The 100,180-nt window shown below is 41.8% G+C and carries 103 protein-coding genes, 1 other RNA gene, 1 pseudogene and 1 other annotated feature; of the genes and pseudogenes, 76 read left to right on the forward strand and 29 right to left on the reverse strand.

The genetic code is table 11. The annotated features are described in order from the left end of the window. Nucleotides 1-209 precede the first annotated feature (209 nt). Nucleotides 210-1,076 carry a fructosamine kinase family protein gene (locus AC4IFT_RS16385; protein ID WP_490736132.1) on the reverse strand — a complete coding sequence of 289 codons (867 nt, stop codon included), beginning with the start codon at nt 1,074-1,076 and terminating at the stop codon, nt 210-212. A 269-nt stretch (nt 1,077-1,345) separates the two neighbouring features. Here AC4IFT_RS16385 and AC4IFT_RS16390 point away from each other — a divergent pair, with 269 nt between their 5' ends. From AC4IFT_RS16390 to AC4IFT_RS16405, 4 genes are read left to right on the forward strand one after another with little or no spacing between them, the layout of a single operon-like run. Next, on the forward strand, nt 1,346-3,184 hold the full coding sequence (locus tag AC4IFT_RS16390) for an AAA family ATPase (protein WP_490751921.1): 1,839 nt from the start codon (nt 1,346-1,348) through the stop codon (nt 3,182-3,184). 4 nt (nt 3,185-3,188) lie between these two features. Continuing rightward, the gene (locus tag AC4IFT_RS16395) at nt 3,189-3,818 is read left to right on the forward strand and encodes a 4Fe-4S single cluster domain-containing protein (RefSeq protein WP_490751923.1); all 630 of its coding nucleotides are present in this window, start codon (nt 3,189-3,191) and stop codon (nt 3,816-3,818) included. Between the two features lie 15 nt (nt 3,819-3,833). Then, a complete protein-coding gene (locus tag AC4IFT_RS16400) occupies nt 3,834-10,118 on the forward strand; it encodes a protein kinase domain-containing protein (RefSeq protein ID WP_490751925.1) in 6,285 nt (2,094 codons plus the stop codon). Then, nucleotides 10,115-11,464: a hypothetical protein gene (locus tag AC4IFT_RS16405; RefSeq protein WP_490751927.1), complete on the forward strand. Its 1,350-nt coding sequence runs from the start codon at nt 10,115-10,117 to the stop codon at nt 11,462-11,464. Before AC4IFT_RS16400 ends, AC4IFT_RS16405 begins: the two co-directional genes overlap by 4 nt. A gap of 86 nt (nt 11,465-11,550) precedes the next feature. On the opposite strand, the gene AC4IFT_RS16410 is transcribed toward AC4IFT_RS16405, so the two are convergent. Genes AC4IFT_RS16410 through AC4IFT_RS16425 form a run of 4 tightly spaced genes read right to left on the reverse strand, consistent with a single transcriptional unit; the run spans nt 11,551 to nt 15,091 of the window. Continuing rightward, complete coding sequence (locus AC4IFT_RS16410) at nt 11,551-12,417, reverse strand: metal ABC transporter permease (RefSeq protein ID WP_430252239.1); 867 nt, start codon at nt 12,415-12,417, stop codon at nt 11,551-11,553. After that, entirely contained in the window at nt 12,410-13,291 is an 882-nt protein-coding gene (locus AC4IFT_RS16415) for a metal ABC transporter permease (protein ID WP_490736142.1), read from the reverse strand. The genes AC4IFT_RS16410 and AC4IFT_RS16415 overlap by 8 nt, the downstream gene beginning before the upstream one ends. Beyond that, nucleotides 13,288-14,178: a manganese/iron ABC transporter ATP-binding protein gene (locus AC4IFT_RS16420; RefSeq protein ID WP_490736144.1), complete on the reverse strand. Its 891-nt coding sequence runs from the start codon at nt 14,176-14,178 to the stop codon at nt 13,288-13,290. Before AC4IFT_RS16420 ends, AC4IFT_RS16415 begins: the two co-directional genes overlap by 4 nt. A 1-nt stretch (nt 14,179) precedes the next feature. Then, on the reverse strand, nt 14,180-15,091 hold the full coding sequence (locus AC4IFT_RS16425) for a metal ABC transporter substrate-binding protein (protein ID WP_219248751.1): 912 nt from the start codon (nt 15,089-15,091) through the stop codon (nt 14,180-14,182). 284 nt (nt 15,092-15,375) lie between these two features. Here AC4IFT_RS16425 and AC4IFT_RS16430 point away from each other — a divergent pair, with 284 nt between their 5' ends. Further along, nucleotides 15,376-16,035: a transglycosylase SLT domain-containing protein gene (locus AC4IFT_RS16430; protein WP_490736147.1), complete on the forward strand. Its 660-nt coding sequence runs from the start codon at nt 15,376-15,378 to the stop codon at nt 16,033-16,035. On the opposite strand, the gene AC4IFT_RS16435 is transcribed toward AC4IFT_RS16430, so the two are convergent. Then, nucleotides 16,029-16,733 carry a MarC family NAAT transporter gene (locus tag AC4IFT_RS16435; protein ID WP_219248748.1) on the reverse strand — a complete coding sequence of 235 codons (705 nt, stop codon included), beginning with the start codon at nt 16,731-16,733 and terminating at the stop codon, nt 16,029-16,031. The genes AC4IFT_RS16430 and AC4IFT_RS16435 overlap by 7 nt on opposite strands. Nucleotides 16,734-17,195: 462 nt before the next feature. Here AC4IFT_RS16435 and fos point away from each other — a divergent pair, with 462 nt between their 5' ends. The 14 genes from fos to ihfA all read left to right on the forward strand — a co-directional run bounded on the left by fos (nt 17,196) and on the right by ihfA (nt 28,262). After that, the gene (gene fos, locus AC4IFT_RS16440) at nt 17,196-17,609 is read left to right on the forward strand and encodes a fosfomycin resistance glutathione transferase (RefSeq protein ID WP_490736149.1); all 414 of its coding nucleotides are present in this window, start codon (nt 17,196-17,198) and stop codon (nt 17,607-17,609) included. A gap of 17 nt (nt 17,610-17,626) precedes the next feature. Beyond that, nucleotides 17,627-18,136 carry a GNAT family N-acetyltransferase gene (locus AC4IFT_RS16445; protein ID WP_490736151.1) on the forward strand — a complete coding sequence of 170 codons (510 nt, stop codon included), beginning with the start codon at nt 17,627-17,629 and terminating at the stop codon, nt 18,134-18,136. 149 nt (nt 18,137-18,285) lie between these two features. Continuing rightward, the gene (locus AC4IFT_RS16450) at nt 18,286-18,684 is read left to right on the forward strand and encodes a hypothetical protein (RefSeq protein WP_490736153.1); all 399 of its coding nucleotides are present in this window, start codon (nt 18,286-18,288) and stop codon (nt 18,682-18,684) included. Nucleotides 18,685-18,783: 99 nt separating this feature from the next. After that, nucleotides 18,784-19,233: a methyltransferase family protein gene (locus AC4IFT_RS16455; protein ID WP_490736155.1), complete on the forward strand. Its 450-nt coding sequence runs from the start codon at nt 18,784-18,786 to the stop codon at nt 19,231-19,233. Nucleotides 19,234-19,303: 70 nt separating this feature from the next. Then, the gene (locus AC4IFT_RS16460) at nt 19,304-19,891 is read left to right on the forward strand and encodes a hypothetical protein (protein WP_490736157.1); all 588 of its coding nucleotides are present in this window, start codon (nt 19,304-19,306) and stop codon (nt 19,889-19,891) included. A gap of 258 nt (nt 19,892-20,149) precedes the next feature. Then, nucleotides 20,150-22,078, forward strand: coding sequence for a threonine--tRNA ligase (thrS, locus tag AC4IFT_RS16465; protein ID WP_490751929.1), 1,929 nt, complete (start codon nt 20,150-20,152; stop codon nt 22,076-22,078). Between the two features lie 3 nt (nt 22,079-22,081). Then, nucleotides 22,082-22,621, forward strand: coding sequence for a translation initiation factor IF-3 (gene infC / locus AC4IFT_RS16470; protein ID WP_071524538.1), 540 nt, complete (start codon nt 22,082-22,084; stop codon nt 22,619-22,621). Between the two features lie 381 nt (nt 22,622-23,002). Beyond that, nucleotides 23,003-23,542, forward strand: a complete 540-nt coding sequence (gene infC / locus AC4IFT_RS16475; RefSeq protein WP_219249470.1) for a translation initiation factor IF-3 — start codon at nt 23,003-23,005, stop codon at nt 23,540-23,542. Between the two features lie 95 nt (nt 23,543-23,637). After that, complete coding sequence (rpmI, locus tag AC4IFT_RS16480; RefSeq protein ID WP_004263702.1) at nt 23,638-23,835, forward strand: 50S ribosomal protein L35; 198 nt, start codon at nt 23,638-23,640, stop codon at nt 23,833-23,835. A gap of 45 nt (nt 23,836-23,880) precedes the next feature. Continuing rightward, on the forward strand, nt 23,881-24,237 hold the full coding sequence (gene rplT, locus AC4IFT_RS16485) for a 50S ribosomal protein L20 (protein WP_004263714.1): 357 nt from the start codon (nt 23,881-23,883) through the stop codon (nt 24,235-24,237). Between the two features lie 87 nt (nt 24,238-24,324). Continuing rightward, nucleotides 24,325-24,452 (forward strand) — a sequence feature (Phe leader region). Continuing rightward, entirely contained in the window at nt 24,331-24,375 is a 45-nt protein-coding gene (gene pheM / locus AC4IFT_RS16490) for a pheST operon leader peptide PheM (protein ID WP_219249469.1), read from the forward strand. Its footprint overlaps the feature before it by 45 nt. A 123-nt stretch (nt 24,453-24,575) precedes the next feature. Continuing rightward, entirely contained in the window at nt 24,576-25,559 is a 984-nt protein-coding gene (gene pheS, locus AC4IFT_RS16495; RefSeq protein WP_048606990.1) for a phenylalanine--tRNA ligase subunit alpha, read from the forward strand. 14 nt (nt 25,560-25,573) lie between these two features. Beyond that, the gene (gene pheT / locus AC4IFT_RS16500; protein ID WP_490751931.1) at nt 25,574-27,961 is read left to right on the forward strand and encodes a phenylalanine--tRNA ligase subunit beta; all 2,388 of its coding nucleotides are present in this window, start codon (nt 25,574-25,576) and stop codon (nt 27,959-27,961) included. Nucleotides 27,962-27,965: 4 nt separating this feature from the next. Then, nucleotides 27,966-28,262, forward strand: coding sequence for an integration host factor subunit alpha (gene ihfA / locus AC4IFT_RS16505; RefSeq protein WP_206084012.1), 297 nt, complete (start codon nt 27,966-27,968; stop codon nt 28,260-28,262). A gap of 109 nt (nt 28,263-28,371) precedes the next feature. On the opposite strand, the gene AC4IFT_RS16510 is transcribed toward ihfA, so the two are convergent. The 3 genes from AC4IFT_RS16510 to AC4IFT_RS16520 form a co-directional block, all read right to left on the reverse strand. Continuing rightward, a complete protein-coding gene (locus tag AC4IFT_RS16510) occupies nt 28,372-29,385 on the reverse strand; it encodes a phage integrase (RefSeq protein WP_226693237.1) in 1,014 nt (337 codons plus the stop codon). 93 nt (nt 29,386-29,478) lie between these two features. Beyond that, on the reverse strand, nt 29,479-29,691 hold the full coding sequence (locus AC4IFT_RS16515) for a hypothetical protein (protein WP_272669946.1): 213 nt from the start codon (nt 29,689-29,691) through the stop codon (nt 29,479-29,481). Beyond that, nucleotides 29,688-29,978: a helix-turn-helix domain-containing protein gene (locus AC4IFT_RS16520; protein ID WP_036962131.1), complete on the reverse strand. Its 291-nt coding sequence runs from the start codon at nt 29,976-29,978 to the stop codon at nt 29,688-29,690. Before AC4IFT_RS16520 ends, AC4IFT_RS16515 begins: the two co-directional genes overlap by 4 nt. A 94-nt stretch (nt 29,979-30,072) precedes the next feature. On the opposite strand from AC4IFT_RS16520, the gene AC4IFT_RS16525 reads away from it, so the two are divergent. The 8 genes from AC4IFT_RS16525 to AC4IFT_RS16560 all read left to right on the forward strand — a co-directional run bounded on the left by AC4IFT_RS16525 (nt 30,073) and on the right by AC4IFT_RS16560 (nt 35,151). Beyond that, on the forward strand, nt 30,073-30,423 hold the full coding sequence (locus AC4IFT_RS16525) for a hypothetical protein (protein ID WP_490751934.1): 351 nt from the start codon (nt 30,073-30,075) through the stop codon (nt 30,421-30,423). Between the two features lie 8 nt (nt 30,424-30,431). Beyond that, nucleotides 30,432-30,650, forward strand: coding sequence for a hypothetical protein (locus tag AC4IFT_RS16530; RefSeq protein WP_490751935.1), 219 nt, complete (start codon nt 30,432-30,434; stop codon nt 30,648-30,650). Nucleotides 30,651-30,788: 138 nt separating this feature from the next. Further along, nucleotides 30,789-31,220, forward strand: a complete 432-nt coding sequence (locus AC4IFT_RS16535) for a DUF5347 family protein (RefSeq protein WP_490751937.1) — start codon at nt 30,789-30,791, stop codon at nt 31,218-31,220. A 68-nt stretch (nt 31,221-31,288) separates the two neighbouring features. Continuing rightward, nucleotides 31,289-31,549, forward strand: coding sequence for a DUF2732 family protein (locus AC4IFT_RS16540; protein WP_490751938.1), 261 nt, complete (start codon nt 31,289-31,291; stop codon nt 31,547-31,549). Continuing rightward, a complete protein-coding gene (locus tag AC4IFT_RS16545; RefSeq protein WP_490751940.1) occupies nt 31,542-31,763 on the forward strand; it encodes a TraR/DksA family transcriptional regulator in 222 nt (73 codons plus the stop codon). The genes AC4IFT_RS16540 and AC4IFT_RS16545 overlap by 8 nt, the downstream gene beginning before the upstream one ends. A gap of 1 nt (nt 31,764) precedes the next feature. Continuing rightward, entirely contained in the window at nt 31,765-32,586 is an 822-nt protein-coding gene (locus AC4IFT_RS16550) for a DNA adenine methylase (protein ID WP_490751942.1), read from the forward strand. Beyond that, nucleotides 32,586-32,909 carry a hypothetical protein gene (locus tag AC4IFT_RS16555; RefSeq protein WP_490751944.1) on the forward strand — a complete coding sequence of 108 codons (324 nt, stop codon included), beginning with the start codon at nt 32,586-32,588 and terminating at the stop codon, nt 32,907-32,909. The genes AC4IFT_RS16550 and AC4IFT_RS16555 overlap by 1 nt, the downstream gene beginning before the upstream one ends. Beyond that, nucleotides 32,902-35,151: a replication endonuclease gene (locus AC4IFT_RS16560; RefSeq protein WP_490751946.1), complete on the forward strand. Its 2,250-nt coding sequence runs from the start codon at nt 32,902-32,904 to the stop codon at nt 35,149-35,151. Before AC4IFT_RS16555 ends, AC4IFT_RS16560 begins: the two co-directional genes overlap by 8 nt. Nucleotides 35,152-35,226: 75 nt before the next feature. Here AC4IFT_RS16560 and AC4IFT_RS16565 read toward each other — a convergent pair whose 3' ends face one another. The 5 genes from AC4IFT_RS16565 to AC4IFT_RS16585 form a co-directional block, all read right to left on the reverse strand. Next, complete coding sequence (locus AC4IFT_RS16565) at nt 35,227-36,342, reverse strand: reverse transcriptase family protein (protein ID WP_490751948.1); 1,116 nt, start codon at nt 36,340-36,342, stop codon at nt 35,227-35,229. Next, entirely contained in the window at nt 36,320-36,619 is a 300-nt protein-coding gene (locus AC4IFT_RS16570; protein WP_272681112.1) for a helix-turn-helix domain-containing protein, read from the reverse strand. The genes AC4IFT_RS16565 and AC4IFT_RS16570 overlap by 23 nt, the downstream gene beginning before the upstream one ends. An 88-nt stretch (nt 36,620-36,707) precedes the next feature. Next, nucleotides 36,708-36,971, reverse strand: coding sequence for a hypothetical protein (locus AC4IFT_RS16575; RefSeq protein WP_423727594.1), 264 nt, complete (start codon nt 36,969-36,971; stop codon nt 36,708-36,710). An 858-nt stretch (nt 36,972-37,829) separates the two neighbouring features. Next, on the reverse strand, nt 37,830-38,867 hold the full coding sequence (locus AC4IFT_RS16580) for a phage portal protein (RefSeq protein ID WP_490751950.1): 1,038 nt from the start codon (nt 38,865-38,867) through the stop codon (nt 37,830-37,832). Further along, nucleotides 38,867-40,624, reverse strand: coding sequence for a terminase ATPase subunit family protein (locus tag AC4IFT_RS16585; RefSeq protein WP_490751951.1), 1,758 nt, complete (start codon nt 40,622-40,624; stop codon nt 38,867-38,869). Before AC4IFT_RS16585 ends, AC4IFT_RS16580 begins: the two co-directional genes overlap by 1 nt. A gap of 155 nt (nt 40,625-40,779) precedes the next feature. Here AC4IFT_RS16585 and AC4IFT_RS16590 point away from each other — a divergent pair, with 155 nt between their 5' ends. From AC4IFT_RS16590 to AC4IFT_RS16725, 28 genes and pseudogenes are all read left to right on the forward strand, one after another. Beyond that, nucleotides 40,780-41,607, forward strand: a complete 828-nt coding sequence (locus AC4IFT_RS16590) for a GPO family capsid scaffolding protein (RefSeq protein WP_490751953.1) — start codon at nt 40,780-40,782, stop codon at nt 41,605-41,607. 12 nt (nt 41,608-41,619) lie between these two features. Further along, a complete protein-coding gene (locus AC4IFT_RS16595) occupies nt 41,620-42,831 on the forward strand; it encodes a phage major capsid protein, P2 family (protein WP_490751954.1) in 1,212 nt (403 codons plus the stop codon). A 10-nt stretch (nt 42,832-42,841) separates the two neighbouring features. Continuing rightward, on the forward strand, nt 42,842-43,498 hold the full coding sequence (gene gpM, locus AC4IFT_RS16600) for a phage terminase small subunit (RefSeq protein WP_279778815.1): 657 nt from the start codon (nt 42,842-42,844) through the stop codon (nt 43,496-43,498). Between the two features lie 87 nt (nt 43,499-43,585). After that, the gene (locus tag AC4IFT_RS16605) at nt 43,586-44,062 is read left to right on the forward strand and encodes a head completion/stabilization protein (protein ID WP_279778813.1); all 477 of its coding nucleotides are present in this window, start codon (nt 43,586-43,588) and stop codon (nt 44,060-44,062) included. Next, nucleotides 44,059-44,262, forward strand: a complete 204-nt coding sequence (locus tag AC4IFT_RS16610) for a tail protein X (RefSeq protein ID WP_490751957.1) — start codon at nt 44,059-44,061, stop codon at nt 44,260-44,262. Before AC4IFT_RS16605 ends, AC4IFT_RS16610 begins: the two co-directional genes overlap by 4 nt. A 3-nt stretch (nt 44,263-44,265) precedes the next feature. Further along, nucleotides 44,266-44,571, forward strand: coding sequence for a phage holin family protein (locus AC4IFT_RS16615; RefSeq protein ID WP_048606846.1), 306 nt, complete (start codon nt 44,266-44,268; stop codon nt 44,569-44,571). Then, complete coding sequence (locus AC4IFT_RS16620) at nt 44,564-44,971, forward strand: structural protein (RefSeq protein ID WP_279778808.1); 408 nt, start codon at nt 44,564-44,566, stop codon at nt 44,969-44,971. Before AC4IFT_RS16615 ends, AC4IFT_RS16620 begins: the two co-directional genes overlap by 8 nt. Beyond that, complete coding sequence (locus AC4IFT_RS16625; RefSeq protein ID WP_490751960.1) at nt 44,968-45,519, forward strand: DUF2570 domain-containing protein; 552 nt, start codon at nt 44,968-44,970, stop codon at nt 45,517-45,519. The genes AC4IFT_RS16620 and AC4IFT_RS16625 overlap by 4 nt, the downstream gene beginning before the upstream one ends. Beyond that, nucleotides 45,503-45,931 carry a phage tail protein gene (locus tag AC4IFT_RS16630; protein ID WP_279778804.1) on the forward strand — a complete coding sequence of 143 codons (429 nt, stop codon included), beginning with the start codon at nt 45,503-45,505 and terminating at the stop codon, nt 45,929-45,931. The genes AC4IFT_RS16625 and AC4IFT_RS16630 overlap by 17 nt, the downstream gene beginning before the upstream one ends. Continuing rightward, nucleotides 45,913-46,545 carry a phage virion morphogenesis protein gene (locus AC4IFT_RS16635; RefSeq protein ID WP_490751962.1) on the forward strand — a complete coding sequence of 211 codons (633 nt, stop codon included), beginning with the start codon at nt 45,913-45,915 and terminating at the stop codon, nt 46,543-46,545. Before AC4IFT_RS16630 ends, AC4IFT_RS16635 begins: the two co-directional genes overlap by 19 nt. Nucleotides 46,546-46,633: 88 nt before the next feature. Further along, nucleotides 46,634-47,017 (forward strand): hypothetical protein, encoded by a 384-nt coding sequence (locus tag AC4IFT_RS16640; protein WP_490751963.1) that lies wholly within the window; start codon nt 46,634-46,636, stop codon nt 47,015-47,017. Between the two features lie 3 nt (nt 47,018-47,020). Continuing rightward, nucleotides 47,021-47,644, forward strand: a complete 624-nt coding sequence (locus tag AC4IFT_RS16645) for a phage baseplate assembly protein V (protein ID WP_490751965.1) — start codon at nt 47,021-47,023, stop codon at nt 47,642-47,644. Beyond that, nucleotides 47,641-47,982 (forward strand): GPW/gp25 family protein, encoded by a 342-nt coding sequence (locus AC4IFT_RS16650; protein ID WP_490751966.1) that lies wholly within the window; start codon nt 47,641-47,643, stop codon nt 47,980-47,982. Before AC4IFT_RS16645 ends, AC4IFT_RS16650 begins: the two co-directional genes overlap by 4 nt. A 2-nt stretch (nt 47,983-47,984) precedes the next feature. Further along, nucleotides 47,985-48,896 (forward strand): baseplate assembly protein, encoded by a 912-nt coding sequence (locus tag AC4IFT_RS16655; RefSeq protein ID WP_490751968.1) that lies wholly within the window; start codon nt 47,985-47,987, stop codon nt 48,894-48,896. Next, nucleotides 48,889-49,500: a phage tail protein I gene (locus tag AC4IFT_RS16660; RefSeq protein WP_490751970.1), complete on the forward strand. Its 612-nt coding sequence runs from the start codon at nt 48,889-48,891 to the stop codon at nt 49,498-49,500. Before AC4IFT_RS16655 ends, AC4IFT_RS16660 begins: the two co-directional genes overlap by 8 nt. Next, nucleotides 49,497-50,069 (forward strand): annotated as a pseudogene (locus tag AC4IFT_RS16665) (phage tail protein); the annotation flags it as partial. The gene AC4IFT_RS16660 and the pseudogene AC4IFT_RS16665, both read left to right, overlap by 4 nt. A 388-nt stretch (nt 50,070-50,457) precedes the next feature. Then, the gene (locus AC4IFT_RS16670) at nt 50,458-50,766 is read left to right on the forward strand and encodes a hypothetical protein (protein WP_490751972.1); all 309 of its coding nucleotides are present in this window, start codon (nt 50,458-50,460) and stop codon (nt 50,764-50,766) included. A 9-nt stretch (nt 50,767-50,775) separates the two neighbouring features. After that, complete coding sequence (locus tag AC4IFT_RS16675; protein ID WP_490751974.1) at nt 50,776-51,153, forward strand: hypothetical protein; 378 nt, start codon at nt 50,776-50,778, stop codon at nt 51,151-51,153. Then, nucleotides 51,150-51,998: a hypothetical protein gene (locus tag AC4IFT_RS16680; protein WP_490751976.1), complete on the forward strand. Its 849-nt coding sequence runs from the start codon at nt 51,150-51,152 to the stop codon at nt 51,996-51,998. Before AC4IFT_RS16675 ends, AC4IFT_RS16680 begins: the two co-directional genes overlap by 4 nt. 12 nt (nt 51,999-52,010) lie before the next feature. Beyond that, entirely contained in the window at nt 52,011-52,361 is a 351-nt protein-coding gene (locus AC4IFT_RS16685; protein ID WP_490751978.1) for a tail fiber assembly protein, read from the forward strand. Nucleotides 52,362-52,485: 124 nt separating this feature from the next. After that, nucleotides 52,486-53,658, forward strand: coding sequence for a phage tail sheath protein (locus tag AC4IFT_RS16690; protein ID WP_490751980.1), 1,173 nt, complete (start codon nt 52,486-52,488; stop codon nt 53,656-53,658). A 2-nt stretch (nt 53,659-53,660) separates the two neighbouring features. Next, nucleotides 53,661-54,176 carry a phage major tail tube protein gene (locus tag AC4IFT_RS16695; RefSeq protein WP_272573303.1) on the forward strand — a complete coding sequence of 172 codons (516 nt, stop codon included), beginning with the start codon at nt 53,661-53,663 and terminating at the stop codon, nt 54,174-54,176. Between the two features lie 9 nt (nt 54,177-54,185). Then, complete coding sequence (locus AC4IFT_RS16700) at nt 54,186-54,494, forward strand: phage tail assembly protein (protein ID WP_490751982.1); 309 nt, start codon at nt 54,186-54,188, stop codon at nt 54,492-54,494. A gap of 14 nt (nt 54,495-54,508) precedes the next feature. Next, nucleotides 54,509-54,628, forward strand: a complete 120-nt coding sequence (locus AC4IFT_RS16705) for a GpE family phage tail protein (protein WP_217008467.1) — start codon at nt 54,509-54,511, stop codon at nt 54,626-54,628. Further along, nucleotides 54,621-57,323: a phage tail tape measure protein gene (locus AC4IFT_RS16710; protein ID WP_490751984.1), complete on the forward strand. Its 2,703-nt coding sequence runs from the start codon at nt 54,621-54,623 to the stop codon at nt 57,321-57,323. The genes AC4IFT_RS16705 and AC4IFT_RS16710 overlap by 8 nt, the downstream gene beginning before the upstream one ends. Nucleotides 57,324-57,325: 2 nt before the next feature. Continuing rightward, nucleotides 57,326-57,772 carry a phage tail protein gene (locus tag AC4IFT_RS16715; RefSeq protein WP_490751986.1) on the forward strand — a complete coding sequence of 149 codons (447 nt, stop codon included), beginning with the start codon at nt 57,326-57,328 and terminating at the stop codon, nt 57,770-57,772. After that, complete coding sequence (locus tag AC4IFT_RS16720) at nt 57,769-58,875, forward strand: phage late control D family protein (protein ID WP_490751988.1); 1,107 nt, start codon at nt 57,769-57,771, stop codon at nt 58,873-58,875. The genes AC4IFT_RS16715 and AC4IFT_RS16720 overlap by 4 nt, the downstream gene beginning before the upstream one ends. Before the next feature lie 71 nt (nt 58,876-58,946). Next, nucleotides 58,947-59,165, forward strand: a complete 219-nt coding sequence (locus AC4IFT_RS16725) for an ogr/Delta-like zinc finger family protein (RefSeq protein WP_272656309.1) — start codon at nt 58,947-58,949, stop codon at nt 59,163-59,165. A gap of 88 nt (nt 59,166-59,253) precedes the next feature. Here AC4IFT_RS16725 and AC4IFT_RS16730 read toward each other — a convergent pair whose 3' ends face one another. From AC4IFT_RS16730 to AC4IFT_RS16745, 4 genes are all read right to left on the reverse strand, one after another. Continuing rightward, nucleotides 59,254-59,811, reverse strand: coding sequence for a hypothetical protein (locus tag AC4IFT_RS16730; protein WP_490751990.1), 558 nt, complete (start codon nt 59,809-59,811; stop codon nt 59,254-59,256). Between the two features lie 3 nt (nt 59,812-59,814). Further along, a complete protein-coding gene (locus AC4IFT_RS16735) occupies nt 59,815-60,978 on the reverse strand; it encodes a DUF262 domain-containing protein (protein WP_272524309.1) in 1,164 nt (387 codons plus the stop codon). 168 nt (nt 60,979-61,146) lie between these two features. Further along, nucleotides 61,147-61,782: a hypothetical protein gene (locus AC4IFT_RS16740; protein WP_490751992.1), complete on the reverse strand. Its 636-nt coding sequence runs from the start codon at nt 61,780-61,782 to the stop codon at nt 61,147-61,149. Nucleotides 61,783-61,986: 204 nt separating this feature from the next. Further along, complete coding sequence (locus AC4IFT_RS16745) at nt 61,987-63,129, reverse strand: hypothetical protein (protein WP_490751994.1); 1,143 nt, start codon at nt 63,127-63,129, stop codon at nt 61,987-61,989. 107 nt (nt 63,130-63,236) lie between these two features. Here AC4IFT_RS16745 and btuC point away from each other — a divergent pair, with 107 nt between their 5' ends. From btuC to lplA, 11 genes are all read left to right on the forward strand, one after another. Further along, entirely contained in the window at nt 63,237-64,238 is a 1,002-nt protein-coding gene (gene btuC / locus AC4IFT_RS16750; protein ID WP_490751996.1) for a vitamin B12 ABC transporter permease BtuC, read from the forward strand. 5 nt (nt 64,239-64,243) lie between these two features. After that, nucleotides 64,244-65,011: a vitamin B12 ABC transporter ATP-binding protein BtuD gene (gene btuD / locus AC4IFT_RS16755; protein ID WP_490736167.1), complete on the forward strand. Its 768-nt coding sequence runs from the start codon at nt 64,244-64,246 to the stop codon at nt 65,009-65,011. 128 nt (nt 65,012-65,139) lie between these two features. After that, nucleotides 65,140-66,285, forward strand: coding sequence for a UDP-4-amino-4-deoxy-L-arabinose aminotransferase (gene arnB, locus AC4IFT_RS16760; protein ID WP_490751997.1), 1,146 nt, complete (start codon nt 65,140-65,142; stop codon nt 66,283-66,285). Continuing rightward, on the forward strand, nt 66,285-67,277 hold the full coding sequence (gene arnC, locus AC4IFT_RS16765; RefSeq protein WP_206084017.1) for an undecaprenyl-phosphate 4-deoxy-4-formamido-L-arabinose transferase: 993 nt from the start codon (nt 66,285-66,287) through the stop codon (nt 67,275-67,277). Before arnB ends, arnC begins: the two co-directional genes overlap by 1 nt. Then, nucleotides 67,277-69,262, forward strand: coding sequence for a bifunctional UDP-4-amino-4-deoxy-L-arabinose formyltransferase/UDP-glucuronic acid oxidase ArnA (arnA, locus tag AC4IFT_RS16770; RefSeq protein WP_490736171.1), 1,986 nt, complete (start codon nt 67,277-67,279; stop codon nt 69,260-69,262). The genes arnC and arnA overlap by 1 nt, the downstream gene beginning before the upstream one ends. Further along, nucleotides 69,262-70,155, forward strand: coding sequence for a 4-deoxy-4-formamido-L-arabinose-phosphoundecaprenol deformylase (arnD, locus tag AC4IFT_RS16775; protein WP_490736173.1), 894 nt, complete (start codon nt 69,262-69,264; stop codon nt 70,153-70,155). The genes arnA and arnD overlap by 1 nt, the downstream gene beginning before the upstream one ends. Nucleotides 70,156-70,162: 7 nt before the next feature. Beyond that, a complete protein-coding gene (arnT, locus tag AC4IFT_RS16780) occupies nt 70,163-71,821 on the forward strand; it encodes a lipid IV(A) 4-amino-4-deoxy-L-arabinosyltransferase (RefSeq protein ID WP_490736175.1) in 1,659 nt (552 codons plus the stop codon). Beyond that, entirely contained in the window at nt 71,818-72,165 is a 348-nt protein-coding gene (gene arnE / locus AC4IFT_RS16785) for a 4-amino-4-deoxy-L-arabinose-phosphoundecaprenol flippase subunit ArnE (RefSeq protein ID WP_490736177.1), read from the forward strand. Before arnT ends, arnE begins: the two co-directional genes overlap by 4 nt. Further along, nucleotides 72,162-72,563, forward strand: a complete 402-nt coding sequence (arnF, locus tag AC4IFT_RS16790; protein WP_490736179.1) for a 4-amino-4-deoxy-L-arabinose-phosphoundecaprenol flippase subunit ArnF — start codon at nt 72,162-72,164, stop codon at nt 72,561-72,563. The genes arnE and arnF overlap by 4 nt, the downstream gene beginning before the upstream one ends. Before the next feature lie 91 nt (nt 72,564-72,654). Next, the gene (locus tag AC4IFT_RS16795) at nt 72,655-73,143 is read left to right on the forward strand and encodes a C40 family peptidase (RefSeq protein WP_490736181.1); all 489 of its coding nucleotides are present in this window, start codon (nt 72,655-72,657) and stop codon (nt 73,141-73,143) included. Nucleotides 73,144-73,206: 63 nt separating this feature from the next. Beyond that, a complete protein-coding gene (gene lplA / locus AC4IFT_RS16800) occupies nt 73,207-74,223 on the forward strand; it encodes a lipoate--protein ligase (RefSeq protein ID WP_490736183.1) in 1,017 nt (338 codons plus the stop codon). An 86-nt stretch (nt 74,224-74,309) separates the two neighbouring features. Here lplA and AC4IFT_RS16805 read toward each other — a convergent pair whose 3' ends face one another. The 7 genes from AC4IFT_RS16805 to ppsR form a co-directional block, all read right to left on the reverse strand. Then, on the reverse strand, nt 74,310-74,681 hold the full coding sequence (locus tag AC4IFT_RS16805; RefSeq protein ID WP_206084025.1) for a helix-turn-helix domain-containing protein: 372 nt from the start codon (nt 74,679-74,681) through the stop codon (nt 74,310-74,312). A gap of 607 nt (nt 74,682-75,288) precedes the next feature. Then, entirely contained in the window at nt 75,289-76,113 is an 825-nt protein-coding gene (locus AC4IFT_RS16810; RefSeq protein ID WP_490751999.1) for a heme/hemin ABC transporter substrate-binding protein, read from the reverse strand. Between the two features lie 15 nt (nt 76,114-76,128). After that, the gene (locus tag AC4IFT_RS16815; protein ID WP_490752001.1) at nt 76,129-77,178 is read right to left on the reverse strand and encodes a hemin-degrading factor; all 1,050 of its coding nucleotides are present in this window, start codon (nt 77,176-77,178) and stop codon (nt 76,129-76,131) included. A gap of 92 nt (nt 77,179-77,270) precedes the next feature. Then, nucleotides 77,271-79,421, reverse strand: coding sequence for a TonB-dependent receptor domain-containing protein (locus AC4IFT_RS16820; protein WP_490736189.1), 2,151 nt, complete (start codon nt 79,419-79,421; stop codon nt 77,271-77,273). Nucleotides 79,422-79,506: 85 nt separating this feature from the next. Further along, on the reverse strand, nt 79,507-79,740 hold the full coding sequence (hemP, locus tag AC4IFT_RS16825) for a hemin uptake protein HemP (RefSeq protein ID WP_490736191.1): 234 nt from the start codon (nt 79,738-79,740) through the stop codon (nt 79,507-79,509). Between the two features lie 231 nt (nt 79,741-79,971). Continuing rightward, nucleotides 79,972-81,021 (reverse strand): 3-deoxy-7-phosphoheptulonate synthase, encoded by a 1,050-nt coding sequence (locus AC4IFT_RS16830; RefSeq protein WP_490736193.1) that lies wholly within the window; start codon nt 81,019-81,021, stop codon nt 79,972-79,974. Between the two features lie 124 nt (nt 81,022-81,145). Beyond that, complete coding sequence (gene ppsR / locus AC4IFT_RS16835; RefSeq protein WP_490752002.1) at nt 81,146-82,006, reverse strand: posphoenolpyruvate synthetase regulatory kinase/phosphorylase PpsR; 861 nt, start codon at nt 82,004-82,006, stop codon at nt 81,146-81,148. 265 nt (nt 82,007-82,271) lie between these two features. Here ppsR and ppsA point away from each other — a divergent pair, with 265 nt between their 5' ends. Beyond that, nucleotides 82,272-84,650: a phosphoenolpyruvate synthase gene (gene ppsA, locus AC4IFT_RS16840; RefSeq protein WP_490752004.1), complete on the forward strand. Its 2,379-nt coding sequence runs from the start codon at nt 82,272-82,274 to the stop codon at nt 84,648-84,650. Nucleotides 84,651-85,022: 372 nt separating this feature from the next. Here the strand turns inward: ppsA and rprA are convergent. Further along, nucleotides 85,023-85,133: antisense sRNA RprA (gene rprA / locus AC4IFT_RS16845), an RNA gene on the reverse strand. Between the two features lie 224 nt (nt 85,134-85,357). Then, nucleotides 85,358-86,473 (reverse strand): AI-2E family transporter YdiK, encoded by a 1,116-nt coding sequence (gene ydiK, locus AC4IFT_RS16850; protein ID WP_490736198.1) that lies wholly within the window; start codon nt 86,471-86,473, stop codon nt 85,358-85,360. A 256-nt stretch (nt 86,474-86,729) separates the two neighbouring features. On the opposite strand from ydiK, the gene ydiJ reads away from it, so the two are divergent. The 9 genes from ydiJ (at nt 86,730) to AC4IFT_RS16895 (ending at nt 97,540) form a co-directional block, all read left to right on the forward strand. After that, nucleotides 86,730-89,783 (forward strand): D-2-hydroxyglutarate dehydrogenase YdiJ, encoded by a 3,054-nt coding sequence (gene ydiJ, locus AC4IFT_RS16855; protein WP_490752005.1) that lies wholly within the window; start codon nt 86,730-86,732, stop codon nt 89,781-89,783. After that, nucleotides 89,783-90,199, forward strand: a complete 417-nt coding sequence (gene menI / locus AC4IFT_RS16860) for a 1,4-dihydroxy-2-naphthoyl-CoA hydrolase (RefSeq protein WP_490736202.1) — start codon at nt 89,783-89,785, stop codon at nt 90,197-90,199. The genes ydiJ and menI overlap by 1 nt, the downstream gene beginning before the upstream one ends. A 408-nt stretch (nt 90,200-90,607) precedes the next feature. Further along, complete coding sequence (sufA, locus tag AC4IFT_RS16865; protein WP_047757040.1) at nt 90,608-90,976, forward strand: Fe-S cluster assembly scaffold SufA; 369 nt, start codon at nt 90,608-90,610, stop codon at nt 90,974-90,976. 16 nt (nt 90,977-90,992) lie between these two features. Next, nucleotides 90,993-92,492, forward strand: coding sequence for a Fe-S cluster assembly protein SufB (sufB, locus tag AC4IFT_RS16870; protein ID WP_490752007.1), 1,500 nt, complete (start codon nt 90,993-90,995; stop codon nt 92,490-92,492). A 45-nt stretch (nt 92,493-92,537) separates the two neighbouring features. After that, nucleotides 92,538-93,284, forward strand: coding sequence for a Fe-S cluster assembly ATPase SufC (gene sufC / locus AC4IFT_RS16875; protein WP_219248684.1), 747 nt, complete (start codon nt 92,538-92,540; stop codon nt 93,282-93,284). Next, a complete protein-coding gene (gene sufD / locus AC4IFT_RS16880) occupies nt 93,259-94,566 on the forward strand; it encodes a Fe-S cluster assembly protein SufD (RefSeq protein WP_490752008.1) in 1,308 nt (435 codons plus the stop codon). Before sufC ends, sufD begins: the two co-directional genes overlap by 26 nt. Before the next feature lie 4 nt (nt 94,567-94,570). Next, a complete protein-coding gene (sufS, locus tag AC4IFT_RS16885; protein WP_490752009.1) occupies nt 94,571-95,809 on the forward strand; it encodes a cysteine desulfurase SufS in 1,239 nt (412 codons plus the stop codon). Between the two features lie 36 nt (nt 95,810-95,845). Further along, nucleotides 95,846-96,262, forward strand: coding sequence for a cysteine desulfuration protein SufE (gene sufE / locus AC4IFT_RS16890; protein ID WP_219248681.1), 417 nt, complete (start codon nt 95,846-95,848; stop codon nt 96,260-96,262). 213 nt (nt 96,263-96,475) lie between these two features. Beyond that, entirely contained in the window at nt 96,476-97,540 is a 1,065-nt protein-coding gene (locus AC4IFT_RS16895) for a L,D-transpeptidase family protein (RefSeq protein WP_490736209.1), read from the forward strand. A gap of 97 nt (nt 97,541-97,637) precedes the next feature. Here the strand turns inward: AC4IFT_RS16895 and AC4IFT_RS16900 are convergent, their stop codons facing one another. Together AC4IFT_RS16900 and pykF are read right to left on the reverse strand one after the other, a co-directional pair. After that, nucleotides 97,638-97,874 (reverse strand): major outer membrane lipoprotein, encoded by a 237-nt coding sequence (locus tag AC4IFT_RS16900; RefSeq protein ID WP_353242221.1) that lies wholly within the window; start codon nt 97,872-97,874, stop codon nt 97,638-97,640. 415 nt (nt 97,875-98,289) lie between these two features. Then, on the reverse strand, nt 98,290-99,702 hold the full coding sequence (gene pykF / locus AC4IFT_RS16905) for a pyruvate kinase PykF (RefSeq protein ID WP_490736211.1): 1,413 nt from the start codon (nt 99,700-99,702) through the stop codon (nt 98,290-98,292). Nucleotides 99,703-100,180 lie beyond the last annotated feature (478 nt).

The raw sequence follows: 100,180 nt of genomic DNA on the forward strand, positions 1-100,180 counted from the left end.
GGGTGTTATCTTCGTTTGCTAACGCTAGTCACATACTTATGTATGCTCCTAGCGATTAGCGGCACTTGATGCCTACGCATAATAGGAATTATTTAGAAAATTAAAAGTTGGTCATACTTCAAACTGTAGAGTTGTTGGATTCATTCGGCGGCTTGGGTCACCGACTTATAGAGGTGGCCCAAGTTATTCTCGTTTTATGACCTTCCTGATTATTCCTTTAATAGCGAATCAATAATCTTTTGGGCGTGTAGATAGCTTTGCTCATTGCCAAAAATATGCGCTTGATTGAGTAAAAAATATAATTGGTAAATGGGCTGTCTATCTAAAAAGCCTTGCGGAAGTGGCCAAACACTTTGGTAACCATCGATAATTTGAATGGGAATATCTTTATATAAAGGTAACATTGCAATATCGCACTCTCTATCACCCCAGTAGCATGCAGGATCATAAAGAACACCATCAATTTGTTGAGTAATGGCGCAGTTAGCAGGCCATAAATCGCCGTGTAATAAAGAGGGTTGAGGTTGATGGCCGGCTAATTTATTTTTAACAATATCGACAATTTGCTGAATATCACCAAATACCATGCCTTTCTCAGACGCTAATTGTAATTGAAGACCAATACGTTTTTCTGCAAAGAATGAATTCCAGCGTTTTTCCCAGCCATTTGGTTGGATAATAGTGCTGAGCATGGTGTCAAAATCAAAGCCATAACTAGGTTGCTCTTCCCATTGGTGTAAGCGGGCAAGCTGCTGGCCAAAGTGCCAAGCGTTGGTGGTATCAAAAGGTTTTAAAGGGAAGTATTCGAGAAGCAGAAAACTATGGTGCTTATTACTGCCGACACCATATACCTTGGGAACGGTAATGGTTTGGCTTTTGGCGAGCATTTCTAGCTGTTCAGCCTCTTGTTTAAATAACGGTAGAAACTCACGCCGATTTTGTTTAATGAATACGGTGTGTTCGCCATAGTCAATTCTTAACGTATGGTGAATATCACCACCAGAGAGAATGACTTTGTTACGCAGCTCCGCTTCACCTAAGTGTTCACTTAATAAACGACACATTGCTTGCCACATGACTCACCTCGCTCTGCTTTGGTCTTCATTAACACAATACTATAGCGACAGTTTAGGAATTAACAGTGATAATTGTTTAAAAAGAAGCGCCTATCACGAAATAATTATTTAAGAGTTTTATGAGTAAAAATAAATTGCTGCAAACCTAAAGATAGCGGTTTTTTATCAAATTGAGAATGTTCAGATATTTTCTTGTTATAGTGATATGCCAGCGCGTTCCTCAGCTTATTCAGGTAAACTGCAAAAAAGTTAAATAACAAGGGAAAACTATGCACACTGATTTTCAAAATCCACGTTGGTTAAGGGACTTATTGCGATTTATTCCGCTGAAAAGTCAGTTTGTATTGTTCGGCAATGTACGTGATTTACAAGCCAGTGAAATTGCGCCTTCCATTGTGACACCTTTGCCATTTAACCAATCGTTATTTAATAGTTTATTTAAAGCAGGGTATGCATATGTGCTGACTTATACACCCTTGGTCGGTTTTCAATGTTTAGCAAACCCTGCACATAACACCCAAGAAACGGATGCTGTTATGCAACGACTAGGGTTAAATGTTGCTGAGGGTAAAGCGGCGGGTGGTATCGATATGTTAAATCACCTGCTTGAGCGGTTGATTAATGATAAACAACAGCCTACTGCCTTATGTATCGACTTTGCCTCTTGTTTAATTTCTCATCGCGATAACCTTACGCCCGCAGAACACAGTTTATTTACCCGCGCACTTGTTGCATCACACCAAGGAAAGGCAAGGCCTGCAGGGGATCAAAATCAACCATTTTTTAATACCGTCTTTTGGATAGTGGAAAAAGAAACGGATTTACCTGATTGGTTTGTGGTGAATAACCCACGTATTCGAGCCATTCCCGTTGCTAAACCCGATGGCCAAGTACGCCGTTTGTTAGCACCTAGTCTATTGGCTTCGTTGGCGGATTTTAATGGCTTAGCAGAAGCTGATAAATCCTCATTAATTAATGATTTTATAGATGAAACAGAAGGGCTGTTGCTGCTGGATTTAACTGCCATTGTGCAGTTGGCGCGTATCGAACAGGTGCCAGCAACCAGTATTAGCGATGCGGTTCGTCGATACAAAGTCGGGATCACGGAAGACCCGTGGAAAAAGATTGATAAGCAAAAAATTCATCATGCCCCAGCAGTGATTTCCCGCAGAGTAAAAGGGCAACAGCATGCTGTCACACATTTATTGGATATCATCAAACGGGCAATGACGGGTGTCGGTAGCAATAAAGGTGGGCGCCCTCGTGGCGTATTATTTCTTGCGGGGCCAACGGGTGTTGGGAAAACAGAATTGGCTAAAACGGTGACTCAATTACTGTTTGGTGACGAAAGTGCGTATATCCGCTTTGATATGTCAGAATTTAGTGCTGAACATGCAGACCAACGACTGATTGGTGCCCCTCCTGGCTACGTTGGGTATGATTCAGGGGGTGAATTAACTAACGCAATCCGCGAAAAGCCATTCAGTGTGGTTTTGTTTGATGAAATCGAAAAAGCCCATCCCCATTTAATGGATAAGTTTTTACAGATTATCGATGATGGTGTTTTAACGTCAGGGCGCGGCGATCGCGTTTATTTTTCTGAAGCATTAATTATTTTCACGTCTAACCTCGGTATTTATCGCTTAGACGCTAGTGGCGAGCGAGTGGCAAATGTCCAACCTCATGAGCCATTTGAAACCGTGACGCGCAATGTGAAAAATGAAATAGAGCGCCATTTTAAACTGGTACTTAACCGCCCAGAATTGCTCAATCGCATAGGGGAAAATATCATTGTTTTTGACTTTATCCGCCCTGATGTTGCTGAGCAAATTTTTGAGCAAATGGTGGATAACATATTGTCAGGCTTAGAAAAACAGTCTTTGACTATTTCAATATCTGCGGAAGCTAAAGACGCGTTAAAAATTAACTGTTTGGCAGATTTGTCTAATGGTGGGCGTGGAATACGTAATCAATTAGAAATGTATTTGATTAACCCATTATCGAGAGCAATTTTCGACCAAGACATACAAGCCAATAGTGCTTATCAAATTACGTCGATTCAGATGGGTGAAAATGCACAAGTTACGTTAACCGCAGTAGGCAATTAACCTAATGAATATTAGTGTTTCACGTATTCATTTTCCTGTCACAACTTTAGGGCCGGGAAAACGGATTGGTATTTGGTTTCAAGGATGTTCTCTGCGTTGCAAGGGGTGTTTATCCCCTGATACGTGGCAAGCTAAAGACAGCCATTTCACAGTGACACAATTAATTGACCAAGTCCAAGAATGGTTACCATACGCAGATGGCATTACCATTTCAGGGGGAGAGCCGTTTGAGCAACCAGACGCCTTACTCACATTATTACGTGAAATAAAACAGCGATTTAAAGGAAATATTCTAGTATATAGCGGCTATGAATGGGGAGTGATTGAAGATAGCGTTGCTCAAATGTCCCCCTACATAGATGCATTGATCAGTGAGCCATTTAACGTCGAAATGCCGCAAACTTTAATGTTAAGGGGCAGTGATAATCAACAGCTTCATCTTCTAACACCGCTTGGGAAGTCATTATTTAAACAATACCAACGTGTTGCAATGCCAGAAGATAAGAAACTGGACTTAGCCTTTGATGAGCAAGGGCGGCTGTTTCTGGCGGGGATCCCTGAACGAGGCGATATGCAACGGTTAAGTCACCTCCTTGCCCTACAAGATAACACCTTAAAACAACTCAAAAAATAGTAACGAGAGAGAAGGATGACGATGATACGCTTTTGCCCGCATTGTTTAACAGAACGGCCGTTAACTGAAATATTTTGTGCAGGGCAAACTCAAACACCACAAGGAAGTTTACAACTTTGCGGTTGGGATTTAACGCTTGAGCCTATTCATCCTGAAGGGTGGCGCCCTGAAGTACAACAAACTAGCCCCGTTGAAGCCCCTTTTGGCAATAATGGTGAAACCCAAAATCACCAACAGCGTCATTGTGAAAATGGTCACCTTATGGCTGAAGATGATTTTATTTGTCTTGAGTGTGGGGCGGATGTTGCAGCAGAGCCAGTCATTGAGATTTTGTCGTCACCCCATCAGCAGATAGGCGCTTGGCGCTTAGAAAGACGAATTAATGGCAGTGATAGCCCCCGCGAACGCTACTTCGTTACGCATTGTACTGAAGAAAAAAACGGCGTACTGACGCTCTACCAAAAGGGAGAGGAGCCTGATCCCGCGGTTTACCAAGTCCTTAAACGCATTCCAACAGACCATGTTCCTGAGTTTTATGAGTATGGCCGCTTTGAAAACCGCGCATGGCATGTCACTGAAATGCTTGAGGGCGGGTCACTAAGTCAGTTTATCCAGCAAGGTGAATTTTGGCAGGCAGATGAAATTCCTAAACTTGTAGATGAAATGGGGCAGGCAATCGCGGCATTTGCGGAGCATGGGTTACGACATCGTAATTTGAGCCCCGCTAATTTGCTTATTCGCAAGCGCCATCCTCTTGATATTGTAGTGATTGAATACGGTTCTGCCTGTTTATCTGAGTTTGACCTTGATATTGTTACGCCACTGGATATTTCCCGTTATTCAGCGCCTGAAACTCTTGCTGGTGGTGTCAGTGCAGCGTCCGATTGGTGGAGTCTCGGGATTATCCTCTTAGAACAACTGACCCAAGGGCGGTGTTTCGACCATATTCAAGATAATGCTTTTCTTATCCAAGTAATGACTAATGGCGTTGATTTACCAGAAGATTTACCTGCTAATATCCAACTATTATTGCGCGGGTTATTGTGCAGAGACCGTTTCTTACGTTGGCAGTGGCCAGAGGTTTTAGCGTGGCTACAAGGAAAACCCCAGCAAGCTCCACAAAGTCAAAAAAACGATAGACAAAGCCATCTCCACACGCTGACGTTTGCGGGACAGCAATTCCAACAACCAGACGTATTTGCATTGGTGGCAGCACAAGCGAACCATTGGGATGATGCGTTACTACTTTTATTGCGGGGTGAAGTTAGTTCGTGGCTAGCGCAGTTTGAAAACAGCCACGAACAACTAACGAAACTACAAACATTGCTAGATAGCGACTTCCAGCAAGAAAATCTCAATGAAATTAAGCTGACTTTTGCTTTAAAAATTATCAATGAAAACATCCCATTAATTTACCGTGGTGAGATCATCACGCCTGCATGGCTGCTAGAAAATCCCCGTTTAGCTTTTACACTGATTAGCGAGCCGCTTAATCGATACATTCAAGATATCGACCCCCAGCATTGGCTAGTGCAGCTTTATCATCGCCAATGTTTGGTGCGAGAGCGAGCCCACCAACTCAATATTCTATTAAATGAAGAAAGTTTGCGTTTGTATTTATTGATTACTTCAATCAATCAATTATCTGCAAGGTGGGAGCTCTTACATGCGCAATTTCCTGATTCCCATAATGAAAGTTTACAAGGGTTATTTGATAAGCAAAATCCGCAAGAGATTGATTACATTCTGCTATTGAGTGCGGATATTGGCCAGTTTATTTCATTAGACACATTGATTGAGCAGGCGTTTGAGCTCGCTAAACAAAATGATATTGATAATTTTGATCATGAAATGGCCAAAATGCAGCTTTCATTAACACGTAAGGCATTGTATTTACAACTTAGCGAGCGAGTGAGTGATTTCAAACGTGTCGGGTTGGCTGTTTTAGACAATTGGGTTGACCAGTTTTTATTGATGCGCAGGCTTTCGCTAGAGAAAACACTCGTGCTACTGGCGATACCAATAGAGCACTGGCAAGTCCCTGAATCACAAAAGTATGTGCTTGAAGTCTTACGCTTTTTTAACCAAAAACTAACCGCGGTGACGCAGCGAGGCAATTTAGTTCGCATGCGTTTAACGCCAAATACAGGACGCATTGATTTAACGGAGTGTGATAGTACGCTTCGCAGTGCAAGTGCGTTATTGGAGCACTTACTTAACCGCAAAAAAGGGTTGATGACCATTGATAGCGATATGCTGCTACAGCGTAAAGGCGTGAATACCCGCTTAAGAATGCTACAAGCAGATACGCAATTGTATCAACGGGATACGGGTATTAATGGCATGTATTTGGGCTTTCCTTTTTTAGTGTTGAATACTCAGCCTAATCAAATTAAACCCCGTATTGCGCCGTTATTTTTATGGCCAATTTCAATGCAATCGGCGATTGCTCAGCAAAGCCCTATTCAATTAAATTTTGACCACGAGCGAGGTGCCGTCCGCCTTAACCCTGCGTTAGCGAGCTTTGTGGGGATCCCCGCAATAAGTAAGTGGCAGGGTGCTTTAGACGCTTTGTTATCAAAAGCTGGGGTGACCATTGATGAAATGATGGAAAGCTTGTCTGCACTGTTGCCAATACAAGGTACGCAGTTACTTCCATTGCCTTCGTTAACTGATCCTGTAGAAGAAAACTATGCACAGGTTGCCTGCTCGGCAGTGCTATTCCACACGTCATTTATTGGTCAGGCAATGAGTGGTGACTTACAGCAAATAGCCAATATGTCCATTGCGCAAACAGCATTGTCTACCTTACTTAAAGTCAGCTCAGCAAGTTTACCGGAACGTGTTGTTAATCCCGAAAATATCCTGAGCCCATTTGCGTTATCCCTTGCCGATCCGTCTCAAGAGCGTGTTGTTCAAGCCGCGCAACAACAAACAGGGCTATTGATTGAAGGGCCACCGGGAACAGGGAAAAGCCAAACGATTGTTAGTCTTATTGCCGATGCATTAGGCCATCAACAGACCGTGTTAGTGGTATGCCAAAAGCCTGCGGCACTTGAGGTGGTATACAAGCGATTGGTGGCTAATGGTTTAGGTGATAGGGCGCTGCTTATTCGTCAGAACCAAAAAAGCCGTGAGGTTATTTTGGCGGTGCGTGAACAAATTGAGCAACTGTGGAATAAAGAAAGTAGCACGTTATTTGAACAAGATTGGCAAGCAGAACGCACCCGTTTATTTAGCCGAGTACAGCTTTTTGAACAAAAATTGGATGCTTATTACCATGCCCTCAATGATGTCGATACCCATTGGCAGTTATCTTATAAACAGATTTTAAGCAGTTTAATTCAGGTGGACGTTTTAGAGCGTTTGAATATCAATGATGATGCGTTAGTTCAAGTATTTACAGAGTTTAATCAACCTAAATTAGCCCAACTTCTCGATGACATTAAGCAGCATGCCCAAATATGGTGGCAATTAGATTATGAAAATAGCCCATTAAAAGCATTAGCGCAGTTTTCTGTGAACGAGCATCAATATCTGTTATTTAATCAACAGATTACATTATTTATTGATGTGGAAAAGCAACGTGATCAGGCTTACCAATCCGATTATCACGGTATTACACTCACTGAACTGACAAACCATGAACGTATTCTTGCGCAGTTAACGTCACATTTTGGCCAACAAACGCCAGCACAATGGCAAAGTTTATCCCAGTGGTTAGCGTTGTTTATCGATTTGCACGGTTCAGTCACGACGGGCAAAACCGTCATTGAACAATTAGAACAGCGTTATCAACGCTTATTAATGATTGATGAGGCAAATACAGATTCACTACTTTTCCCGTTATTTAAGGGAATAGAATCGAAAAAATTAGCGGAATTATCCCGTGCAACAACGGAGTCAATACAGGGGTCTTGGTTACGATTTTTCAACCCGTTTTATTATGGTCGCCATAATCAGCTACAGCAATTTATGGCTGAAAGTGGGTTAAATCAGGATAGCTTGGCTGTATTGCATAAAACGATAGGTGTAGAGCAACAATGGCGCTTACTTGAAAAAGAAATTATACCTATTTATCAATTGATTGGTATGGAACTTCAGCCAGGTTGGCGAACTGGATTACCTCAGTTAATTGAACAATTAAAATGGGTGGAGAGTTCGAGCCAGTTATTGGCTCAATACCCTGAAATTTCCCATTTTTTACCTGCTATTATCGAGAAACAGCAGTTTGGATTTGAACGCCAGTGCCATGAAATTCAATCTGCAGTGACAAAGTTTAAAGCAAGAGTAGAAAGTGAGAGCCAATTAGAGCGAATTGCACCTGTTTTTTCATCACAAACGATTGAACGGTTCCAACAGGCAATTGATGAAGGAAAATCATTTACGAATGAACTAGTCCAAATTGCTGAGAAAAGAAATTCGTTGATTCAGTATCAATTATTTAGAGAGGAAACTGCCAATTTTACGCCACAACATTGGCAAACCTTAGCGGTATTACACCCTGTCATTACGCAATATATTCATGAAAATAATCACCAAAAAGATTGGGTTGCAGCACTAATACAGACAGTTAGCTACGGTTTCTATCATTTTGTAAAAAAACAATTTGAGGCTAAATTGCCTGCACTTTCGGCCAATAGTCAGCAATTTATGGCGGATTTAACCGAACTTGAGCAGGCACAAAAAGAACTGCAACTCTTTAACCGTGCGGCACTAACACGCAATTATGATTTGTCTCAAATGGGAAGCCGCCGTGAATGGGAAGAAATTACGCGCCTTGCAGGGCCAAGGGCGCGCCGTTTACGGGAATTTATTAACGAAGGGCGTGAAATTGGTTTGATGCAATTACGCCCGATTTGGCTGATGACACCAGATGTAGCAAGCCAAGTCCTGCCATTGCAAGCGGCAATGTTTGATAGTGTGATTTATGATGAAGCGTCGCAAATGCCCATTGAATTTGCATTGTCTACCTTGTTTAGGGGGAAACAAGCGATTGTTAGTGGTGATGAAAAGCAAATGCCGCCTTCTAAATTCTTCACAGGGAAACTGGTTGAAGAGGACAATGAGGATGAGGTGGATGAACAGCAAATCGATGCGAATGAAGAATGGGATTATCGACAAATTAGTGATTGCCCTGATTTGCTACATTTGGCGCGTACCGTATTGCCAGTTCACACCTTAGATATTCATTATCGTTCGGCATATCGGGAACTGATCAATTTTTCAAATTTTGCTTTTTATGAAAATCGGTTGAATATTCCAGCACAATTTTCAGCCAAATTAGTGAGTAAAATTAAGCCATTACAGCTGGTAGCGGTTAATGGTATGTATGTTAATCAAAGTAATGAGGCGGAAGCGGCGGCAGTGGTTGAGCATCTTGCAACGGTGTGGCAACTTCCTTTCGAGCAGCGTCCGTCAGTGGGAGTGGTCACCTTCAACCAAAAGCAGACCTCGTTGATTAACCAACAAATTCGACTGAGGGCTGAGCAGGACGAGCAATTTTTGGCCGCCTACACACAAGAAAACCAACGCTTTCGTGATGAAGAAGATATGTCCTTCTTTGTCAAAAATGTGGAAAACGTGCAAGGAGACGAGCGCGATGTCATTTTATTCTCCACCACATTTGGCCGTAATGCGCAGGGGACATTTAGGCGTAACTTCGGTGTATTGGGGCAAGCTGGGGGCGAACGACGTTTAAATGTTGCGATTACACGCGCAAGACAGCAAGTGGTTATTATGTCATCGATGCCTATCGAGGAAATATCCGATTTACTGACAACCTACCGTAAGCCGGAGATCCCGCGGGATTACTTACAAGGCTATTTAGCGTATGCGAAAGATGCTTGCAACCCATTGAGACAAAACGAAAATCAAAAATTGCTTAACCGCATGTGCCAGACACAGCTGGCCGTGCAAGATACCTATGTAGAACAAAGTGCCTTTGTCACTTCAGTGGTTGAATTTATTCAGCAAAATGGTTGGCAGGTGACAGTATCAACGCAAAAAGAAGTGTTTCATTTTGATTGCATTATTGAAGATGAGATAACAGGGCAATTATTAATTGGTATTGAGTGTGATATGCCATCTCATCCACTGTTGCAAACGGCTAGGTCAAGGGAACTATGGCGAAGCAATATCTTAAGCCGTGTCATACCGCAGCGTTATCGAGTTTCTATTATTGAATGGTATAACGATAGAGTGACAGCGCAACAGCAACTACAAGATGCGATTGTTAATGCATCAATCAGTTTAACTGGCTCAACGAATAGGGCGATACATCAGGAAAGTGAATTATGAGCTCATCAGTTCATCGTATCAGCGTTAGGGAAATGAATGAAATCCAGTGCCGTCGGCAATTGGCAGTGACGCGTAAAATGTTCCAGCAATGGCAAAAAATGGCCAATACAACACAGTATCACCAGACACGTATTGAACAAATAGTCACATTATTTCAGCAACTATCAGCGAATGATATCAGCACAATATCTGCGCGTCAGCTCACTACGCTGAAGAATGAATTGGCACAATTTAATGGCACGCTGAAACAAGAGATACAAACTGTTCGTGAACAGCAACTTGAGCAGCAAGCACTAGTGGCTCGAGCCAATACGCACCGCCAACATAATTTTGAAGCATTAGCAGCGTTAGTTCGAGAAAAGCTACCTGCCGAAAAACAGTTAATTGCAGAGCTGGAAAGTCGCGAAGTGATGAATGAAAAGGCATCGGGTTCATTAATTTTCCGCGCTCTCACTGCCCTAGATGACGTTCAAAGCCAACTTTCACCCTTTGCTAATCAATTACTTGAACAGTTAAAGGCACAATCTGAAGATGTGCCACAATTTTGGCAGCACGGTGCGCCATTATCGCCGTTTGCCAAGCAATGTGAGCAAATTTTATTGATGATTGAAAAGCTTAAACTGGTGGGAAGTTTGACTGAGGCACTAAGCGCACAGCAACAGCTTACTGAAATTCAAGCAATGAATGAAAGTTCACAGCGCCATTTACGAGCTGATTCACTCATTTTGATCTTGGCTAAACAGTTGAAAGAAAGCCAGCAACACACTGAGTTAGTTGAAAAAATCGAACAGCTTTGTGCAGAGCTCGCTATTTTTTCTGATGATGAGAATGCAAAAATTATTGATGAAGCATTAGCTTCAATACATTCAAGTTCAGTTACTGTGTTGATGTCACTGGCTGAACAATTAGAAGCAAAAATTAATTTGGCAGAACAGGCGTTTGTCGCAGAGGCGCAAAGAAGAGTGGTGCTAGATGGTTTAGGTAAGCTGGGCTATCAAGTTCAAGAGACGGATATTAAAGCGTGGATGGATGATGGCAAAGTCGTAGTCAGGCACCCTGCAACGCCGGGGTATGGTTTAGAGTTGGGCGGAAAACAAGCCCGCTTTCAAACACGTACGGTGGCGTTATCCTCACAAAGAGACACCCAACGAGATAAAGATGTTGATGCCATTTGGTGTAGTCAGCATCAGCAATTGCAAGAGTTCGTGGCACAATCAGACGCGGAGTTGGTGGTTGAACGTGCATTGCCCGCAGGAAGCGGTGAAATGAAAGTTTATGATTTGGAAGACGCAGAGCAGCAGAGAAATACCGTTATAAATCAACAACCTCGCACATTGCGTAAATAACAGTGACGCATAATTTGTGAATATTAAAAAAGGCTGTTCTAACAATTAGTTAGTTCAGCCTTTTTAGATAAGAGTATGATTTCAGTTTAAGCCGTATGCATACTTTGGGGATTTGTTTGGCTCCGTTTACGCGCTAATACCAACTTGCTATAGATTAAGGCAATAACAAAATAAACGGCTTGAGTAACAACAATGGTTGGCCCTGTCGTTGCATTAATATGGAAGCTAAGAATAGTGCCAATCACGCTAGATGTGACGGAGGCGATAATGGCGACGATCAGCATTTTGCCAAAACTACGACAGAGAACAAACGCAATAATCCCTGGCGAGATCAACATGGCAATGACAAGAATGATCCCAACAGCTTGTAGAGATGCCACAATGGTCAAGGCCAACAACGACAACAGCCCATAATGAATCAACTTAACGGGCAAGCCAATCACACGTGCTTGGTTCGGGTCGAAGCAATACAGCATAAAGTCTTTACGTTTTAGCAAGATAATCGCAATGGTAATCCCTGCAAACAGTAAAATTTGCTTAAATTCACTGTCGGTTATCCCTAAAATATCACCAAATAGGATATGCGTTAGGTGCTGCTCGGTATCGATTTTGGCAAACATCACTAAACCGATGGCAAACATTCCTGAAAATACAATCCCCATGACGGTATCTTCTTTTATTCGGCTATTTTCTTTGAGGTAACCCGTCGCGACAGCGCAGAATAACCCTGAAGCGAATGCCCCAATAGCCAAAGGAATACCGAGCAGAGAAGCAATAATGATCCCCGGTAAAACGGCATGGGAAATGGCATCCCCCATGAGTGACCAGCCTTTTAACACTAAAAAGCAAGATAAAATAGCGCACACAGTGCCTGTTACGATGGCAGTGATTAACGCTTTTTGCATAAATGGAAAGGCGAAGGGGGCCATCAATAAGTCAATAAAATCACTCATGAGAGGCTCCTTGCTGGTGTAACCGAGCCACTTCTTTTTTCGCCTTGCGACGAGAGGCAAAAATACCGTGCTTTGGTGCAAAGAAGAAAGCCAATAAGAAAATAATGGTCTGTAATGTGACGATCAACCCACCTGTAGCGCCATTGAGGTAGTAGCTAATATACGCACCAACTGCGCTGGTTACCGTACCGATGGTTACAGAGATGATTAATAAGCGTTTAAACTGGTCTGTCAATAAGTAGGCTGTAGCGCCCGGGGTGACGACCATAGCTATAACTAAAATTGCGCCAACGGTTTGCAGTGCAGCAACGGTACAAGCGCTTAATAACGTAAAGAAAATGATTTTTAAGCGTAATGGGTTTAAACCAATGGAGCGCGCGTGGCTCTCATCAAAAAAGACGGCCAAAAGGTCTTTCCATAAGCACAATAAAACGATGAATGACACACCAATAATAATTTCAACTTGAAGCACATCTGCGTCTGCAATACCTAAAATATTACCGAAGATAATACTTTGTACGTTTACCGAGGTTGGGTTCAATGAAACTATTAATAAGCCCGCAGCGAAGAACGTGGAAAAGATAAAGCCAATAACGGCATCTTCTCGCAGACGAGTTAAATGTTTTATTAATGTCATCGCAAGTGCGGCAAGGATCCCTGTAAAAAAAGCCCCCGCAGCGTAAGGTAGGCCTAATGCATAGGCTCCAGCTACCCCTGGAACGACAGAGTGGGAAAGGGCATCTCCCATCAATGACCAGCCTTTTAACATCAAATACGCGGATAAAAACGCACAGACGGCACCGACAATGGCACTCACCCAAATGGCTTTTATCATAAAATCGTATTTAAAAGGCTCTAATAACAGATCAATCATTCTTCACCCTTAGGTGGATTTTTTCTCACCGGAGCATCATGATCATGTCCATAGAAAACCGCAGCTCGTTCATCATCGGTAATAACGGTAATTGACCGTGGGTCATCGTCATCATGCAGCTCTTGCCCTGACAGGTTGATGTGACGCAGCACACCACCGAAGGCTTGCTGGAGGTTTCTTTGGGTGAACGTGGTTTCCGTTGGTCCACTGGCTAATACAGTACGATTAATCAAAATGACTTGGTCACAAAACTCGGGAACGCTCCCTAAGTTATGTGTTGAAACCAAAATGAGATGGCCTTCATCACGCAAACTGCGAAGCAAGTCGATGATGGCATTTTCCGTTTTTACGTCAACACCCGTAAACGGTTCATCCAACAGCAATACTTTACCTTGTTGGGCAAGGGCACGAGCCAAAAATACCCGCTTTTTTTGTCCCCCTGAAAGTTCACCAATTTGCCGATGTTCAAGGCCAGCAAGGTCAACACGCTCAAGCGCCATCTTCACAGCATCTTTGTCTTCTTTTTTAGGGATACGGAAAAAACCCATTTTACCGTAGCGCCCCATCATGACGACATCGGATACTAGAACGGGGAAGTTCCAGTCCACTTCCTCGGTTTGCGGAACATAAGCAATGACGTTCTCTTTTAGTGCCGCTTTAATAGGTTGAGCATTTAATGTGACACTACCCGATGATGGGGTGACGAGCCCCATAATGGTTTTAAATAGCGTCGATTTACCACTACCGTTCACTCCAACGAGTGCACAAATGGAGCCACCCGTAATATTAAAACTCGCATCATAAATTGCGGTGTGGCCGTTGTTGTAAGTCACGGTTGCATCATCAACGACCAAATTTGGGTGCTCAAACTGATTAGAGTGATTCATATTACTGTGAAAATCCTTTGGCTATCGTGTCTACAGTGGTTTTTAACAGGTCGATATAAGTTGGCACAGGGCCGTCTGCGGTAGAAAGTGAATCTACATATAGAATGCCACCGTATTTAGCTCCTGTTTCTTTGCTGACTTGGCGAGCGGGTTTGTCTGAAATAGTGCTCTCGCTAAATACAACAGGAATATTATATTGGCGTACGGTATCAATCACTTTTTTAACTTGTTGTGGTGAACCTTGCTCTTCCGCATTGATTGGCCATAAGTAAACCTCTTTAAAGCCATAATCTTTTGTTAGATAGCTAAACGCGCCTTCACTGGACACTAACCAGCGCTCATTTTCTGGAATGCGATTTAAACGTTCACGCAGTGGTGCATCAAGGGCTTCAATCTGTTGCGTGTAATTTTTGGCATTGGTATTGTAGGTTTCAGCATTTTCAGGGTCATATTTAACCAATGCTTGGCGAATGTTTTCGATATAAATTTTTGCATTCGCAGGGGACATCCAAGCGTGTGGGTTTGGATTGTCTTTATATTCACCTTCACGAATTGGCATTGGCTCAATGCCCTCAGTAACAATGACCGCAGGGACATTTTTAAAGTTTTCAAAGAAACGTTGGAACCAAACCTCTAAATTCATACCATTCCATAGAATTAAATCGGCATCATAAGCCTTCATAATATCTTTGGGGGTGGGTTGGTACCCATGAATTTCAGCACCGGGTTTTGTAATTGACTCGACAATTGCCGCGTCTCCGGCTACATTTTGAGCAATATCTTGAATGATGGTAAACGTAGTGACCACTTTAAACTTTTTAGCAAACGCCGGTTGGCTAATAAAGAGCATTGCAGCTAATGCAAATACAGTGGTGAGTAAAGGTGCAGATAATCGAGATAAATTCTTCTTCATAAAAGTTGACCCTGACATTTTAGGCTTAACATTTTTTAACAGTATGGTTGTTATGGTTTATAACAATTCCATTTTATAACTCAACTGATAATGATTATCAATATCATTTATAAAAATAAACATAAAAAATGAGGAATTGCATCTATAGTTATTATTGGTTTTTATCACTCATTATTAATTTGTATGACTAAAACACGTCCTGAAGTAAAAGTTAAGTAAAAATTATTTTATTTTTCTTGGGATTAGTTATTCTCCCGTTGGCTTTGATAGCAGAGGATACAACAGTGAAAAAAATAATCAGCGGTACTTTTGTGCTACTGCTACTTGCCGGTTGCTCTAGTGAGCCAGATAGGCAAACAACAAAAACGCGTATGTTGGATAACCAAAATACGTTACCAACAACAGCACAAAATACCTCATTCCCTCGAACGCCGTTTGATGAATTCATTCGTGACTCTGCTTCGCGCTATAGCGTTGATGAAACACTTATTCGGGCAATTATTGAGGTTGAATCTAATTTTAGACCAGAAGTGGTGAGCAAATCGAATGCGATTGGCTTGATGCAAATTAAAGCCTCAACCGCAGGGCGTGATGCTTATCGTTTCCAAGGTAAATCTGGCGAGCCCAGCTCAAGTGATTTAAAAGATCCTCGGAAAAATATCGATATTGGCACGGCCTATATTCGGATATTAAGGGACCAGCATCTTGCGGGAATAAACCACCCACAAACACTGTATTACGCAACTGTCGTTGCATATGTGAATGGGGCGGGAGCACTGCTTAGAACCTTTGATAACGATAAAGGCAGGGCGATAGCGATGATTAACAACTTGTCGCCTGAGGAATTTTATCAGCATGTACAAACTAAGCATCCAGCACCGCAGGCCCCACGTTATTTATGGAAAGTTAAAAATGCCTACAATGCCTTAGCGATGTCTTATTGATACTCCGTTAATAAGTGTGGGAGTTGCGCGATAATTTCAACGATACCGTTGATAACAAATTGCACTCCCATACAAATTAACAAAAAGCCCATTACGCGAGCGATCGCATCAATCCCACTATTTCCTAACCATCTCATAATTGACGTTGCCCCTCGTAAACCAATCCACACAATCAAACTGGCTAAAAGAAACGTGATGACTGGTGCCACTTTAAGCACCCAAGGCGCAAAGGTCACATTTCCTTGCAGCGATGCAGTTGAGCTGATGATCATCGCAATTGTACCGGGCCCCGCAGTGCTTGGCATGGCTAAAGGAACGAAGGCAATATTTGGCGATTCTTGGCGTTTTTTGGACACGCTAGGGTCATCTAATGGTGTTGTTGATGAATCATCGGATGAGTCATTATTTGGAAATAGCATTCCAAAACCAATAAAAGCAACAATTAACCCACCTGCAATGCGTAAACCTGGTATTGATATACCAAATGTATTCATCACAAGTTGCCCTGCATAAAAAGCAATGGTCATTATGGCAAAAACATAGATTGAAGCGAGAAAAGCTTGGTGATTGCGTTGCTCTTTGGTCATATTTGCTGAGATGCTCAGCATAACTGCAATTGCCGTTAAGGGGTTAGCTAGCGGAAGGAGCAAAACGAGGCCAATGCCAACGGCTTGAAAGAGTTCGAGGAAATTTGTCATAGGGGGATATCAAGCTCCTAATTATAAAAGTAAGTGAATTTCCTTAACCTAAATAATAACGAAATTTGTTATAGATCTGTATCTTAGCATTTTTAAGTGCGTTAATGTTTTATTATTGAATTGGAATTAAAGCAATGAAGATTAGGAATAAGTGCGTACTATAATTCATCAGTGATGAGTGGAGTTGTTCACATTAACTGTGGATAACTGCCGCATTCGTTTGTGAGTAACTTGGGTAAATACTTATTTTACAAACAGATAGCTGTCTGCGCTAAAAGTATGCAATTTTGCTAGGCAAAAAAAAACCTTCTTATGGGGGCCATAAAAAGGTCAAGGGCATCTATTAACAGGTTGTCTAATGTCGATGTGTTAGTGATTATATCCTTTGCAATGTGTTTTACTGGTAATTTATGTAAATTCATTAAAAGATATTTTTTTAATATATAAAAAGAGATAAATAATATGTTGAATGGCATTAATCATTTAACTTTGGCTATAACACACTTAGAAAAAAGCATTTATTTTTATCAAACGCTATTAGGGATGAAATTACATGCTAAGTGGAACCATGGGGCGTATATTTCGTGTGGTGATTTATGGTTGTGTTTGTCCGTTGATACATCACGTCAACATTTGGCTTCGAGCGAAACAGATTATACTCACTATGCATTTTCCGTTTCAGAGAGTAATTTTCCTCTGCTAGTTAATACGCTAAAAGAAAACAAAATTGTGATGTGGAAAGAAAATAAGAGTGAAGGGGACTCTTTTTATTTTCTCGATCCTGATGGGCATAAGCTAGAGTTGCATGTTGGTGATTTAAGCCAACGTTTAAAAAGCTGCCAATTCGCACCTTATGACGGTATGGAGTTTTATTAATTGGTAAGAAGGAATATATGGAAATCTTAACACTTTCTACAATAGACAATTATGAGCAACAATTAGCCCAGTTATTAATTGATAGTGTCGAACAGGGTGCTTCTGTAGGGTTTCATGCCCCACTAGCGGTTGATGAAGCACTAGATTATTGGCAACAAATAAAGTCAGATTTAATGCAAAAAAAACGTTTTCTTATGGTGTGTATTGATGATGAGAAAATAGTAGGTGCTGTGCAAATTGCATTATGCTTAAAGGCTAATGGCTTGCATCGTGGGGATGTTGAAAAATTGATGGTTCATAGCCAGTTTCGACAACGCCGGATTGCAACGGAGTTGCTCAATTATGCCGAGAGAATAGCACTGGAAAATCATCGGACTTTATTAGTGCTCGATACCCGTAGTCAAGATGTTGCATCGGTATTATATCGAAAACAAGGATACATCGAGGTTGGTGAAATTCCGCGCTTTGTGGTTAATTCACAAGGTCAATTTGAAGGGACGACACTTTTTTATAAGCAATTAACTTAAAGCTGTCTCATTAAATAGGAAAGATAAGGTTTCTTTAAATAGCCGAAAGTCGCTAGAATTTTCTTTACAAAGTATTTTTAATTTTAAAAATTGCTTTACGCACAGTTGTATATCCTATGCTCAAGTTATTTTGAATTGTAGGATTGAGTATGAAAAAGCTGATAGCGACGTTTGCTGGGGCATCAATGTTATTTATTTTAGCTATCGCAATAATGCTCATTGTTTTTCCTCAGCAATGGAAACAAAATATTTACCCAAGTTTGTCACAAGTGATCCCTGCGTCATTAAGTTCCGTATTGCCGCAAGGCCTTGTCAGCAATAATGTTTGTGATAGTTTGGAAAACAACCTACAAAGTTTTGCTGATTACCTAAAGGTGAATCAAGACATTGTGGATATAAAAGGTATGAATAGTCTGGATGAACAACTAGCAAATATACAAGCTAGAGTAGACTCGATGCCTTCAGATGTTCGTAATTTAGTATGCCAACAGGAATACAGCAAATTAGAAGGTCTAAAAAGCGTGTTTTCATTAGGGCGCAGTAATTAATTTTTTGCATTTGTTATTCACTCCACAAGAGACAACACAAAGTTCCCTCGTTGTTTTATGCTATGCTGATTAACCTCATTCAGAGTTAAAGGCAGCATAATGAGAATTTTAAAATATCCATTATTAAACTGGCTAGTCGCCAATGGTGTGGCAGTTTATTTTTTATTCAAACACGATGCTTTAGTTTGGCAGTTTTCAGGTTGGATGGGGATCCTCGGTATCTTAGTCGCTCTCGAAAGTGTCAGTTGGGTGGCTACGAGCTTATTTTATTTTTATAAACATAAAACATCACCAAATCCAAGTGTTCAAGCAACGCACCTTGTTACTAATGGTCCCTATCGACTATCCAGAAATCCGATGTATTTAGCTTTTACTTCCATGAGTTTAGCATTGGCTTTTTTTTCACACTCACCTTATTTTTTAGTCTCTGGCTTAGTTTTTTGGTTGATGACAGATTTGTATACCATCCCGCAAGAAGAACGCTTTTTATCAACTGCATTCAGTGAGGAATGGGAACGTTATCGCAAACAGACTCGACGTTGGTTATAAATTAATGTTAATGAGACGCTTTCTCAATTATAATAATCATTACTTTTTACTTTGATTATTAGGAATATCAATGAACTACCAAGTTGCACCATTTTGGATTAATTCAGGAAAGCTAGCATGCTTAATTGTAATAAGCCTGTTTTTAGGTTTTTTTTCGGTCAGCGGGTTTATTGCCTATTTGCTGGCAATCGGTGTGGCCTGGGCAGTCGTCGTTTCTTTTAAAATTCATGCAATGAAAGAAAAGGGACTTATTTTAAAAAACAGTGATGTTTCTGATTGGATGGTTTATATCCAAGGCATTCCTGTCGAAGAGAAAAGACAATCTTTAGCGAATCCTTGTTTTGCTATTTTACAGCAGGGTCAATCGTTCTTTGGTAAAGCGCTTATATTAAGGGCGCTTATTCAAGCTGTTTTTTGCGTGTATATCCTTCAGCAAATCTATTTTGTGAATAATATTTATGTGCAAATATTCTCATTGATGTTTGCGGCGTATATTTTGTATTCGCTATGGAACACCTTACAGAATTACATTGCGATTAAACAAAATAAGATAATTACTGAAGAGTTAGTTGCACCCAGTGGATCCCATTGGTATCGCCTTTCATTCATGAAAAAAGAAAAACGAATTCCTGCTTTGGAGAGCTTATTCGCCATTTAATCGGGAAGGTGTTGATTTTTCATATATTGAGGCACAATAAACGCCTTTGCGCTATCGCCATAAAATATGTCTGTGTTATCATTGATAGTTGAGTAACTAGCGATGTATCAATTTATGTTGACTTGAATTGCCTATAATTGTGTACATATCTCGCACAGTGAAGTGAGAAATCGTTAGTAACGTATTGATTTATAAACTTTGGAATAATCAAGCAAGTGATCTGGCGTGTGGGTCACCACTGCTGATAAGGATTTTTTAATGCCTGTTATTACTCTTCCTGATGGAAGTCAGCGTCAGTTTGACCATCCTGTTTCTGTGATGGACGTGGCTCGCGATATTGGTGCGGGTTTAGCAAAAGCATGTATCGCTGGTCGTATCAACGGTGAACGTGTTGATGCATGTGAAATGATTGAACATGATGCAAACGTGTCCATTATTACGAGTAAAGATGATGACGGACTCGAAATTATTCGTCACTCTTGTGCCCACTTATTGGGTCATGCAATCAAACAATTATGGCCAAACACCAAAATGGCTATCGGTCCAACTATCGATAATGGTTTTTACTATGATATCGATTTAGACCATATGCTGACGCAGGAAGATTTGGAAAAGCTTGAAAAGCGCATGCTTGAGCTTGCCAAAACAGATTATGACGTGGTGAAAAAACGTGTTTCTTGGGCGGAAGCTCGCGAGACATTTGTTGCCCGTGGCGAAGACTATAAAGTCGAAATCTTGGATCAAAATATTAGCCAAGACGACCGTCCTGGTTTATATCATCACGAAGAATATGTGGATATATGCCGTGGCCCGCACGTACCGAATATGCGTTTTTGCCACCACTTTAAATTACAAAAAGTGGCAGGTGCCTACTGGCGCGGCAACAGCGATAACAAAATGCTGCAACGTATTTATGGCACAGCATGGGCTGATAAAAAACAATTAGCGGCTTATTTATTACGTTTAGAAGAAGCGGCTAAACGCGACCACCGTAAAATTGGTAAACAGTTAGACTTATACCACATGCAAGAAGAAGCGCCGGGTATGGCATTCTGGCATAACGATGGTTGGACAATCTTCCGTGAACTGGAAACTTTTGTACGTACAAAACTGAAAGCATATAACTATCAGGAAGTTAAAGGCCCATTCATGATGGACCGCGTACTGTGGGAGAAAACAGGTCACTGGGAAAACTACAAAGATGCGATGTTCACTACATCTTCTGAAAACCGTGAATATTGTGTTAAGCCAATGAACTGCCCAGGTCACGTACAGATTTTCAACCAAGGTTTAAAATCTTACCGTGATTTACCATTGCGTATGGCAGAATTTGGTAGCTGTCATCGTAATGAGCCATCAGGTGCACTGCACGGTTTAATGCGTGTACGTGGCTTTACGCAAGATGATGCACATATCTTCTGTACTGAAGAGCAAATCTTAAGTGAAGTGACTAGCTGTATTGAAATGATTTATGACGTTTATGCGACATTCGGTTTTGAGAAAATTGTTGTTAAACTGTCAACTCGTCCTGAAAAACGCATCGGTACTGATGAGATGTGGGATAAGGCTGAGGAAGATTTAGCGAATGCACTGAAATCAAAAGGCATTGAATTTGAATATCAGCCGGGTGAAGGTGCATTCTACGGTCCGAAAATTGAGTTTACACTGTACGACTGCCTTGACCGTGCATGGCAATGCGGTACTGTTCAGTTAGACTTCTTCTTACCGGGTCGTTTAACAGCTTCCTATGTGGGCGAAAACAATGAACGCATCGTTCCTGTTATGATCCACCGTGCGGTGTTAGGTTCATTAGAACGCTTCATCGGGATCTTAACTGAAGAGTATGCAGGTTTCTTCCCAACATGGTTAGCACCACAACAAGTGGTTGTTATGAACATTACAGACGGTCAAGCCGACTATGTTCAAGAATTAGTAAGCAAGCTGCAAAGTGTTGGCATTCGTGCGAAAGCGGACTTACGTAACGAGAAAATCGGCTTTAAGATCCGCGAACACACACTGCGTCGTGTCCCTTACATGTTAGTCTGTGGTGATAAAGAAGTTGAATCAGGTAAAGTTGCCGTACGTACCCGTCGTGGTAAAGATTTAGGCAGCGTTGATGTCAACGAATTCACAACAGAACTGCTAAAAGAGATCCGCAGTCGTCAACTCAATCAGATGGAGGAATAAGGTATTAAAGGCGGAAAAAAACTCCCAACAGCACGTCCAAATCGTATTAACGACGAGATCCGTGCGACTGAAATCCGTGTCACTGGTTTAGACGGTGAGCAACTTGGCGTCATGAGCGTGCGTGAGGCACTCTTTAAAGCAGAAGAAGCGGGTGTCGACTTAGTCGAAATCAGCCCAAATGCTGAGCCGCCAGTTTGCCGTATTATGGATTACGGTAAATATCTTTATGAGAAGAGTAAGTCTCAGAAAGAACAAAAGAAAAAACAAAAAGTTGTTCAAGTGAAGGAAATTAAATTCCGTCCAGGAACAGACGAAGGTGACTACCAAGTTAAATTGCGTAGTTTAATTCGCTTTTTGGAAGATGGTGACAAAGCTAAAGTTACGCTGCGTTTTCGTGGTCGTGAAATGGCACACCAACAGATTGGTCTGGAAGTGCTTAACCGCATCAAAACTGATCTGGATGAACTGGCGTCAGTGGAGTCATTCCCTTCAAGAATTGAAGGGCGCCAGATGATCATGGTATTGGCACCAAAGAAAAAATAATTAAGCCAGTATGGTAATAGTTAAACAGCGTTCATTTGGGCGCTGTTTAACGTATTTTTTCAATAAAATGAGATGGTTTTACGTATACTTATCGCGCTTTTTTGAGTGTAAAACCGAGTATGAAATTGACAGTTTCGACCCTCCTGAGATTAAAAATCTTACGCAAATGCTAAGTTTTCAAATACGTTAGCGCGATTTATTTCAATATTTACTTGAGTAATCGGGCAAGAAGCATTAAAATCCGCGGTCGAATCGCTTTGTCGGTTTTTATAAATGCTGACAAACAAAGAATATTGTACGCGCGTTAATTTTTAATAAAATAACGGGTGTATATGCTTGAGAGAATATGCAAATCTCTTTATCCAGTTGGAGGAATGAAGTATTAAAGGCGGAAAAAGAATCCCAACAACACGTCCAAATCGTATCAACGATGAAATCCGTGTTCCTGAGGTCCGTTTAACAGGTTTAGACGGTGAACAGTTAGGCATTATGAGCGCGCGCGAAGCGCTTGAAAAAGCTGAAGAAGCGGGTGTAGACCTCGTTGAAATTAGCCCAAATGCTGAACCGCCAGTTTGTCGTATTATGGACTACGGCAAATTCCTTTATGAGAAGAGCAAGTCTCAAAAAGAGCAGAAAAAGAAACAAAAAGTTGTTCAGGTGAAGGAACTTAAATTCCGCCCTGGTACGGATGAAGGCGATTATCAGGTCAAACTACGCAACCTGATCCGCTTCATAGAAGATGGTGATAAAGTTAAAGTCACGCTGCGTTTTCGTGGTCGTGAAATGGCTCACCAACAGATCGGTATGGAGATGCTTAACCGCATCAAACAAGATCTGGAAGAGTTAGTTACTGTTGAATCATTTCCTTCAAGAATTGAAGGGCGTCAAATGATCATGGTGCTAGCACCGAAGAAGAAATAATTAGGCCTGCAAGTAATATTCATTCATAGCAATATGAACGTTATTCGCCTAGTTAATTCGTAGTTAATAACAATGCGAAGTTGGAAATTAAAGAAATGCCAAAGATTAAAACTGTACGTGGCGCAGCAAAGCGCTTTAAAAAAACTGCAGGCGGTGGCTTTAAGCGTAAGCATGCAAACCTTCGTCATATCCTGACTAAAAAGTCAACTAAGCGTAAACGCCATTTACGTCCGAAAGGAATGGTATCTAAAGGCGATCTGGGTCTGGTAGTTGCTTGCCTGCCTTACGCATAAGTAAACAATTTAGTTAATTAAGATAAAGACGATAGGAGATAGCTTATGGCTCGCGCAAAACGTGGTGTAATCGCACGTGCACGTCACAAAAAAATTCTGAAACAGGCGAAAGGTTACTATGGTGCACGTTCACGTGTTTACCGCGTAGCGTTTCAAGCGGTAATCAAAGCTGGTCAATACGCTTACCGTGACCGCCGTCAACGTAAACGTCAGTTCCGTCAACTGTGGATCGCGCGTATCAACGCTGCGGCTCGTCAGAACGGCCTGTCTTACAGCCGCTTCATCAATGGCTTGAAAAAAGCTTCAATTGAAATCGACCGTAAGATCTTAGCAGACATCGCAGTTTTCGATAAAGCAGCATTCACTGCTTTAGTTGAAAAAGCGAAAGGCGCTTTAGCTTAATTGTTTGCTTGAAAAGAGGAGGGTAACTTCCTCTTTTCATTTATAGTTATTTATGTTACTACTTTAATAACGTATTTTATTGGAAAGTTATCAATGCATGCTGTTATTTTTCGTTTCTTTTTTTACTTTAGCACCTGAAGTTCGGGGGCTTTTTCGCGTAAAGAAAGAAGAAACGAAAAGTTACGCTAAAGCCTCCTTAGGGAGGCTTTTTTGTTTTTAGTTTTAGATTAAATACAGTAAAATCAGTTAGGTACTCATCCATTACTTAATGGAATGTGGAGCTTAATAAATTTAGTGAATAACTAGCAAAAAGACCAAGTGGTCATAAAGGGGAAACAATGCCACATCTCGCTGAGTTGGTTGCACAGGCAAAAGCAGCCATTGAACAGGCCCAAGATGTTGCTACGTTGGAGTCAGTGCGTGTTGAATTTTTAGGCAAAAGCGGCCATTTCACACTCCAGATGAAAACGTTGCGTGATCTGCCAGCTGACGAACGTCCAGCAGCAGGGGCTGTGATAAATGAAGCCAAAGTACAGGTTCAAGATGCGCTGAATGCCCGCAAGGATGCAATGCAAGCTGAGATCCTCAATGCACGTCTTGCTTCAGAGAAAGTCGACGTGTCATTACCTGGGCGTCGAATGGAAAATGGTGGGTTACACCCAGTGACCCGTACAATTCAGCGAATTGAAGAGTTTTTTGGCGAGTTAGGTTTCTCCGTAGAGACTGGCCCTGAAATCGAAGATGATTACCATAACTTTGATGCGCTGAATATTCCTGCTCATCATCCAGCACGTGCAGATCACGATACATTCTGGTTTGATGCAAAACGTTTGTTACGTACTCAGACCTCTGGTGTGCAAATTCGTACTATGAATGGGCAACAACCACCAATCCGTATTATTGCTCCGGGTCGCGTCTATCGTAATGATTACGACCAAACTCACACCCCAATGTTCCATCAAACAGAAGGTTTGATAGTTGATAAAGACATTAGCTTTACCAACTTAAAAGGCACATTGCATGATTTCCTGAATAATTTCTTTGAAGAAGAAGTTCAGGTACGTTTCCGCCCATCTTATTTCCCGTTTACTGAGCCTTCAGCCGAAGTTGATGTGATGGGTAAAAACGGAAAATGGTTGGAAGTATTAGGTTGCGGAATGGTACACCCAAATGTATTACGCAATGTAGGTATTGATCCAGAAGTTTACTCTGGATTTGCATTTGGTATGGGAATGGAACGTCTGACAATGTTACGTTACGGTGTTTCTGACCTACGTGCATTCTTCGAAAACGATCTTCGTTTCCTCAAACAGTTTAAATAAGGCGGGTTTATCTCATGAAATTCAGTGAACTCTGGTTACGCGAGTGGGTGAACCCGGCGATCAGTAGCGAAGCATTATCAGACCAAATCACTATGGCAGGCCTCGAGGTTGATGGCGTTGAAGGTGTTGCTGGTGAGTTTCACGGCGTTGTTGTCGGTGAAGTGGTTGAATGTGGTCAACACCCAAATGCAGACAAACTACGTGTGACAAAAGTCAACGTGGGTGGTGAGCGTTTATTAGATATTGTTTGTGGCGCACCAAATTGTCGCCAAGGCCTAAAAGTCGCAGTTGCAACAGTCGGCGCGGTATTACCGGGTGATTTTAAAATTAAAGCGGCGAAATTACGTGGTGAGCCGTCTGAAGGTATGCTGTGCTCATATTCAGAGCTGGGTATTTCTGATGACCACAGTGGCATTATTGAATTACCACTTGATGCAACTATTGGTACAGATATCCGTGAATATTTAAAATTGGATGATAATGCAATCGAAATTAGCATTACACCAAACCGTGCAGATTGCCTAAGCATTTTAGGGGTTGCGCGTGATGTGGCGGTTATTAATAAGTTAGAATTAACTGAACCTGCAATTAATACAGTTTCAGTCACCACGAAAGACACTTTCCCAATTCGTGTTGAAGCGCCAGAAGCATGTCCACGTTTTGTGGGCCGTGTGATTAAAAATATCGATGTTTCTGCACCAACGCCATTATGGATGAAAGAAAAACTGCGCCGAGGCGGTGTTCGTTCTATTGATGCAGTTGTGGATATCACCAACTATGTCTTACTGGAAATGGGCCAACCGCAGCACGCTTATGATTTAGACCGTTTAGACGGTGCTATCGTTGCGCGTATGGCGAAAGACGGTGAAAAGCTGGTTCTGCTTGATGGCAGCGAAGCAACGCTAAAATCAGACACGTTAGTGATTGCCGATGAGTCTAAAGCATTGGGTATTGCGGGTATTTTTGGTGGTGAACACTCTGGTGTAAACGCAGAAACAAAAAATGTTTTATTAGAATGTGCATTCTTTAATCCACTGTCGATTACTGGCCGTGCTCGTAACTATGGTTTGCATACTGATGCATCACACCGTTTTGAGCGTGGTGTGGACCCACAACTGCAATTCAAAGCGATTGAGCGCGCAACAGCGTTGATCGTGGAAATTTGCGGTGGTGAAGTCGGTGAAATTATTGATGTTACTAGCGAACAGCATTTACCAAAAGCGGCAAATATTAAACTGACTCGTCATAAATTAGACCGTTTAATTGGTCATTTTATTGAAGATAATTTAGTCACCGATATTCTAACTCGCTTAGGCTGCAAAGTGACTGTTTCAGAAAATACGTGGGATGTTGTTGCTCCGAGCTGGCGCTTCGATATGCAAATCGAAGAGGATTTAGTCGAAGAAGTTGCACGTGTTTATGGTTACAACAGCATTCCTGATGTGCCATTACGCGCTGACCTCATTATGACGGATCATAAAGAAGCGAACCTGCCGTTAAAACGCATTAAAACGGTATTAGTTGACCGTGGTTATCAAGAAGCGATTACTTATAGCTTTGTAGACCCGAAAATTCAGTCTTTATTGCATCCTGCACAAGACGCGCTTCTATTACCAAACCCAATCTCTGCTGATATGTCAGCAATGCGTTTATCGCTGTGGACTGGTTTATTGAGCACGGTTGTCTATAATCAAAATCGTCAGCAGAACCGAATTCGTTTATTTGAAACGGGGCTGCGCTTTATTCCTGATAATCAAGCAGAATATGGAATTCGCCAGGAACCTATGCTTGCAGGTGTGATCACGGGCAATAGATTTGAAGAACATTGGTCATTAGATAAACAAGTTGTTGACTTCTTTGATTTAAAAGGTGATCTTGAAGCTGTTTTTGAATTGACTGGGAAACTAAATCAAATTACATTTAAATCTGAAGCACATCCTGCATTACATCCGGGGCAAAGTGCTGGGATTTATCTGGAAAATGAACATATTGGCTTTATTGGTGTTGTTCATCCAGAATTAGAACGTAAACTCGATTTAAATGGTCGTACGGTGGTGTTTGAGGTTCGTAGTGATGCGATAGCACAACGTGTCATCCCTGAAGCTAAGGCGATTTCACGCTATCCATCGAATCGCCGTGACATCGCTGTGGTCGTGCCAGAAAATGTAGCAGCTGCAGAAGTTTTGGCAGAGTGTAAAAAAGTTGGCATAAATCATATAGTTGGCATAAACTTGTTTGATGTGTATTGTGGTGAAGGGATAGCGGAGGGTTATAAGAGCCTTGCTATCAGTCTCGTCTTCCAAGATACCCAGCGTACGATGGAAGAAGAAGAGATTACCGCTACCGTTGATCTGTGTGTTGCTGCGTTAAAACAGCGATTCCAAGCCTCCTTGAGGGACTAAACCTATGGCGCTTACTAAAGCTGAAATGTCAGAAAATGTGTTTGAAAAATTGGGTGTTAGCAAACGTGATGCTAAAGAACTGGTCGAAACTTTCTTTGAAGAAGTTCGCCTTTCTTTGGAAAACGGTGAGCAAGTAAAATTATCTGGATTCGGTAACTTTGATTTACGTGATAAAAATCAACGTCCCGGACGTAACCCAAAAACTGGGGAAGATATTCCAATTACTGCACGACGTGTTGTTACTTTCCGCCCAGGCCAAAAATTAAAAAGCCGCGTGGAAAAAGCAACGCCAAAAGAGTAATCATATCAATTCAATTTGGTATAGAAAAAGACCGCCTAGGCGGTCATTGCCAGCCCCAGAACATCGGGGCTGGCAATATTTTTCAATAGCTTACGAATATTGAGATACGTTAATTCGCATCATTACACCCCATATCGGTGGATGGAATGTGGATGCCTCCCCTTAAAGGGTTGCATGAAATGGCCTCATTTAAATAGTCAGGGGCAAAGTGTGCGTATGTCATTGTTTGCTGAATACTCGCATGACCCATGATTTTTTGAAGAGTGAGGATATTGCCACCGTTCATCATAAAGTGCGCTGCAAAAGAATGCCGTAAAACATGCACGGCCTGACCATGCGGCAAATCTGGTTTAACTTCTTTCAGTATTGATCTGTAGGTCACATAATCAACATCGAAAAGTAATCCAGAATCTTTTACTTTTACAGTTCTCATTACATCATCAGAAATGGGAACAGTTCTATGTCTACCATTTTTCGTTTTCATAAATGTAACTCGTCCATGTAATAAGTTTTCAGCCTTTAAACTAATGGCCTCTCCCCATCTTGCCCCCGTACTTAGACATAAAATAGTTATGCGTAAGTAATCATCGGTCATGACATTAAGTAATTTTTCAATATCACTTTTTGTCAAATAGGCCATTTCTGGTTTTTCTTCTTTCAACTTACCAAGAGACTTAATCGGGTTATTTTTAGAGCACTCGCCAATTTCGGCCAATGAAGTAAAAATGCTCATTAGCAAATTAAACTCTCTATTGATAGTTGATGCTTTAACGCCACTTTGTAATCTATCAGAGCAGTACCTAGCCAATAACTTAGGTGTAATTTGGTATACAGCAGGATTACCCATATCCTTAGTTATTCTTGTTAAAATAGCCTTGTATTTTTGGGAATACTTTAGGTTGCGACCAATAAAATTCCACCAAATATCACATATATCATTAAGTGATCTGTAGTCTCTTGATTCGCTGTTCCACTCTTCACTATTAGCCGTTAGCATGACGCTTCTTTCATAAGCTATTGCATCGGCTTTCTTTTTAAATATCCGCTGAACTCTCTTTCCTGATCTGCCCTGCGGTCTGATATCCACTTTGTAACGTCCACCTTCAAGCGCTTTAATTGTCATAACTGCGCCCTCCGGTTAAACGAGGTAATTCTAGATTTTCATTAAAAACATAGTGTTGGTATATTTCCAACCAATTTTTGTACGTAAAAACAACTAGATTATTGGAGCGAGCCCACTGTGTGCGATAGCCGGTGATATTTGACCAGCCTCGGGGATAATTTTTCCAGTTGCCAACCAAACACTATATTTTTCTAACTTCGGGTGCTTCAAGAAATTTTCCACAGAAAGCCAGTTGATATTTTGCGGTACCGCCATTTTAATCTTTTCTACATGTAGCATTTCGTTAAGCTTCTCATTTAAGGTCATGCTTGTTTTTCCTCGTCTGTTTCATAATTTTTAGGGTCATAAAGTGCAGGTGCTATTTGTCCTACTTCTGGGGCAATTTTTCCTGTGACAAACCAAAGTGCATATTTTTCAAATTTTGGATTGCTAATAATTGAAGTAATTACATCAGCATTAGGCACTGTTTTTCCGTTTTCATAACGCCATAAAGCATCCCTACTTAAACCAAGCATTTGCGCGGTTTCGGGTAAACTTGTAAGCCGTTCACTTTCTCTCATGAGTTTTAATTTCTCAGATACACTTAGACGCATGTTGCAATTCTCCGACATATGTATTAATGTTGTCTTATTAAATGCCATAAGGGGTATTTTGTTAATGAAATACCCCAATAGGAGAGATTATCACATGAATGAGAAATTGTTAGAACTGTTGTTCAAAATTCCAGACCCGATCACCGCTGATGAATTTTGTCGTCGTACTGGCAAGTCAGAAAGTAGTGTTAGAAAGCTGATGGATCGCCGTCGTTTACCTATTCGCACAGAGCGCCAAATTCACGGTGAGGGGTTCAGTGATATGCGTTTAATGATTATGTATAACGAGTATTTAGAAATGTGCTGGGAAGTCGCTCGTAAGCTTCCAGCGGCAGAGCGAATGGGATGGAAAGATAGCTGGTTTAAGCGAGCTAAAAAACTTATGGAAGATTTAGATGTCGTTCCAGACAATTTAAAATCTGTAACGAACGCTTTAAAGGGTTAGGTGAAAACATGAGAGCTTGTATAGAGCAAATATCAACCCATAGCTTTCAGTATCGTAATTTCCTGATTGTAATGTTACCCGCTAAAACATTGAACCCAGTGACCCGCTTTCATGTTCAACATAATGAATGCTCATTTGGTTTGTTTGATTCGATGGTTCAATCAACTAAGTATATTGACTCTTTATATGGTGAAAAAAATGACTCAATTACATTTGCAGCAGCATAAACATAAATTAACTGGTTCATCCGTTAATAAATTTAAAAGCAATAAAAAACACCAATTATCTTTGATGGATAAAATATTATTGGTTGGTGGTATTTTGTTTTTCTTGTACTTATTCTCAGTTGCTATTAGATAAAAACAATGGGTAATTCCGCGGCTGTATTAGTGAAAACTAAACAGTTAATCCAGTTGCTAGACAACGTAAAGCAAGATGCAAGGCCAGCCGATGCAATCGCTCACCAAGCGAATATCAAGCTTTATCAGAACCAAGGGGCAACCTTTGAAAGCCGAGTCAATGGACTAAATCAAGCCGCAAAGTTAAGAACTTCAGTATTCCATTCTGATAAGGAAAATCCAGATAATAGAGAGCTAGCTGGTTTTATTGAATATTTAAGGTTAAGCGATGAACGGATGCTAAATATGATTTTTTATTTAGCGGCAATAAAAAACAAACAACATCACTTTGGCTTCGATGAATTTAATAAAGAGGAAAAGCAGTCCATTATTTCAGCAGTAAATCAAATTAAAGCACTCGCGGCGCTATTACCAAAACATATCGCCATGCCTATTTAAGGTAAAGAAACATATTAATGACGTTAGCGCGTCAGGGATTTCTACATTCTAAATTTGAGGGTTTGATAATGAAAAATAAAGTAATAAAACCAATATTAATTGGTGCTGATACTGCAGTGGGTGAACATGATTATTCAGTTGTCGCTATCAGTATTAAAGCGATTCGCGAGGATGAACGCAAAACAATGCTGGATAAATTTTCATCCCGCCTTGATGCCATTGCGTGCAAATTCATCAATGAAAAATTAAATGATGAACAAATTCACCAGTTATTGGTGAGTGAATCTATCCATTTATCAAATCTGGCTGCGGAGTTAGATCATGTCTAAAGAAATTGACCGCGCCAGCGACCACGAAATGCTCATGCGTGAGCAACAAATAAAAACCATTACTAATCGCTTAGTCAGTGTTTCCGCTTTTGAATGTGAAGACTGCGACAAACCGATTCCAGAAAAGCGCCGCATCGCATCTCAGGGCTGCATTCGTTGTATTGACTGCCAAACGATTTTTGAGCTTAAAAGTAAACATTATCGGAGCGTGTGACGTGGCGAATAAAACTATTCTCAAATGGGCTGGCTCGAAAGTTCGAATTATGGACACATTACGCCCACATTTACCGAAGACAAAACGGTTAGTCGAACCGTTCGCTGGATCATGTGCAGTGATGATGAATACAGATTATGAGCAATATTTAATTGCTGATGCAAATCCAGACCTAGTCAATTTATATGATGCGCTTGCATTTGTTCCTGATGGGGTCACATTCGAAGCTTCAAGGCTTTTCAATCAAAATAATAATGGTCCTGATTATTATCAACTTAGAAATGAGTTTAATAGCCCTAAATCAAGTATGTCACAAGTTCGACAAGCAAGTTTATTTCTGTATTTAAATAGACATTGCTTCAACGGGTTATGTCGTTATAACCAACAAGGCAATTTCAACGTCCCCTTTGGACAATACAAAGCACCGTACTTTCCTAAAAATGAAATTGATAGTTTTTGTGATAAGGCTTACTTCACAAAAACCAAAATTTTAAATCTTGAATGGCAAGATACTCTTTCACTTGTTGATTTCGGTGATGGTGTTTATTGTGATCCACCCTACATGGGCGGGCACGATAGTTTTACTCAATATCATACTGCGGGCTTTACTAATTCTGATCACGAAGTATTAGCGATTGCGCTAAAAGATATTAATGATATCCAAGGCAATCCGATCACCGTATCCAACTCACCAGAAGCAAAAGAGCTTTACGCTGACTTCGGTTTTACTATCCATGAAATCGAAGCCCCACGAACAATTGCAGCGAACGGTAATCGTAAATTAGCCACTGAAATTATCGCTGTTTTAGCGGGGGTTAATTAATGACTCTCGACCCTAAAGACGGTGTTTATATCAGCGGAACGGCTTTTGCTATTCAACGCCATGTTGACGAAGATTCAAACGCGGTTCAATGGCGACTATTGCAAGTCAATAAACTAGCTCGTTGTTATGAATTGGTTTGTTGCCATTCTGACCCGTGGCTGCTTGCGATTGAATTAACCTCTTATCACGTTAATCGTGTTAGAGGTAAAGGCATCAAGACACTTGATGTTTATCGTGAAACAGTTGACATCATTTCACGCCGTTGTGAAACGGCAATTAATTTATTAAGGCCAGAAACATTAGGCGGTGCTCTTAATGTCTAAGGCGATAAATTTTTCTATTTTTCCGATGACTTATACCGCGGATATGACTTTCCCGTATCCGTGGAATAAACCAAAAAAAAATAACTATTACAAAGCCGATATTGATGCGCTTGAAAAATCCCTTACCCATGAACAACAAATTCATGCGCAAGCGATTTTAGGTGAGGTTGAATCTTTACCCCGTATTTTACGTTATCGCATTCAAAAACATTATGAGTACATCATTCAAGAGTCTGGCGAATATAAAGCCTATGAGTTTTTGCGCTCTGATTTTTATAAGCGGATATTTCCGCGGATTACGGCAATTAATGCACGATATGAATTAGATACGAAAGCGCTATTGACGCTTTCAACTCGTTTTACACCTGAAATTAGCCAATTTAACCGCCTGTTTGATCTTTATGACAAGCCAATAAAAAAGCTTGCTGAACACATTTCTAGTGGCTTTTTCACATTGTATGAGGCCTATTGCGACCAGTTAACTGAGCAAAACGGCGGTGACCGCGAAATCATCTATGAAGATTCGGCACAGACCCAAATTTACGGGGCGCTGGCTGAATTATCTTGTGGTTTACATGTTGCCCCACTTTATTATCAAAGCTATCTCAAAGTCTTAAAAAACCGTAACCGCCGCAGAGGAAAACAGGATTTAACCACACGCCAAGTGATTGCGGCTGTTTCCCGCCTTATAAATGCAGATTATTGGCATCGCAAGCTAAAAGCCCATAGAACACAATGGATTGAGGCAATCATGATTGCCAATATGGACGTGTGCATCAATCGCCACCCATACGCCAGCAAGCAAGCGATCCGCGCCGTTCAAGCACAGCGTTTATCCAACATGCAATATTTACAGGGCATGGATATTCAAGATGTTGAAACGGGTGAGCGTTTTGATCTGTTTGAAAAAGTCATGGCGAGCGTGTCAAACCCTGAAATTCGCCGCATGGAATTAATGGCGCAAATGGCAGGGATTGAGCGCGTAGCAAAAGAGCGCGGTGATATCGGGATGTTTATCACGCTGACGTGCCCGTCAAAGTACCACCCGACAAAGCAGCGCAAAGGTAAAAATAAAGGCGATTTGCACGCTGTGCTCAATCATAAATGGAAAGATGAGGCTTACACGCCAAAAGACGGACAGCGTTATTTAGTCAAAGTGTGGTCGCGTATTCGAACCGCTTTCAATGATAATAATATCAATATTTATGGTGTTCGCGTTGTTGAACCGCATCATGATGGTACTCCCCACTGGCATATGCTGCTTTTTGTTGATAAAGCCAGCCGTGCAAAAGCCATTGATATTATGCGTAAACGTGCCCTGAAAGAAGATGGTAACGAAGCAGGCGCACAAAAATACCGATTTGAATGTAAGCATATGAACCGCGGTGGTGCCGTGGGTTACATCGCTAAATATATTGCAAAAAATATCGATGGGTATGCCCTTGATGGTGAAGTAGACCACGAAACGGGTAACGATTTAAAAAGTATGGCGGCAGCTGTTACCGCGTGGGCGTCAACGTGGCGCATTCCTCAATTTCAATTCTATAAGCTTCCTTCTAAAGGCGCATACCGTGAATGCCGCCGCTTGCCTCGTGGTGTATCTATTGCTGACAAGCTTGGTCATGTTGCTGAGCGTGTTAGAGCTGCCGCAGACCAAGGTAAATTTGATGAATATATCATGTCACAAGGTGGCCCATGTATTCGCCGAAGAGAAGAAACTATCCGTGTCGCCCGTGAAGTCAGTGACGTGAATGTTTATGGCGAAGAGGTTCAAAAGGTTGTGGGTGTTTACCATCAGCTTAAAGCCGATGCCCCAGTGCTTAAAACCCGCGAAAGAAAATATCAAATCGTCAAAAAAAGCGCTGTTGACGTTGATTTTAATCTTTTAAAGAGCGACAGCGGAGCGACTCGGAGTCCTGTCAATAACTGTAGATCGCGGATCACATCCAATCTATCAGATGTGCAATTTTACGTGCCTGAGCACGGCTCAGGTGAAGTATGCAACATTCAGGAATATGGTTTCGCGTTTATAGAAACGGATGTTCAGAACGCCGCTGGGAGCGAATTATCACAGGGAAATCAACAAAGACAGATTTCAAGCATTGAATTGAGTGAAAAGGAAAGCACATTAAGACAAAAAATGTCCATTTTTATACAAAAAATAGAGGCTGATATGCCAGCAGAAAATATGTCCAGCATATTTATTAAATGTATAGCCATCAAAGATGATGACTATACATAGGATTGATAGTGAATAGATTATTGTTATTAGCTCGAAATGAACAACAAAATTTCAAATAGTTTATAATAGAAATACTTATTTTTTACTAACTAACTTGAACTTTTTTGTTTTGTACTCTGAGTCTAAAATAACCCTGAAAGATGCGTTTACTTTAGATAACACTATTAATTTTGATTTTGTTTTCTGTAATTCAGGCAGCGATTTGCATTTTCTTATTTCACTTCGTATAGCTCTTTTAGATTTTGCACTATCAATTGACTTTAATTTATCACTTAAACTAGAAATGTATTTTTCTGTATTTTTATCTCCCTGTTGCTTTAATGTATTTATTAAACCTTTAATTCTTTTATATGTTTTTAATATATCTAGTATATCTATAGAATCTTGTACTTTTTTTTCAAAAATAAAGATCTCCATTCTTAATGCACTTTTTCTTTTATCAAGTGGTTTAATAGCGTTATTTACCTTTACATTATGCACTATTTTTCTATCACCAGACCTCATGATATGAGACTTCTTTTTATTAACTAAAAGTCCTTTGCTTCTAATCATTCCATATACAAGAACTTTAATTCTAGTTATATCTTCATTAGATAACTCTCTATCACAACTAACTGTAATATCGTCAATATATCTACTATAAGTACAACCTAACCGACTTAGTTCATGGAAAACAAAGCTTTCTTTTTCTAAAAAAATAATATTAGCAATATCTGTACTTAATGAGCTACCTTGAACTAAACCATCATTAAATGTAACTAATTCAGATAGTATAGTAGAAACTTCGGGGCCAAAATTAAAATAATACTGTAAGGCATCTTTGATTATTAGCTGAGAGATGGTTGGATAAAAATCCTTAATATCTTCTGATATTATAATATTCTGACTTGTATGTTCCTTACATTCGGATAAATATGAATTCCCTTTAACTCCACCGACAATACAGTTTGGAAGAGAAATATTTTGTAGTATTTTATCTTTTATATTTTTCTGTATTTTTTTTAACAAGCCGATGACTTTAAAAGTAATTCTTATTTTACCATTTTTTCCTTTCTTTGGTTTGTTTTTTATATAAAACAATGATTTATTGTTAATTACATATAGTAATTCATTCTCATTTATACCTAATAAGCTCAATAAAGAGGATTTTTTTGCTAGATTTCTATTATTATAACTCCAATTTTTTTCCATTATGAAGAACATCCATGATAGTTGACTTTAATATCTCATTAATGTCATTAAAACGATTATCTTTTTCATCTTCAACTTCAGATAGCAATATAAGTATATTCAGGGGGATATCTAATGCGAGTGATATTTTTTCTAAAGCAGAAATAGTTGGATCTCTTTGTGAATTTTCAATTCTTGATAGATAAGACTTCGTTAAGCCTGATTTTTCTGCCATTTCTTGTAAAGTTAAATTTTTAGCGTCCCTGCATTGTTTCATTGCAAGACCGATATTAAGCATGTTCACCTCTACTCTATGATGGGATTAATATGGCTGGTGTAGTCATCTTTTGAGTTATAAAAAGCATAATCGTCTCCTTACTATGAGATTAATCGGAAGAATCGCTAGTCAAATACTTAATTAATGAAAGTATTTTTACAGCATAGGAAATAACCTTAAAAGGTGGTTTACCACTATTCTTATCTTCAATCTCTTCTTCAATAGACTTAATAGCTTTGTCTAATTCATCTAATGTACTTTTATCTACGATGTGTTTGCTCTCATTACGTACGCGTTTTAATGCGTCCAAAATATTGTTCATAAAAACCTCATTAACATTATTACAACACGATGCTTTCGCATCCCCTGCCATAGATGTTCTGTGGATCGTGTTGCACATCGTAGATAGCACCAGCCAATACCCACTGAAATATTTCAGATACCTGCCATTACTTTCGCATTAAACAATGCCAATTATGCCTACTATGAGCCGCCGATTTCTTAACTCGTCTAGCTACATCGTACGTCATGCGTAATGGGAGGGGGAGATTCCATATTGTGATGAAAATATAGATGACTGTTTTACTAGTCCTTACCGTCCACTAAGGTTTTTAAAGAGCAAAGTGCAAACGAACTCGTTTGACCATGTTTCGTATCATACACAAGAGTTTCCCCTCAGGCAACTTTTTTTTATATTAAAATTCACCACCTAAATTGCACCATTTATTATCAGCCTACTATCTAAGAGATAACACATTATTTAATATAGCTTTTCAGTCAAGAAACCATTTGCTAAATGTGCAATTTCCCGCCCAAATCTGCATGAACAAAAAAGGATCGTTACCTGTGCGAAGCGCCACCACTGGCGCGGTTCAGACGATTTCTTGCGAGTGCATGAAAACCGACCTATTTAGTGGGCAGGCGTGGCGGGGCTACGATTGCGCGGCGAGGTGTGTATTGTTAAATATCCGTCCGCAAAATCTCCGAGCCGTCACGTCGTTAAATTCAATTTTCTATAACTAGGTAGCAATTATTTTTGCGTGCATTGTGGTGCCGTACGGTGCGTTTAAACCGCTATTTGATGGGCCTGATTTCTGGAGAATTCGTCTTGGTGAGATAGGTTTGATATAATACAGTGGGGTCTTATTATTATTTAGAGCATCGAGATCACCTACCTACAGGTAAAAAAATACCGCCTCAGTGGGCGGCATCATTGAATTAACGAGTAATATTATTCATCGTCTAAATCCAGCGAGTATTTATTAAACTTAATAATCTCCCCGCCAAACCAATCATTCAATTGCATCATCTTACTTTGTAACGGCATCAACTCATTGCGCACAAATACTTTTGCCGCTTTCTCAACATCACCAAAGCCGCCCACATTTTCAGGAATGATCCCCATGATTTGTGGTGGCACACGGTGTGCCGCTAACATATCGTCACGGCTCACATTCTTGATATTGAGGAATTCATCTTTTGCCGCCGCTTCAGAAAGTGGAATTGTTTGGATGCCGTCTTTCTTCCCCCCTGGTGCATACAAAAATAAATTGCGGAAATTACCCAGCCCCTTGCTGCTTTTCAGGGCTTCACGAATTTTATCCACATCATCAGTTTTTTGTGCCGCATCACTGATATACAAGATATAACCTGCGTGCGAACCATTGAGATAATACTTACGGCGAAACAGTGTTGCCGCCTCATTCAGTAGTACCGATGGGATTGCCGCAATATATTCAGGCAAGCCGTACAGTTCCTGATTAATATCAGGCTCAATTAAGTGAAACACTTTGCCCGTTTGAAATTCATACGGTTTGATATCATACCCATATTGCACAAACCAGTAAGTTTCAAGGTCAACACCGCGGCGGGTAAACTTTGCAGGGGTGTGCTTAAAGTTCAATGCTTGCCCTAATCGGTTATCACGCAATTCAAGATAACCATTACCAAACAGCAAAAAATCTAACGCCCAGCTATCAAACGCCTGACGGCTTAAATATTTATTGGGAATAAAGGTGCTGGTAAGAATATTACGTTTTACATAAATCGCACTGCTATGGTGTGGGGCTGCGCGGAACGTGCGCGCAAGGCCATTAAAACTGATTGGGGGCTCATAGTAATTATCAATTTGCACACATTCGAGGTAATCAAAAATCTCACGCTTGTCTAACACGGGTATTGGGCTGCCAAAGGTAAACGCCTCTGCGGGGGCATGGTCTGGGGCTTGTGCCAGTGTTTGCGGCTGGCGTTTTTTATTTTTACGGCTCATTAAAATACCTCGACAATATTGTGTTGATTGTGATTTTCACCAGTGATTGGCTCGTTATAAAGGGCGTGCATGGTTGCCCACGCTAAGTCAGCATGGCTGGCCTCTTCGCTGCGGTCTGCCTCATAGGTTGGACGGTTGCCGCTGGCTGTGGTCGCACGGCGAATCGCCATGAAAGATTGGGTGATATCATTGCTTCCCGCGTCATATTCAAGGCGGTCATGGCTAATGACGTCATAGGCCTTAAGCACTAAGGCATTTTTTAACGCAGGGTTATAGACAAATTCTTTTGCAGCGGGGAAAAATTCCCGCACGTTTTGCAGGACTCCGTGACCAATCCCCGTAGAGTCAATCCCGATGTATTGCACGTTGTAGCGCTCAGTAAGTTCTTTTATCGCATCCGATTGCGCGCGAAAATCCATGCCGCGCCATTGGTGATGTTCAAGAATGCGAAACTTACCGCCTTTATGTAGCGGTGGCGCGATAACTACGCAACCTGCGCTGTCGCCATTTTGCGTGCCTTTCGCGGGGTCATAACCAATCCAAACGGGATGGAAAGCATAGGGGCGTATCATTAACGGTTGAACGTCGTCCCATATTTCCCAACTGTCCACCATGCATTTTTGCATTAACTGCAAGTTGAAAATGGACGCGATATCATCGACAAACTCACACATCAGCAAGTTTTCGAATTCATCAGGGCTGTATTCTAAATAGAGCTGGTCGATATCAAATAAATTACATCCGCCCCGCATGGCATCTTCAATGGTGACAATTTGCCGCCACTGACCATCACCGCACATCATGCCATTTACTAACGCTTGGTGGCTGATATCCACCTCAACGTGATCCCCTTTACGGCGACCACGATTAAATAATTTGCCTGACCAGAACGGATACGCGCTGTGGGTCAATGCGGATGGGGTTGAAAAGTAGGTTTGACGCCATTTTTTGTGCATGGCCATACCCGACGCAACCTTGCGTAACTCTTGGAATTTGGGTATCCAAAAATATTCATCAAGGTACAAATTACCGTGGTAGCTCTGTGCGGTGCGGGCGTTGGTGCCAAGAAAATACATTGTCGCCCCATTGGGCAAAACAATGGGGTCGCCTTTTAAATCCACATCCACTTCCCGCGCCATATCAATAATGTAGCCTTTGAATACGTGCGCTTGGGCTTTACTCGCCGATAAAAATATTTGGTTTCTGCCTGTGGTGAGTGCATCCATAAACGCCTCACGTGCAAAAAAGTACGTCGCCCCGATTTGACGTGATTTTAAGATGTTACGAATGCGGTGTTGATGGCCTGCGCCATACCAAACCTTTTGGTAGGCAAACATATTTTCACGAAAGATTTCTTCCAGCTTTTCGATCTGCTCTTCACTAAACAGATTCTTTTCAGGGGCGCGGCGCTCACCACTGTTTCGATTGGCAAGTTTTGGATTTAAATCCACCTCATTGCCACCGTTTTGATACTTGTGAATTTTGGCGTGTCGTTCAACTTGGCGGTAAAGCAAGTCAATCTCTTTAAAGTCTTTACCCTCTTTATTTTCTTTACTAATTAGCGTACAAAGTCGCATTTCCAGCGTCATTTCCACACGCTCAACGGGGGTGATTTCATCCCATTTATCGCGGCGCTTCCAGCTGTGGATAGTGGCAGCTTTTTCTTTGAGGATTTCAGCAATACGCGCAATTCGGTACCCGTTAAAATACAGGTGCATGGCGCGTTTTCTTGGGTCAAAATCGTGTAATGTTTTCATGTCGCCAGATTACTGACTCACTCGTCCTCTCGCCCTGTGTCGCCGTTGTGCCATTTCCCACACAATGGCAAAGCATTGTTTCTTAACCCCCATCCCTGAAAACATAGGCTCACAATTTTTATATTCACATCAATTTAATTGCTGGAGCCTGAGCAATGACAAAAAAATCCAAACCCGTGCGCCTTTGTGTTGAGGGAGCCACTACCGATGGACGCAAAGTACAGCGCCAATGGTTAACGGATATCGAAAAAAATTATGACAAAAATGTCTACGGTGCCCGCATCAATATGGAGCACATGAATTACTCATGGATGCCACGTTATGGCGATGTGGAGTCGGTTTATACCGAAGAAATCAGCGAGGGAGCATTAAAAGGCAAACTGGCTTTATATGGGGTATTAACGCCTACCGATTCATTAATCGAAATGAATAAAAAACGCCAGAAAGTCTATACCTCTGTCGAAATCAATCCGAATTTCTCCGATATGAACGGCGCTTATTTGGTGGGCTTGGCGGTCACAGATAACCCTGCCAGCCTTGGCACGAGCATGCTTGAATTTAGCGCTGGCGCAGATAAAACGACCGTATTCTCAGAGCGCAAACAAGATAAAGACAACGTCTTTACAGCGGCAGAAGAAACGTCCATTGAATTTACTGATGAAGAAGATAAAAGCGATAAGCCCAATTTATTTGAACGCATCAAAGCCAAGTTTAGCCAAGAGCGTAAACGCAGTGATGCCAATCTAGATGATGTGCATCAAGCCATTGAACTTTGCGCAGAAGAGCAGACCGAAATAGCGAAAAAGGTCAGCCAGCTTCAATCACAAGTCAAAACGTTATCGGGTATCAAGCAAGAAAATGAAACCCTGCGCAGCGAGTTGGATAAGCTCAAAAAAGACTTAAGCCAGCAGGATAATGGGCAACATCGTCCCACGTCTTTTGGTGGTAACACGACTAACACTGAAAACCTGACTGATTGCTAAACGGGAACGATAATGAGAAAAGAAACAAAAGTTAAATTTAACGGTTACATGACCCGCCTTGGTGAGATTTACGGTGTTCAGCCGCAAGAATTCACAGATTCAAAAGTAGAAATCGAACCCTCGGCAGCCCAAAAACTGGAAAGTAAAATTCAGTTAAGCGCCGTCTTTCTGACCAAAATTAATATTGTGCCAGTGAAAGACCAAGTGGGTGAAAAAATTGGCATTGGCATTGGTTCGACGGTGGCAGGCACAACAGACACCACCAAACAAGACCGTGAACCCACTGACCCGACACAATTAGCCAAACAAGGCTATCACTGCCGTCAAACGAATTTCGATACCGCTATCCGTTACGAAAAACTGGATATGTGGGCAATGTTTGAAGATTTTCAGCGCCGTATCCGCGATGCCATTATTCAGCGTCAAGCCCTTGATCGCATCATGATTGGCTTTAACGGCACGAGCCGCGCGGCAACGTCAGACCGCAAAGTCAACAAGCTACTACAAGACGTGAATGTCGGTTGGTTACATAAAATCCGCCTTGAAGCCCCTGATCATGTTTTGGGTTCATCCACGGATAAAGACGCCAACAAAATCACACCTGAGCCAATCAAAGTGGGTAAAGGTGAAGATTATGAAAACCTTGATGCACTGGTTATGCAGGCCGTCGATCACGCCATTTCCGAAGTGTATGCCGATGATACTGATTTAGTGGTTATCTGTGGTCGTTCATTATTAGCCGATAAATATTTCCCTATCGTCAACCGTGATCAGGCCAATACCGAGGCGTTAGCTGCCGATGTGATTATTAGCCAAAAACGCCTCGGTGGATTGCCCGCAGTGCGTGTGCCTTATTTCCCAAAAAATGGAATGCTTATCACGCGATTAGATAATTTATCCATTTACTGGCAAATCGAATCACGCCGCCGCCAAGTGGTTGATAATGCAAAACGTGACCGTATCGAAAACTACGAATCTGTGAATGAAGATTACATCATTGAAGATTACGACTGCGTAGCGCTGATTGAAAACATTGAGCTGACAAAAGGCAAGCAAGAGCCAGATGCACCGACGGGTGATGATGCAAAGCAAAAAGCAAAGATGCTCGCGACATTGGAAGAAAACGAAGCATTGAAAGCGGAACTGGACGCGCTGAAAAACGGCGCTGAGCAACCGAAAAATGCAGACCCCGAAAAAACAGGTAAAGAGAACAAAGGTGCATAAGGGGTAAGTCGTGAACTTGTGGGAAAAAAAGCGCATGCAAGTGGAAGCCAAGAACGTCAGCGCCTATGGCGTTCTTGCTGACCCCTCGGCAGCAACGCAAGTTAAATTGATGCTACGCCAGCACATGCGAGACCTCAGTAAAACACAGTCATTTGAACGCAAAGCAGTCTATAAGCGAAAAGCCTTACCGCTTTACGAAACGTGGATCACTGAAACCCTTAAGGGGAATTCAGGCGTTCAAGATGATGTGTTGATGTATCTGATGTTGTGGAGTTTTGACGCGGGTGTCTATGTGCAAGGGCTCGATATTGCGGAGTATGCCCTTCAGCACAATCTTAATATGCCCGCAGGTCAATCCCGCACAACGGGGTGCGCCATTGCCGAGGAAATGGGCGATAGAGCTAAAGAAGCCTATACCGCAAAAAATCCCATTCCATTGGATATATTGCAGCGCACCATGTCATTGATTGAGCATGAAGATATGCCCGATAAAGTGCGTGGTGAACTGCATAAATGGCTCGGTTACAGCTTGCGAGACAACGATTTTCCACAGCCAGCCCTATGCGAATTAATGCGTGCCCTTGAGCTTAATGATCGCTGTGGTGTTAAGCAGGACATTAAGAATATTGAAAAGTTTTTGTCAGTGAAAAACAGCGCTGACGAATAAAGAACGTGCCAACGCGCAAGGCGGCGCGAGATAAGAAATTTATTTTCGGACTCTCGCCCACCGCCTACCTATTTTAAAGGTGCCTTTATGGATTTTGTTTCACCCGAGCCCGCCAACGAAAAAGACGAAACGCTCACCAGTGGTGTGTTTTGGCCTGAGATTAATACCCGTGCATTTCGCGAGTCAATGCGAGTTGACGGCACGGTAACCCAAAACCGATTAATTGAAGCGTTAAAAAACGCCATCATTGAAACCAACCGTGAACTGTCCAGCTTTCAACAGCAAGAAATCCACTTAGGTTATGCAACCTTAGAGGCCGTCCCCGCCAGTAAAATCACGCATGGAGAGATTGACGTATCCGAATTAGTGATCCTTTATCGCCGCGCGGTATTCAGCAGCGCCAAAGCAAATTTGACCGAGCGTTACCGCGATATTGACACCACGCCAAACGGCAGCAAAAAAGCCGATGCCCTTGAGCCCAATATTGATGATTTACAGCGCGATGCGATTTGGGCTATCCAGCGCATCAAGGGAACGACACATAACATTGTTGAGCTGATATGAAAATCAGAACGATGAAAGGTGACACCGTGGATGGGATATGTTGGCGATTTTATGGCAGAACCACGGGCATGACTGAGGCCGTTTTATTAGCAAATCCCAACCTTGCAGAACAGGGGGCGATAATGTCCGCGGGGATACTGATTGAATTACCTGAAGTTACCGAAGAGCCAGCACAGCCACTTATACAATTATGGGATTGATACATGTTTGATAAAGATCCGAACAGTTTCGGTATCGCACAGTGGTTATTGATGCTCTTCATTTCAATGTGGGGAGGTGTTGTGAGATACATCATTGATGTTAAAACAAATAATGCCCCGTGGAGCTGGTTTGCGGCTTTTATGCAAATGGTCGTTTCTGGCTTTACAGGGTTACTCGGTGGGCTACTCTGCATAGAGTATAACCAAAGCCAATACATTACGCTGTTTGCAACTGGCGTTTGTGGCGCTATGGGGAGTGTCGCCCTCACTTATTTCTGGTCACGATTTACAGGGGGAAAACATGTCTAACGTACCACGTGGTATACGCAACAATAATGCGGGCAATATTCGCCACGGCGAAAAATGGCAAGGGCTAAGCCCAACACAAACCGATAAGGATTTTTGTCAGTTTATCAACCCTGTATGGGGTATTCGTGCATTATTTAAAGTGCTGTTTACATACCAAAATAAACACCATAAAAAGACCATCCGCCAAATCATTGACCGTTACGCCCCACCGAATGAAAACCATACGGAAAATTACATTCAATTTGTGGCAAAAAAATTAGGCGTTAATGCAGATGATGAAATTAAAGTGGGAGACAAAACCACGCTTTATGCACTATCTGAAGCCATTATTAAAATGGAAAACAGCAATCAGCACCCTTACAGCCTGACTCAGTACGATGAGGCCTATCGATTGCTATGAAAAAATGGGCGATAGGAACCGCAATTTTCTTTGTTGCCAGTCTGGTTATCGCAGGCTGGCAAGGCATCAAAAAAATAGAAAGGCTTAATGAAAGAGTCGGCACATTAACTGCAGACAACAAACAGCTATTGTTAGACGTGGATAAAAAATCCGCACTGATCACTGACCAATCTTTAAGTTTTCACCGTGCGAATCAAATCGCGGGTGATGCCTATCGCCGCGGCATTATTCAACGTGCCGCCGCCGAGGAAAGAAAAATTGAATATAGAACCATTCTTAAAAATGAGCCAACGTGTGATTTACCTGTGCCTAAGTATCTTGCTGATCGGGTGCTCAACAACGCCTACCGTATCCGTGCAAGCGCAATGCGTACCCATCCCGAAAACCTTAACGCAACAAGTCCCACCGCCGTTACCAGACGGGTTTTAACCTATTGCGATTTAGCATTGATGGTTGACCCTTTACTCGCGGCCTTAGAGACCACCAATATTCAGCTGGGTGCGATTGAGATATTTGATGAGGAACGGAACGGTGAAAAAACTCACTAGCTTGAGGGCTTACTTAGACAGCAAAGTCCCTTTTCTCAAAGATAACCCCGAAAACCTGTATTTATTTGTTGAAAATGGGCGGATTATTTCCACGTTGGAAGAAACGCCCAGCTTTGAATATGAATACACCGCCAATATTATTATTGAACACTACAGCGGTGACCAAAATGTGTTAATTGCCGTGGTAAATGATTGGCTAAGAAAAAATCAATCCGATATTTCAGCAAACCCGACAAAGCGCCAACAAGACTTTAAATTTGAAGCGGTGATTTTAGATAACACCACTGCCCATATCAGTATTGAATTAAATCTTACTGAGCGTGTACTTGCCATTGATAAAGACGGTAAATATGTGATTGAGGCAACACCTGAGCCAGTGAATCCCTTTGATGAATGGCAAACAACACAATGAATGACGACACATTGCGACAGCTTGATAGTGAATTAACACATTTATTAAATCGGCTGTCACAAGGCCAGCGCAGGCAGCTTGCCAAAGGAATCACCCGCGATTTACGACGGACGCAAATTAGGCGCATTCAACAGCAGAAAAATCCCGATGGTAGCCCATACACCAAACGCAAGGCCAGCTTTGTCACCGTGCAGCGCGAAATCCAATTTATGTGGCACGGTCAAAAACGCACCTTACGTAACTGGCGCGGCAACAGCAAAACAATCACAGGGCAAGACGTGAATAAAAAAGCCCAGCGCTCATTTCGCAAGTCAGATATTCAGCGTTATATCAGCATCAAGAAAGATAAAATCAGCACCGCGCGTAAAACCAAGCAAACGCGCATGTTTAAAAAACTCGCCACTGCCCGTTTTTTACGAACCTATAGCAGCGATAAAGAAGCCGCGATTTATTTTTTACCTTCAGCGGGGAATATTGCTGGCGTGCATCAATTTGGTTTAACAGAGCGTATTGGCAATGCAAAAATTACCTACCCATCACGCCAGTTGCTAGGGCTGACGCCACAAGAAATCAGGCATATTGAAAGCCAGATTATTGATTATCTCTCACGATAATTTGTATCACAGACTGCACAAAAGGCAGTAGCTGCAATCAATACGCTATCAATGGCACGCTTAAGAAAATTATTTTTTTGAGGTTGCCATGCGCAAATATATTCCGCTGATCCCTGCTCTAATCATTATTTTTTATTCCGTGATTGCCTTTTTTGATGGAAGCATTGGCAGCCATATTTCTGCCGTGATTATCAACACTTGTATTTCACTTTATGGCTTCAAATTATTTTTTACATTCAGCCCATACTTAACAAATAAAGATTTTGAATATGAATTCAAAGGCATAGAAAAACACTTATTACCACTTAATGACGTTGTATATACGGCGACAATTTCACTAACGATTGTTGCTGCATTTGCTTTGTTATTAAGCGGGATGTGGTTTGTTATGCCGATGTTTGTATGTTTGTGTTTCTGGCAAGGCAAAGTAAGAGGCCTCATTATGAATACAATAAAGGCAGAGAATAAATAAATCATGTCTGCCGAAATTCGCCGCCTAATTAAAAACCTGATCCGTATTGGCATAGTGACCGCCGTCGATGCCAAAAAAGGCTGTCGCGTACAAATTGGAAACCTAGAAACCGACTGGCTAAATTGGATCACTTTACGCGCTGGAAGCACGCGAACCATGAATGCCCCTAGTGTGGGTGAGCAAGTGATTATTTTAGCGATTGGCGGTGAGCTTACTACGGCATTTGTCCTGACGGGTATTTTCTCCAATGAACATGCCGAACCGACGGATTCACTGACAGCAGACCATTGCACGTATTCAGACGGCGCAATCATTGAGTATGAGCCCGCCACTGGCGCACTGAAAGCGACAGGGATTACAACGGCAACGATTGAGGCTAGTGAGCAAATCAACGCCACCACAAAAGTGGTTGTCGTTAATGCCAGCAAACAAATTAACCTGACAACCCCCACCGTAATTTGTTCACAAAACCTAACCTGCGCCACGCTTAATGTCACCGAGGGCGGCGAAATGACAGGTGATTTCACACATACTGGCGGCGCAATTACATCCAATGGTGTTACAGTGCATGGCCACATTCATGGTGGTGTGCGTAGCGGTGGCGAATCCACAGGAAAACCACAATGAGATATTGCGGCATGAGCCGAACGGATGGAAAAAGCCTTTCTGACATTGAGCACATACGCCAATCCGTGCGCGATATTTTGATTACCCCTATCGGCTCGCGCATCGCACGGCGAAATTATGGCTCGCTATTATCAGAGCTTATCGACCAGCCCCAAAATCCCGCACTGAAATTACAGCTAATGTCAGCCTGTTATACCGCGCTTATAAAATGGGAGCCTCGCATTTTATTAACTCACATTAATTTAAGCAGCACCGAGGCCGCGCAGATGGTGATTGATATTGAAGCCACAAACCAAGACACCAACCAGTCATTTAATTTTTCGGTTAATGTGAGGTAAGCATGGCAGCCAGCATTGATTTAAGTTTGTTACCCGCACCCGATGTGGTCGAACTATTAGATTTTGAGGTGCTATTTGACGAGCGCAAAACCGCGTTAATCGCTGCAATGCCAGAAGAACAGCGGGAAGCTATCGCCCGCACATTAGAATTGGAATCTGAGCCGCTCACCAAATTATTGCAAGAAAACTGTTATAGAGAATTAATTTTACGCCAGCGCGTTAATGAAGCGGCTCGCGCAAGTATGGCGGCCTTTGCTACTGGTGCCGACCTTGACCAACTGGCGGCTAATAATAACGTGAAACGCTTGATGTTATCAGCGGGTGATGAAAACGCCATTCCACCGATTGCGCCAGTGTATGAGTCTGATGCCAATTTACGCTTGCGTATCCCTGCAGCTTTTGAGGCGTTAAGCGTAGCAGGCCCGATTGGTAGTTATGAGTATCATGCACGCTCTGCCGATGGTCGGGTTTCTGACGCTTCTGTTATTAGCCCATCACCTGCTTACGTTACGGTTACCGTTTTATCCCGCGAGGGGAACGGTAGTGCGCCAGCGGATTTAATTGAAAAAGTGAATGTGGCTTTAAACGATGAAGACGTTAGGCCAGTGGCTGACCGTGTGACCGTACAATCAGCCAAGATTATCAATTATGAAATCGACGCGGTGATCTACTGCTACCCATCCCCAGAGTACGAACCCATTATGGCGGCGGCAGAGGAACAAGTGAAACGCTATGCGACACAGCAACACCGCTTAGGCCGTGACATTGTGCTCAGTGCGATATATGCCGCATTGCATGTTCAAGGCGTACAACGTGTCGAACTGAAAAAGCCAGTGGCAGATATCAAGCTAGATAAAACACAAGCGAGCTTCTGCACACAAATTAACGTGGCATTAGGGGGCTCAGATGAGTAATCGTTTATTGCCCGTAGGCTCGTCCCCGTTAGAACTCGCCGCGGCGGAATCATTAGCACAAATTGAGCGAGTCCCCATACCCATCCGTAAACTTTGGAACCCTGATTTATGCCCTGTGCATTTTCTGCCGTATTTGGCGTGGGCGTTCAGTGTTGACCGATGGGATAAAGACTGGGCGGAAAGCGCGAAACGAAACGCTATCAAGGCCGCGATGTTTATTCATAAACACAAGGGCACGATTGGCGCATTGCGCCGTGTGGTTGAGCCATTGGGTTATTTAATCCGCGTGATTGAGTGGTGGAAAACCAATGAAACCGCGGGCACGTTTCGCCTTGACATTGGCGTGCTTGAAACGGGTATCACCGAAGAAATGTATCAAGAGTTAGAAGCGTTAATTTTTGATGCTAAACCAGCGAGCCGTCATTTAGTCGGGCTCACTATTCAACTGGAAGTGAAAGGGCAAGCCCATTGCGCGGCGACAAGTTACGGCGGGGATGAATTAACCGTTTATCCATACATACCTGAAGTGATCAGCGTGAGCGCCAGAGCAGCAACTGGAGCAGCTATTCACATAATTGATGAAATGAGGATCACCCTCCAATGAAATATTTTGCCTTACTTACCACTTATGGTGAAAAAGTGCTGGCTGAGGCCACAGCGCTTGGCACTAAAGTTGAGCTTACGCACATGTCAGTGGGGGATGGTGGCGGCACCTTGCCCACACCAGACACCAAGCAAACTAAATTACTGAATGAAAAACGCCGAGCTGCCATTAACACACTTTTTATTGATGAAATTAATGCAAATCAGGTTATCGCCGAGCAAGTGATCCCCGAAAATGAGGGCGGATGGTGGATACGGGAAATTGGTTTGTTTGATAAATCGGGTTTATTGGTCGCTGTAGCGAATTGCCCTGAAACCTATAAGCCCTTGTTAGCCGAGGGCTCAGGCCGTACACAGACTATTCGCATGGTGTTAATTGTGAGTCACACCGAAGCGGTCACGGTCAAAGTTGATCCGTCCGTTGTGCTGGCGACTCGCGAGTTTGTTAATAAAGCCCTTGAGCAGCATGAGAAAAACCGTAAGCACCCTGACGCAACGACAACAGAAAAAGGATTTGTCCAACTTGCAAATAAACTGGGTGAAAGTCATACGCTTGTTGTCACGCAAAAGCTATTAACCGATGAGCTTAAAAAGGTCACTTTTGAAACCCGTACATGGCAACTCACCGCCGCGGGTGGAGAGGTTGAATTAACCCCGCCCTATCAGTTTAAAAACTGCCTTTTCACGCTCAATGGGCTTACCCAGCACGACGGGTATTCATACTCCATCGAAAACAACAAAGTATTGCTTGCTGAAGCGCTCAAGAAAGGCGAGCAAGTGCAAATTATTATTGATGCCCCTCTGATTAGCACCCCGCAAGCGGGAGGCTTACCGATTAGCAAAGATGCGAGGAACGCCCTCACAACGGGCTCGGATAACGGCATCTATTTAGACGAAGAAAAATTTCAGCCAATCGACGATATCACCGTCGATATTAAATCATGATTAGGGAAAGAAAATGCCAAGAAAACAAACAGTCACATTAAATTTTAAAACCAGTGATGGGAAAGTATTACCCGCTTCCTTTGATGTTACAGACGGTGAATCCACATTTGAAACATGGAAGAAAATTCCCGCGAATGCCAATAAAACCGAGGCGCAATTTATTGCAGAGCAAAAAGGCGCAAAAGGTGATGCGGGAGCAAAAGGTGACAAAGGTGATAAAGGTTTAACGGGGGATAAGGGAGCCACTGGCGATAAAGGCGCGGCAGGGGCGCAAGGGGCAAGTATTGTCAGTGTTGACGTTCAAATTAAGGAAAATTCGTGAGGTTAGGTTATGGCTAAAGGTCGTACTGTCTCACTGATATTTAAAAATAATGCGGGGCTTGCTTTGCCGCCCGTAAGTTTCACTGTTAACGATGGTGAGCAAGGGACAAAAGGCGATAAGGGTTTAACGGGTGATAAAGGTGCCAAGGGAGACAAAGGTGATAAAGGTGATAAAGGTGATAATGCGACGCTAGAAATTTCCTCTTTAACACCCGCAGTAAAAGGTGGAGAAACATCTTTTCCCATTGGCAATGTCAAAGTGTTATCGGTGACATTGAACGGCCTATCTCAGCCACAAGGCCACGCTTACACCATTGAGGGAACAACCTTATTTCTGGCTGAAGCATTAAAAGCAACTGATTTTATTTCGATTGAGGTAACTAAATGAGCAAACCAACAGGCAAGCTAATTCGTTTAACAGCGGGTGATGTGGGGGCATACACAAAAACCGAAGCCGATACCAAAATCGCAGACGCGAAAAAAGCGGGGACGGATGCTAACACCAATGCCAATGGACGTGTGCCAACGTCACGCAAAGTCAATGGGAAGCCATTGACCGCAGATATTAACTTAACGGCTGGGGATGTGGGAGCATACACAAAAACCGAAGCCGATACCAAAATAGCAGACGCGAAAAAAGCTGGGTCGGACGCTAACACCAATGCCAATGGACGTGTGCCAACGTCACGCAAAGTCAATGGGAAGCCATTGACCGCAGATATTAGCTTAACGGCTGGGGATGTAAGCGCATACACGAAAATCGAATCTGATACTAAAATCGCTGACGCGAAAAAAGCGGGTACGGATGCTAACACCAATGCAAATGGACGAGTGCCCACCTCACGCAAAATCAATGGGAAGCCTTTGACCGCAAACATTAGCTTAACGGCTGGTGATGTGAGCGCATACACAAAATCAGAGGTGGATAGCAAAATTGGAGCAGGCGGCGGGTTAGGACAAGGGCAATCATGGCAAGATTTAAAAAGTCAGCGTGCCATAAATACCGTTTATACAAACTCGACAGGCAAGCCAATTATGCTAAGTATAAACTTTGATGGTTCAAGCCAACATAGGAGATATGAATTATTTGTAAATAACTTAAAAGTTTACAATTATCTCCATGCAGGAACAACAACGCTTCCTGTCGTCAGTACCGTTATTCCGAATGGGGCAACTTATAAGCTAGTGGTAACAGGTGGCACGCCCATCACCTCATGGTTTGAACTACGGTAAAAAGGAAAACAAATGAAGTTCTATAAAGATATCCATAATGTTGTCTATGCGTATGAATCCGATGGTTCTCAAGATGAATTTATCAGCGATGAACTTATTGCTATCTCGGACAAGGAAGCGGATAACTTAACAAAAATCACCTTGAGCAAAGAGCAGCATATTGAGGGCGCTAAATATCAAAAAAAAGCGTTACTGATTGAAGCAACTAACCAGTCAACACCATTACAAGATGCTGTCGATTTAGGTGTCGCAACCGATAAAGAGCTAATGCAGTTAAATGCTTGGAAACAATACCGCGTTGATTTAAACCGTGTCGATACTTCAATTGCGCCAGATATTGATTGGCCTGAAAAACCCGAATAACATTAATCTATTCTGAGCCCCAACCAACGGGGCTTTGTCTCATCCTCCACACAACCCTCATTTCGTGCATTTGCGTTAACCCCAACCCAAAATTGAGCTATTGCAAAATAGAGGACGCTAAGTAATGGCTCAAGATTATCACCACGGCGTGCGAGTGATTGAACTCAACGAAGGCACGCGACCTATTCGCACCATCAGCACCGCAATCGTGGGAATGGTGTGTACTGCCGATGATGCAGACGAAAAAGCCTTTCCACTCAATACCCCCGTTTTAATTACTGACGTTAAAAATGCCGCGGGTAAAGCAGGCGAAACAGGGACGCTGGCTCGCTCATTAGATACCATTGGCAACCAATCAAAACCTGTCACCGTCGTTGTTCGTGTTGAGCAAGGCGAAAGCGAAGCTGAAACCACGTCGAATATCATCGGAGGCACCACGCCTGATGGACGCAAAACGGGCTTGCAGGCATTAACCGTGGCGCAAAGCCGTTTAGGTGTTAAACCCCGTATTTTAGCCGTGCCCGCTCACGATACACAGGCCGTTTCCTCAGCGCTTGCGGGTATCGCGCAAAAAATGCGAGCCATGGCTTATGTCAGCGCTTATGGCAGTAAAACCATTTCGGATGCGATTGATTACCGCAAAAACTTCAGTCAGCGTGAATTAATGCTAATTTGGCCTGAATTTCAAAGCTGGGACACCGTCACGAACGCAGAAAGTAATATCTACGCCACCGCTTGTGCTTTGGGCTTACGTGCCAAAATTGATAATGACATCGGCTGGCATAAAACCATATCGAATGTGGGCGTTAATGGTGTCACGGGCATTTCTGCCGATGTGTCATGGGATTTACAAGACCCTGCCACCGATGCTGGCCTGCTCAACGAAAACGACATTACCACGCTTATTCGCAATAACGGCTTCAAGTTTTGGGGTTCCCGTACTTGCTCAGATGATCCGCTATTTGCGTTTGAGTCCTACACCCGCACCGCGCAAGTGTTATCCGACACCATCGCCGAGGGGCTCGACTGGTCAATTGACGGCGCGCTTAATCCCTCACTGGCTCGCGATATTATCGAAAGTATCAATGCAAAACTGCGCAGTATGACAACGCAGGGCTATTTATTGGGCGGTGAATGTTGGTTCGACCCTGACGTGAACACCAAAGAAGAGCTGAAAAGCGGCAAGTTATACATTGATTATGACTATACGGCAGTGCCACCAATGGAAAATCTGCTATTACGCCAGCGTATCACAGACCGCTATTTATTAGATTTTGGCTCAAAAATTAAGGGGTAACCATGGCCTTACCACGCAAGCTTAAAAACATGAATTTATTCAACGACGGGCAAAGTTACTTAGGCCGCGTCGAAGAAATGACACTCCCAAAAATCACCCGTAAATTTGAAGAATATCGCGGGGGCGGCATGAATGGTGCCGTTAAAGTAGATATGGGATTAGAAGCGGATGCGCTTTCATCAGAAATTACTTTTGGTGGGCTAGAAGCGCAGCTCTATAAGCAATGGGGCGTTACGCAAATTGACGGTGTGATGTTGCGTTTTAATGGCGCATATCAACGTGAAGATACTGCAGAAGTGACCGCCGTTGAGGTGGTGCTGCGGGGTCGATTCAGTGAAATCGACTCTGGCAATGGCAAAGCAGGCGAAAACACCCAAGTCAAAACCCCCTTTAATGCCACCTATTACAAACTTATTTGGGATGGTGAAACGCTTATTGAGATTGATTTACTCAATATGATTGAAAACGTTGACGGTGTTGACCGTCTAGCCGAACAACGTGCCGCATTAGGGTTATAGGAAAAGTAAATGACTGAACCAGTAGACAAAAATCAAATCACTATCACATTAGATGAACCTATCACGCGAGGAACAACCACGGTAACAGAGATTGTGGTACGCAAACCCAATTCAGGTGCGTTGCGCGGCGTTCGCTTAGCGGCGCTGATGGAAATGGATGTGGACTCTGCAATCTTAGTGCTACCACGCGTCACCGCGCCAGCGCTGACCAAAGCCGAACTGCTTATGATGGCTCCCGCTGATATGGTCAATTTAACCAAAGAGTTAGTGCTTTTTTTGTTACCGAAGTCGGTGACTATGGATTTCCAGAACGACTAACCGTCAATGATTTAGTGGCAGATATTGCCACTATTTTTCACTGGTCACCGACTGTCACAGATGAATTTTCCCTAACCGAATTATTAGAATGGCGTTATCACGCCCTTAAACGTAGCGGTGCAGAAGATGAGTAAAGATTTGCGTTTACAGGTGATTTTAAGCGCCGTTGATAAATTCACAAAACCGTTTAAGAGCGCCCAAGCCTCGAATAAAAAACTGGCGGAAACCCTCCGCCAATCTCGCCAGCAACTTAAAGAGCTGAATAACCAAGCCAAACAAATTGACGGATTTAAGAAAACCAAACAATCCCTTGATGCAGCCAATAACGCCTATCAACAAGCAACAGCAAAAGTAAGCCAGCTTGCGCGTGAATTATCCACCATTCAAAACCCAACAAAAGCCCAATCACGGGAGCTTGACCGCGCAAAAGCCGCCGCCGCTAAACTCAAAGCCGAAACGGGCGTGCTGAGTACCTCATTACAACGCCAACGGGAAGCGTTAAAAGGTAATGGGATTTCGACACGCCAATTAAGCCAAGCCCAAGTAAAACTAAATAGCGACATTGCTAGCACCAGTCGGCGATTGCAGCAACAAGAGCAGCAACTAAAACGGGTTGCCAGCCAAGAAAAACGCATGTCGGCAGCAAAAAACAGCTATCAAAACACCATGGGCATGCGCAATAAAATAGCGGGTGGCGGCGCGGGTATGCTCGCATCTGGCGTGGGTTTAGGCTACGCCGCTAAAAAAGTATTAGTACCCGGCTATGATTTTGAAATCGGCATGTCAAAAGTGCAGGCCTTAACTCGCCTTGATAGAGATTCAGCCGACTATAAAATGCTCAGAGAGCAAGCCCGCGAATTAGGGGCTACCACGGCGTTTACGTCTAATGAAGTTGCCCAAGGCCAAGCATTCTATGCCATGGCTGGCTTTAAACCTGAACAAATTAAAAATGCCATGTCGGGGACATTATCCATGTCACTGGCGGGTGATATTGACTTAGCCACCACGGCGGATATCGGCTCAAATATTTTGACGGGATTTAAGCTGAACTCTAACGAAATGAACCGTGTGAGTGACGCCCTTGTTGCCACCTTTACGCGTTCAAACGTAAACCTCACGATGCTCGGTGATACCATGAAATATGTGGCACCCGTGGCGTCAGGTCTGGGTGTTGATTTAGAAACCGCCGCCGTTGCCGCAGGTAAATTGGGTGATGCAGGTATTCAAGGCAGCATGGCGGGTACAGGGTTGCGCTCTATTCTTGGGCGATTAGCGGAGCCGCCAAAAATGGCAGGTGAAGCCCTTGATAAGCTGAAAATTAAAACCCGTGACGCAAAAGGTAACTTGCGCCAATTTACTGACATACTCGCCGAATTAGACAAGAAAACCAAAAAAATGGGAACGGCTGAGCGTGCGGGACTGTTCAAGCACATTGCTGGCGAAGAGGCTTTTTCTGCCCTCTCAGTATTAGTTGACCAAGCGGGAAGCGGTCAATTGCAAGCCATGATTGCCGAAATCAAAGCTGCCAAAGGGGAAGCGGCAAAAGTCGCCAAAACCATGACAGATAACCTTGACGGTGATTTAAAAAACTTAACCTCTGCCTATGAAGATGTGGGGATACAGGTTTTCGGCGGTGCGGATAGTCCGTTGCGGGACATCACCAAGCGCGTGACAGATTTGATTTCAAAATTCGGTCAATGGGCGAAGAAAAACCCTGAATTGGTTAAACAAATCACTCTAATTACGTTAGGTTTAGGTGCCGTGTTAGCCGTTGGTGGGAGTATTTCACTCATGATTGCGGCATTAATTGGACCACTTGCCATGGCGAAATTAAGCCTGTCTGTTTTGGGTATCAAGGGTAGCGGATTTCTTGCCTTACTGATCAAGCCGATTAAGCTCGTTGGGGCGGCATTTATGATGCTGGGTAAGGCCTTATTAGCTAACCCGATTATCTTAATTATTACCGCCATTGCTGGCGCGGCTTACCTCATTTATAAATATTGGGATGATATTGTTCCTTACGCTAAAAAATTGTGGTCAAAGGTAACAGCGATATTTTCCCAGTTTTGGGAGGGGATTAAATCCTACGTACTGAATTGGGGGCTTGTCGGGCTGGTCTATCAACATTGGGATGATATTGTCGCTATCACATCCCGCATGTGGGCGCTGGTCAAGAAAACGATATCTGACAAGTGGGATCAGATTGTCGCGGATGTTAAAGGTTTACCTGAGCGCTTTAAGCAAATCGGCGGCGAAATTATCGATAGTTTGAAAAATGGCATTCTTGAAAAATGGGATGCACTGAAAGCCCAATTTGCCGAACTTAAGCAAATGGCCACGAATATTTTGCCCGATTGGATGCTTTCGGATGAAACCAAGGCGGTTCGTGCCATGTCACAAGTCACCGTCATTCAAGCAGGCATGAAGAATGCGGGCATGTTCGACAGCGGCGGGTTTATTCCCCGTGGTCAATTTGGCATTGCGGGCGAAAAAGCCCCTGAAATAGTAACGGGTCCTGCTCATATTACCAGTCGAAGAAAAACAGCCGCGCTGGCTGCGGCAGCACTAACCATGGGCTCTATGTCAGCAAGTGCTAATAAGTCCATTCACCCTTACGCTTTACCTGCCAGCGAATATCAGTCTGCCTCTGTCACCGTTAATCAAAATAGTCACAGGGCAAATGCGGCGCCAGTGACTATTAATGTTTACCCATTACCTAACCAGTCAGCAAACGATATTGCCCGTGAAGTTGCCAAGCAATTGGCGCAAAACCAACGGCGTGAGCAGGCAAGGCAGCTAAGCCGCTACCAAGACAGTGAGGACGATTAATTATGGCAATGGCAGCGCTGGGCTTGTTCGTTTTTCAGCTCAATACAACCCCCTACCAAATGATGCAGATTAACCAAAAATACCGCTATGGGGTGAATAACCGTGTCGGGAAGCGCCCCGCGGTTCAATTTATTGGCCTTGATAACGACGATATCACCCTCAGTGGCACCTTATTGCCGTCACTGACAGGCGGTAGATTATCATTGCTCGTACTAGAGCAAATGGCAGAAACAGGCCGCGCATGGTCGCTGATTGATGGAACAGGAAATATTTACGGTATGTATGTGATTGAAGAAATCACGCAATCAAAAAGTGAGTTTTTTGTCGATGGTGCCCCGAGAAAAATTGATTTTACGTTAAAACTTAAGCGCACGGATGAGTCACTGTCTGAAATGTTTGGGGATTTAAATCAACAACTAAATGATATGCGCGGGGCGCTGCCACTATGAGTTTTTTAACCAAAGACGAGCTAACCCCCGCTTTCGCCATTGCGGCAGGTGGTGAAAATATTAATGCTCAGATTCAAGGGCGTTTAATGTCATTAACCATGACGGACAATCGCGGCTTTGAAGCTGACCAGCTAGATATTGAATTAGATGACAGCGACGGAAAACTTGCCTTACCCAAGCGAGGTGAAACCCTGTCATTACACCTTGGCTGGAAAAACTCACCGTTGATTTACAAAGGAACATTTACCGTTGATGAGGTTGAGCATAGCGGCGTGCCCGATAAACTCACCATTCGTGGGCGCAGTGCGGATTTTCGGGACACCTTAAACGTTAAGCGTGAGCAGTCCTATCACCAAAAAACACTTGGCGATATTGTGCGAACGTTGGCAGAGCGAAACAAGCTGAAGCCTGTCATTGATGAAAAATTAGATAAAATCAAGCTTGCCCATATTGACCAAACCAACGAATCAGACGGTTCATTTTTAACGCGAGTGGCGAAATCCGAGGGGGCAATCGTTGCGGTTAAAAACGGAAATTTACTGTTTATGAAGCAAGGCCAAGGCTTAACCGCCAGTGGTCAGCCCATTCAGGCCATGCACATTACCCGTTCAGTGGGAGACGGGCATCGCTTTTCACTGGCAGACCGCGGCGCATACACTGGCGTTGTGGCTAATTGGCTAAACACCCGCGAGCCCAAAAAGAAAAAAGAAGTCACAGTAAAGCGAAAACGAAAAAGCAAAAAGCCTGCAAAGCCAACAGAGCCAACAGAGCCAACAGAAAAACAAGGAGAATATTTAGCAGGTGAGCAAGGGAATGTCCTGACGCTTTCCCATACTTACGCCACAAAAGAAAATGCAGCTCGCGCAGCGAAAGCCCAATGGGAAAAAATCCAACGTGGTGTAGCTTCATTCTCAATTCAACTGGCGATAGGCCGCGCAGAGCTTTACCCTGAAATGCCGATCACAGTCAGTGGGTTTAAGCCCGAAATTGATAATGCTGATTGGATATTAACGCGAATAATCCATTCATTGAATGACAGTGGCTTTACTTCAGCTTTGGAGTTAGAGGTGAAAATTTCGGATTTGGATATCGCTGATGAATAATTTTTTAGACTGTATGGATATACATGGTATAATTTACATAACATCAACATCATGACAAAGGATACATAATCATGATGAATTGTCCCGAATGCGGTCACGCAGCCCACACACGAAGTTCCTACCAAGTTTCATCCGAAACCAAAGAGCGTTATAACCAGTGCCAAAATATCAATTGTGGTTGTACATTCGTCAGTCACGAATCAGTAACAAAAATTGTTGTTAAACCCGCACACGTTAATGTTGTTGAACCGCATCCGAGTAGATCTAAGCAGGTTGCTCTAACATTATAAATACGTTTTATAATATCAAAACTAAAAAGAGCCTTTACCTTAAGGCTCTTTAATATAAAACATGCCTGAAAATAGCAATATAAACATATTAGCCGTCTTCAGTATCTACACCGAGGTTAGAATTCATGGTAGCTTTAAACTCTTGAAAAAATGCTGGTAATGCTTCGGTAAAGTGCAGTGCGCTCTTATACTTATTAAAAACTTCTTCATCAGTTAAAGGTAATTGATAGCTCAAGAAATCATTATGAACAAGATAGTTGCGTAATTTACCTAGCTCTAAAAAATCTTCTATAGATTGTTCTAATAAAGGTTTTTCTTTTAACTTGGCCTGCATAAAAATGGTAAAATTACTACCAAATTTAGAAAAAAAATCGTTCGCCTTTTTCTGTTTCCAGTTAAATAGCGAATGATATTTTTGTAATAAAGCTTGATTATAAACAAACTGATCTCTAAGTACGCATTCTTTAGCATCCATAGCATCTTTTATTATACTAATCATTTTTACTTCAAAATGGCTAGCACATGAAAGTAGTAAATTTTTTGCTGACTGAGCTGAATGCACATTTGCATAGCTAACTTCTTTTACAGAGATCAAATATTCATGTAAATTTTTATTATCTATATATGCTCTTTCAATAACATCCATAAATCAGCTCCGGCTATAAATCTCTTTCGCTACTCTTAAGCGCCCTAAAACTGACTCTTTACGAGTTGTTTTACCTGTGCTAAATGATATGAATGTTTGATCCGCTTTTAAATTAGCAATAAAACTGTCTGAAATAGTACCAACTATTGATGGGTCACATTGTTCAACTGCATCTTTAGTTAATGCGTAAAAAATAGACTCAAAAAGTGTAATACTTAGTTTTGTGCCACCTAACCTGAAGCTTTCATTAGGTATAGATGAAATATTATCCATAAATTTTGCCCATATATCCCTAGACAAGCAAATGACATCTTCATCTAATTTTTTAGATTTATTTGCAAAAGCATTTAGAAATCCTGCAACTTTATTTTTATAATTTTCACTGTAAAAGACCATTGAGTAAACTCTTAGAATTGCTTCGACATCATTTAATCTGATATCAACCTCAGGTTTACCTAAAAGTCGTCGCCACACTGGATTATTATTTAATTCAACTAAACAAGATAAAAATGGTGAATGAAATAAGCTCATCCGAATTTCTTGGGTCGATAAATTAACACCGCCACTATTTAAACGGTTAAAAATTTCAAACATTGCACCATTTTCATCATCCTCTTCGGATGATGGTTTAATAAACATATTTCTAATCGTTGATAAATTTAGATTCATCTGATACTCATCTAAAGTATCGTAATTTAGCCCAGAAAATTTATTTTTTTGATTATCAGTTGGGCCATCAAGTTTTAGATTGAATTTTGAAAAATATGTATCATCGGATAAAATATCTTGTGGAATTTTTCCGTGTAATTCAAAAATTTCTCTTAATTCAGAGCGTTTTTCTTTTTTTGGGAAACGACCTTTGGAAAAATAATAAATTGACATGAGCCTTTGCTGCCCATCAATTACTAAGTATTGGTTTTTTCCTTGTTCGTAAAGGAAAACTTGAGGAATAGGTAATCCAATCAATAACGATTCTATTAATTTTGAAGCTCTCTTTATATCCCAAACAAAATGCCTCTGAAAGGCAGGTATTTTAAAAACTCCAGACTCAATAAAGCTAATAATTGTCATAATATTGAAATCATTAGGTGTAGTTGTTAGTCTGAATTCATCTAAAGGATACGAATCATCATCATTATTAGAAAAAAGCTCTTCTTCATGGTTCATTAACTACTCCTCATAGTATATAAAACACACAACACTATAGTTATATGGATGGTTATTAAATATCAGCTACTTAAAATTTTGTTCCTAATATACTGTAGAAGTCAGTTTTTATCATCTAAGAACATAAAACTAATCTTATTTATGTGACTACGAACAAAAGGCTCAAAATTATTTAGATACACTAATTAATTCATCAAAGAACTTATCAAAGCCTTTTTTACCACTATCATCAAATCGCAACTCGTTGAACTGCGCAGTGAAAGAGCAACTATCGTCGATTAGCTCACTCAAATTATTAATAGGCACATATTTTTTAGTGATCTCTAATGCCTGAGGCTTAGTGATTGTTGCTGTGTATTCAGGCGAGCCTTTCAGTTTTTTTCCATTCGCATCAACTAAATAAGATATGACTGTAACTTTATCATTGGGCGTATTAATTAATGAGCGATAAACACCATAGACAATGGCTCGTTTTGCTAATAGCTCCTTTACGTCTTGCCCGTCTTGCTCAAAAGCTACCGCTGAAAGCCTAACATTTAGTGGTGATTCGCTAATAATTTCGAGTGAATTATTTTCAGGGTAATAATCACTGAAATATTCCATTGCATCATTCATTGTTGCGTAAACTTCATTTTGCTTTGTGCAATCTTCACTTGATTTGAGGTACGGTGCAGCAGAAGCCGAACTGATACCAACAACCAAGGCAAATACGGAAAACGCAGAGCAAATAAAAAGTTTTTTTACTTGGGTCAAAAAATTGGTGCTCGTAATGTGTTTTACATCACTAAAAAATGTTCTAAGCATTATATTTCCCCTTATTGAATTGAGAATAAATTAAAGTCGGCTTTAACCGATAAGTAAAGCCCCTTATTGCAAGGGGCTAATGCTAAAGGTGGGTTACATGTGGATGTAATGTGGATGATGTTTTATAAATCCTTTTATAAAACATGTGGTTATAGATAAACAAAAGACCGCCTAGGCGGTCTTTTGTTTTTGCAGTAACTTAAATTATTTAAGCTGTTTATTAATTAACTTCATAAGAAGTTCATTCGCGAGATTCATATGATCAGTTTCTTGCTTAAGCAATTCTTTTTGTTGCTCTTTGTTTAATTTTTTAAACTCCATTTCTTCGACGGGTGTTCTTTTGGCTGAGCTCAATCCTCCACCAAAAGCAGTAGCAATTTGCATTGGTTCCATTCTGTTTTCTTTTGAATGTATAGCGGCTTCAACAAACAGTGGCATACAAATTTGCAAATGTAATGGTAGTTCTTGCAGACTAGGTAATCTTTTTTCCGCGTTGTTTGAGGCTATCCGTAAAATTTTACCTCGCTTGTTTAAATTCATATCTGCAACATATTTTTTTGTTGCATTTTCATGATCAATCGATTCTTTGTATGTATTTACTAGCTCATTATGTTTGTTTTTTTCTGTTGGATGCTCAGTCATTATGTCGTTTCGTAACACTTTAATCACACCAGTAAGTTCATTTTGCCTAAAACTATTATTGTTTATTAGCAGTTGATTAAAATCTGCATTGCTCGCGAGTTCGACTAAGAGATCAGGTATCTTAGATTGAACACCATTTATTCTAAAGAAACCTTCCTGTTTAATGTATTCTGGGTTACTCAGCAAAGCGAAAATAGCCTTATTCATTGTATTGAAATCTGTTTTTTTATCTTTAGGTATATCAGAGTACTGATTGATTAATTCAATATTTTTTAAGTAGATACTTTTGGCTTTGTCAGCAATTATAGTCTTTTTTTGAATGTCTAGGTTGACACTTTGAGTTTGGGGCAGAGGTGATAAGTCATCTTGAATTTTGTTTTTTTCCTGAGGCTGTGCAGTATCAAATTGTTTGGGGGGTGTATTCTCAAAGTAGTCAGGAAGTCGATTATTGATAGGTACTTGTGAGTTTGTTGCTGTATTTTTAAGATATGCGGGGTTATCTACAGTCTCAATGTTTTCAAACTTCTGTTTTAGTATGAACCTGAGTTTATGATATATAGAAATAATGGATTGAATTACTGTATTTTTGACAGTTTTTAGTGAATGAATAAAAGACCTATTTTTTATCCTTTCAGGCCATTGTTCTTTATTAGTGTGATTACTGTGTATCGGACTTGCACCAGTTTTTATTTCTAAAGAGCCCACATGTATTACTCCAAAGTTGAAAAAATGAGTGTAGATTCATTTATGTGCTATCTCTTGCATAAAAAGCTATAATCTTTTAACTCACTAATAAATAAGTTAATCTACCAATGAACCACTCTCTATTGCAGCTACAAGAACAACAAAATAAATCAGACATTCGTTTGATTGCATTCTTGCTGCTTATACTTTGTATCATTGCGATAGTGTCACTCAGCGCTGGAGAGACATGGTATTGGCCAAATCAATGGATGAATGACTCAGCACAACTGTTTGTTTGGCAAATTCGATTGCCTAGAATGCTTGCCGTTATTGTCGTCGGGGCAGGGTTGGCGGTTACTGGGGCGGTTATGCAGGCTTTATTCGAAAATCCACTGGCAGAACCCGGTCTATTGGGGATCAGCAACGGCGCTGGTGTAGCAGTCGTATTCACGGTATTAATGTCATCAGGCGTCACACATTATGGAGTGCTCAGTGCGAGTGCGATTATTGGTGCTTTGTTACTCACATCGTTATTGCTTTATTTTGCCAAACGAAAAAACCTGAATAATGCGAGTTTATTGCTCGTTGGTGTTGCTCTTGGAGTAGTGAGCGGAGCGTGTATGACGTGGATGGTATACATGAGCAGTAACCTCGATTTACGCCAACTATTATATTGGATGATGGGAAGCTTTAGTGGCGTTGATTGGCGGCAGATAGGGCTAGTCGCCGCTTGTATTCCATTTTTACTATGGGTAGCATGCCAAGGTAAAATATTAAATTACCTTTCTTTAGGTTCTCTCCAAGCTTATCAATTAGGCATATCAGTACATAAGTGGCGTATTATTCTCATTATCATTAGTGGTGTATTAATTGGTTTGAGTGTTGCTATTGCTGGGGCAATTAGCTTTATTGGTTTAGTTATCCCACATATTCTACGCTTAAGTGGCTTAACTAATAACCGTTTACTGTTACCCGCTTGCGCAATAGCGGGCGCATTAGGCCTGTTATTGGCTGATTTATTGTCGCGGTTATTAATTGCGAATGCAGAAGTTCCCATTGGTGTCATTACTGCCACATTGGGCGCACCAATGTTTATTCTGCTGCTTATTCGTCACCAGCAATGGCGGTAAACCTAATGAATACACTGATGATTATTGGTATCAAAAATATTACTTCAGAAAACCGCCTCATTAATTTTACTGAATCTGTATTTGCAGGTGAGCAAATTCATCTTTTAGGCGCCAATGGTGCAGGGAAAAGTACGTTACTTTCCGCACTAAGTGGGTATCTTCCTGTTACGGGTGAAATTTGGTTCAACGGTGAAGATATTCGCCATTGCTCTCTTACTCAGCTAGCGAAACAACGGGCTTATTTTGTTCAGCTTGCGAGTAATACACCTATTATCAAGGTGTTCCAATATCTCGAACTGTTTTTACCTTCAACACAGGCAGCGGCGGATGTTTTTGTGCAACTGTGTGATGATTTTCAATTATCACCGCTTTTGCATAAAGGGATTTATCAACTCTCTGGAGGTGAATGGCAGCGCGTCAGGGTTTGTGCTGCATTTTTACAAGTTTGGGATGATAAAGAGTTAACGGGAAAAATCATTTTATTTGATGAGCCGACCAATAATTTGGATATTATTCAACAGGCAATGTTAGATAAGTGGATTAAATATTTTTGTGATTGCCAAGGAACCGTTATAATGAGTGGGCATGACCTGAATCATTCTTATAAAAATGCATCGCGAATTTGGTTGTTAAAACAAGGTCAATTGTTTGCATCAGGAAAACCTACTGATGTGATGACAGAAAATAACTTATCTGACATTTTTAAAACCGAGATTAAGATAAGTCAGAGCACATCCTATAGACAATGGCAAATTATTAATTTTGACGATTAACCAAAAAGTTGTTTTAATCACTCGTTTTTATGCGGGATAATGCAGCAATGTTCGTCGGTGTTGAGGTTCGGTTAAAGTACAATTAACTAGAATATTCTATTCACAATGAAAACTAGGCTATAAACAATATGAGCAATTTCTTACCATTTTCAAAACCAGCAATTGGTGATGAAGAGGTCAAGGCAGTTGAAAAGGTTCTGCGTTCAGGCTGGATTACAACAGGCCCACAGAATCATCAGTTAGAAGAAGATTTTTGCCAACGTTATGGCTGTAAACATGCAATTGCATTGTCCTCTGCAACCGCGGGCATGCATGTCGTTTTGATGGCTTTAGGGATTGGGCCAGGTGATGAAGTGATCACACCGTCACAAACATGGGTTTCAACCATTAATATGATTGAGTTGCTGGGGGCAACGCCGGTCATGATTGATGTTGACCGCGATACTTTGATGATCCAACCCGAAGCCGTAGAAAAAGCGTTAACGGCAAAAACAAAAGCTATCATTCCTGTTCACTATGCTGGTGCACCTTGTGACTTAGACGCATTACGTTCAATCGCACAAAAAGCAGGCGTCGCGTTAATTGAAGATGCGGCTCACGCGGTAGGTACACGCTATAAAAAGGAATGGATCGGCGAGAAAGGCACATCCATTTTCTCATTTCATGCCATTAAGAATGTGACATGCGCAGAGGGTGGTTTAGTTGCAACTGATGATGATAAACTTGCTCAGCGTGTTCGTACACTTAAATTTCATGGTTTAGGTGTTGATGCATTTGATAGACAAATGCAAGGGCGTAAACCACAGGCAGAAGTTGTTGAGCCGGGCTTTAAATATAATTTATCCGATATTCATGCTGCGATAGCGGTCGTGCAACTTTCCCGTGTGGAACAGTTGAATCAACGTCGCGCTGAATTAACCGCGCATTACCGTAAATTGTTGGAAAAATCCCCATTACAAATGCTCAAAGTTCCTGAGTATGAACATTTACATGCTAACCATTTATTTATGGTGCGCGTAGATAAAGATATTTGTGGAATTGACCGTGATACGTTCATGGAAAAATTAAAAGCTCACGATATCGGGACGGGGCTACATTTTCGAGCAGCACATACGCAAAAATATTACCGTGAAAAATACCCTAAATTAACACTGCCAGAATCGACATGGAATAGCGCGACGTTGTGTTCGTTGCCTTTATTCCCTGATATGACGAATGCAGATGTTGAGCGGGTTGTTAACGCGGTGGAAGCAGTTCTTTTGGAGTCAAAATAGTGTCACACGCAGATGAATTTGATGAGATTAAAAAAGTCTCAGTGGTAATCCCTGTCTATAATGAAGAGCAGAGCTTGCCTCAATTGCTTGAGCGTACGATTAAATCGTGCAAGCAATTAACACAAAGCTATGAATTAATTTTAGTGGATGACGGCAGCAGCGACCGTTCAGCTGCTATGTTAACTCAAGCAGCAGAAAACCCTGATAACCATGTGATTGCGATTATCCTTAACCGTAACTATGGTCAGCATTCTGCGATTATGGCTGGGTTTAATCAAGCTGATGGGGATTTAGTGATTACGCTTGATGCAGATTTACAAAACCCGCCAGAAGAAATTCCTCGCTTAGTACAAACAGCGATGCAAGGCTATGATGTTGTTGGAACGCGACGCGCTAATCGACAAGACTCTTGGTTCCGTAAGACGGCATCTAAGATGATTAATGCGATGATCACTAAGGCAACGGGTCGTTCAATGGGTGATTATGGCTGTATGTTACGTGCATACCGTCGCCATATTATTCAGGCGATGTTGCAATGCCATGAAAGAAGCACATTTATACCGATTTTAGCCAATACATTTGCTCGTAGAACCATCGAAATTGATGTGGCGCATGCGGAACGTGAATTTGGTGATTCTAAATACAGCTTTATGAAGCTGATTAATTTAATGTATGACTTACTGACCTGTTTAACGACAGCGCCACTGCGTTTGCTCAGTGTTGTTGGTAGTGTCATTGCAGCAGGCGGTTTTTTACTTGCAGTGCTATTAATTGCATTACGTTTGATTTTTGGAGCAGAGTGGGCCGCAGATGGCGTATTCACTCTGTTCGCTGTGCTATTTATGTTTATTGGTGCACAATTTGTTGCTATGGGTCTACTGGGCGAATACATCGGTCGAATTTACAATGATGTACGTGCTAGACCTCGTTATTTTATTCAAAAAGTCGTCGGTGCAGACCTTAAATCCGACAAAAATCAGGAAGAAGACTAATGAAAGCTATTGTTTTTGCCTATCATGATATTGGCTGCGTAGGGCTAAAAGCGCTTGAAAAAGCGGGTTTTGATATTCAGGCTGTATTTACACACACTGATGACCCAAATGAAAACCATTTTTACTCTTCCGTAGCACGCCTAAGCGCGGACATGGAACTTCCTGTTTTTGCTCCAGAAAACGTCAATCATCCATTATGGATTGAACGTATTCGCGAAATGAAACCTGATGTGATTTTCTCTTTCTATTACCGCGACATGCTAAGTGAAGAATTGCTGGCAATTGCACCGAAAGGGGCATTTAACCTGCATGGTTCATTATTGCCAAAATACCGTGGTCGTGCGCCAATCAATTGGGCATTATTAAACGGTGAAAGCGAAACTGGCGTAACCTTACATAAAATGGTCGCAAAAGCTGACGCTGGCGACATCGTTGCGCAAGAGAAAGTGGCAATCACTGACACTGATACTGGATTAACATTACACGCGAAAGTCCGTGAAGCAGCGGAAGTCTTATTAGATAAAACACTGCCACTGATTGAAGCGGGTAGCTACAAAACGGTTGCTCAAGACGAAAGCCAAGCGACTTATTTTGGTCGTCGTACCGCAGAAGATGGTCAAATCGACTGGAACCGTAGTGCAAAAGAAATTAACTGCCTAATTCGTGCAGTGACAGAGCCATACCCAGGTGCATTCACCTATTTAGGTGCACGTAAAATGGTTATTTGGCGCGCTCGTGTGCTAGATGATAACCAAGGCAAAACCGCGGGGACTGTTCTTTCTAATGATCCACTGCGTATTGCTTGTGGGCAAGGCGCGATTGAAGTGGTTAGCGGTCAAAGCGAAACGGGTCTTTACATGCAAGGTAACCGTCTTGCAAACGAAATGGGTATCGTAACTGATGTTCGTGTTGGTGCTAAACCAACTGCTCAGGTTAAACGTCGTACTCGCGTACTGATTTTAGGCGTGAATGGCTTCATCGGTAACCATTTAACTGAGCGCCTGTTAAAAGATGGCAACTATGATATCTATGGTATGGATATTGGCTCATCTGCAATTGAACGCTTCATTGGTAACCCACGTTTCCACTTTATTGAAGGCGACGTCAGCATTCACACCGAGTGGATTGAGTATCACATCAAAAAATGTGACGTCATTCTGCCACTGGTTGCGATTGCAACACCAATCGAATACACCCGCAACCCACTGCGTGTCTTTGAATTAGACTTCGAAGAAAACCTGAAAGTGGTTCGTTACTGCGTGAAATACAACAAACGTATTATTTTCCCATCTACCTCAGAAGTTTACGGTATGTGTGATGATAAAGAGTTTGATGAAGATGAGTCACGTCTGATTGTTGGTCCAATCAACAAACAACGCTGGATTTACTCTGTTTCTAAACAGTTACTTGACCGAGTTATTTGGGCTTACGGCGCGAAAGAAGGCCTGAAATTTACCTTGTTCCGTCCGTTTAACTGGATGGGACCACGTTTAGATAGCTTAAACTCTGCACGTATTGGTAGTTCACGTGCGATCACTCAGTTGATTTTAAACTTAGTTGAAGGTTCGCCAATCAAACTGGTTGACGGTGGTGCTCAGAAACGTTGCTTTACCGATATTAAAGACGGTATCGAAGCGCTGTTCCGCATTATCGAAAACAAAGACGGCAAATGTGATGGTCAAATCATCAACATCGGTAACCCAACGAACGAAGCAAGTATTCGTGAACTGGCAGAAATGTTGTTAGCTAGCTTTGAAAAACACCCAGAGCGTAGCAAGTTCCCTCCATTTGCAGGCTTCCGTGAAATTGAAAGCAGCAGCTACTATGGCCAAGGCTATCAAGATGTTGAGCACCGTAAACCAAGTGTTGAGAACGCGCGTCGTTTACTTGACTGGGTTCCGACTATCGACATGAAAGATACCATCGAAGAAACCTTAGATTTCTTCTTACAAGGTGCTGTTGAAGAGTTAGGTAACAAAGACTAATGAAAAAAGTTGGCTTGAGAATTGATGTGGATACCTACCAAGGTACGTTAAAAGGGGTTCCACAATTACTCAAAGTGCTTAAAGAGCACAACATTCAGGCCAGCTTTTTCTTCAGTGTAGGACCCGATAACATGGGGCGCCATTTATGGCGCCTTTTGCGTCCTAAATTTCTGTGGAAAATGCTCAGGTCTAATGCCGCATCCCTTTATGGGTTAGATATTTTATTAGCTGGTACAGCATGGCCGGGCAAAAAAATTGCTAAGGATTTAGGCTACTTGATGAAACAAACATTGGATGCAGGTCATGAAGTTGGCTTACATGCATGGGATCATCAAGGCTGGCAAGCCAAAGTGGCTAAATGGAGTGAAGCTCAACTGGCTGAGCAAGTTAAGCTCGGCGTGGATGCACTTGAATGTGCAATTGGGCAAAGGGTTACCTGCTCCGCGGTTGCTGGCTGGCGAGGTGATGAGCGTGTGTTAGAGGTTAAGCAAAAGTTTAATTTTGACTATAACAGCGATTGTCGTGGGAAATTTCCTTTCAGGCCTATTTTGCGTGATGGCTCGTTAGGGACAGTGCAAATCCCTGTGACATTACCGACATATGACGAAGTGGTTGGTACGGTTATCAGCGATGAAGCATTTAATGATTATATTCTTCAAGCAATTAAAGATGATAGCGGCGTTCCAGTCTATACTATTCACACTGAAGTGGAAGGAATGTCCAAGTCAGAACAATTTTCACAATTATTGGAACGAATTTCACAAGAAGAAATCCAATTCTGTACATTAAGCGAATTGCTACCTGACGATCTGAATTCATTACCAAAAGGGCGAGTGGTGAGAGCACCGTTCCCAGGGCGTGAAGGTTGGCTGGGTTGCCAAGAAGAGGAATAAACACGCGATGTTAAATAATCGAGCGAGCAAAGTAGGAGCCTCTCTGCTGGCTCTTTTTTTTATCCTAACTTATTTGTTGCCGTTGAACAGCCGTTTACTTTGGCAACCAGATGAAACCCGCTATGCAGAAATTAGTCGGGAAATGCTTCAACGTGGGGATTGGATTGTCCCTTACATGCTAGACGTGCGTTATTTTGAAAAACCTGTCGCAGGCTATTGGATAAATAATATTAGCCAAATGATTTTTGGTGAAACTAATTTCGCGGTTCGCTTCGGTTCTGTTTTTTGTATTCTTCTTAGTGCGTTACTTGTCTATCGCATGGCAAAAATGATGTGGCGTAATAACCACGTTGCTTATGTTGCAAGCTTAATCTACATCTCAATGTTCTTGGTCTTTTCAATCGGAACATACAGTGTACTTGACCCAATGTTATCGCTGTGGATTGCAGCAAGTATGTTTTGTTGCTTATGGGCAATGAAGGCGAGGGAGGTCAAGACAAAACTGGCAGCATGGGTTTGTTTAGGGCTAGCCTGTGGTATGGCCTTTATGACCAAAGGCTTTTTGGCTTTAGCCATTCCAGTTATTGTCATGCTACCTGTCACTCTATACCAAAAACGCTTTCTTGAGCTGATCAAATATGGCCCACTTGCCATTATTTCTGCGGTTATCATTAGTTTGCCGTGGGCGCTGGCGATAGCGAAGCAAGAGCCTGATTACTGGAATTATTTCTTTTGGGTTGAACACATTAAGCGCTTTACTGCTGATGATGCGCAACACATTGCGCCATTTTGGTACTACATTCCCATTATATTATTGGGAGCGCTTCCATGGGCTGGGTTAGTGCCAGGAGCAATCATAAAAGGCTGGAAAGAACGAAAATCAAGCCCAGATATGTTCTTCTTACTGTGTTGGTTTATTGTACCGGTCCTGTTCTTCAGTATTTCACGTGGTAAATTACCCACTTACATGCTGCCTTTTATGGCGCCACTGGCGTTACTGATGGCGAAATATGGTGTTGATTGTGTAAGAAATGGCACCATGCGAGCGCTAAAAGTAAACGGAATCATTAATGTCGTATTGGGAATTGCCGCAGTTATCGCTGTCATTGTTGTGAGCACAGTGATTAAAAAACCATTATATGAGCCCGATGAATGGTCGAAAATGGTTTTAGGCGTGGTGGCTTTCTCAATTTGGGCGATAATTGGGTATTTATGCACAGTGCTAAACGCTAAGTATTGGTTGTGGGCGGCATCATGTTCGTTAGCAATTAGCTTATGTATTGGCAGTGCTTTACCAAATAATACTATCGATTCCAAGCTACCTCAGAATTTTATTCATCAAAACCATGACTTATTAATGAACAGTAAGTATTTGATGGCAAGTAACGTAGGCGTAGCAGCGGGGTTAGCGTGGGAAACGCAAAACTCAAATATCTATCTGTATAATAGCAGTGGTGAACTTAGCTACGGTTTAGAGTACCCAGATAGCCAACATCGTATCGTTAAGCCAGACGCATTTGCAGCGTGGCTGGAGAAAGCACGCAAAGAAGGGCAGGTCACGGTAGTGTTTTTATTAGGCCGTAACGAAGAGCTTCCTGATATTCCTAAGCCAGATGAAGTGATTAAAAACTCACGTATGGCAATCGCGGTGTATCATCAACAATGATTGCACAATTATTGTTATTATTGCTCGTCAGTGTACTGACTTGTATTGGGCAAGTTGCTCAGAAACAAGCCGTGGTTAGTTGGCAAAGCGAAAAAGAAAATAAAGCAGCATCAGCCCTTAAGTGGCTGGTGTTTGCTGTTTTAATGCTTGGCCTTGGTATGTTGTTTTGGTTAAAACTGCTTGAGACCATGCCTCTGAGCATTGCTTACCCAATGTTAAGTATTAATTTTGTCCTGATCACCTTGATTGGGCAGTTTGTATACAAAGAGAAAACGGGGCTAAACCATTGGCTTGGTGTGGTTGCTATTATGATAGGGATATTACTCATGAGTATCAGCGTATGAATAAAGGCTATTTATGGGTGATTGGTAGCGCCTTATTAGTGACCGTGGCGCAGCTCAGTTTAAAGATGGGGGTGGTTGCATTACCGTCATTTTCTTTAGGTTGGCATTGGTTGCAAGTTGATTGGTTATTGGCAAATATCACTAGCTTAAGCATTATTTTTTTAGGGTTAGTGTGTTATGCCCTGTCGATGCTGTGTTGGTTGTTTGCCTTAAAGTATATTGCTCTGAATAAAGCGTATCCACTTATTAGCTTAAGCTATGTGTTTGTGTATATCTTAGCCGTTGTTTTACCTTGGTTTAATGAGCCTGCGTCATGGTTGAAAGTCGCTGGTATTGCATTTATCTTACTGGGTGTTTGGTTAATTAGTCGCCCAACTAAACTGTCTGATAAGCATTAATAGTACAATATGATGAATTGTTTGTTTTTTATTCATTAGACATTATGATATAAGTTAAATATAGCAATAAGATGAATGATTAAGGTGCTTTATGGTGATTAAAATACAACACTTGCCGTTATTACTGTGCTTGGTTTTAATTGGTTGTTCATCAACATCCGTTAAGCGTACTGCACCACCACCGCTAAAAACCCAGCTGTCAGACCCTATAATGACCATCGCTCAGTTAAAAGACCAGCTAGAACAATGGTATGGCACGCCTTATCATTATGGTGGGATGAGTCAAAGCGGCGTTGATTGCTCAGGTTTTGTTTATCGAACGTTTAATGACCGCTTTGCGATTCAACTACCTAGAACTACCGTCGACCAAACGCAACTTGGTACACGCATTGATAAAACGGACTTAATGCCTGGGGATCTGGTGTTTTTTAAAACCGGTTCTGGCGAAAATGGGCTGCATGTTGGTATTTATGATACGGACAATACCTTTATTCATGCATCAACCAGCAAAGGTGTGATCCGTTCATCCATGGATAACGTGTATTGGCGAAAAGTGTTCTGGCAAGCCAGACGCATTTAAACTCGCAATTTTCTTTAGTGATTATGCTATCTTAAGAGCAAGTTTTGTTTTTAGGATAGCTTCATGTCAACATTACGTTTACTCATTTCAGAATCTTTTGATCCTTGGTTCAACCTTGCTGTTGAAGAAACCATTTTTAGGCAAATGTCAGCCGATCAGCGTGTGATGTTTTTATGGCGTAATGCCGATACCGTGGTCATTGGCCGTGCACAAAACCCGTGGAAAGAATGCAACACTCGCCGAATGGAAGAAGACAATGTTCGTCTTGCTCGTCGTAGTAGTGGCGGTGGTGCTGTTTTTCATGACTTAGGCAATACCTGTTTTACGTTTATGGCGGGCAAGCCTGAGTACGATAAAACGGTTTCAACGCAAATCATTGTTGATGGACTTGCGAATGTGGGGATTTCCGCTGAAGTTTCAGGACGTAATGATTTAGTGCTCAACACAGAAAATGGTCCACGAAAAATTTCAGGTTCTGCTTATCGCGAAACGAAAGACCGCGGTTTTCACCATGGAACTTTGTTGATTAATGCAGACTTAAGTCGGTTAGCCAATTACCTTAACCCAGACCCTAAAAAACTGCAGGCAAAAGGGATCACCTCGGTTCGATCTCGCGTCGCAAATCTCTCTGAACTCGCCCCAAACATTAGCCACGAAATGGTCTGTGAAGGCATTATTGAAAGCTTTTTTAGCCATTTTGGCGAAACGGTTGAAGCGGAATATATCTCCCCTGAAAAACTGCCTGACTTGCCAAATTTTACGGAAACATTTGCCAAGCAAAGTAGTTGGGAATGGAACTTTGGCCAAGCGCCTGCGTTTTCTCATTATTCAGATACTCGTTTTCCATGGGGCGGGATTGAGTTCCACTTTGATATTGAAAAAGGCGTAATCACACGTTGCCAGTTTTTTACTGACAGCTTAGACCCCACACCTCTTGAGTGGTTAAGTGAGCATATGTTGGGGAAAGTGTATCAAACAGAAACGATAAGAATGTTATGTGGTCAGATGAAACAGCAATGGCCTGAGTTACAAGATCAACTCAGTGATTTAGAAAACTGGTTAGTACACGAGTTAAGTTAAAAAATGAGCCGACATTGTCGGCTCAGACATAGACTTCAAAAATACTAACAACTAAATAGGAAGGAATGATCTTGAAATGAAACTCATTAGTTATGACAACTGCATGTCATAAAACTTTTGCATTCTGGCAGCTCACCGGTTTGACGGAATTTTGCTGGGGTCGTATCAAAATGTTTTTTAAAGATACGAGTAAATGTAGCTTGTGAACTGAATCCATATTGCAGAGCAATATCAAGGATTGGTAAGTTGCCTTCACGTAATGATTTAGCAGCTTCTAACAAACGACGTTTACGGACGTATTCGCCAAGCGTGCAGCCTTTCATTTCTTTGAAAACACGCTGTAAATGCCATTTAGAATAACCACTCTTATCGGCTATTGTGTCGATTTTGATGCCTTCATTGCGTTGCAACTGGCTTTCAAGCCATTTAACGATATCGTTGACTACACTTTCTGACATGTTTACCTCCTACTCAAGTAGGCTATTGTTCATTAATAACTAATAATAACTCACGAAATTGAAGTCTATTCTTCCTTTTTTTCCGATATATCGATAGGCTAAACGTGCTTTTTTTGAATGAGAATAGCTATCGGTATGATAGCTATTGAAAAAATCAACATTTTAAACATACACCGGTGAATGTTTAAATGCGTTGATAATCAAGTTGTTACCATTTTATTTTTTGTGATTTGTACAATAGGAATTAGGTTGAAAATACTCGTTCAAATTTTTTGTTCGAACCGTTCGATTTTATTAACCAAGTAAATAATTGAAAAATTAATTGTGTATTTTTTATAACAATAGACAGGAAATTCCGAGTTAATTGTATTGGTTAAAATGACTGTAAGTATTCAAAATTTGAGATTTAATATTTAGTATCTTTTCAATACTGAAATAATTGGCTTTAATTAGGTTTAAATTTTGAAAATTAAAAAGGTAAAAGATGAATTAATTGATTATTGGCGTTATTTGCTCGAAAAAATCGAGAGGGTGTTTTGCATTTAAATTCATTAAAATCAAAAAATAACAAATTTTACTGCCAAAGATTATCCTATATGCTGAAATCTTATTCAGGTAATTTTTCTAATGCTTGACGTATCTGTGCCATCACTTTGGGTGTACTTAGGCTAAAGTGTAACATGCCTGTTTCATCCACTACCACTAATGACTTCTTTTTGCCCGCAGGTGTCATTGACATGCCGGGGAGCCGCCAAATTCCCTCGGCTCCCCCGAGAGTTTTAGCACTTTCATGGCAAACTATAATCAAGTCAGGCTGCCTTGCGATAATACTTTCAGGTGAAAGCGGTTGGTATCGTTTACTGGTCGCCATGATATTTTTAGCACCAACTGCTGTAATGAGTTTATCGGCGGTTGTATTCGCGCCAGCAGTTAAGGGTAAAACACCGCCTTTATTAATAATAAATAAGACTTTTTTATCTAGGGGAGTGGTATTGATTTGTGCCAGTTCATTTTGGAAGTTTTTGATGAGCTTTTTTCCTAGTTGGTTTCGTTCAAGGTGTTTTGCAATTAGCTTTATTTTTTCTGGAATGGCTTCTAATGTCACACCTCGGGTAATATTTATGACAGGTATACCCTTGTTTTGCAGTAACAACAAGGCTGAAGAGGGTTTTGCCTGATCGCTTGCGAATACGAGGGTAGGTTCCATTGATATTAGATGTTGATAATCAATTTTCTTAATATTCCCGATAGTTTCATATTGTTGTGGGAATAGCTGTATTAGATCTGAAGACTCACGCGCAATAATATTTTTACCAAACTTAAGGGCGAAAATAATTTCGGTTACATCATGACCCAATGAAATGATGCGCTCTTTTGATAATGAGTGACTTGATATACACAGCATTACTAACATTAGAAGCCAATATTGCATAAAATAACTCAGTGATTAAATACGAGGTAGGGAAAGCACTTGTTGCTTCCACTGAGTTTGCTCTGGCACGCCTTCTGTTCGTTGCCCATACATTTGAATGATTTGGTTTCCTTGGTTATCAAAAACCTCTAAGCTTGTGACAAAACCTTCCTGCGTTGGCTTACGGGTTACCCAGCATTCTGAAATGCCATTTTCAATAATATGCAAATTAAAATGATTGCTAGAGACATTAAGCCAATCTGTTTGTGTGCTTTCAATTTTTAATGGTGAGAGCTTATTGATAACACCAGTAAATATTTGTACACATCCCCGATTACCGACAAAAAGCATTATTTCATTTTTATCTTGATAAGCGAGCGTAAGTAATTGTGATAGTGCATTGGTAGAAACTTGCCAAGCAAGCTCATTACTTACCGCACGGAACACTTGTTGACGACTTAAGTTATGTGTTTTTAATAAAGTAAAAAACTGGTGAACATCTGACATATCGCGCCATTGTTGTTCAATTTGTTTTTTTACTTCATCACTAATTTCAATATTTGAGAATGAAGATACCGTTTCTAGCATAAATGGGGGATTATCAATAGAAGTATAATGGTCGATGATATCTTGCCATGCATTCATATCAGTATCTTCACAAGTGTATACTTTGTGTATGGCATCGCCATTTTTATCAAAGAATTGAATGCTGTGTCGCACTTCATTGCCGACTTTTTCTGTCAGCGTAAACATGGAATCCCATTGCGCAAAAAACATGCGTAAATCTAATTGCCCTGGGTTTAAGAATAGACCTGCATGGTCACTGAAACGGGGGTTATCATATCGCCCCGTTTGGATATTCACGACGTAATCATTACGAGTGATCGCTTTTGCTTGACCGATGGTGGAGAGTGCATGGAGTAATTCAGGCAAATTACCTGAGAGTCGTTTTACATTATCATGGCCAACTCTATGATATAAAAGCTCGGCTTCGGTGATGTTAAGTTGATTTGCTAAGTCCCGAGCGTGTTTATCAGGGAATTGTTTTTTTATCTGTTGATAATTTTCATAACATATTGAATCCATATTGATTTCCTTTTTCTCGGTTGTTTTTAACGGCAATTAATTGGGGTTATTTACAGTGTTAATAACCCCAACTCGACGACTCTATTATTTCGTTACCATTTATAATTCACGTTAAAATAGAAATTACGGCCTTCTTGTGGAATGCCCATAGACGAAACGTAGTTTTTATCAAACGCATTTTTAAGGGCTAAAGTACCGCTTAGCCCTTTAATAAACTGATCAGCTTGATAATTGATGTAAAAATCATGAAGGCTATAACCGGGGTATTGAATGACTTCACGGCGGTAACGGTCTAATTTCTCTACTGATTTTTGATCTGGTAATATGTAGGTATCATCCCCATCAAATTGGGTTTTAGCTGCGAATTCGCCAATCCAACCAAGATTGAACCCTGTGCTGGCTATAGGTGCATCAAAACGAGCAACCAAGTTGCTTGGACGAAGTGAAGAAAGTGAATGGTGTTTTTCATCGTCCTTTCCAATAGTGATGTTATGGGTAATATTTAGGTTAAACCAATGTGTTTTATAGTGAATAAAACTATCAATACCTTCTATGGTAGCGGAAGGGGTATTGGTGTAATAAATCTTTTCGGGTAGCCAGAAATACATAAAATCTCGGCCCACCTTCCGCTTATATATAGCATCGACAGTAATATAGTTTTTCGCTTTGGTGTGAAACAGCGTGGTACCAAACTGAAGGGAGTCCCCTGCAAAGGCAAGTTCATCAAAACTCAACTTCATACCTGTTTCAATCGTTTTATTGATTTCAGGCTTTAAGTCAGGGGAAGGGATAAAGTCCGATTGATAACCAATACCGGGAACACGAAAGTGTTGGGAATTGTTATATAACTCAGCCATGCGAGGTGTTCGGTAGCCTTCGGAATATGAAGAAAATACATTTAGCCAATGTGATGGAGTAGCGCTTACTGCGACCCGTGATGACCAATTTGTATGGCTATCTTCAGCAATCTCTTTACGTGAGGTTTTATAATAAGTAAAACGTGTTCCCGCTGAGAATGTAATGGGTAAGTGTTGCAATGTGAGGTCGTTGTTTAGCCAACCAGAACCATTTGATAGATTAGCGTTAGGGTAACTTATTGAGTATTCATTGGATTTTTGCTCTTGCTGATAATATTCAAATCCGCTTTGAATCGTGTTATTTGCCCAGTTATGCATAGGTAGCATTAAGCTATTGGTGAATTTAGTGCCATAGGTATATTGGCTTCTATTCTCTTCATGGTATTCATTTGGGGTCTTCTTAATTTTAACTAGGTCTAATTGATCTAGTGCAAGGCTTGAGTAGTATAAATCCCAGTCAGCTTGCCAATTAAGTGCATTATTTGGTGAGAAATGCTGGTTAATTAGGATGTCTCTTTTCAGGGCTCCCCTTTCATGTGGGGTATTTGGGAACATCGTTTGGTTAAAGGAAATGCTCGGTTGTTTTTGGGTTATACTGTTATTACGATATTCTCTAAGTTGTATCGCCGCTTGATATGACGGTTGAGCAAACCAGGTTGTTTTTAACATCCAGTTGTGAATTTCTTCATGAGTATCTAACCCTTGAACTTCATATGGGTTATCGAGTTGTGTTTTGCGTTGCTGATAGCTCAAAATGGTATCGAAGGCGTCAATACGACTAAATAGTGTCGCCCCTGCACGGTAACTATGATCATTTTTGTTAATGCCTGTAGCTACATGCCCGCCAAAATGTTGATCAGGTTTTAATAAATCTGACGCGTTGAGTGTTTTAATTGAAACAAGCCCCGCCAATGCTCCACCACCATGGTGAAGAGAACCACCGCCTTTATGAACAGTGACTTTTTTCACCAGAGTCGGGTCAATAAAGGTAGCATCAAACAAGCCGGAGCTAAAATCCTGCGTGACATTATCGACAGTGATTTTCACACCTCGGCTATCGTAACCTCGCATTTGCAGGCTTTGCCCATACGTACTTCCTGCGCCTGTGACGAGTATCCCTGATTGCCCTTTGAGTAAATCTAAAACGGAAGTGGCAGATTGTAATTCAGGGGCTTGGGCGTCGATAACATCAACTTGCTGAGCAACAGCAATTTTTTCATGATTAAACGGTGATTGGCTAACATGAATAATGTCGCTGGTTTCTTGTTGGGCAAGGGCGATTTGGCTAGTACTGGTCACAGCTAAAGCGGTAGCAAGCGTTGAAAAACGAAATTTGTATTTGTGTTGATTGTTAGAAATTGATGCAGGCATCAGGTTAAATAGCATAGGAAATCCTTTCCTTATGTGTAGTTTAAGCTGGCTGCCTTGATGCTATCTGGGTGGCGTGCTATAGATTGTCGGTATAACTTATTTATTTCGTTAGAATTAATTTACCTGAGCGTGTTTGCTTTAGTTGGTAAATTTCCCCACGGTGTAAAATTTCAACTTTGCCATCCTTATTAAGTAACTGCTGACTATCAACCGTGCGTGTTGTTAGTATCGCCTGAGTAGGTTTTGGTTCAATCGGTACCGAATGTCTTTCTTCACTTTTATCTAAAAAAAGGGTCTGCGATACCATTTGATTTGTCTTTTTCAATAAGGTCATAAAATTTTTCTCATGGGATTTCTAACAAGTAGCGTGTTAGCAGTGAGAATTATTATCGTTAACGGAGTGGGGGGTCAAGAATTTTTTGGATTAAATGAGGTGATAATTAAAAAATAATAGGTATTAATATCGCGATAGGTATTAATCTTGATTTTTTATTTCTTGGGGTGATGGTTTGAACTCGCTTTGATGAGTGATTAATCAAAGCGAGTGGGGAGATAGGGCGAAAAATTATTTAAAACGATGTTCCACGGCTTGAGCAAGAATTTCAATCAGTTGTTCTGTATCATCCCAACCAAGGCAAGGGTCAGTAATAGATTGACCATAAACCAAGGGTTGTTCTGGGCTGACTTTTTGTGTGCCTTCAACTAAAAAGCTTTCCGCCATCACACCGCTAATTGCGGTTGAACCATCTTTAATTTGCTCTGCAATATCACGCGCAACTTCAAGTTGGCGACGATGAATTTTTTGGCAATTACCATGGCTAAAATCAACCACTAAGTGCTCTGGCAGTTCAAATTTACGCAGTTTGTCGCACGCTGCGGCAAGGTCACCCGCACTGTAATTTGGCTGTTTACCACCACGCATAATGACATGTCCATGTGGGTTACCGCTGGTTTGGTAAATAGTCATCTGGCCATTTTTATCTGGTGATAAAAACATATGTTGTGCTTTTGCGGCTCGAATCGCGTCAATGGCAATGTTGATATTACCATCTGTCCCATTTTTAAAACCAACAGGGCAAGACAATGCGGAGGCCATTTCGCGGTGAATTTGGCTTTCAGTTGTACGCGCACCAATTGCGCCCCAGCTAATTAGGTCAGCAATATATTGACCCGTCACCATATCAAGAAATTCGGTGGCAGTGGCTAACCCTATTTGGTTAACTTCAATCAATAATTTGCGGGCAAGGCGAATACCCGTATTGACTTGGCATGAATTGTCTAAGTTTGGATCAGAGATTAAGCCTTTCCAGCCCACAACAGTGCGCGGTTTTTCAAAATAGGTGCGCATGACGATTTCTAAGCGGTCTTGATGACGCTCTTTTAGTTCATGAAGTTTCTTTGCATATTCGATGGCAGCATCAATATCATGAATAGAACATGGACCAACAATCACCAGCAAACGTGGATCTTGACCGGATAAAATCTGCTCAATACGCTTTCGTGACGCTGTCACGTTTTCGGCAACTTCTGCGGATATAGGAAATTCATCAGCGAGAGCTTGTGGCGTGATTAAACTGTCCACTCTCGCAGTACGTAACTCATCAGTTTTGTGCATTTTTGTTCTCAAAAACTTGAATAGGCTGTCGCCATATAAGTGATAAAGATCACAATAAACGAATATGGCTTAATTTCAACCTCCAACGTATATTGAATGAATATTTTTTTTTATTTTATATTCACTAAAATATACGTCTTTGTAACCCCATGGTATCAATCACTTTTGCAGAAATCTCTTCTACAGAATAGTTAGTAGTATTTAAGTAATTGATTTTATTCTGCCTAAATAACGCTTCCACTTCAGCAATTTCAATTCGGCACTGCCGAATAGAGGCATAGCGGCTATTTTCACGACGTTCTTCACGGATTGCGGCTAACCGCTCTGGGCTAATGGTCAAACCAAATAATTTGTGGGTATACGGGCGTAGTGCTACTGGCAGCTGCAAGTTATCCATATCATCTGCGGTGAATGGGTAGTTTGCTGCTTGAATACCAAATTGCATGGCTAAATAAAGGCTGGTGGGTGTTTTACCACAGCGGGAAACGCCAATTAAAATCACTTGAGCCTGGTCAAGATTTCTTAGAGAGATACCATCGTCGTGAGCCAGTGTGTATTCAATTGCAGCAATGCGTGCATCGTATTGATTCATATTCTGCATAGATAAACCGTGGGTTCGATTCAGTTTAGGCTCAGGCTCCAGACCAACTTCCTTTTGAATTGGTGCAACAAGGCTTTGCACGATATCTTGGCAAAACCCAGAGCTTTGGGTGATTATTTGTTTAACCTCAGGGGAGATGATGGAATAGAACACCAAAGGGCGAATTTGTGTTTCTGTATAAAGTGCGTCTATTTTTTGTTTGATTTCTTCTGCACGGGTCGGTGTAGTGACAAACGGTAAGGTATAAGAGGTAAATGAAAGGGGGAATTGAGAGAGCACAGCATGCCCTAAAGTTTCAGCTGTAATCGCTGTACCATCAGAAATAAAGAAAACAGTGCGTTGAACTTGGCTGGCCATTGTATTCATTGCTCCTAATTCGGTCATTGTTATTAGTCTCTTATTGTATTTATCACTGGTTATCGAGAGATATTATCTTTGTTTAAAGTTTAAAAATTAGTTTATAGGGGGAAGTATAGCCATTTTTTGAACGATTTTTAGAACAAAAAAGTTTTCTTAATTGATGGAACGATTCACCTGTCCATCTTCTCATAGCGTCTGTGCTAGTCTATTTCACGAGGCGATATTTCGCCAACGAGATTTTTTACGATTTGTACTCTGTCACTAAATTGCTATAAAAGGATCGCTTTCAATGTCCACAAATGGCCTCACTCCGTGTAATGTACTTTGGTATAACCAATTAGGGATGAATGATGTTGACCGTGTGGGAGGTAAAAATGCCTCTCTCGGTGAAATGATCACTAACTTATCTGATCTGGGTGTATCCGTACCTAACGGTTTCGCGACAACCGCACAGGCGTTTAATGATTTTCTGGAGCAGAGCGGTGTAAATCAGCGCATTTACAACCTGCTAGATGAAACGGATATTGATGATGTGAACCAACTGGCTGTAGCAGGTGCTCAGATTCGTCAATGGGTGATTGATACCCCACTGACGAAGGAGTTGGAACAAGATATTCGTGATGCGTTTGCTCAGCTTTCTGAAGGTGAAGCGGAAGCTTCATTTGCTGTGCGTTCGTCTGCGACAGCAGAAGATATGCCAGATGCTTCATTTGCAGGGCAACAAGAAACATTCTTAAACGTTCAAGGTATTGATGCGGTTTTAGTTGCGATTAAACACGTATTCGCCTCTTTATTTAATGACCGTGCAATTTCATATCGTGTGCACCAAGGCTATGACCACCGTGGTGTGGCATTATCTGCGGGTGTACAAAGAATGGTTCGCTCTGATTTAGCATCATCGGGTGTGATGTTCACCATTGATACCGAATCTGGTTTTGATCAGGTTGTTTTCATCACTTCAGCTTATGGTTTAGGTGAGATGGTGGTGCAAGGTGCGGTGAATCCCGATGAGTTCTATGTTCACAAAGCAACATTGAAAAATAACCGCCCTGCAATTGTGCGCCGTACCCTTGGCTCTAAAAAATTACAAATGGTGTATGCCAACAGTAAAGAGCACGGCAAACAAGTGCAAATTGAAGATGTACCAGAAGCGTTACGCAATCGTTTCTCTTTGACAGATCTTGAGGTTGAAGAACTGGCTCGCCAAGCATTGCAGATTGAAAAACATTACGGTCGCCCAATGGATATTGAGTGGGCAAAAGATGGCCATAATGGGCGTCTGTATATTGTTCAAGCAAGGCCAGAAACTGTACGTTCTAATCAGCAAGTAATGGAACGTTATCAGTTAAAACAGCAAGGTCAAGTGCTGGTGGAAGGGCGTGCCATTGGTCATCGTATTGGCGCTGGTAAAGTGAAAGTTATCCATAACCTCAACGAAATGGATAGAATTCAGCCGGGTGATGTGCTGGTCACTGACATGACAGACCCTGACTGGGAACCTATCATGAAAAAAGCGGCTGCGATTGTCACCAACCGTGGTGGGCGTACATGTCACGCAGCAATTATTGCTCGTGAACTGGGTATTCCTGCGGTAGTAGGCTGTGGCGATGCAACAGAGCGCTTACAAGAAGGCCAAAATGTGACGGTTTCTTGTGCTGAAGGCGATACAGGTTTTGTGTATGACGGTGAGTTAGCATTTGAAATTCACAGCTCAGAAGTGAGTGATATGCCGGATCTGAACGTCAAAATTATGATGAACGTAGGTAACCCTGACCGTGCATTTGATTTTGCCTGTTTACCAAACGAAGGTGTGGGTTTAGCGCGTCTGGAATTTATCATTAACCGTATGATTGGAGTTCACCCAAGAGCACTGCTGGAATTTGATAAACAATCGCCTGAATTACAAGCTGAAATTCGTGAAATGATGGCAGGTTATGAAGACCCGATTGAGTTTTATATCGGCAAATTAACTGAAGGGATCTCAACGTTAGCGGCTGCATTCTGGCCAAAACGGGTGATTGTTCGCTTATCTGACTTTAAATCTAATGAATACGCTAACTTAGTCGGTGGCGATATTTATGAGCCAGAAGAAGAAAACCCAATGTTAGGTTTCCGTGGGGCTGGGCGCTACGTATCTGATAGCTTCCGCGCATGTTTTGCGTTGGAATGTGAGGCAGTTAAGCGTGTGCGTAACACTATGGGCTTAACTAACGTTGAAGTGATGATCCCGTTTGTGCGTACTGTTGCACAAGCTGAGTCTGTCATTGCAGAGCTGGCGAAGCATGATTTAAGGCGTGGTGAGAACGGTTTAAAAGTGATTATGATGTGTGAAATTCCATCAAACGCACTGTTAGCCGATCAATTCCTTGAACATTTTGATGGTTTCTCAATCGGCTCTAACGATATGACTCAGTTGACATTAGGCTTAGATAGGGATTCTGGCGTTGTTTCTGAATTATTTGATGAGCGCAACGATGCTGTTAAAGCGATGCTTTCTATGGCGATAAAAGCGGCGAAACGACAGAATAAATATGTGGGAATATGCGGCCAAGGGCCATCTGATCATCAAGACTTTGCTCAGTGGCTAGTTGACGAAGGTATTGATAGCTTATCATTGAACCCAGATACTGTGGTTCAAACGTGGCTAACAATCGCAGAAAACCAATAGCAAAAACTATTCATTAATAGAAAAGGCCGATTAGGGAATACTTAATCGGCCTTTTTACCAATTTGTAATTCCTATTATTGCAATTGGTAATAATAATGGCTTAATAAGATAGATATAAAGGAGACGCGAATGATTATGCATTTAATATGTCATGTATATTCTAAATTAACGTGAATTATTACACATAATAGGTGTAATAATGCGTGGTGATGAGTTAATCATTAACGTGATTAATTAAAAAAGAAAGAGTAGAACATAATACGAAGGGAGTATATTTACTTATTTTAAATAAATTGAAAGTTGACTTCAATCAATGTTTATAAACTGATGATTTAATTTGGATGTGAATATTATTCATATTGAATATTTAGGCAAAAAAAAAGCCTATCATGGGCTGACAGGCAAAGACTACACACAGCAATTCGGTTATATCATTACGCTTATAAGGGGTCAGCATAGTGATTGGATTCATTTGATTCAATGACAGGATAATAAACTAATTAAATTACCCAATCATTAAGAACACTCTCAATATTAATATTAGCTATTGTTACGTAAAGAGAAATATTCAATGGTTTTATGTTAACATAAATTAAGCTGAATACTAACATTAGAATGTTAAATATTGTTTCTAAATATTAATGAGAATGAACCCGTTAATGAAACAGACATGCATTCAATAAACATATCTGTTTCGGTTAATAAAACTATTTCTTAATCAAGAACTCTTCTTCAAGAAATTTTTCAGTTTCGCTTAAGTCTTCGCTTGGGAGTGCGACTTCGTTCATCCAAGCTTTTAATAAGCTGTATGAAACCGCTAAAACAACAGGGCCAATAAACAGGCCTATCATACCAAATGATAAAATTCCGCCGATGACGCCGACAAGAATAAGTACCATCGGTAAGTCAGCGCCCATCTTAATCAACCATGGTCGTAGTACCCCATCCATAGTCGCAACAACAGCAGCCCAAACAGCCAAGATAATGCCCCACGTAGTGTCGCCAGTCCAAAATAACCATAATACTGAAGGGATCATAATTAATAATGGCCCTAATTGGGCGACGCAGCAGATAAACAGCAATACCGTTAGAATAGCGGCGTAACTAATGCCTGAGAGTGCAAGACCAACGCCACCCACAATCGCTTGGATCAGTGCGGTTACCACCACTCCAAGTGCAACTGCGCGGATGGATTGAGCGGCTAAGACAACAGCCGCATCACCTCGGATCCCCGCTAAGCGAACCGCAAAGTGGCGAATGCCTAGCATCACTGATTCGCCTTTTAGATATAACAGGCCACTGAAGAGAAGCATCAACATTAAGTGGAAAATAAAACGCCCAGCACTAATTGCTTGTGTCGCAAACCAACCAGCTGCCTGCCCAAAATAAGGTTGAATTTTAGCCAGAAGAGCATTACCGCCACTGGCAACAAGACTATGCCATGCGTAATAAATCTTTTCACCGACCATAGGGATTGTGTTTAGCCACTCTAAATCGGGTAATGTGAGACTAGATGGCGATTTTGCCAGCTCAATGAGCGGGGAGCTATTTTCAATGATGCTGCCGATTAAGATACCCAGGGGGATCACAAACAACAGTAAAATGAGAAGAACCATGACTAAGGCAGCAAGCCATCTTTTATGCCATAGGCGTGCCTCGAGGCGTAATAGTAGCGGCCAAGTCGCAATGACCATCATTCCTGCCCAAACAAAACCAAGAATAAAGGGATTAAGTACCCAAAAGCAGGCCGCTATCATTAAAACGATGGATAGCAGCCCGAAAATAAGTTTGGGAAGATCCAAACGTTTTTGCGATTTTTCCATTAATGATTGATCCTTAACAAATGAAAATTCTGCATGTGTCGGGTTTTTTAAGGCGAAAATAACGTAATTATTTTTCACGGTTAAAAAAAACAATATTGTGATATGGTTCATGATGACAATGTCATCAGCGGCTGTACTGTCTTTACAGGCTGTGAACTCAGCTTTTCATAAACCTAAGACACTATTGTGCAACTTAAAATAAAGATAGTACATAACGAGTAATGCGAACACTAAACAACAAGAGTCATCGTTAATAATGATCCCGCGTATATCAGAAGCACCTCATCTCAGCCAACTCGTCATCACGTTCTTGCATGAGCTACAAGAACACGGTTTTACGGGTGATACTGGCACCAGTTATGCAGAAAGATTATCCATGGCGACAGACAACAGTATTTATCAGTTGTTGCCCCAAGCCGTTGTTTTTCCACGCTCCAGTGCTGACGTGCAAATTATTACACGCGTTGCAGGGCAAGAAAAATACCGTGAGCTCACTTTCACCCCTCGTGGCGGCGGTACGGGAACAAACGGACAATCCTTAACGGAAGGGATTGTGGTGGATATGTCCCGCTATATGAACCGTATTTTAGAAATTAACCCAGAGCAGGGTTGGGTGAAAGTTGAAGCGGGGGTCATAAAAGACCAGCTTAATCAATTTCTAAAACCATACGGCTATTTTTTCTCGCCTGAATTATCGACCAGTAACCGCGCCACATTAGGTGGGATGATTAATACAGATGCGTCGGGCCAAGGCTCGCTGGTGTACGGCAAAACTTCTGACCACGTATTAGGCGTTAAGGCCATGGTATTGGGAGGTGAATGCCTCGATACACGGGCTATGCCTATTGCACTCGCCCAAACGATTGCGTCTGAAGATTCAGTAGTCGGGCGTATCTATAAAACAGTATTAGAGCGCTGCCTTGAGCAACGTCCGTTAATTGAAGCGAAATTTCCCAAGCTTAACCGCTTTTTAACAGGCTATGATTTACGCCATGTGTTTAATGATGAATTAACAGAGTTTGACCTCACGCGTATTTTAACGGGTTCAGAAGGCTCCCTTGCCTTTATCACAGAAGCGACATTGGATATTACGCCTCTCCCTAAAGTACGTCGCTTAGTCAACGTAAAATATGACTCGTTTGAGTCTGCTTTGCGTAATGCGCCTTTTATGGTGCAGGCCAAAGCGTTATCTGTTGAAACGGTTGATTCAAAGGTGCTTAACCTTGCAAAAGAAGACATCGTTTGGCATTCCGTTAAAGCCTTAATTACAGATGTGCCAAACAAAGAAATGTTAGGGTTAAACATCGTTGAATTTAGCGGCGACGATGAAGATGAAATCAATCAATTGACTGAAAGCCTATGCCAACGCTTAGATGAATTAATGGCAAGCAATCAAGCAGGCGTGATTGGCTACCAAACCTGTCATGATCTTGAAGATATCACTCGCATTTATAATATGCGCAAAAAAGCGGTTGGGTTACTGGGGAACAGCAAAGGGGCCGCTAAGCCCATTCCATTTGTTGAAGATACATGTGTTCCACCTGAGCATCTTGCGGATTATATTGTTGAATTCAGGGCGTTGCTGGATAACCATAAACTCAACTATGGTATGTTTGGTCATGTGGATGCAGGGGTTCTACATGTGCGCCCTGCGTTGGATATGTGCGATCCACAGCAAGAAGTATTAATGAAACAAATTTCTGATGAAATTGTTGCATTAACAGCGAAATACGGTGGGCTTCTTTGGGGGGAGCATGGCAAAGGCTTCCGCGCGGAGTATAGCCCTGAGTTCTTTGGTGACATGCTGTACGGTGAATTACGTAATATTAAAGCGGCATTTGACCCTGACAACCGTTTGAACCCGGGCAAAATATGCCCACCTGCGGGTTTAGATGCGCCAATGAAACAAGTTGATGGCATCAAACGCGGCACTTACGATCGTCAAATCCCTGTGCAGATGCGCCAAGAGTTCCGTGGTGCTATGGATTGTAATGGTAATGGGCTCTGTTTTAACTTTGATGTAAAAAGCCCAATGTGCCCATCGATGAAAATCAGCGGTCAGCGTATTCATTCACCAAAAGGGCGTGCGACGTTAGTGCGTGAATGGCTAAGATTACTTGCAGAGCAAGGTGTGACACCTGAGCACCTTGAGAAAGGTATCACGCAGAGCCAACCATCTTTACGTGGACTGATTGATAAAACACGCAACACGTGGCGAGCTAAGCTAGGGGATTATGACTTCTCCCATGAAGTGAAAGCCTCGATGTCAGGGTGTTTGGCGTGTAAGGCGTGTTCAACGCAGTGCCCAATTAAAATTGATGTGCCATCGTTTAGAGCGAAATTTTTAGCGTTATATCACGGGCGCTATTTGCGCCCAGTTCGTGACCATATCGTCGCGAATGTGGAAGCCAGCGCGCCGTTGCTATCAAAAGTGCCGGGTGTTTTTAACTTTTTCTTGCGTCAAAACATCGTGCAAAAATTAAGTGAACGCACTATTGGTATGGTGGATTTACCGCTGTTTTCGCAACCCACCTTAAAACAAGAGCTTTCAGGCCATGCGGCGGTTGCCGTAACGTTAGAGCAACTTGAAGGAATGAGCGCTGGGCAACGGGAAAACTATGTTTTGGTGGTGCAAGACCCTTTTACCAGTTATTACGATGCAAAAGTGGTTGCGGATTTCGTGCGATTAATCGAAAAATTAGGTTATAAACCTGTTTTACTGCCTTTTTCCCCAAATGGTAAAGCACAACATATTAAAGGTTTTCTGGCTAAATTTGCGAAAACAGCCCGTAAAACGGCAGATTTCTTAAATCGTGTGGCAAAGCTGCAATTGCCAATGGTGGGCGTCGACCCTGCGTTAGTTTTGTGTTATCGCGATGAATATCATGAAATTTTAGGTAAAGACCAGTGCCAATTTACGGTAATGTTGGCGCATGAATGGTTAATTACTTTGCCTGAACCACAAATTGCACAAACAAGTGCAGCACAGCCATGGTACTTTTTCGGGCATTGTACCGAGTCGACAGCACTGCCAAACAGTGCGAATCAATGGGCATCTTTATTTGCTCGCTTTGGTCAGCAGCTTAACAATGTGAGTGTGGGCTGTTGTGGAATGGCAGGGACTTATGGGCACGAGGTTGCAAACCTTGAAAACTCAAAAGGAATTTATAACTTATCTTGGAAAGGGGCGATGTCGTCACTGCCAAAAGAGCGTTGTTTAAGTTCAGGTTACTCTTGCCGCAGCCAAGTAAAACGCATGGAAAATACGTTAATAAAACACCCGATTCAAGCTTTGTTGGAGATTGTTTAATGATTTGGAAACGTCAATTTGATTTAGCACAATTAGCTGAAATGTCAAAAACTTGCATGCTAGGGCACATTGGTATCGAAATCACCAAAGTCGGTGACGATTATATGGAAGGCACGATGCCGGTGGATGAACGAACAAAGCAGCCTTTTGGGTTGCTGCATGGTGGTGCATCCGTGGTATTGGCTGAATCATTAGGATCTATCGCAGGTTATATGTGCACCGAAGGTGAACAGCGTGTGGTCGGTGTTGAAATTAATGCGAACCATGTTCGTGCAGCGCGTTCAGGTATTGTACGTGGCGTTTGCAAGCCCATCCATCTCGGCCGGCGTCAGCAAGTCTGGAACATTGAAATTTTCAATGAGCAAGGCAAGTTGTGTTGCACATCACGTCTGACAACCGCCGTTTTATTTGAATAACTCCTTTCTTTGTCTACCTCGTTTTCGGGAAAATATCTCGAAAACGAGTTGTTGTTTTTATTAATTGCCCCCATCTACATATTCAGATGAATGCATTTTCATTTTTATCAAATAAATTAAGTTGTATAATAAATGCATCTTTATTAATTTGTGTCATTTTTGTGTATTTATTAGTACAAAATTAAATAAAAAATGTAACTCTATTTATTCGTTATTTTTCATTGTTTTAGATGGTTTTCTGGTTTCTTTTGTTCAATAAATGACCTTGGTTTGAGTAAAAAAAGTACTAAAATAGCTATAACCTCTTAAAACAAATGGTTGAAGTAGCATAGGTAATCATTACCATAGGGTAGACAGAGTTAATCTCCTGATAACAGGCTGAAAAGCCATAAGAAATGTGGGGTCAATATGACTGACGGTGTAGAGACATTTTCATTTGATGAAAACAATTGGCAGGGAGTTAGCCTGACACAAAGCGCTGCAAAACAAATCAAAAAATTGATGGTGCAAAACCCAAACACCAAAGGGCTTTCACTCGGCGTTAAACAGTCTGGCTGCGCGGGCTTCGGTTATGTATTTGAAATGATCGAAAACCCAACCGACAACCACCTGTTATTTGAACTCGATGGGGCACACCTTTATGTGCCAAAAGAAGCAATGCCATTTATTGATGGCACAGTCGTTGATTACGTCCAAGAAGGGCTGAATCAAATTTTCAAATTCAATAACCCGAAAGCCCAACATGCCTGTGGGTGTGGTGAAAGCTTCGGCGTTTAACATGTGAAGTCAGATTATGTCACAGAGCAATGTAGAAGTTGGCGATGATGTTCAAAGCTGGCTTGATGACCAGCGTTATAAAGAGGGCTTCTTTACGGAAGTCGCAACAGATGAAATGGCAAAAGGGATCAACGAAGATGTTGTCCGCGCTATTTCAGCGAAACGTAATGAGCCTGAGTGGATGTTACAATTCCGCCTTGATGCCTTTAATCATTGGAAAGGCATGGAAGAGCCACATTGGCTCAAAGCCCAATATCCAAATCTTGATTATCAGGATTACAGCTATTATTCCGCGCCATCTTGTGGCTCGTGTGATGATACCTGTGGTTCACAATCTGGGGCAACCCAAGCAACAGGCGTTGCTGAAACCAATAATTACTTAACGGCGGAAGTCGAAGAAGCGTTTAACCAACTAGGTGTGCCTGTTCGTGAAGGTAAAGCCGTTGCCGTTGATGCCATTTTTGACTCCGTGTCAGTGTCGACCACATACCGTGAAGACCTTGCGAAACACGGCGTGATTTTCTGCTCATTTAGCGAAGCTATCCAGGAATACCCTGAATTGGTTCAGAAATACTTGGGCAGTGTCGTTTCAAGCCACGATAACTTTTTCGCAGCGTTAAATGCGGCGGTCGCTTCTGATGGCACCTTTGTGTACATTCCGAAAGGGGTACATTGCCCAATGGAGCTTTCCACTTATTTTCGCATTAACGCCGCTAAAACAGGGCAGTTTGAACGCACTATTTTGATTGCGGACGAGGGTAGTTACGTCAGTTATATCGAAGGGTGTTCAGCGCCCGTTCGTGATAGCTACCAGCTACATGCCGCCGTTGTTGAAGTCATTATCCACAAAGATGCTGAGGTTAAATACTCCACTGTCCAAAACTGGTTCTCCGGTGGGGATAGCGAAGAAGGCGGGATCTTAAACTTCGTGACTAAGCGTGCATTGTGTGAAGGCGAAAATTCCAAAATGTCGTGGACGCAGTCTGAAACAGGCTCCGCGATCACGTGGAAATACCCAAGTGTGATCCTTAAAGGGGATAACTCAGCTGGTGAGTTCTTCTCTGTGGCACTGACCAACGGTAACCAGCAAGCAGATACCGGTACTAAGATGATTCATATCGGGAAAAATACCCGTTCAACGATTATCTCAAAAGGGATTTCTGCGGGTAAGAGCCAAAACAGCTACCGTGGTTTAGTCAAAATTCTGCCAAGCGCCCAAAACGCGCGTAACTTCACGCAGTGTGATTCCATGTTAATTGGTACACAGTGTGGCGCGCATACTTTCCCTTATGTGGAAGTTAAAAATAATACGGCACAGCTTGAGCACGAAGCCACAACATCACGTATTGGTGAAGACCAGCTGTTTTACTGCTTACAACGTGGAATTAGTGAAGATGATGCTATCTCCATGATTGTAAATGGTTTCTGTAAAGATGTGTTCTCGGAGCTTCCTTTAGAGTTTGCTGTAGAAGCACAAAAATTGCTGGCGATCAGCTTAGAACACAGCGTTGGCTGATCCTTATCGAGTTTATTTGCGCGTAAGCGCTAAAGGCATGTAAATATGTTAAGTGTTAAAGATTTACACGTGAGTGTAGAAGGTAATGAGATTTTAAAAGGGTTATCTCTGGAAGTGAAGCCAGGGGAAGTTCACGCTATCATGGGCCCAAATGGTTCAGGTAAAAGTACATTATCAGCAACACTTGCGGGTCGCGAAGAATATGAAATTGATAGCGGTTCAGTGACCTTTAAAGGCAAGAATCTATTTGAATTAGATCCAGAAGAACGAGCGGGCGAAGGTGTTTTCTTAGCATTTCAATACCCAGTCGAAATTCCTGGTGTGAGTAATCAATTTTTCTTACAAACAGCGGTTAATGCAGTGCGTGAATATCGTCAGCAAGACGCATTAGACCGCTTTGATTTCCAAGATTTTATTGAGGATAAAATTAAATTGTTGGAAATGCCAGAGGATTTATTAGCACGCTCAGTTAACGTCGGTTTCTCCGGCGGTGAGAAAAAGCGTAATGATATCCTGCAGATGGCAGCGCTAGAACCACAACTTTGCATTCTTGATGAAACAGACTCAGGTCTGGATATTGATGCTCTGAAAATTGTGTCGAACGGTGTGAATTCACTGCGTTCTCCTGAGCGTTCATTCATTATTGTGACACACTATCAACGCATTTTAGATTATGTAAAACCTGACTTTGTCCACGTTTTATATCAAGGGAAAATCATCAAATCAGGTGATTTCAGTTTAGCGAAAAAACTGGAGGAGCAGGGTTATGGCTGGCTTATTGACCAACAGTGAAAGAGCACAAAAGCGTGCTGAAGTTGCTGCGCTCAATGAGCAAGCAATGTCACGCTTTGCAACGCTGTTTGAACAACGCTTAGGCGAAAATTCCCAGCATGCAAAAAACCATTGGGAGCAGGCTAAACAAGTCGGCTTACCTGCATTTCGTCATGAAGATTGGCATTACACGCCACTAAAAAGCGTATTAAATACACATTACCATTTTAGTGATGCAGATGCTGTCGCGAGCGAATGTGAAAAGTTAGCTTTACCGATTGATGCTTATCGTATTGTATTAATTGATGGGCGCTATAGTTCAGCGCTGAGTTCTATTGATGTCGGGCCATTCCAAGTGTCTCTGCTCGATAATCAAGATTTACTGCCTGCGCCTGTCAATAGCGAAATCTTTTTGCATTTAACGGAAAGCTTGGCGGTGCAACCGTTAGTTATCCACTTAGCAGCAAATAAAGTAGCAGAAAAGCCGTTGTATTTACTGAATATTTCGAGTGGCAAAAATGATGAGCAGGCGATGAATATCAGCCAATATCGTTATCATTTAACCTTAGATACCAACAGTAAAGCACAGGTCATTGAGCACTTTGTTAGTTTAAATGGCCAAGCGCATATGACGGGAAGCCGTTTAACCGCAGAAGTGGGTGATAACGCAGACTTTAGCCACTTCAAATTGAATGTGGAAAATTCACAGGCGCAACATTTTGCCCATAACGACATCGTAGTTGGACGTGATAGCCGCGTTAAAAGCACCAGTTTCTTATTAGGTGCTGGCTTAACACGTAACCACACAAGTGCTCGTCTTGATGGTGAAAATACCGAGCTTGAGCTTAACAGTTTACTGTTACCAAAAGACAACGAAACTGCGGATACGCGGACGTATTTAGAGCATAACAACAGTTTCTGTAACAGCCGTCAATTGCATAAAGTGATTGCGATGGACAGCAGTAAAGCGGTGTTTAATGGGATGATCAAAGTTGCCCCAAATGCACTGAAAACTGATGGACAAATGACGAACAATACCCTGTTGCTCGGTGATAAAGCTGAAATCGATACGAAGCCACAGCTTGAGATTTATGCAGACGATGTGAAATGTGGTCATGGTGCGACAGTGGGTCGAATCGATGATGAACAATTGTTTTATCTGCGCTCAAGAGGAATTGATGGCAAAGCAGCTAAGCATATGATCATCATCGCGTTTGCCGCAGAATTGACAGAGTCTATTGAGTCGGAAGAGTTAAAGCACGCTGTGATGGCAAACATCCGCCAGCGCTTAGCGGAGGTTTAATCCCATGTCGTTTGATGTTGCGTTAGTCAGGCAGGATTTTCCTGCCTTATCACAATCAGTGAATAACCATCCACTTGTCTATTTAGACAGTGCAGCGAGTGCGCAAAAACCGTTGCAAGTTATCGAGCGCGAGAGTGAATTTACGTTACATCAGTATGCCGCGGTTCACCGTGGCATTCACACACTCAGTGCCAATGCGACAACCATGATGGAAGAAGTGCGCCAAAAGGCGGCGGATTTCATCAATGCAGGTTCAAACGAAGAAATCGTTTTTGTGAAAGGTACCACTGAAGGGATTAACCTCGTTGCGAATAGCTACGGGCGCAAACATCTCTTTGAAGGCGATAATATCGTCATTACTGAGATGGAGCACCATGCCAATATCGTTCCTTGGTTTTTATTAGCCGAAGAAATTGGTTTTGAAGTCCGCGTGATCCCTATCTCAGATGATGGAACATTGCAGCTAGATAAACTCAATGAATTGATCGATACACGAACACGCTTATTGAGTTTTACGCATATTTCGAACGTGCTAGGCACTGTCAATCCAGCCAAAAAGATTATCCAACAAGCACGTGATATTGCTTCGCAAAAAGGCAGTGAGCTGGCAATTTTGGTGGATGGCGCGCAAGGTGCGATGCATCAACAGGTTGATGTACAGGACCTGGACTGCGATTTTTATGTGTTCTCTGGGCACAAATTATACGGGCCAACGGGTATTGGTATTCTGTTCGGCAAAAAGGCTGTCTTAGATGTGATGCCACCATGGGAAGGCGGCGGGGCGATGATCCGCCAAGTTAGCCTAACTAAGGGAATTACCTTTGCAGATGCGCCTTGGCGTTTTGAAGCGGGTACGCCAAATGTGAGTGCAATTATTGGGTTAGGCGCCGCATTTGACTATTTGACTGCATTAAATTTACGCGATGTCTTTGCTTATGAAGCGCAAATCATGGCGTATGCATCGCAAAAGCTTAAAGAGATTCCGTCCATTAGGTTATACGGTAACGACCAACGTGAAGGTGTTTTGGCGTTTAATCTTGGCGAGCACCATGCCTATGACGTTGGGTCTTTTTTGGATAGATATGGCATTGCTATCCGAACAGGGCACCACTGTGCTTTACCTTTGATGGAGCATTACCATGTTCCTGCTATGTGCCGCGCTTCGGTGGGAATTTATACCACTAAAGAAGATATTGATGCGTTATTCAATGCGTTACAGCGCATTAAAAAATTGTTAGGCTAAGCACAAAGAATTAAGTGAATGGTAAAGGAAGTGAGTATGCCTGCATTACCCGATGAAAATAAATTATTACGTAATTTTGCACGTTGCCAAGATTGGGAAGAGCGTTATTTGTATATGATTGAGCTAGGTGGGCGTTTGCCTGAGCTTAATGAAACACAAAAAAGTGATAGCAATCTAATTGCGGGTTGTCAAAGCCAAGTTTGGATTGATATGCAGCTACAATCTGATGGCACAATTACCTTTGCAGGGGATAGTGATGCTGCAATCGTTAAAGGGTTAGTGGCGATTGTTATTATTCTTTTTCAAGGTAAAACACCGCAGCAAATTTTAGCGTTAGATGTAAAATCCTTTTTTGAGCAATTAGCGTTAGAACAACATTTAACCCCTTCACGAACCCAAGGGTTGAATGCCATGATCCGTACCATCTTAGCCCGTGCAAACGAGTTAGTTTAGTTTTACCGAGGGAGCAACTCCGTTCCCTCATCTCATTTTTTCTCTTAACACCCCACCAAATCTAACATTCATTAAAATGCAATCATCGTATAAAGATTTGCTCAATAATATTCGTTAACTAAAATATTCATTAAGTATTAAAGATATTAAGAATAGTTGCTATTATGAGCAATAATCATTGCGTTATTGTAATTACACTATTTTGGAGTCGGTATGAAAAGAGTTTTAACGGTGGCAAGTTTGTTTGTCATGAGTGCATTATTAGCGCCAGCTCAGGCAAAAGAGTACCCATTACCTGATAGTAACACCCGATTAATCGGGGAAAATTACACCTATATCGTGCCTAATGATGGTCGCCCCCTTGAAGCGATTGCCAGTGAACATGAAATTGGCTTATTAGGGATGCTTGAGGCAAACCCAGGTACTGACCCTTATTTGCCAGAAGCGGGTAAAGCGCTCATTATTCCTGCACAAATGTTGCTGCCATCAACGCCAAGAACAGGCATAGTGATTAATTTGGCCGAGTTACGTTTATATTATTACCCTGCAAACAGCGATAATGTCGTTGTATATCCAATTGGCATTGGCCAATTAGGCCGTGATACACCTGAAATGGTCACATCAGTTAGCCAGTCGATTAAAGACCCAACATGGACACCCACTGCAAATATTCGTAAAAATTATGCAAAAGAAGGGATTACATTACCTGCAGTCGTGCCAGCAGGGCCTGAAAATCCAATGGGGTTGTACGCCTTACGTTTGGCTCACGGTCGTGGTGAATATCTAATTCATGGTACCAATGCGGACTTCGGAATTGGAATGCGCGTAAGTTCTGGTTGTATTCGTTTACGTCCTGATGATATTGAGGCGCTGTTTAAAACGGTTCCAAAAGGAACTCGCGTTCAAGTTATTGACCAAGCAGTAAAATATTCTAAAGAGGCGGATGGGAGTTATTATATTGAAGTGCATCAGCCATTATCTCGCTCAAACAATGATGATCCGCAAACGATGCCAATCAAACTCTCTGACGATTTTAAGCGCTTTCTTGAAAATGAAGGGATAGATAAGGCTTTGGTCCAAAAAGAGCTTGCAAGGCGTTCTGGGATGCCTGTACGTATAAATAATGATCAGGGTACTAATGAGCCAGCGCATGAAAACCAATATGAAGGGTTAACACCGATTGAGCCGTTCACCATTTCACAGCCAGGCCCGATTTATGATGGCAAAATCGGCGCATTACTACCTGCCAAATACCGTTCCTCACTAGCTGTGCAATAACCAGCACAAAAAATAAGGGCCTATTTTCATAGGCCCTCATAAATACTATCAGCTTCTAAAAAAGCATCGTTTCAACTAGATAACGACCAAATCGAACTTATTTTTTGTAAGTACGAACTTGGTTGTCCAGACGTTGGTTAGCACGTGCTGCTTCTTCTTGAGCTGTCTGAACATCAGAACGCAGTGACTGAACGTCGTTGCTCAGTTGATCAACTTTACCATTCAGAGTTTGCACGTCTGAAGAGAGTTTTTGCACGTCAGTGCTGTTAGAACAACCCGCTAGTAATGCTGAAGCTAATACGATAGAGCCCAGTAGAATTTTAGTACGAATCATTATTTTACCCTCTAGATTGATTATCTTGAAAATATAAAGAGCAAGTCACCAAATAATAGAGCCAAGACGATTATCTTTAAGCTTGCTATATCCCTTTAAAACAACCTAATGAAAATTAGGGTATGGCACTTACTAAGTCTTATGCTAGTACTTAATTTAAAGATTTGCTAGAAATACTTTACATTTAGTCGTAGGAAAAAGAAGAAAAATTTAAATTAAGATCAATGAAGGTTGTTATTTGAACAGCTAAAGGACATTTTGTGATATTACACTTAAATAGAGATAGGATATTTGCTAAAGAAATCTAAACGGACAAATAGTTAAGTCAAGATAGCATTTAATGTTAACTAAAAATAGAAAAAGCCGATAGCTGAATTAACCGCTATCGGCTTTTAAGCATTCTATAAAATATTAATTACAGAACGTGAACAGAAGAAGTATTGGTTGTACCACTTTGGACTAATGCACCAGAAACCATAACAACTGCATCGCCTTCAACCGCTAAACCACTTTCTAATGCAGCGCGTTTACCTTCACGGTAGAAGTCATCGGTAGAAGTGAAACCGCCAACAATCATTGGGATCACACCTTTTACTAACAGTAACTGGCGTGCAGTTTCTTCATTTGTGGTTAAGGCCAGGATTGGTGCTGTCGGGAAGTATTTACGAACAGATTTCGCTGATTTACCACCGTAAGTAGCAACAACAATCAGTGGAACGTCTAGTTTTTCAGACATTTCAACTGCACCACGGCATACCGCTTCAGTAACACGTAAGCGCTGGCTTGGTTTTTGGTTGTCGATACGAGTTGGCATCACACGGTCAGTACGCTCACAGATAGTTGCCATGATAGTGACAGCTTCTACGGGATATTTACCTTTCGCACTTTCACCTGACAACATAACTGCGTCAGTACCGTCTAAAATGGCGTTCGCCACGTCACCTGCTTCAGCACGAGTCGGGCGCGGGTTTTTGATCATTGAATCTAACATTTGTGTTGCAGTGATCACGACTTTGCGAGCCTTAACACATTTTTCAATCATCATTTTTTGCGCGAAGATAACTTCTTCGACTGGGATCTCAACACCTAAGTCACCACGAGCAACCATGATGCCGTCAGAGGCTTCTAAGATCTCATCAAAATTGTTTAAACCTTCTTGGTTTTCAATTTTAGAAATAATTTGGATGTTTTCGCCACCGTGTTTTTTCAGGTGAGCACGAATTTCTTCCACATCAGAGCGTTTACGGATGAAAGAAGCGGCAACGAAGTCCACACCTTGCTCACAACCGAAAACTAAGTCTTCTTTGTCTTTTTCTGCTAACGCAGGCAGACCGATAGAAACGCCAGGCAGGTTAACACCTTTTTTCTCACCAAGATCGCCATTGTTTAAGACTTCGCAAACCACTTCAGTAGCCGTGACATTGGTGACTTTCATACCAATAAGGCCATCATCAACTAAAACAGTGTTACCGACTTTTAGGTCAGCAGTTAAGCCAGGGTAAGTGACAGCAACTTTGTCTTTATTACCGACAACAGATGTGTCAGTGGTAAACGTAAAGGTTTGACCTGCAACGAGAGAAACATCGTTACCGCCTTCTAATTTCATGGTGCGGATTTCAGGGCCTTTAGTGTCCAGCAGGATAGCTGCTTGTTTACCAGTTTTTGCACAAACAGAGCGAAGATTTTTGATGCGTTGACCATGTTCTTCATAGTCACCGTGGGAGAAGTTCAGACGCATGACGTTCATGCCCGCATCTAACAGTTGGGTCAGTTTTTCTTCAGATTCGGTTTTTGGACCGATAGTACAAACAATTTTGGTTTTTTTCATGGCAGTCTATCTAAGGTTATAAAGGAAATCGGTATTGCCGCCGATGCTTAGTGCGCATGATAAAACTTGTTGCGCAACTCATTTATAAGAATAGGCGACAGTCTGGTGTTAAATTCATATTATCATAAAATTTGTCACAATTTGATTCTAATTATAGTGTAGTCGACAAACTTCATTAAAGCTAACGTACTGATTTATTGTTGGTGAAACCTTTCAGCCAACGGGAGTATTATAGACAACAAAAAACTGTGAGACAAATCAAATTTTACTAAATTGAATGAAGAGATAGCTAAGATCAATTATTCGGTTGATTTTAAGTGAGTTAAATTGTTGCGCAACAAAATAAGGCAAGTTGAAGTGACAATCAAGGAAAATATTGGGATATAAATGAAGATGTTAGAAAATGGTGCGTCCGAGTAGACTCGAACTACCGACCCCCACCATGTCAAGGTGGTGCTCTAACCAACTGAGCTACGGA

It is taken from the genome of Providencia sp. UF-183 (genome assembly GCF_058246155.1).

What these genes read in the sequence shown, in the direction of transcription:
- AC4IFT_RS16385 (WP_490736132.1), bottom strand. Translation starts at nt 1,076, where the DNA reads ATGTGGCAAGCAATGTGTCGTTTATTAAGTGAACACTTAGGTGAAGCG.
- AC4IFT_RS16390 (WP_490751921.1), top strand. Translation starts at nt 1,346, where the DNA reads ATGCACACTGATTTTCAAAATCCACGTTGGTTAAGGGACTTATTGCGA.
- AC4IFT_RS16395 (WP_490751923.1), top strand. Translation starts at nt 3,189, where the DNA reads ATGAATATTAGTGTTTCACGTATTCATTTTCCTGTCACAACTTTAGGG.
- AC4IFT_RS16400 (WP_490751925.1), top strand. Translation starts at nt 3,834, where the DNA reads ATGACGATGATACGCTTTTGCCCGCATTGTTTAACAGAACGGCCGTTA.
- AC4IFT_RS16405 (WP_490751927.1), top strand. Translation starts at nt 10,115, where the DNA reads ATGAGCTCATCAGTTCATCGTATCAGCGTTAGGGAAATGAATGAAATC.
- AC4IFT_RS16410 (WP_430252239.1), bottom strand. Translation starts at nt 12,417, where the DNA reads ATGAGTGATTTTATTGACTTATTGATGGCCCCCTTCGCCTTTCCATTT.
- AC4IFT_RS16415 (WP_490736142.1), bottom strand. Translation starts at nt 13,291, where the DNA reads ATGATTGATCTGTTATTAGAGCCTTTTAAATACGATTTTATGATAAAA.
- AC4IFT_RS16420 (WP_490736144.1), bottom strand. Translation starts at nt 14,178, where the DNA reads ATGAATCACTCTAATCAGTTTGAGCACCCAAATTTGGTCGTTGATGAT.
- AC4IFT_RS16425 (WP_219248751.1), bottom strand. Translation starts at nt 15,091, where the DNA reads ATGAAGAAGAATTTATCTCGATTATCTGCACCTTTACTCACCACTGTA.
- AC4IFT_RS16435 (WP_219248748.1), bottom strand. Translation starts at nt 16,733, where the DNA reads ATGACAAATTTCCTCGAACTCTTTCAAGCCGTTGGCATTGGCCTCGTT.
- fos (WP_490736149.1), top strand. Translation starts at nt 17,196, where the DNA reads ATGTTGAATGGCATTAATCATTTAACTTTGGCTATAACACACTTAGAA.
- AC4IFT_RS16445 (WP_490736151.1), top strand. Translation starts at nt 17,627, where the DNA reads ATGGAAATCTTAACACTTTCTACAATAGACAATTATGAGCAACAATTA.
- AC4IFT_RS16450 (WP_490736153.1), top strand. Translation starts at nt 18,286, where the DNA reads ATGAAAAAGCTGATAGCGACGTTTGCTGGGGCATCAATGTTATTTATT.
- AC4IFT_RS16455 (WP_490736155.1), top strand. Translation starts at nt 18,784, where the DNA reads ATGAGAATTTTAAAATATCCATTATTAAACTGGCTAGTCGCCAATGGT.
- AC4IFT_RS16460 (WP_490736157.1), top strand. Translation starts at nt 19,304, where the DNA reads ATGAACTACCAAGTTGCACCATTTTGGATTAATTCAGGAAAGCTAGCA.
- thrS (WP_490751929.1), top strand. Translation starts at nt 20,150, where the DNA reads ATGCCTGTTATTACTCTTCCTGATGGAAGTCAGCGTCAGTTTGACCAT.
- rpmI (WP_004263702.1), top strand. Translation starts at nt 23,638, where the DNA reads ATGCCAAAGATTAAAACTGTACGTGGCGCAGCAAAGCGCTTTAAAAAA.
- rplT (WP_004263714.1), top strand. Translation starts at nt 23,881, where the DNA reads ATGGCTCGCGCAAAACGTGGTGTAATCGCACGTGCACGTCACAAAAAA.
- pheS (WP_048606990.1), top strand. Translation starts at nt 24,576, where the DNA reads ATGCCACATCTCGCTGAGTTGGTTGCACAGGCAAAAGCAGCCATTGAA.
- pheT (WP_490751931.1), top strand. Translation starts at nt 25,574, where the DNA reads ATGAAATTCAGTGAACTCTGGTTACGCGAGTGGGTGAACCCGGCGATC.
- ihfA (WP_206084012.1), top strand. Translation starts at nt 27,966, where the DNA reads ATGGCGCTTACTAAAGCTGAAATGTCAGAAAATGTGTTTGAAAAATTG.
- AC4IFT_RS16510 (WP_226693237.1), bottom strand. Translation starts at nt 29,385, where the DNA reads ATGACAATTAAAGCGCTTGAAGGTGGACGTTACAAAGTGGATATCAGA.
- AC4IFT_RS16515 (WP_272669946.1), bottom strand. Translation starts at nt 29,691, where the DNA reads ATGACCTTAAATGAGAAGCTTAACGAAATGCTACATGTAGAAAAGATT.
- AC4IFT_RS16520 (WP_036962131.1), bottom strand. Translation starts at nt 29,978, where the DNA reads ATGCGTCTAAGTGTATCTGAGAAATTAAAACTCATGAGAGAAAGTGAA.
- AC4IFT_RS16525 (WP_490751934.1), top strand. Translation starts at nt 30,073, where the DNA reads ATGAATGAGAAATTGTTAGAACTGTTGTTCAAAATTCCAGACCCGATC.
- AC4IFT_RS16530 (WP_490751935.1), top strand. Translation starts at nt 30,432, where the DNA reads ATGAGAGCTTGTATAGAGCAAATATCAACCCATAGCTTTCAGTATCGT.
- AC4IFT_RS16535 (WP_490751937.1), top strand. Translation starts at nt 30,789, where the DNA reads ATGGGTAATTCCGCGGCTGTATTAGTGAAAACTAAACAGTTAATCCAG.
- AC4IFT_RS16540 (WP_490751938.1), top strand. Translation starts at nt 31,289, where the DNA reads ATGAAAAATAAAGTAATAAAACCAATATTAATTGGTGCTGATACTGCA.
- AC4IFT_RS16545 (WP_490751940.1), top strand. Translation starts at nt 31,542, where the DNA reads ATGTCTAAAGAAATTGACCGCGCCAGCGACCACGAAATGCTCATGCGT.
- AC4IFT_RS16555 (WP_490751944.1), top strand. Translation starts at nt 32,586, where the DNA reads ATGACTCTCGACCCTAAAGACGGTGTTTATATCAGCGGAACGGCTTTT.
- AC4IFT_RS16560 (WP_490751946.1), top strand. Translation starts at nt 32,902, where the DNA reads ATGTCTAAGGCGATAAATTTTTCTATTTTTCCGATGACTTATACCGCG.
- AC4IFT_RS16565 (WP_490751948.1), bottom strand. Translation starts at nt 36,342, where the DNA reads ATGGAAAAAAATTGGAGTTATAATAATAGAAATCTAGCAAAAAAATCC.
- AC4IFT_RS16570 (WP_272681112.1), bottom strand. Translation starts at nt 36,619, where the DNA reads ATGCTTAATATCGGTCTTGCAATGAAACAATGCAGGGACGCTAAAAAT.
- AC4IFT_RS16575 (WP_423727594.1), bottom strand. Translation starts at nt 36,971, where the DNA reads ATGGCAGGGGATGCGAAAGCATCGTGTTGTAATAATGTTAATGAGGTT.
- AC4IFT_RS16580 (WP_490751950.1), bottom strand. Translation starts at nt 38,867, where the DNA reads ATGAGCCGTAAAAATAAAAAACGCCAGCCGCAAACACTGGCACAAGCC.
- AC4IFT_RS16585 (WP_490751951.1), bottom strand. Translation starts at nt 40,624, where the DNA reads ATGAAAACATTACACGATTTTGACCCAAGAAAACGCGCCATGCACCTG.
- AC4IFT_RS16590 (WP_490751953.1), top strand. Translation starts at nt 40,780, where the DNA reads ATGACAAAAAAATCCAAACCCGTGCGCCTTTGTGTTGAGGGAGCCACT.
- AC4IFT_RS16595 (WP_490751954.1), top strand. Translation starts at nt 41,620, where the DNA reads ATGAGAAAAGAAACAAAAGTTAAATTTAACGGTTACATGACCCGCCTT.
- AC4IFT_RS16605 (WP_279778813.1), top strand. Translation starts at nt 43,586, where the DNA reads ATGGATTTTGTTTCACCCGAGCCCGCCAACGAAAAAGACGAAACGCTC.
- AC4IFT_RS16610 (WP_490751957.1), top strand. Translation starts at nt 44,059, where the DNA reads ATGAAAATCAGAACGATGAAAGGTGACACCGTGGATGGGATATGTTGG.
- AC4IFT_RS16615 (WP_048606846.1), top strand. Translation starts at nt 44,266, where the DNA reads ATGTTTGATAAAGATCCGAACAGTTTCGGTATCGCACAGTGGTTATTG.
- AC4IFT_RS16620 (WP_279778808.1), top strand. Translation starts at nt 44,564, where the DNA reads ATGTCTAACGTACCACGTGGTATACGCAACAATAATGCGGGCAATATT.
- AC4IFT_RS16625 (WP_490751960.1), top strand. Translation starts at nt 44,968, where the DNA reads ATGAAAAAATGGGCGATAGGAACCGCAATTTTCTTTGTTGCCAGTCTG.
- AC4IFT_RS16635 (WP_490751962.1), top strand. Translation starts at nt 45,913, where the DNA reads ATGGCAAACAACACAATGAATGACGACACATTGCGACAGCTTGATAGT.
- AC4IFT_RS16640 (WP_490751963.1), top strand. Translation starts at nt 46,634, where the DNA reads ATGCGCAAATATATTCCGCTGATCCCTGCTCTAATCATTATTTTTTAT.
- AC4IFT_RS16645 (WP_490751965.1), top strand. Translation starts at nt 47,021, where the DNA reads ATGTCTGCCGAAATTCGCCGCCTAATTAAAAACCTGATCCGTATTGGC.
- AC4IFT_RS16650 (WP_490751966.1), top strand. Translation starts at nt 47,641, where the DNA reads ATGAGATATTGCGGCATGAGCCGAACGGATGGAAAAAGCCTTTCTGAC.
- AC4IFT_RS16655 (WP_490751968.1), top strand. Translation starts at nt 47,985, where the DNA reads ATGGCAGCCAGCATTGATTTAAGTTTGTTACCCGCACCCGATGTGGTC.
- AC4IFT_RS16660 (WP_490751970.1), top strand. Translation starts at nt 48,889, where the DNA reads ATGAGTAATCGTTTATTGCCCGTAGGCTCGTCCCCGTTAGAACTCGCC.
- AC4IFT_RS16670 (WP_490751972.1), top strand. Translation starts at nt 50,458, where the DNA reads ATGCCAAGAAAACAAACAGTCACATTAAATTTTAAAACCAGTGATGGG.
- AC4IFT_RS16675 (WP_490751974.1), top strand. Translation starts at nt 50,776, where the DNA reads ATGGCTAAAGGTCGTACTGTCTCACTGATATTTAAAAATAATGCGGGG.
- AC4IFT_RS16680 (WP_490751976.1), top strand. Translation starts at nt 51,150, where the DNA reads ATGAGCAAACCAACAGGCAAGCTAATTCGTTTAACAGCGGGTGATGTG.
- AC4IFT_RS16685 (WP_490751978.1), top strand. Translation starts at nt 52,011, where the DNA reads ATGAAGTTCTATAAAGATATCCATAATGTTGTCTATGCGTATGAATCC.
- AC4IFT_RS16690 (WP_490751980.1), top strand. Translation starts at nt 52,486, where the DNA reads ATGGCTCAAGATTATCACCACGGCGTGCGAGTGATTGAACTCAACGAA.
- AC4IFT_RS16695 (WP_272573303.1), top strand. Translation starts at nt 53,661, where the DNA reads ATGGCCTTACCACGCAAGCTTAAAAACATGAATTTATTCAACGACGGG.
- AC4IFT_RS16700 (WP_490751982.1), top strand. Translation starts at nt 54,186, where the DNA reads ATGACTGAACCAGTAGACAAAAATCAAATCACTATCACATTAGATGAA.
- AC4IFT_RS16710 (WP_490751984.1), top strand. Translation starts at nt 54,621, where the DNA reads ATGAGTAAAGATTTGCGTTTACAGGTGATTTTAAGCGCCGTTGATAAA.
- AC4IFT_RS16715 (WP_490751986.1), top strand. Translation starts at nt 57,326, where the DNA reads ATGGCAATGGCAGCGCTGGGCTTGTTCGTTTTTCAGCTCAATACAACC.
- AC4IFT_RS16720 (WP_490751988.1), top strand. Translation starts at nt 57,769, where the DNA reads ATGAGTTTTTTAACCAAAGACGAGCTAACCCCCGCTTTCGCCATTGCG.
- AC4IFT_RS16725 (WP_272656309.1), top strand. Translation starts at nt 58,947, where the DNA reads ATGATGAATTGTCCCGAATGCGGTCACGCAGCCCACACACGAAGTTCC.
- AC4IFT_RS16730 (WP_490751990.1), bottom strand. Translation starts at nt 59,811, where the DNA reads ATGGATGTTATTGAAAGAGCATATATAGATAATAAAAATTTACATGAA.
- AC4IFT_RS16735 (WP_272524309.1), bottom strand. Translation starts at nt 60,978, where the DNA reads ATGAACCATGAAGAAGAGCTTTTTTCTAATAATGATGATGATTCGTAT.
- AC4IFT_RS16740 (WP_490751992.1), bottom strand. Translation starts at nt 61,782, where the DNA reads ATGCTTAGAACATTTTTTAGTGATGTAAAACACATTACGAGCACCAAT.
- btuC (WP_490751996.1), top strand. Translation starts at nt 63,237, where the DNA reads ATGAACCACTCTCTATTGCAGCTACAAGAACAACAAAATAAATCAGAC.
- btuD (WP_490736167.1), top strand. Translation starts at nt 64,244, where the DNA reads ATGAATACACTGATGATTATTGGTATCAAAAATATTACTTCAGAAAAC.
- arnB (WP_490751997.1), top strand. Translation starts at nt 65,140, where the DNA reads ATGAGCAATTTCTTACCATTTTCAAAACCAGCAATTGGTGATGAAGAG.
- arnA (WP_490736171.1), top strand. Translation starts at nt 67,277, where the DNA reads ATGAAAGCTATTGTTTTTGCCTATCATGATATTGGCTGCGTAGGGCTA.
- arnD (WP_490736173.1), top strand. Translation starts at nt 69,262, where the DNA reads ATGAAAAAAGTTGGCTTGAGAATTGATGTGGATACCTACCAAGGTACG.
- arnT (WP_490736175.1), top strand. Translation starts at nt 70,163, where the DNA reads ATGTTAAATAATCGAGCGAGCAAAGTAGGAGCCTCTCTGCTGGCTCTT.
- arnE (WP_490736177.1), top strand. Translation starts at nt 71,818, where the DNA reads ATGATTGCACAATTATTGTTATTATTGCTCGTCAGTGTACTGACTTGT.
- arnF (WP_490736179.1), top strand. Translation starts at nt 72,162, where the DNA reads ATGAATAAAGGCTATTTATGGGTGATTGGTAGCGCCTTATTAGTGACC.
- AC4IFT_RS16795 (WP_490736181.1), top strand. Translation starts at nt 72,655, where the DNA reads ATGGTGATTAAAATACAACACTTGCCGTTATTACTGTGCTTGGTTTTA.
- lplA (WP_490736183.1), top strand. Translation starts at nt 73,207, where the DNA reads ATGTCAACATTACGTTTACTCATTTCAGAATCTTTTGATCCTTGGTTC.
- AC4IFT_RS16805 (WP_206084025.1), bottom strand. Translation starts at nt 74,681, where the DNA reads ATGTCAGAAAGTGTAGTCAACGATATCGTTAAATGGCTTGAAAGCCAG.
- AC4IFT_RS16810 (WP_490751999.1), bottom strand. Translation starts at nt 76,113, where the DNA reads ATGCAATATTGGCTTCTAATGTTAGTAATGCTGTGTATATCAAGTCAC.
- AC4IFT_RS16815 (WP_490752001.1), bottom strand. Translation starts at nt 77,178, where the DNA reads ATGGATTCAATATGTTATGAAAATTATCAACAGATAAAAAAACAATTC.
- AC4IFT_RS16820 (WP_490736189.1), bottom strand. Translation starts at nt 79,421, where the DNA reads ATGCTATTTAACCTGATGCCTGCATCAATTTCTAACAATCAACACAAA.
- hemP (WP_490736191.1), bottom strand. Translation starts at nt 79,740, where the DNA reads ATGACCTTATTGAAAAAGACAAATCAAATGGTATCGCAGACCCTTTTT.
- AC4IFT_RS16830 (WP_490736193.1), bottom strand. Translation starts at nt 81,021, where the DNA reads ATGCACAAAACTGATGAGTTACGTACTGCGAGAGTGGACAGTTTAATC.
- ppsR (WP_490752002.1), bottom strand. Translation starts at nt 82,006, where the DNA reads ATGACCGAATTAGGAGCAATGAATACAATGGCCAGCCAAGTTCAACGC.
- ppsA (WP_490752004.1), top strand. Translation starts at nt 82,272, where the DNA reads ATGTCCACAAATGGCCTCACTCCGTGTAATGTACTTTGGTATAACCAA.
- ydiK (WP_490736198.1), bottom strand. Translation starts at nt 86,473, where the DNA reads ATGGAAAAATCGCAAAAACGTTTGGATCTTCCCAAACTTATTTTCGGG.
- ydiJ (WP_490752005.1), top strand. Translation starts at nt 86,730, where the DNA reads ATGATCCCGCGTATATCAGAAGCACCTCATCTCAGCCAACTCGTCATC.
- menI (WP_490736202.1), top strand. Translation starts at nt 89,783, where the DNA reads ATGATTTGGAAACGTCAATTTGATTTAGCACAATTAGCTGAAATGTCA.
- sufA (WP_047757040.1), top strand. Translation starts at nt 90,608, where the DNA reads ATGACTGACGGTGTAGAGACATTTTCATTTGATGAAAACAATTGGCAG.
- sufB (WP_490752007.1), top strand. Translation starts at nt 90,993, where the DNA reads ATGTCACAGAGCAATGTAGAAGTTGGCGATGATGTTCAAAGCTGGCTT.
- sufC (WP_219248684.1), top strand. Translation starts at nt 92,538, where the DNA reads ATGTTAAGTGTTAAAGATTTACACGTGAGTGTAGAAGGTAATGAGATT.
- sufD (WP_490752008.1), top strand. Translation starts at nt 93,259, where the DNA reads ATGGCTGGCTTATTGACCAACAGTGAAAGAGCACAAAAGCGTGCTGAA.
- sufS (WP_490752009.1), top strand. Translation starts at nt 94,571, where the DNA reads ATGTCGTTTGATGTTGCGTTAGTCAGGCAGGATTTTCCTGCCTTATCA.
- sufE (WP_219248681.1), top strand. Translation starts at nt 95,846, where the DNA reads ATGCCTGCATTACCCGATGAAAATAAATTATTACGTAATTTTGCACGT.
- AC4IFT_RS16895 (WP_490736209.1), top strand. Translation starts at nt 96,476, where the DNA reads ATGAAAAGAGTTTTAACGGTGGCAAGTTTGTTTGTCATGAGTGCATTA.
- AC4IFT_RS16900 (WP_353242221.1), bottom strand. Translation starts at nt 97,874, where the DNA reads ATGATTCGTACTAAAATTCTACTGGGCTCTATCGTATTAGCTTCAGCA.
- pykF (WP_490736211.1), bottom strand. Translation starts at nt 99,702, where the DNA reads ATGAAAAAAACCAAAATTGTTTGTACTATCGGTCCAAAAACCGAATCT.